The sequence below is a fragment of the Desulfurobacterium atlanticum genome, assembly GCF_900188395.1.
Taxonomy (GTDB): Bacteria; Aquificota; Aquificia; order Desulfurobacteriales; family Desulfurobacteriaceae; genus Desulfurobacterium_A; species Desulfurobacterium_A atlanticum.
The window spans coordinates 227945-308980 of sequence record NZ_FZOB01000001.1; the positions used below are offsets into that span (position 1 = coordinate 227945).

The 81036-nt window shown below is 34.7% G+C and carries 79 protein-coding genes and 1 CRISPR repeat array; of the genes, 41 read left to right on the plus strand and 38 right to left on the minus strand.

Features of this window, described 5'->3' with window-relative positions; genetic code table 11:
- Positions 1–73 precede the first annotated feature (73 nt).
- From CHB58_RS01190 to CHB58_RS01215, 6 genes are all read left to right on the plus strand, one after another.
- Positions 74–289 (plus strand): hypothetical protein, encoded by a 216-nt coding sequence (locus tag CHB58_RS01190; protein WP_089322267.1) that lies wholly within the window; start codon positions 74–76, stop codon positions 287–289.
- Between the two features lie 77 nt (positions 290–366).
- A complete protein-coding gene (ppa, locus tag CHB58_RS01195; protein ID WP_089322268.1) occupies positions 367–888 on the plus strand; it encodes an inorganic diphosphatase in 522 nt (173 codons plus the stop codon).
- Positions 889–1045: 157 nt separating this feature from the next.
- Complete coding sequence (gene phoU / locus CHB58_RS01200) at positions 1046–1747, plus strand: phosphate signaling complex protein PhoU (protein WP_089322269.1); 702 nt, start codon at positions 1046–1048, stop codon at positions 1745–1747.
- Entirely contained in the window at positions 1734–2579 is an 846-nt protein-coding gene (locus tag CHB58_RS01205; RefSeq protein ID WP_089322270.1) for a prohibitin family protein, read from the plus strand. The genes phoU and CHB58_RS01205 overlap by 14 nt, the downstream gene beginning before the upstream one ends.
- Positions 2576–3397 carry a metal ABC transporter permease gene (locus tag CHB58_RS01210; protein ID WP_089322271.1) on the plus strand — a complete coding sequence of 274 codons (822 nt, stop codon included), beginning with the start codon at positions 2576–2578 and terminating at the stop codon, positions 3395–3397. Before CHB58_RS01205 ends, CHB58_RS01210 begins: the two co-directional genes overlap by 4 nt.
- Entirely contained in the window at positions 3394–3909 is a 516-nt protein-coding gene (locus tag CHB58_RS01215) for a hypothetical protein (RefSeq protein WP_089322272.1), read from the plus strand. Before CHB58_RS01210 ends, CHB58_RS01215 begins: the two co-directional genes overlap by 4 nt.
- 9 nt (positions 3910–3918) lie before the next feature.
- Here CHB58_RS01215 and hemB read toward each other — a convergent pair whose 3' ends face one another.
- Genes hemB through CHB58_RS01260 form a run of 9 tightly spaced genes read right to left on the minus strand, consistent with a single transcriptional unit; the run spans position 3919 to position 12123 of the window.
- The gene (gene hemB, locus CHB58_RS01220) at positions 3919–4911 is read right to left on the minus strand and encodes a porphobilinogen synthase (protein ID WP_089322273.1); all 993 of its coding nucleotides are present in this window, start codon (positions 4909–4911) and stop codon (positions 3919–3921) included.
- Positions 4911–5633 (minus strand): uroporphyrinogen-III synthase, encoded by a 723-nt coding sequence (locus tag CHB58_RS01225; protein ID WP_089322274.1) that lies wholly within the window; start codon positions 5631–5633, stop codon positions 4911–4913. Before CHB58_RS01225 ends, hemB begins: the two co-directional genes overlap by 1 nt.
- Positions 5633–6559 carry a hydroxymethylbilane synthase gene (gene hemC / locus CHB58_RS01230; protein WP_089322275.1) on the minus strand — a complete coding sequence of 309 codons (927 nt, stop codon included), beginning with the start codon at positions 6557–6559 and terminating at the stop codon, positions 5633–5635. The genes CHB58_RS01225 and hemC overlap by 1 nt, the downstream gene beginning before the upstream one ends.
- Before the next feature lie 13 nt (positions 6560–6572).
- Positions 6573–7838 (minus strand): glutamyl-tRNA reductase, encoded by a 1266-nt coding sequence (gene hemA, locus CHB58_RS01235; RefSeq protein WP_089322276.1) that lies wholly within the window; start codon positions 7836–7838, stop codon positions 6573–6575.
- A 20-nt stretch (positions 7839–7858) separates the two neighbouring features.
- Positions 7859–8668 (minus strand): cytochrome C assembly family protein, encoded by an 810-nt coding sequence (locus CHB58_RS01240; RefSeq protein ID WP_089322277.1) that lies wholly within the window; start codon positions 8666–8668, stop codon positions 7859–7861.
- Positions 8665–9414, minus strand: coding sequence for a type I 3-dehydroquinate dehydratase (aroD, locus tag CHB58_RS01245; protein ID WP_089322278.1), 750 nt, complete (start codon positions 9412–9414; stop codon positions 8665–8667). Before aroD ends, CHB58_RS01240 begins: the two co-directional genes overlap by 4 nt.
- A gap of 4 nt (positions 9415–9418) precedes the next feature.
- The gene (locus CHB58_RS01250) at positions 9419–9742 is read right to left on the minus strand and encodes a DUF190 domain-containing protein (protein WP_089322279.1); all 324 of its coding nucleotides are present in this window, start codon (positions 9740–9742) and stop codon (positions 9419–9421) included.
- A 9-nt stretch (positions 9743–9751) separates the two neighbouring features.
- Positions 9752–11473 (minus strand): type IV-A pilus assembly ATPase PilB, encoded by a 1722-nt coding sequence (pilB, locus tag CHB58_RS01255; protein WP_089322280.1) that lies wholly within the window; start codon positions 11471–11473, stop codon positions 9752–9754.
- Positions 11474–11499: 26 nt separating this feature from the next.
- Complete coding sequence (locus tag CHB58_RS01260; RefSeq protein ID WP_089322281.1) at positions 11500–12123, minus strand: bacterio-opsin activator; 624 nt, start codon at positions 12121–12123, stop codon at positions 11500–11502.
- Positions 12124–12239: 116 nt separating this feature from the next.
- On the opposite strand from CHB58_RS01260, the gene fabF reads away from it, so the two are divergent.
- The 9 genes from fabF to gatB are packed head-to-tail and all read left to right on the plus strand — an operon-like array spanning position 12240 to position 19700.
- Positions 12240–13484 carry a beta-ketoacyl-ACP synthase II gene (gene fabF / locus CHB58_RS01265; RefSeq protein WP_089322282.1) on the plus strand — a complete coding sequence of 415 codons (1245 nt, stop codon included), beginning with the start codon at positions 12240–12242 and terminating at the stop codon, positions 13482–13484.
- A gap of 2 nt (positions 13485–13486) precedes the next feature.
- On the plus strand, positions 13487–14188 hold the full coding sequence (gene rnc / locus CHB58_RS01270; RefSeq protein WP_245807306.1) for a ribonuclease III: 702 nt from the start codon (positions 13487–13489) through the stop codon (positions 14186–14188).
- The gene (locus CHB58_RS01275) at positions 14185–14772 is read left to right on the plus strand and encodes a Maf family protein (RefSeq protein WP_089322283.1); all 588 of its coding nucleotides are present in this window, start codon (positions 14185–14187) and stop codon (positions 14770–14772) included. The genes rnc and CHB58_RS01275 overlap by 4 nt, the downstream gene beginning before the upstream one ends.
- A gap of 4 nt (positions 14773–14776) precedes the next feature.
- A complete protein-coding gene (locus CHB58_RS01280; RefSeq protein WP_089322284.1) occupies positions 14777–15496 on the plus strand; it encodes a hypothetical protein in 720 nt (239 codons plus the stop codon).
- Entirely contained in the window at positions 15493–16524 is a 1032-nt protein-coding gene (locus tag CHB58_RS01285; RefSeq protein ID WP_089322285.1) for a response regulator, read from the plus strand. The genes CHB58_RS01280 and CHB58_RS01285 overlap by 4 nt, the downstream gene beginning before the upstream one ends.
- A 3-nt stretch (positions 16525–16527) precedes the next feature.
- Entirely contained in the window at positions 16528–17016 is a 489-nt protein-coding gene (gene ispF, locus CHB58_RS01290) for a 2-C-methyl-D-erythritol 2,4-cyclodiphosphate synthase (protein ID WP_089322286.1), read from the plus strand.
- Between the two features lies 1 nt (position 17017).
- Positions 17018–17449, plus strand: coding sequence for a 3-hydroxyacyl-ACP dehydratase FabZ (gene fabZ / locus CHB58_RS01295; protein WP_089322352.1), 432 nt, complete (start codon positions 17018–17020; stop codon positions 17447–17449).
- Positions 17446–18225, plus strand: a complete 780-nt coding sequence (gene lpxA, locus CHB58_RS01300; protein ID WP_089322287.1) for an acyl-ACP--UDP-N-acetylglucosamine O-acyltransferase — start codon at positions 17446–17448, stop codon at positions 18223–18225. Before fabZ ends, lpxA begins: the two co-directional genes overlap by 4 nt.
- 17 nt (positions 18226–18242) lie before the next feature.
- On the plus strand, positions 18243–19700 hold the full coding sequence (gene gatB, locus CHB58_RS01305; protein ID WP_089322288.1) for an Asp-tRNA(Asn)/Glu-tRNA(Gln) amidotransferase subunit GatB: 1458 nt from the start codon (positions 18243–18245) through the stop codon (positions 19698–19700).
- Between the two features lie 3 nt (positions 19701–19703).
- Here gatB and CHB58_RS01310 read toward each other — a convergent pair whose 3' ends face one another.
- Positions 19704–20198 carry a tetratricopeptide repeat protein gene (locus CHB58_RS01310; protein WP_089322289.1) on the minus strand — a complete coding sequence of 165 codons (495 nt, stop codon included), beginning with the start codon at positions 20196–20198 and terminating at the stop codon, positions 19704–19706.
- Between the two features lie 62 nt (positions 20199–20260).
- Between CHB58_RS01310 and mnmH the strand changes: the two genes are divergently transcribed.
- Positions 20261–21298, plus strand: a complete 1038-nt coding sequence (gene mnmH, locus CHB58_RS01315; protein WP_089322290.1) for a tRNA 2-selenouridine(34) synthase MnmH — start codon at positions 20261–20263, stop codon at positions 21296–21298.
- On the opposite strand, the gene CHB58_RS01320 is transcribed toward mnmH, so the two are convergent.
- The 5 genes from CHB58_RS01320 to CHB58_RS01340 are packed head-to-tail and all read right to left on the minus strand — an operon-like array spanning position 21281 to position 24693.
- Positions 21281–21931 (minus strand): energy-coupling factor ABC transporter ATP-binding protein, encoded by a 651-nt coding sequence (locus CHB58_RS01320; protein WP_089322291.1) that lies wholly within the window; start codon positions 21929–21931, stop codon positions 21281–21283. The genes mnmH and CHB58_RS01320 overlap by 18 nt on opposite strands.
- The gene (gene cbiQ, locus CHB58_RS01325) at positions 21919–22677 is read right to left on the minus strand and encodes a cobalt ECF transporter T component CbiQ (RefSeq protein WP_089322292.1); all 759 of its coding nucleotides are present in this window, start codon (positions 22675–22677) and stop codon (positions 21919–21921) included. The genes CHB58_RS01320 and cbiQ overlap by 13 nt, the downstream gene beginning before the upstream one ends.
- Positions 22667–23308, minus strand: a complete 642-nt coding sequence (locus CHB58_RS01330) for a hypothetical protein (RefSeq protein WP_089322293.1) — start codon at positions 23306–23308, stop codon at positions 22667–22669. Before CHB58_RS01330 ends, cbiQ begins: the two co-directional genes overlap by 11 nt.
- Positions 23295–23909, minus strand: a complete 615-nt coding sequence (gene cbiM / locus CHB58_RS01335; protein ID WP_089322294.1) for a cobalt transporter CbiM — start codon at positions 23907–23909, stop codon at positions 23295–23297. The genes CHB58_RS01330 and cbiM overlap by 14 nt, the downstream gene beginning before the upstream one ends.
- Before the next feature lies 1 nt (position 23910).
- Positions 23911–24693 (minus strand): DUF4198 domain-containing protein, encoded by a 783-nt coding sequence (locus tag CHB58_RS01340; protein WP_089322295.1) that lies wholly within the window; start codon positions 24691–24693, stop codon positions 23911–23913.
- Between the two features lie 273 nt (positions 24694–24966).
- On the opposite strand from CHB58_RS01340, the gene CHB58_RS01345 reads away from it, so the two are divergent.
- Positions 24967–25479: a C-GCAxxG-C-C family (seleno)protein gene (locus CHB58_RS01345; protein WP_089322296.1), complete on the plus strand. Its 513-nt coding sequence runs from the start codon at positions 24967–24969 to the stop codon at positions 25477–25479.
- Between the two features lie 23 nt (positions 25480–25502).
- On the opposite strand, the gene CHB58_RS01350 is transcribed toward CHB58_RS01345, so the two are convergent.
- Genes CHB58_RS01350 through CHB58_RS01360 form a run of 3 tightly spaced genes read right to left on the minus strand, consistent with a single transcriptional unit; the run spans position 25503 to position 29028 of the window.
- Positions 25503–26363 (minus strand): CoB--CoM heterodisulfide reductase iron-sulfur subunit B family protein, encoded by an 861-nt coding sequence (locus CHB58_RS01350; protein WP_089322297.1) that lies wholly within the window; start codon positions 26361–26363, stop codon positions 25503–25505.
- Entirely contained in the window at positions 26360–27328 is a 969-nt protein-coding gene (locus tag CHB58_RS01355; protein WP_089322298.1) for a succinate dehydrogenase/fumarate reductase iron-sulfur subunit, read from the minus strand. Before CHB58_RS01355 ends, CHB58_RS01350 begins: the two co-directional genes overlap by 4 nt.
- Positions 27328–29028 carry an FAD-dependent oxidoreductase gene (locus CHB58_RS01360; protein WP_089322299.1) on the minus strand — a complete coding sequence of 567 codons (1701 nt, stop codon included), beginning with the start codon at positions 29026–29028 and terminating at the stop codon, positions 27328–27330. The genes CHB58_RS01355 and CHB58_RS01360 overlap by 1 nt, the downstream gene beginning before the upstream one ends.
- A gap of 127 nt (positions 29029–29155) precedes the next feature.
- Here CHB58_RS01360 and CHB58_RS01365 point away from each other — a divergent pair, with 127 nt between their 5' ends.
- The 5 genes from CHB58_RS01365 to CHB58_RS01385 all read left to right on the plus strand — a co-directional run bounded on the left by CHB58_RS01365 (position 29156) and on the right by CHB58_RS01385 (position 36034).
- Positions 29156–29449, plus strand: a complete 294-nt coding sequence (locus CHB58_RS01365) for a zinc ribbon domain-containing protein (RefSeq protein WP_089322300.1) — start codon at positions 29156–29158, stop codon at positions 29447–29449.
- A gap of 67 nt (positions 29450–29516) precedes the next feature.
- Positions 29517–31679 (plus strand): urea transporter, encoded by a 2163-nt coding sequence (locus CHB58_RS01370; RefSeq protein WP_245807308.1) that lies wholly within the window; start codon positions 29517–29519, stop codon positions 31677–31679.
- Positions 31615–32496 (plus strand): hypothetical protein, encoded by an 882-nt coding sequence (locus CHB58_RS01375; protein ID WP_089322301.1) that lies wholly within the window; start codon positions 31615–31617, stop codon positions 32494–32496. Before CHB58_RS01370 ends, CHB58_RS01375 begins: the two co-directional genes overlap by 65 nt.
- Before the next feature lie 11 nt (positions 32497–32507).
- Positions 32508–33440: a radical SAM protein gene (locus tag CHB58_RS01380; RefSeq protein WP_089322302.1), complete on the plus strand. Its 933-nt coding sequence runs from the start codon at positions 32508–32510 to the stop codon at positions 33438–33440.
- Positions 33437–36034 (plus strand): BamA/OMP85 family outer membrane protein, encoded by a 2598-nt coding sequence (locus CHB58_RS01385; RefSeq protein WP_089322303.1) that lies wholly within the window; start codon positions 33437–33439, stop codon positions 36032–36034. Before CHB58_RS01380 ends, CHB58_RS01385 begins: the two co-directional genes overlap by 4 nt.
- A 1-nt stretch (position 36035) precedes the next feature.
- Here CHB58_RS01385 and CHB58_RS01390 read toward each other — a convergent pair whose 3' ends face one another.
- The 13 genes from CHB58_RS01390 to mazG all read right to left on the minus strand — a co-directional run bounded on the left by CHB58_RS01390 (position 36036) and on the right by mazG (position 52514).
- Complete coding sequence (locus CHB58_RS01390; protein ID WP_089322304.1) at positions 36036–39290, minus strand: tetratricopeptide repeat protein; 3255 nt, start codon at positions 39288–39290, stop codon at positions 36036–36038.
- A complete protein-coding gene (locus CHB58_RS01395; RefSeq protein ID WP_089322305.1) occupies positions 39287–40372 on the minus strand; it encodes a tetratricopeptide repeat protein in 1086 nt (361 codons plus the stop codon). Before CHB58_RS01395 ends, CHB58_RS01390 begins: the two co-directional genes overlap by 4 nt.
- Positions 40305–43046 (minus strand): endo alpha-1,4 polygalactosaminidase, encoded by a 2742-nt coding sequence (locus CHB58_RS01400; RefSeq protein ID WP_089322306.1) that lies wholly within the window; start codon positions 43044–43046, stop codon positions 40305–40307. The genes CHB58_RS01395 and CHB58_RS01400 overlap by 68 nt, the downstream gene beginning before the upstream one ends.
- Positions 43012–44394 (minus strand): exopolysaccharide Pel transporter PelG, encoded by a 1383-nt coding sequence (gene pelG, locus CHB58_RS01405; RefSeq protein WP_089322307.1) that lies wholly within the window; start codon positions 44392–44394, stop codon positions 43012–43014. Before pelG ends, CHB58_RS01400 begins: the two co-directional genes overlap by 35 nt.
- Entirely contained in the window at positions 44375–45895 is a 1521-nt protein-coding gene (pelF, locus tag CHB58_RS01410) for a GT4 family glycosyltransferase PelF (RefSeq protein ID WP_089322308.1), read from the minus strand. Before pelF ends, pelG begins: the two co-directional genes overlap by 20 nt.
- Complete coding sequence (locus tag CHB58_RS01415) at positions 45892–46821, minus strand: tetratricopeptide repeat protein (RefSeq protein ID WP_089322309.1); 930 nt, start codon at positions 46819–46821, stop codon at positions 45892–45894. Before CHB58_RS01415 ends, pelF begins: the two co-directional genes overlap by 4 nt.
- Entirely contained in the window at positions 46814–48067 is a 1254-nt protein-coding gene (locus CHB58_RS01420) for a PelD GGDEF domain-containing protein (RefSeq protein ID WP_089322310.1), read from the minus strand. Before CHB58_RS01420 ends, CHB58_RS01415 begins: the two co-directional genes overlap by 8 nt.
- On the minus strand, positions 48067–48561 hold the full coding sequence (locus tag CHB58_RS01425; protein WP_089322311.1) for a hypothetical protein: 495 nt from the start codon (positions 48559–48561) through the stop codon (positions 48067–48069). The genes CHB58_RS01420 and CHB58_RS01425 overlap by 1 nt, the downstream gene beginning before the upstream one ends.
- Before the next feature lie 113 nt (positions 48562–48674).
- Positions 48675–49640, minus strand: a complete 966-nt coding sequence (gene ruvB / locus CHB58_RS01430) for a Holliday junction branch migration DNA helicase RuvB (protein WP_089322312.1) — start codon at positions 49638–49640, stop codon at positions 48675–48677.
- Positions 49630–50199, minus strand: coding sequence for a Holliday junction branch migration protein RuvA (ruvA, locus tag CHB58_RS01435; protein WP_089322313.1), 570 nt, complete (start codon positions 50197–50199; stop codon positions 49630–49632). The genes ruvB and ruvA overlap by 11 nt, the downstream gene beginning before the upstream one ends.
- Positions 50199–51263 (minus strand): S-methyl-5-thioribose-1-phosphate isomerase, encoded by a 1065-nt coding sequence (gene mtnA, locus CHB58_RS01440; RefSeq protein WP_089322314.1) that lies wholly within the window; start codon positions 51261–51263, stop codon positions 50199–50201. The genes ruvA and mtnA overlap by 1 nt, the downstream gene beginning before the upstream one ends.
- On the minus strand, positions 51260–51742 hold the full coding sequence (locus CHB58_RS01445) for a universal stress protein (protein WP_089322315.1): 483 nt from the start codon (positions 51740–51742) through the stop codon (positions 51260–51262). The genes mtnA and CHB58_RS01445 overlap by 4 nt, the downstream gene beginning before the upstream one ends.
- Positions 51729–52514 (minus strand): nucleoside triphosphate pyrophosphohydrolase, encoded by a 786-nt coding sequence (gene mazG, locus CHB58_RS01450; RefSeq protein WP_089322316.1) that lies wholly within the window; start codon positions 52512–52514, stop codon positions 51729–51731. Before mazG ends, CHB58_RS01445 begins: the two co-directional genes overlap by 14 nt.
- A 100-nt stretch (positions 52515–52614) precedes the next feature.
- Between mazG and CHB58_RS01455 the strand changes: the two genes are divergently transcribed.
- From CHB58_RS01455 to CHB58_RS01470, 4 genes are read left to right on the plus strand one after another with little or no spacing between them, the layout of a single operon-like run.
- On the plus strand, positions 52615–53334 hold the full coding sequence (locus tag CHB58_RS01455; RefSeq protein WP_089322354.1) for a pyridoxine 5'-phosphate synthase: 720 nt from the start codon (positions 52615–52617) through the stop codon (positions 53332–53334).
- A complete protein-coding gene (locus tag CHB58_RS01460) occupies positions 53331–53684 on the plus strand; it encodes a holo-ACP synthase (RefSeq protein WP_089322317.1) in 354 nt (117 codons plus the stop codon). The genes CHB58_RS01455 and CHB58_RS01460 overlap by 4 nt, the downstream gene beginning before the upstream one ends.
- Positions 53685–54365, plus strand: coding sequence for a 2Fe-2S iron-sulfur cluster-binding protein (locus CHB58_RS01465; protein WP_089322318.1), 681 nt, complete (start codon positions 53685–53687; stop codon positions 54363–54365). It abuts the gene before it with no gap.
- Positions 54365–55960 carry an FAD-binding protein gene (locus CHB58_RS01470; RefSeq protein ID WP_089322319.1) on the plus strand — a complete coding sequence of 532 codons (1596 nt, stop codon included), beginning with the start codon at positions 54365–54367 and terminating at the stop codon, positions 55958–55960. Before CHB58_RS01465 ends, CHB58_RS01470 begins: the two co-directional genes overlap by 1 nt.
- A 34-nt stretch (positions 55961–55994) precedes the next feature.
- Here the strand turns inward: CHB58_RS01470 and gatA are convergent, their stop codons facing one another.
- The 3 genes from gatA to CHB58_RS01485 are packed head-to-tail and all read right to left on the minus strand — an operon-like array spanning position 55995 to position 58138.
- Positions 55995–57458 (minus strand): Asp-tRNA(Asn)/Glu-tRNA(Gln) amidotransferase subunit GatA, encoded by a 1464-nt coding sequence (gatA, locus tag CHB58_RS01475; protein WP_089322320.1) that lies wholly within the window; start codon positions 57456–57458, stop codon positions 55995–55997.
- Between the two features lie 12 nt (positions 57459–57470).
- Positions 57471–57761, minus strand: coding sequence for an Asp-tRNA(Asn)/Glu-tRNA(Gln) amidotransferase subunit GatC (gene gatC / locus CHB58_RS01480; RefSeq protein WP_089322321.1), 291 nt, complete (start codon positions 57759–57761; stop codon positions 57471–57473).
- A 59-nt stretch (positions 57762–57820) separates the two neighbouring features.
- On the minus strand, positions 57821–58138 hold the full coding sequence (locus tag CHB58_RS01485) for a cyclic-phosphate processing receiver domain-containing protein (protein ID WP_089322322.1): 318 nt from the start codon (positions 58136–58138) through the stop codon (positions 57821–57823).
- Between the two features lie 187 nt (positions 58139–58325).
- Here CHB58_RS01485 and CHB58_RS01490 point away from each other — a divergent pair, with 187 nt between their 5' ends.
- The 14 genes from CHB58_RS01490 to cas2 (CHB58_RS01555) all read left to right on the plus strand — a co-directional run bounded on the left by CHB58_RS01490 (position 58326) and on the right by cas2 (CHB58_RS01555) (position 71886).
- Complete coding sequence (locus CHB58_RS01490; RefSeq protein WP_089322323.1) at positions 58326–59183, plus strand: hypothetical protein; 858 nt, start codon at positions 58326–58328, stop codon at positions 59181–59183.
- Positions 59164–60693: a hypothetical protein gene (locus tag CHB58_RS01495; RefSeq protein ID WP_143340986.1), complete on the plus strand. Its 1530-nt coding sequence runs from the start codon at positions 59164–59166 to the stop codon at positions 60691–60693. The genes CHB58_RS01490 and CHB58_RS01495 overlap by 20 nt, the downstream gene beginning before the upstream one ends.
- Before the next feature lie 57 nt (positions 60694–60750).
- Positions 60751–62439 (plus strand): type III-A CRISPR-associated protein Cas10/Csm1, encoded by a 1689-nt coding sequence (gene cas10, locus CHB58_RS01500; protein ID WP_180706386.1) that lies wholly within the window; start codon positions 60751–60753, stop codon positions 62437–62439.
- Complete coding sequence (csm2, locus tag CHB58_RS01505) at positions 62439–62870, plus strand: type III-A CRISPR-associated protein Csm2 (RefSeq protein WP_089322326.1); 432 nt, start codon at positions 62439–62441, stop codon at positions 62868–62870. The genes cas10 and csm2 overlap by 1 nt, the downstream gene beginning before the upstream one ends.
- A 22-nt stretch (positions 62871–62892) precedes the next feature.
- Positions 62893–63657: a type III-A CRISPR-associated RAMP protein Csm3 gene (gene csm3 / locus CHB58_RS01510; RefSeq protein ID WP_089322327.1), complete on the plus strand. Its 765-nt coding sequence runs from the start codon at positions 62893–62895 to the stop codon at positions 63655–63657.
- A 5-nt stretch (positions 63658–63662) separates the two neighbouring features.
- Complete coding sequence (gene csm4, locus CHB58_RS01515) at positions 63663–64631, plus strand: type III-A CRISPR-associated RAMP protein Csm4 (RefSeq protein WP_089322328.1); 969 nt, start codon at positions 63663–63665, stop codon at positions 64629–64631.
- On the plus strand, positions 64628–65575 hold the full coding sequence (gene csm5 / locus CHB58_RS01520) for a type III-A CRISPR-associated RAMP protein Csm5 (protein ID WP_089322329.1): 948 nt from the start codon (positions 64628–64630) through the stop codon (positions 65573–65575). The genes csm4 and csm5 overlap by 4 nt, the downstream gene beginning before the upstream one ends.
- Positions 65566–65766: a hypothetical protein gene (locus CHB58_RS01525; RefSeq protein WP_143340987.1), complete on the plus strand. Its 201-nt coding sequence runs from the start codon at positions 65566–65568 to the stop codon at positions 65764–65766. The genes csm5 and CHB58_RS01525 overlap by 10 nt, the downstream gene beginning before the upstream one ends.
- Complete coding sequence (gene cas6, locus CHB58_RS01530; protein ID WP_089322331.1) at positions 65766–66536, plus strand: CRISPR system precrRNA processing endoribonuclease RAMP protein Cas6; 771 nt, start codon at positions 65766–65768, stop codon at positions 66534–66536. The genes CHB58_RS01525 and cas6 overlap by 1 nt, the downstream gene beginning before the upstream one ends.
- Positions 66537–66561: 25 nt before the next feature.
- Positions 66562–68181: a LeoA/HP0731 family dynamin-like GTPase gene (locus CHB58_RS01535; protein ID WP_089322332.1), complete on the plus strand. Its 1620-nt coding sequence runs from the start codon at positions 66562–66564 to the stop codon at positions 68179–68181.
- Positions 68178–70121, plus strand: coding sequence for a GTPase (locus CHB58_RS01540; RefSeq protein ID WP_089322333.1), 1944 nt, complete (start codon positions 68178–68180; stop codon positions 70119–70121). The genes CHB58_RS01535 and CHB58_RS01540 overlap by 4 nt, the downstream gene beginning before the upstream one ends.
- 237 nt (positions 70122–70358) lie before the next feature.
- A complete protein-coding gene (gene cas1, locus CHB58_RS01545) occupies positions 70359–71291 on the plus strand; it encodes a CRISPR-associated endonuclease Cas1 (RefSeq protein ID WP_089322334.1) in 933 nt (310 codons plus the stop codon).
- A gap of 17 nt (positions 71292–71308) precedes the next feature.
- A complete protein-coding gene (cas2, locus tag CHB58_RS01550; protein WP_089322335.1) occupies positions 71309–71569 on the plus strand; it encodes a CRISPR-associated endonuclease Cas2 in 261 nt (86 codons plus the stop codon).
- Entirely contained in the window at positions 71566–71886 is a 321-nt protein-coding gene (gene cas2 / locus CHB58_RS01555; RefSeq protein WP_089322336.1) for a CRISPR-associated endonuclease Cas2, read from the plus strand. Before cas2 (CHB58_RS01550) ends, cas2 (CHB58_RS01555) begins: the two co-directional genes overlap by 4 nt.
- Positions 71887–72219: 333 nt before the next feature.
- Positions 72220–75565: direct repeats of the CRISPR family, unit length 35 nt; unit sequence GTTGAAATGCCCTTAGAACCGAAAGGGATTACGAC.
- A gap of 78 nt (positions 75566–75643) precedes the next feature.
- On the opposite strand, the gene CHB58_RS01560 is transcribed toward cas2 (CHB58_RS01555), so the two are convergent.
- From CHB58_RS01560 to CHB58_RS01575, 4 genes are read right to left on the minus strand one after another with little or no spacing between them, the layout of a single operon-like run.
- Positions 75644–76447, minus strand: a complete 804-nt coding sequence (locus tag CHB58_RS01560; RefSeq protein WP_089322337.1) for a polyphosphate kinase 2 family protein — start codon at positions 76445–76447, stop codon at positions 75644–75646.
- On the minus strand, positions 76448–77446 hold the full coding sequence (gene tsaD / locus CHB58_RS01565) for a tRNA (adenosine(37)-N6)-threonylcarbamoyltransferase complex transferase subunit TsaD (protein ID WP_089322338.1): 999 nt from the start codon (positions 77444–77446) through the stop codon (positions 76448–76450).
- Positions 77443–77757: a DUF3858 domain-containing protein gene (locus CHB58_RS01570; protein ID WP_219350054.1), complete on the minus strand. Its 315-nt coding sequence runs from the start codon at positions 77755–77757 to the stop codon at positions 77443–77445. Before CHB58_RS01570 ends, tsaD begins: the two co-directional genes overlap by 4 nt.
- Before the next feature lie 8 nt (positions 77758–77765).
- Positions 77766–79316: a DUF3857 domain-containing transglutaminase family protein gene (locus CHB58_RS01575; RefSeq protein ID WP_089322340.1), complete on the minus strand. Its 1551-nt coding sequence runs from the start codon at positions 79314–79316 to the stop codon at positions 77766–77768.
- 56 nt (positions 79317–79372) lie between these two features.
- On the opposite strand from CHB58_RS01575, the gene selA reads away from it, so the two are divergent.
- Positions 79373–80767 (plus strand): L-seryl-tRNA(Sec) selenium transferase, encoded by a 1395-nt coding sequence (gene selA / locus CHB58_RS01580; protein ID WP_089322341.1) that lies wholly within the window; start codon positions 79373–79375, stop codon positions 80765–80767.
- Positions 80768–81036: the final 269 nt, after the last annotated feature.

Sequence of the window (81036 nt, forward strand, 5' to 3'; positions counted from 1 at the left end):
TTTCTTTACACATTCTTAACAAATTTGCCATTATACTTGTCAAAATACGATAAGGTTTTTCAGGAGGAGTATAATGGCTAACAGAGCTGTAGAGTTTTCAAAAATAGAAAAAGAACTTGAGATGTTAAAAAGAAAATATTCCAGCTTTATAGAAGAGAAAGAAAGAAAAAGAAGGAAGATGAGAGATGTTCACTTTTCAGAAGGGGACAGGGAAGTTTTAATTCAGTCAATAGTTATAGGCGGTTTGATTGAGAATATGATAAGCCACTTTGTTGCAAAGGTTTTTTGATAAATTTCTTTTACATTGCCTGCTGGTAATTTCTTTATAAAAGTGTAAAATTTGTCAAAAACTTTAGGAGGACTGTTATGGATGTGAAGAAAATTCCAGCAGGGAAAAATGTTCCAGAAGATATCTATGCGGTTATAGAAATTCCGCAGGGTTCAAACATCAAATATGAAGTTGATAAAGATAGTGGTGCTATTTTTGTTGACAGATTTTTATTCACTCCGATGTTTTACCCTGCAAACTATGGATTTGTTCCAAATACACTTGCAGATGATGGTGACCCTATAGATGTTCTTGTTATTTCAAGAGCTCCTGTTGTTCCAGGTTCTGTAATAAGATGCAGGCCTATCGGTGTTCTTATAATGGAAGATGAAAGCGGTCAGGATGAGAAAATCCTTGCTGTGCCAGTAGATAAACTTGACTTAAAATACAAAAATGTTAGAGAAATAACTGACCTTCCAGAAGCTGTATTAAACGAGATTAAACACTTTTTTGAACATTACAAAGACCTTGAACCTGGTAAATGGGTTAAGCTAAAGGAATATAAAGGTTCTGAAGAAGCTAAAGCTCTTATTATGAAAGCTGTTGAAAACTGTAAATAATCTCTCCCGCCGTCTGGCGGGTCTTTCATTCTATCTGTATCTGTTTTTATAAAAATCTTTTCAAATTTCTTCCCAAATTAAGGAAAAATTTATAATTTATACGTTATAGTTATATTTGAACAAATTTTCATAACTTCTTTAAGGAGGAAAGTAACTGATGGTAAATAAATACGTTGAAGAACTTGATGAGCTAAAAAGGGATTTTATTGAAATTTCTGACATGGCAAGAAGAATCATCTCTGAAGCTATGGAGGCTCTTATAGATAGGGATTCTGATAAGGCAAGGGCAACTTACGAGTATGACAAGCTTATAGATTTAAAAGAGCTTGAAATTGAAGAAAAATGTGTGAGAATTTTTGCTCTTTATCAGCCTGAAGCTTCTGATTTAAGGTTTGTTGTTTCTATTTTAAAAAGCATTGCAGACCTTGAGAGAGTGGGAGACCTTGCAAGAGATATATGTGAAATTGCTATTTATCTTTCTGAATATCCTCCGATAAAACCTTATGTTGACCTGCCCAGAATGGCTATTATTGTGAAAGAGATGTTAAAAGATGCTATTCTTTCTATTTTAAAAGGTGATATAGAGATGGCAAAAGAGGTTATTGAAAAGGATGATATTGTTGATAGTTTTTACGATAGAATAACTGATGAGCTTATAGAAGTGGTTGAAAATGACCCTAAGACAGCACATATAGCTGTAAGACTTATCCTTGTTACCCGTTCTCTTGAAAGGGTTGGAGACCATGCTACAAATATAGCTGAATATGCTGTTTATATGAAAACAGGAGAGATTATTAAACATCAGAAAGCTTTAAGATGGCTTAGAGAGCAGGAGGAGAAGAAGAATGACAGAGAGTGACCGGTTAAAGAAAACACCGTTGAAACCGTTTTTCTTTATACCGGTTTTCTTCTTGATAATTATACTTCTGGTAAATTCGTTTATAACGATAGATGCCGGGGAAGTGGGGGTAAGGCTTCGTCTTGGTAAGATAGATAAAGAGGAGCTTTATCCTGGCTTTCATTTTATAATTCCTGCTGTGGATAAAGTTGTTATCTTCTCAACCAGAGTTGAGAAGATAGATATGACTCAAGCTCATAGAAATCCCATATCTGCTTTAAGTATGGAAGGATTACCTGCTGTTCTTGATGTTACCATTCTTTACAGAATTGTTCCTTCAAAAGCTGATGAGATATATAAAAATTTTGGAACAGATTACGCTCAAAAGCTAATTGTACCGATTGCGAGAGAATCTGTAAGGAATATCGTTGCTCAGTATAAGATTGAAGATCTTTACTCTTCTAAAAGGGCAGAACTTCAAAAACGTATATTTGATGAGATAAGAACAAGGCTTGAAGGGGATAATATTAAAGTTACCGATGTTCTTCTGAGAAATGTGAAGCTTCCTGCTAAAGTGGTTGAGAAGATAGAGGAGAAACTTCGTGCAAAAGAGGAAGCAGAAAAGATGAAATTTGTTATCCAGAAAGAGAAGCTTGAGGCTGAAAGAAAAATTACAGAGGCTAAAGGTATTGCTGAATCAAATAAAATAATAGCCGATTCTCTTTCTAACTCCTATTTGCAGTGGTATTATCTGCAAACTATTAAATCACTTGCTAATGGACCAAACAACACATTTATAATAACGCCTTACGATAAAAATCTTGTTCCGCTTCTTAACCTTAATAAAAAATGATAGAAATTGCCAATCCTTTTATATTTTTTAAATACGGCATTTTTCAGAAGGCAATTGTTGCTTCCCTGCTTTCAGGAATTTTGTGTTCTATTGTAGGTGTTTATGTTTACTTGAGAAAGATGACATTTATTGGTGCTGGTCTGGCTCATATAGCTTTTGCAGGTATCTCTTTTGGATTGCTTGTTGGCTATTTTCCGATGCTGTGGGGGTTTATTTTTACTTTATTGGCGGCGATTATGGTTTGGTTTTTCAGTTATAGAGGAAAACTTACAGCTGATTCAACTGTTGGAATTCTGTTTGCTACAAGTATGGGACTTGCTGTTTTCCTTCTCAGTATTTCTGGAAAGTATCGTGCTGAAGCTTTATCTTATCTTTTTGGAAGTCCTTTAACAGTAAACTGTATTGATATAGTTTTTCTTTTTCTTACCTGTGTTCTGCTTTTAATACTTGTAGTTTACTACTACAGAGATATTTATTTGACTATTTTTAGTGAAGAGATTGCTAAGGCTTCCGGCATTTCAACGGAAAAAATCACTTTTGTAGCGACATTTTTTATTTCTGTAGCTGTAGTAAGTGCAATGAAAGCTGTTGGTGCTCTGCTTGTTTTTTCTCTTATTGTTGTGCCGCCGGCAGCTGCGTATGAGATAGCTGAAAGTTTTACTGGAATGATACTTTTTTCGGTTTTATTTGCTTCTTTTTCTGTTGTTTTAGGGTTGTTCTTTTCTTTCTTTTTTAATGTTCCTTCTGGGTCAATGATTACTTTTGTAGCTTTTGCAGTATTTGTGTTATCATATATAAAAAAATGGAGAAGCTTATGAAAAGAAGATTGAAAGTTCTTGTTGCAGGAGCTTTTGACTCTGGAAAGACGACGTTTGTTAAAACTTCCAATTCTGAAGGCTATGATGGAGTTGAAGTTTCCAATTTTGATGTAGAGGAGTTGAAAGAGATAGAAGGCACCACAACAGTTGGGCTTGATATTTCCAATGTAAAAATTGGAGATAAAGAGTTTCTCCTTGTAGGACTTCCAGGTCAGAAGCGGTTCTCTTTTCTGTGGGATACCCTTGGTAGCGATTTTGATGCAATAATAATTCTCCATTCTGCCGAACATCCTGTTGAAGAGACAAAGTTTTATATAGACTTCTTTTCAAAGACTTCAGCATGGGAAAAGGCAAAGAAATTGATAGTGCTTACAAAAACAGATCTTTATCCAGATTTTGATAAACAAAAACTTGCATCTTTTGGTATTCCCGTTCTATCTTGTGACCCAAGGAATAAAGAGGAGGTTCAGGGAGTGCTTCAGTTTCTGTATCAGATTGCACTCCCCCGTTAATTTAAAGATTTATCCAAGCCATTTAGCTACATCTTTTGCGAAATAGGTAAGGATAAGGTCAGCTCCAGCTCTTTTCATTGATAGTAAAGTTTCCATAACAAGTTTTCTTTCATCTATCCAGCCGTTTAAAGCAGCAGCCTTAATCATTGAGTATTCACCACTTACATTATATGCTGCTGTTGGATATTTAAATGTATCTTTAACAGCTTTTATGACATCCATATAGGAAAGGGCAGGTTTAACCATTACTATGTCGGCTCCCTCTTCTATATCAAGGGCAACTTCTCTTAACGCTTCATTTATGTTTGCAGGATCCATCTGATAACTTCTTCTGTCTCCAAAACTTGGAGTTGATTCAGCGGCATCGCGGAAAGGTCCGTAATAGGCTGAGGCGTATTTTGCTGCGTAAGACATTATCGGAATTTCTGTAAAACCTGCTCTGTCAAGTCCTTCTCTTATAGCTTTTATCATTCCATCCATCATTCCAGATGGTGCAACCATATCAGCACCTGCTTTTGCATGGGAAACAACCTGTTTTTTGAGAAGTTCAAGTGTTTTATCATTGTCAACATCGCAATAGCCATTTTCACATTTAAGATATCCGCAGTGACCGTGGGAAGTGTATTCGCAAAAGCAAACGTCCGTAATAATATACATCTCAGGAACTGCATCTTTAATCGCTTTTATACTTCTTTGTATTATTCCGTCATCTGAAAAACTGTCGCTACCAAGTTCGTCTTTCTCTTCTGGAATTCCAAACAAAATAATGCCTGGAATGCCAAGTTCTTTAATCTCTTTGACCTCTTCAACTATTTTATCAATGGAATATCTGTATTGTCCTGGCATCGAACTTATCTCTTCCTTTATCCCTTCTCCTTCAACGATAAAAAGAGGATAGATAAGGTCGTCAACTGTTAAAACAGTTTCTCTTACCATTCTTCTTATGTTTTCATTTTTTCTTAATCTTCTTGGTCTTAACTGAGGAAATTTTCCTGTAATCATTATGCCTCCAGCAACTTTAGGTTTTTTATTATTGTGTTTACTATTCCGTTTAAAGTAAATTCATCGGGAATTTTCCACACTTTATACCCTTTTTTTTCTACTGCCTTTGCTGTGACTTCACCTATCGGGATTATTTTTCCTTCTTTTAAAGCTTTTTCTCCTGTAGATTGAGAAAGTTTCAAAAAGCTTTTAAATGTTGATGGACTTGTAAACACAAATACATCTATTTTTTCTTTTAGAGTTTTTAAAAGTTCGTCTTTCATCTCTTTGTTGATAATAGTTTCATATACAATAATTTCTTTTACATCTGCTCCATTTTCCTCAAGAAATTCCTTTAGGACTTTACGGGCTATTTTGGGTCTTACTATTAGAAACTTTTTTCCTTTGACATTTTTGCTGGAAAAAAAGGATATGAGGCCTTCTCCGCTGAACTTTTTAGGTGTTTCAGAAGGTATTCCTACTTCTTTTAGCTTTTCAGCAGTGCTTTTCCCCACAGCTATAACGTTGCATTTGGCAATTTTGGATGGAGGAACTCTGGATAAGAAGTGCTTTACACCGTTTTTACTTGAAAAGATAACATAGTCAAATGATGAAAAGTCTATATTTGTATTAAAATCTACAGGAACTGTTTTAATAAGAGGTATTTCAACACAAGTAATGGCTTTTTTCTGTAGATTTCTTTTCAAATTTTCAGGTAAGAAAGAGGGAAAGAAAACCCTCATTACTGCTCCGTTTTAAGATTTTCAAGGATTTCTCTTCCGCCTCTTTCAAGAAGTCTTTCTGCTATTTCTTTTCCTATTTTTTCAGGGTTTTCGTGGGGATAAAGACCACTTTCCTTCAAAAAGAGTGTTCCGTCAAGAGATGAAATAAAAGCTGTAATATATATTCCGTTTTCTTTTACCTGAGCGTAGCAACCCATTGGAACCTGACAACCACCTTCAACAGTTTTAAGGAATGAGCGTTCAACTTTTGCTGCTATTTCGCTTTTTTCATCGTTGATAACTTTTCTTACAATTTCTTCAATTTCTTTATCGTTTTCTCTTCCTTCTATTCCCAGTATTCCCTGTGAAACAGATGGAATCATTATATCAGGAGAGAGTATTTCGTCTATCTCTTCCTCAAAACCGAGTCTTTTCACTCCTGCAGCAGCAAGGATTATTGCATCATACTGTCCCTCTTTCAATTTTCTTATACGGGTATCAACGTTACCCCTTAAATCTTCTATCTGAAGGTCAGGTCTTAATTTTTTAAGCTGAGCCTTTCTCCTTAAAGAACTTGTTCCAACTTTTGCGTTTTCAGGAAGTGTATTTAAGGTATATTTTCCACTTGAAAGAAAAGCGTCCCTTGGGTCTTCCCGATGGGAGTATGCTATCAGTTTAAGACCTTCTGGCAGGATACTTGGAACATCTTTAAGGCTGTGAACAGCTATATCAACCTCACCTTTAATCATCGCTTCTTCTATCTCTTTTGTGAACAAACCTTTATCGCCTATTTTTGCAAGCGGTGCGTCAAGGATTTTATCTCCTTTAGTAACTATTTTTACAAGTTCAACCTTTATTTCTGGAAATGCTTTTTCTATCTGGTTTTTGACCCATTCAGATTGCCATAATGCAAGTTTACTTTTTCTTGTTCCTATTTTTATTATCAATTTTTCCTCCTATTTAATCTTTTGAAAGTCCGAATATCTCTTTGAATACCTGAATATACGTTTTTTCTTCAGGGGCTTTTTGACGAAATGTTGTTATAGGGGTATGGAGCAGTTTATTTATTATTATCTGGGTAAGGTATTCTACCTGTGCTTTCTCTTCATCTGTAAGGTTCAATTTTGAAAGTCTTTTTTCAAGTTCCTGTTTTCTTATTTGTTCTGCTTTCTGTTTAAGCTCCACTATAAGAGGTGCAACTTCATACTCTTTTAGCCAGTGAACAAACCGTTTTACGCATCCTTCAATAATCTCTTCAGCTTCTTTTGCCGCTCTTTTTCTCTCTTCAAGGTTTGCTTCAACAACTTCTTTTAGATTGTCAATGTCAAAAAGATAAACATTATCTATTTTATCTATTTCAGGGTCTATATCCCTTGGAACAGCAATATCTATAAGAAATAGTGGACGGCTGCTACGGTCTTTCATGATTGTATTTATTAAATCGTAGGTAAGAACATACTCTGGAGCTCCTGTCGAGCTTATTACAATGTCAGATTTCTTTATCACTTTTTCAAGTTCATTGAGACTGAATGCTTTCCCTCCAAACTCTTTAGCAAGTTTCTCCGCTCTTTCAAGAGTTCTGTTTACAACAAAAACATTATTTACTCCAGAATTTATCAGATGCTTAACAGCAAGTTCTGCCATTTCTCCTGCACCGATTATTGCTACATTTTTATCGTAGAGCTGGCAGAAGATTTTTTTTGCCAATTCAACGGCTGCAAAACTGATGGAAACAGCGTTTTTTGCTATTGCTGTTTCAGTTCTTACTTTTTTTGATACTTTCAGGGCTGTTTCACAGAATCTGTTGATTACAACTCCTGCAGTTCCAAGTTCTTTGGCTTTTGAAAATGCCGTTTTAAACTGAGATATTATCTGCGGTTCTCCTATAACCATTGAGTCAAGGCTTGAAGCAACTCTGAAACCGTGGCGTACTGCATCTTCTTGTGTTTTGAAATAAAGAAATCTGTTTATCTCTTCAATGGATATGTTTCCAAGATTGGAAAGGAATGGTTTTATATCTTTAAATGGAACATCTTCACGTGTAACAAAGTAAAATTCAACCCTGTTGCAGGTTGAAAGAATCATACATTCATCTATTTGAGGAAGTGCATTTAAAGATAGTATGGCTTCTTCCAGTCTGCCATCCTTCAATGCAAATCTTTCCCTTATTTCAACCGGGGCGGTTTTATGGTTCATTCCTGCAACGCAAAGTTTAATCTCTTTCATCCACAAACCTCAATTTATAATTAAAAAGAGTGTACTCCTTTAAACGCAATGTTAACTCCAATAAAGTTTATCATAACAAGCGCTGTTCCACCAATTGAAAGATAACACAGTTTTTTACCGTTCCATTTTCCTGTAACATAAAGATGAAGTATGGCAGCGTATATAAACCATGTTATAAGGGTTAAAACCTGTTTCGGGTCCCAGCTCCAGTAAGTTCCAAACAGCTTTGCTGACCAGATTGCACCGGTAAACATGGATATAGTGATAAACATAAATCCAAAAGATATACTGCTGTAAATAATATTTTCAAGTAGTTTTAGAGATGGTATTTTATGATAAAAGACGGAAAATTTCTTCTTTTTAAGCTGTCTTTCAAGGATTATATAAAGGATGGATACGATTGTTGAAAACATAAAGGCAGCATAACCGGTAAGGGCACTGAAAATGTGTATGGTTCCTATTATACCTATCGGAAACATATCTTTTGGGATACCTTTACTGAACGTTGCTATTCCGGCAAAAAGGGCTGCCCAGGGAGTTAAAAATGCTCCAGATATATGAAGTTTATATTTTGTTGAAAAGTATAAGAAAACGGAAATTGTTGAAATTGAGAGTAAAGCAAAAACTCCTTTAGGTGTGAAAAGCACGGCAGTTCCTTTGGTATAGATAAGAGCTGTTAAAAACAGAAGATTTGTTAAAAATCCTATTCTGCTTGCATAGAGCCCAACAGTTGCTATTTTGTCTTTTTTTGTAATAAGAAAAAGAAGGTAGTGAAGTGTTGATAGAAGGTAAAGAATAAGTGTTGTAAAACCGAAACTATTTACCGTCATAGGGCTTCCTTAAAATATAGATGTTTTGATTTTCTATATTCTGGATAAAATTTTGCAAGTAGCTTTACTAACTCTTCAAGTTCAATCTGTCCTGGTGCAACAGCCTTCCCTATAAAGGTATATGTAAGTAAAGATCCAAAAATAAACCCATCAACTCTGGATATTGAACCTTTCTCTCCCATAAGCATGAATATTTTAGGAAAAGAGATTTTGTTCATCAAGCTGGATACGTTTGTAACATCACTGTAACTGTTTGCTTTGAATGCACATTTAACAATATCAGCTTTAAGATTCCTTGCTTTTTCAAATATATCCTGTATGGATTTTTCATCTGGAGTTTTCTCAAAATCGTGATAGGAAATGATAACTTTTTTCCCGTTTGCTTTTGCAAAAGTGATGGTGCGTTTTAAAATAGCTTCAGCTCTTAACTCTATATCTATTGCAGCAACAGCTGGATGAGAAATGATATTGTGAAATACAGCAAACCTCTCTTCTTCATCTTTTTTGAACTTTCCACCTTCCCAGATGGGTCTTACTGTTGCAATACAGAAAAATCCAAAATCTGCGATTGTATCAAGAAATCTTTTAACAGACTTTTTTGATACAGTTTCAAGAAGATCAACTCTTGCTTCTATAAGGTCTGCTTTCAGCTCTCGCGCTTTGAAAAGCTTATCTTTTAAATTGACTCCATCTATTGCAACAATTACTCTTGGTATTTTTCCAAGCTCTACCGTTCCTAAAAACATTGTTTCACCTGTGCCTGTATATTTTTACTTCTACATCTTGAACAGTTATAAGTCCTTCTTCCACTATTTCGTCAAGTATATTAATAAACTTTTCTATTTTTTCTTCAAGGTCAACTATTTCTATTATAAGAGGGATATTAATGGATAGAGATAACAGATTGATGGTGTGTATTTTTGAATGAGAGCCTATGCCAGCTACAGCTTTTAGAACTGTAGCACCTGCAATTCCGCTTTCCTTTGCTTTACTAAGTATAACTTTCCACAACGGTTTTCCGTTGTATTTATCTTCACTGTCTATATATATTTTGAGCAGTTTCTCTTTTTTCACTGTTCTCTCCTAATATTCTCTTGTAACTCTCAATACTTCTTCAGGTGTTGTATAGCCTTTCGCTATTTTTATTCTACCTATATCCCTTAGTGTCCTCATACCTTCAAGTTTGGCTATCTGTCTTATATCGTCGCTTGTTTTACCTTTAAGTATTGCATCTCTAACTTTGTGTGTCATTTCAAGAACTTCATAAAGCCCCACTCTGCCTTTATACCCACTGCCGTTGCAGTACTCACATCCTTTTCCTTTATAGGTTTTAACTGACATCGCTTCTTCTTTGGAGAATCCAACTTCCATAAGAACTTCTAAAGGGTACTTATAAGGTTCCTTGCAATGTGAACATATTTTTCTTGCAAGTCTTTGGGCTATAACAATCAAGACGGATGAAGAAACAAGGAACGACTCTATTCCCATATCAATAAGCCTTGTAACGGTACTTGGAGCATCGTTTGTGTGAAGGGTGGAAAATACAAGGTGACCTGTAAGAGCTGACTCTATTGCTATCTGGGCAGTTTCTTTATCCCTTATCTCACCGACCATGATAATGTCCGGGTCCTGTCTTAAAAACGCTCTTAGCACCCTTGCAAAGTCAAGTCCTATTTCATGTTTTATCTGAACCTGGTTAATCCCGTAAAGGTTATATTCTACAGGATCTTCTGCAGTCATTATATTTACTTCAGGGGTATTAACGGTAAGTAGAGAAGAGTATAGAGTGGTTGTTTTACCTGAACCTGTTGGTCCGGTAACAAGCACCATACCGTAAGGTGCCTTTATCGCTTTTAAAAGTAGTTTATATTCTCTATCTTCAAGTCCGAGTTTTGAAAGGTCAAGCTGTAAGTTCCCTTTATCCAGAATTCTTAAAACTATCTTTTCACCGAAAATCGTTGGAAGAGTAGATACCCTGAAATCTATTTTTCTACCTTTATATTTAACTGACATTCTTCCGTCTTGAGGAAGGCGTTTTTCTGCTATGTCAAGATTACTTAAAACTTTAAATCTGGCTGCTACTGCATCTTTAATTTCGGGAGAGTATTTCCCTACAATGTGGAGCACTCCATCTATTCTGTATCTTATTCTCAGCTCTTTTTCAAAAGGTTCTATATGAATATCACTTGCTCCTCTTTTAAGAGCTTCAAGAACAATTGCGTTAACAAGTTTTACTATAGGCGCTTGAGTTGCAAGTTGTTTTAGATTATCAAGAGAGACAACTGTTTCTTTTGAAGGAGTTTCCTCTTCAAGTTCTTCTGCTTCAGCAGTTTCTTTTTCACTTAACAATTCCTGTTTTAGTTTTGAGAAAAAATCCTCTTCTATCTTTCCGTAAACTTCTTCAAGTTTCTGTTTTATTCTGAAAGGAAGAGCTACAAACGGTTCTATTTTGAAGCCTGTTGAGAATCTGAGTTTTTCTATTGTCTGTAGGTCTGAAGGGTCAGCCATTGCAAGTTTTAAGTTTGGTCCTATTCTTCCGATTGGAAGAATCATATTTTTTTCGGCGGTACTTTGAGGTATTAGTTTAATCACGTCTTCACTGGGTTTTATTTCCCTAAGATCTACGAAAGGAACGTTGTAAACTTGAGAAAGCATTTCAAGAAGTTCTGTTTCATCTATAAGTTTGTTTTTTATAAGCTGTTCAAAGAAATCCCCTTCAGATGTTTTTAATTTTTGGATAGTTTCCTTTGGAATACCACTTGCTATCAATCTTTTTTCTATTTGCTCTATTAAATTTTTATCCATAATAGGAATACTCCTTAAAGAGCCTTTTATCTACTTTCGGATACTTCTCTCAACTTGTGGAGAAGATCCGCAGGGCTTTTAATGGGAAATTCTATCATATCTATTAACTCTTCAGCATCTCTTCCTTTTACAGAAATTCCTTTTAATCTTTGTTTTAGTAGTTCCTTTTCATTTTCATAAATGGGAAAGTCAATACCTTTTATAGATGTAAGAACTTCTACAGGCCATACTACATCAAAAAGCTGGGAAAGATAAGTTTTACATACTGCATTAACAAAAGAGATGTTGTCTCTCCCTTCTTTTACTTCTCTGTATGCTAATTTTGCAAGACCTCCTGCAGTATGCACTTTTATCTCTTTACTTTCCAGTTCTCCTTCAAGTTTTTTTAGTACAAGTTCAGGATCTGCTGCAAGCATATTTCTTACTGTTTGTTTTGTTATACCTATAAATTCTGCAATCTCATCTTCTGTTTTCATTCCCTCTTCTTTAAGAACCACTGCATAGCAGGCTTCCATTAAGCTTGGAACCCACGTAAGATTTCTATATTCAAACAGTTTCCTTGGCCCTCCAATGATTTCAAGAGCTTTTAGAAATACTCTGAGTGCAATAGTATCGTAGTCTTTCTCTTGAGGTTTCACTTCTATTACCATCTTTTTCCTCCCGGGTTGATATTTTGGCTGTTTCTTTTCATTTACTTTATTTTATATAATTTCACTTAACACTTACAGTCTGAAATTAAATTTCACTAAGTATTTAGGAGAAGGTTATGAAAAGAAGAGTTGTGGTAACAGGAATAGGTGTTGTTTCACCTGCTGGAAGTGATGTTGATACGTTCTGGAAGAACATTACAAACGGGCTTTCCTGTGTTTCAAAGATTACAAAATTTGATACTTCTGGTTTTCCCGTTCAAATAGCTGCAGAAGTTAAAGACTTTGATCCGTTGAATTATTTTGACAAAAAAGAGGTCCGGAAAACTGACGAATTTATTCAGTATGCAGTTGCCGCTTCTGCTCAGGCTATAGAGATGTCTGGACTTGATCTTGAATCTATAAATCTCAATAGGGCCGGTGTTCTCATCGGTTCAGGTATAGGCGGTATAGGTACTATAGAAAAGCAGCATGAAATTTTAATGACAAAAGGTCCAAAAAGGGTATCTCCATTTTTTGTTCCTATGGAAATAATAAATATGGCTTCTGGTTACGTTTCTATCCGTTTTGGTTTTAAAGGTCCAAACCTGTCTGTTGTTACTGCATGTGCAACAGGTACTCATGCTATAGGGGAAGCTTTTAGAACAATACAGTATGGTGATGCTGATATTATGATAGCCGGTGGAACAGAAAGTGCAATTACTCCTTTAAGTGTTGCTGGATTTGCTGCTGCTAAAGCTCTTTCAAACAGGAATGATGAGCCTGAAAGGGCGAGTCGTCCATTTGAGAAAAACAGAAACGGATTTGTTATGGGAGAAGGTTGCGGAATTTTAATTCTTGAAGAATATGAGCATGCTGTTAAAAGGGGAGCTTCTATACTTGCAGAGGTTGTAGGTTATGCTACTACAGGAGATGCGTATCACATAACGGCTCCAGCACCTGAAGGTGAGGGGGCTGCAAGAGCGATGGCAAATGCCATTAAGGATGCGGGTATAGAGCCTGATGATATTGATTATATAAATGCTCACGGAACATCTACTAAGTTTAATGATCTTTTTGAAACAATGGCTATAAAGAAAGTTTTTGGGGATTATGCCTACAAGCTGAAAATAAGCAGTATAAAATCCATGATAGGACATCTTCTTGGAGCAGCAGGAGGAGTGGAGTCTGTGGCATCTGTTATGACTTTAAGGACGGGAATTATTCCTCCTACTATAAACTATGAAGAACCTGATCCTGAGTGTGATCTTTATTATGTTCCGAATAAAGCTGAAGAGGCTGATGTTAGATATGTTTTAAAGAACAACTTTGGTTTTGGTGGGACAAATGCCTGTCTTGTGTTTAAAAAGTATGATGGGGAGTAGTAGTGAGTTTAATAGATGTTAAGTTGGATGAGCTTGAAGAGAAACTTGGCTATAGTTTCAAAAATAGAGAGCTCCTTTACAGGGCTCTCACTCATACCTCTTATGCTTTTGAGAAAAAAGATGTAACAGAGAATTACGAGGTTCTTGAATTTCTTGGAGATTCTGTTATAGGGTTAATTGTGAGTGAAAAACTTGTGGAAAGGTTCCCGGAAAAGTCGGAGGGAGAGTTATCCCAGATAAGGGCATTTCTTGTGAGTGAGCCGTCCCTTGCAAAGCTTGCAAGGAGTGTTGATTTGGGGAAATTTATATTTCTTGGAAAAGGGGAAATAAAATCTGGAGGGAAGGAGAAAGATTCAATTTTGTGTGATGTTTTTGAATCCATATTTGGTGCTATATATCTTGATTCAAACTTTGAGACTGCTAAAAAAATTTTTGAAAATAAATTTATTGATGAAATGTGGCAAATACTTGAAAAGACAAGAACATATAAAGATTACAAAAGTTATCTTCAGGAAATTACACAGAGAGATTTTAAAACTATTCCTCAATACAGAGTTATTAAAGAAGAGGGGCCAGAACACTCTAAGGAATTTACTGTAGAGTGCTGGGTTAACGATTATGTTTCAGTTGCTTCTGGAAAATCAAAAAAGGAAGCTGAGCAGCTTGCTGCAGAAAAAATGTTGGAGAAATTGGGGATTTTATGATAAATAGATTGCTTCTTCTTTCGTCTTCTCCAAGGAGGAGAGAAATTTTATCAATGGTTGGTGTGCCTTTCAGGGTTTTTTCAAACTTTAATGTTGAAGAAGTAATGGAAGGTGATCCTTTAAAGATTGCTGTGTCAAATGCATTGTTGAAGCTGCAAGCTGGAGCTTTTTTCCAAAAAAAGGATGAAATTGCACTTGCGGCAGATACACTTGTTGTTTTTGAAGACAAAATATATGGAAAACCGAAGGATGAAAAAGAGGCTGTAGAGATTTTAGAGGAACTTTCAGGTAACGTTCATACAGTTATAACAGGTTTTGCTATGAAGCTACCGGATAACAGAGTTTTGAAAGGATTTGACATTTCAAATGTGAAATTTAAAAGTCTTTCAAATGAGGAAATAAAATGGTATGTTGGAACGGGAGAACCTCTTGACAAAGCAGGGGCTTACGGTATTCAAGGTAAAGGAGCCTTATTTGTGGAGCGTATAGAAGGGGACTTCTTTAACGTTATGGGTTTACCTATAGGAAAGATTTATGATATTCTATTAAATAACAATATAGACATTAAAAGTTTTGGTGGGTAGAAAGATGAATACTGGAATGATAACTATTTTGGTTGCTGCACTATTTTGTGGGATAGGGGTTGTTGCTGGCTTTTTAATAGGTAGAATGGCGGGGGGCTCTCCTAAGGAAGATAAAGAGATGCCTTCTATAGATGTGCATTCTATTGAAGCGGCTATCAGTGACTTAAAGAATTTAACTGAATCATTAATAAAAGAGATAGAAAGTTCTACTAAAGAGGTTGTCTCATCCCAGAGAGAAAAAATATCTAAAATAATTTCTATAGTAGAGAGTCTTAAAGAACAGTTAAAATCTTCAGAGTTGCCGTTGAAGAGTTCTTCTTATATTGATGATATTTTGTTTTCGCTAAAAAGTATAGATATGAATTCTCTGCCATCTCTTGAAATTGATGAAAATCTTGTTGTTAAATTGAAAGATAAAGTAGATATTATAAGAACGGAAATTGAGTCTTTAAAGCTTTCTATTAATGAAAAGAAAGATAAAGAAATTAAAGAAAAGCCTGAAGTTTCTATGGATTTTGGAAAAATAGAGGAAGCTATTAGATTTGCAAGAGAGATAAATGAAGAAGCGGTAAAGGGAGATTTGATAAGTTTGATGTATGCTTTTAAGGACTATGATAAAACAGATTTATTAAAGACCATTGATAATATAGCTTTAAATTCCAAGCAACTTGTATTTATTTTAGAAGATTTTCTTAATAAGGCAAAAGAGAGGGAAATAAGATGAAGGTCCTTTACGCAGATGCTAAAAATATGTGGCATAAGCTTATGGAGAAAGTTCTTGAACCAAGGGGAGTTGAAATTGTCCATGCTTACTCTCTAAAAGAAGTTTTAAATAAAATCAATTCAGAGAAGCCAGAAGTTGCCATTTTAAATGTATCACTTAGAAATGGTAAAGCTTATGAAATAATTCCAAATATTTTTTCTTTAGGTGTTCCTGTTATTCTTATAGGTCTTAAAAGTGAAGGGCTTGATGAAGAGAAAGCTAAAGCTCTGGGAGTTAAATTTGTCCTGCCAAAACCTTTTACTGTGGATGATCTTTTCAGGGCGATAAATGAAGCAAGGCTTGAAAAGCCGAAAGTGGAGGATAAAGAAGAACTTCCGGCTATTGTTCATAGTGGTGGAGTAAAAGAACCTGTTGAAGATGAAGAGGTTATAGATTTGACTCCAGTTGAGCAGGAACAGCATGTTGATGAATTAGAAGTGGAGCCTATCGTTACAGAAGCTTCTGTTATCCCTAAAATTGAAGATGAGCATGATGAGTTAGTTATGGAGCCTTCAGAAGAAGGTGTTATTGAGATAGAGCCTGTTTCCGATTTATCAATTGAAGAGGAAACTTCACAACATGAAGAACTTTCTCTGGAACCGGAAGAGAAAGATATGCTTTCAAAAGCTTTTGGAATTACTAAAGAAGGAGATGTAAATTCATCAAAAGAGGAAGAAGAGATTCCGGTTGTTGAGGAGAATGTGCAGTCTGAAATGGAAACTGAAAAGGAAGAAGAAAAAGAGCCTGAGGTATTATCAGAACCTGAATCTGAAGGGACTAAAGAGATTGAAAGAGAAACAGAGAAAGTGGCTTTATCCACTCAGGATTTTAAAGAGTTAAAGGAGGAGGTTAAAGCCAAAATTTTAAAAGATCTTGAAAAAGAAATAAGAGAAGAGATAAGGGCTGTTATATGGGAAGTTATCCCAGATATGGCAGAAAAGGTGATAAGAGAAGAGATAGAGAAATTTATAAAAAGCAGGTTAGTATAGTTTATGTTTAGGGTAGGAATAGGTTTTGATGTTCATAGGTTCGTTGAGGGTCGGCCATTAAAAATTGGTGGGGTTGAGATTCCCTTTGAGAAAGGTCTTTTAGGCCATTCGGATGCAGATGTTCTTCTTCATGCTATTTCAGATGCTATTTTAGGAGCTGTAGCACTTGGTGATATTGGAAAACATTTTCCAGATAGTGATGAGAAGTATAAAGGAGCTAACAGCTTGGTTTTATTGGGTGCAGTTTATAGACTTCTGAAAGAAAAAGGGTTTAAAATTATCAATGTTGATTGTGTGGTAATTGCTCAAAAGCCAAAGTTAGCTCCCTATATTGATGAAATGAGAAAAAATATATCTGTTGTTCTTGAGACTTCTTTTGAAAATGTATCTGTTAAAGCGACAACTACCGAAAGGCTTGGTTTTACAGGGAGAGAAGAGGGAATTGCAGCTCAAGCGGTAGTAATGGTTCAGGAGGTGAATAGTGGAATTTGAGATGGATATTTTTGAAATAATGGAAGTGCTCCCCCATAGGTATCCTTTTCTTTTGGTTGATAGAATTGTTGAGTTTGAACCAAAAAAGAAAATAGTAGGGATAAAAAACGTTACCATTAATGAGCCTTTTTTTAATGGGCATTTTCCTGGTCATCCAATAATGCCTGGAGTGCTTATCATTGAGGCTATGGCTCAGGTTGGTGGGATTTTGATGCTTAAGTCTTTTGAGATGAGAGCAGGAGATGTTGTTATCTACTTTATGGGTGTTGATAAGGCAAGGTTCAGAAATCCTGTGAGGCCGGGAGATCAGCTAAAGCTTGTTCTTGAGCCTATAGTTTTAAAGAGAACTGTTTCCAAAATGAAGGGTATTGCTTATGTTGGTGATAAAGTAGCAGCAGAAGCAGAAATTATGGCATCGGTGGTGAAAAAATGAGTGTAAATATTCATAAACTTGCTGTTGTTGAAAAAGGTGCTGAGCTTGATGATGGAGTTATTGTAGGTCCTTTTGCTTTTGTAGGTAAAGACGTAAAGGTAGGTAAGGATACTATTATAAAGACTGGTGCTGTTATTGAAGGTAAGACAACTATCGGAGAGAAATGCACCATCTATTCTGCAACCATAGGAGTTGCTCCGCAGGATTTAAAATATAAGGGAGAATCTTCAGAGGTTGTAATAGGGAATAGAACAGTAATAAGAGAGTATGCTACTATCCATCGTGGCACTGAAGGTGGTGGAATGGTAACTAAAGTTGGAGATGAGTGTCTGATAATGGCTTATTCCCATGTTGCTCATGATTGTAAACTTGGTAATCATGTTATTCTTGCAAATGTTGCAACTTTAGCAGGACATGTTGAAGTTGGAGATTGGGCAATTATTGGCGGAATGAGTGGGGTACATCAATTTGTAAGAATTGGAAAACACGCAATGATAGGAGGAGCATCTGCTGTTGCAAGAGATGTTCCGCCTTTTACTGTTGCTATAGGGAACAGAGCAAAACTTGAGGGTATAAATCTTATAGGATTGAAAAGAAGAGGTTTTTCAAAAGAAACAATAAGAGCTCTTGCAACTGCGTTTGAGATGGTGTTTAAAACTGATGAGCCTTTAAGAGTTTCTCTTGAAAAAGTTAAAGAGGAGTTTCAAGATATTCCTGAAATTATTGAGTTTGTTGAGTTTATAGAGAAAAGCAAAAGAGGCGTTTGCACAGCTTAAAATTTAAGGGGTGAAAGATGGAGTTTGAAGCAGTTATAGGGCTTGAGGTACACGCTCAACTTTTAACAGATACGAAAATTTTCTGTTCGTGCAGGAATAGGTTTGGAGATCCGCCTAACACAAATGTTTGTCCTGTGTGTCTGGGGATGCCTGGTTCTTTGCCGGTGCTTAATAAAAAAGCTGTTGAGTATGCTGTTAAAGCTGCTCTTGCTTTAAACTGTAAAATTAATACCTATTCCATTTTTGCGAGGAAACACTATTTCTATCCGGACCTGCCGAAAGCTTATCAGATAACCCAGTATGAGCTTCCTTTTGCAGAGCACGGATGGATTGAGATAGAAAAGCCTGATGGGACAAAGAAAAAGATAAGAATCAGAAGAATTCACATGGAAGAGGATGCCGGGAAAACCCTTCATGGTGAAGGGTATGACCAGAATTCTTATGTTGATTTGAACAGAGCCGGGACACCGTTGATAGAGATAGTTAGTGAACCTGATATTTCCTCTCCTGAAGAGGCAAGACTTTATATGCAAAAATTAAGAGATATTCTTGTCTGGATAGGTGTAAATGATGGGAACCTTGAAGAAGGTTCACTAAGATGTGATGCAAATGTTTCCATAAGGCCTAAAGGTTCTGATAAATTGGGAACAAGAACAGAGATTAAAAATGTTAACTCTTTCAGATTTATTCAAAAAGCACTTGAATATGAAATTGAAAGGCAGATAAAAGTCGTTAAAGGTGGTGGAGAGGTTGTTCAGGAAACAAGATTGTACGATTCACAGAAAAACATTACCAAAACAATGAGAACTAAAGAGGAAGCTGAAGATTACAGATATTTCCCGGAACCGGATTTGCCTCCTTTAATAATTGACAGTGAATGGCTTGATTCTATAAAAGCTTCTTTGCCAGAGCTTCCAGACAGTGTAAAAGAAAGGTTTGTGAAAGATTACTCATTGACTCCTTACGATGCCTCTATACTGGTAAAGGAGCGTGCCCTTGCTCACTTTTTTGAAAGTGCAGTTTCGTCCTACAGTGGAGAACCGAAAAAAGTTGCTAACTTTATTATTTCCGATTTTCTTGGTATTTTAAATGAAGAGAAAATCGGGATTTCAGATGTAAAGGTTAAACCTGAATATATAGCGGAGCTTCTAACTCTTGTTGATAAGGGAACAATATCTTTGAGAGTTGCTAAAGAGGATGTTTTGCCTGAAATGGTAAAAACCGGCAAATCTCCAGAAAAGATAGTTAAAGAAAAAGGTCTGGTGCAGATATCTGATGAGTCAGCTTTAGTTGAAATAATAGAAGCGGTTCTTAATAAGAACGAGAAGGCGGTAAATCAGTATAAGACAGGAGATGATAAGAAGAAAACAAAAGCAGTTAAGTTTCTGATAGGTCAGGTTATGAAAGAAACGAAAGGAAAAGCAAATCCGAAAGTTTTAAACGAGCTTATTCCTAAAATTCTTGATAAAAAGTAGTCACTACTGGGAGCTCTTTTTATGGAGCTCCCTTTTAAGGTTTTCTGCATCTTTTACGAGAGCCGGTATAGGACATAGATCCTTTACAATTTCAATAAATTCAAAAGCTTCTTTTGTAAATTCTCCCTTTTCTACTGAGAACTTTACAAAATCGATGAGAGATTTAAAAGCTTCATAATCAAGGCCTCTTTTTACTAAAGCTCTAAAAAGAATTCTGTAAATCTTAGGATGCTTTACATAAAATGTCACTTTTTTAAGATACCCTATAACTGTATCGTAAAAACCTTCTTTTAAAAGCTGTTCGGAAACTTCTGTAGCTATATCTATTGCTCTATTTTTGTTTCCCATGTTGTAATAAATATCAAACAGTAGCATTTTTATCTGATAGTTATTAGGCTCCCTTTTAAGTACTTTTAGAAGCTTTTTAAGAGCCTCGTTATATTTTTCTTCAAGTATCAATTGAACGATTTCTAACTTCGGGTCAATTCTTGAAACCATTTCTTTTCCATATATTTTTATGATTTAGGAATTCTACAGTAAATTTTAAGAGAGTTAAAGGGATGAATGTTCCAGAGATAGATGTTAAGAAGGCTTTAAATGGAAATTTCACTTTTGTTGATGTTAGAACAGCTGAAGAATTTAAGAATTTCCACATTCCAAAAGCTTACAATGTTCCTCTGTTTAATAAAGAGGAGAAGGAGTTTATCTCAAAAATTTATAGGGAAAAGGGAGAGAAAGAAGCAAGATTTGAAGCGGTTAAGGTGGTTTCTCCTAAAATATATTCAATAGTTGAAAGAGTAGATGAGATAAAGAAAAGGCATGAGAATGTAGCGGTTTACTGCTGGAGAGGCGGATTGAGAAGTCTTGCTGTGACTTCGTTTTGCCAGCTTGCAGGAGTATTTGTTTTCAGATTAAAAGGGGGTTATAGGGCTTTTAGATACTTTATTCTTGCTGATATGGAAAAGCTTTTGTCTGATAAAAGAGTTTATGTTCTCTACGGTCCTACAGGATGCGGGAAAACCGCAGTTTTAAGATACTTAAAAGCAAAGAATTTTCCTGTAATAGACCTTGAAGGACTTGCAGGTCATAGAGGTTCTGTTTTTGGAAGTATTGGTATGAAACAACCATCTCAGAAAATGTTTGATGCTCTACTGTGGTGTCAGTTAAGAAGATTTAAGAATAGTCCTTTTATTATAGTTGAGGGGGAGAGTAAAAAGATAGGAAATCTTTATCTTCCAGATTGCCTTTTTAATAAAATGAAGGAAGATTTTAAAATAGCCGTTTCTGTTCCATTGGAAGAGCGGGTAAGATTTTCTCTTAAGGAGTATGGTGTTGGTAAATTTGAAAGTTCTGTTTATCTTGATGCTCTTTCAAAAATAAAAAGGTATCTCTCTCCAGAAGTTTATAAAGAACTTGAAAGTGGAATAAGGTGTGAAGATTATCCATCAGTAGTAAGAAATTTGATAATTTTTTATTACGATAAATTGTATAAACGTTCAATGCCGGGAAAGTTTGATTTTGAAATTAAAGCTTCAAGTGTTGAAGAGCTTAAAGTAAAACTTGAAAAATTCTTTTTATACTTAAAAGACTCTGAATAGTTTTCCTTTTTCAAGTCTAAATACTGGCCATTTTAGTTCTTCTATCATATCCTTATCATGGGTAATAATAAGTGTTGTTTTAGGTGTTGTTTTTAGAAACTGAAGGAGAAGCTCCAATTTCTCATTGTCAACTCCGGTGGTAGGTTCATCCATTACAAACCATTCAGGGTTCATTGCAAGGACAGATGCTATTGAAACAAGTCTTTTTTCTCCACCGGAAAGTTTAAAGGTCAATTTGTTTTTAAGATAATGAATATCCAGCATTTTAAGAGTTGTATCTATTATTTCGGGTATTTTTTCTCTGTCTATACCTATGTTAAGAAGCCCAAAAGCTATGTCTTCTTCAACAGTAGGAGAAAATAGCTGGTCATCAGGATTTTGAAACACATATCCGGTAGATATTCTGAATCTATAAAGGTCTTTTTCTGTTTTTATCTCTTTTCCTTTAAACAGGATTTTTCCTGATATAGGTTTTACAAATCCCATTATCGTTTCTATCAATGTTGTTTTTCCTGCTCCGTTTGGGCCTGTAAGAAAAAATTTCTCTCCCTGATTTATCGTGAGGTTGATGTTTTGAAAAAGGAATTTTCCATCTCTTTTAACAGAAAGGTTTTCTATCTTTAAAATCTCCAAATTTCACTCCACGTAAATGCAAGCAGAAAATATGCTACCGAAATTGTAGCAAAGAGGATGTCTTCTTTTTTAAGTTTAAAGTGCTTATATACCGGAAATTCGCCTTTAAATCCTCTACAAAGCATTGCCTTATAAATCCTATCTGATTTTAAGTAGCTTCTTATCAGAAGATTTGCGACTATATATCCGTATGTTTTGTATGTGTGAATGTTGGTTTTTGGTTTAAAGCCTCTTGCCTTTGCTGCTTTCAGTAATCTGTTGTATTCATCTTTTATAACCTGAAGATATCTGAATGTGAAGAACAACATCTGGACAAGTTTTGATGGTACTTTAAGATGGTGAAGGGCATGGGCAATTTCAAATATGGTTGAGGTTGATAGAAAAACTATAACTGTCAAAAGGATAATGTTTGACTTGAAAAACAGAAAAGCGCCGTATTTTAAACCCTCAATATAGAGGGGAAAAACACCTACTTTTATAAGTTTCCCTTTGTTAAAAGTTAAGGTGGTTGTGATGATTATAAAAAACAGAAAAGAATCGGCAAAAAGCAGGGTGTAAAAGATATCTTTTAGATTTTTCCTTAAAAAAACCAGAATTAGAAACATAAGAAATAATCCGATCATACCAAGAAAAGAGATAGAGGAGGAAAGGGCGCAGACAAAAGAAAAAAGAAGACATATCAATACTTTTGTCCGCGCATCAATTCTGTGTAAAAGAGAGACTCCGTTTGAAAATTTAGTTTCCATTCCTTTTATTCCTGCTGCTAAAATATGCTCCTACTCCGAAAATTCCTAAAATCCAGCCTATTCCTCCGAAAATTTCATTGATAGTTGGTTTTGTTAAAGCCATTTTTATCTGTAGTATCTCTTCTCTTATAGGTTTAAGTTCTTTTTTAACAGCTTCTTTTACAGCTTTATTTACTATTTTTTCAAGTTCCTGTTGAGAAATTGTTTGCTCTACTTGCGAGTTTTCTTTATAAAAAGATTTGTCCGTTTCTTCTTGAGAGTTAATTATATCTTTATCTGTTTCCTGATCTGCTGTTCCTTCAACATCTGATAGTTCTGAAGCTGGAATTGTGCTTTCTATTCTATGTCCAAGTTCTGCTTCTACGACTACTTTAAGGTCGGTTATTTTAGGTGGAGTAAATGAAAATTCTCCATCTGCGTTTGTTTTTCCAGTTAAAAGGACTTTCCCCGTTTTTGCGTCTATCACTTCAACTTTGGAATTCTTGCAGGGTGTTCCATCATTAAAGTAGGTCATAACATTAACTTTTCCATCTTCAACATCTGTAAAGGCGGAAATTTTATGGGCAAATGATACTGAAAGTGCTGACAATGAGATTAAAACGGCAATAAATAAGCTTTTAAGATGCTGCATAGTTAACCTCCAGGAGCTCAGGAAATACTTTCTTTATAAAGGAAAGGACAAATATGTTTATTACAGCTTCAACAACGGCTACCGGCAGATGAGCTATTACTACAAGTTCTGCTACTTTTGTAAACTGTTCACCTGTTAGAAAAAGTTCAATAGCCACAAGTAGCCCTGAGCCTATTATTGCGACAAAAGCGGCAGTTATTCCAGCCAAAATGATAGATGTGGATGAACTGCTTTTTAAGAGTTTTCGGCATATATAGTAAGCAACTACGGCAGGAAATGCCATGTTGAATGTGTTTACTCCAAGTACTGTAATTCCTCCAAATTGAAACAGAACTGCCTGAAGGAATAAACCTACAAGCAAAATCGGAAAAGCTACCCAGCCGGCTAATAGACCTACAAGACCGTTCATAACAAGATGAACGCTTGTTGGACCAAGGGGAACATGTATCAAAGATGCAACGAAGAAAGCAGCGGCAAGGAGAGCCGCTACCGGGATTTTACTATTATCAAGTCTTTTAAGTCCTATGGCTGTTCCTGCAGCAGTTAATCCCCAACCTGTTATAAGCATCCATCCTGGAAGTACACCTTCTGATATGTGCATCTTATCTTACCTCTTTTGGTTTTGGATATGCTTTTACCCACACAATAGAGTCAAGTTCAACAGGATAATACTTTCCATCCTTTTTAAGTTTCCCGCCATCTCCAAGGACAGAGAATCCCCACCATCCTGCCCACGGGATTGTATATTCAAAGTATCCATCTTTATCGGTTTTTACAACCTGTGTTACAAATGGGTCGGCAGGTGGCTTAACACCTTTTGTATTAAGATATTCAATTTCAACTTCTGCATTTGCAAGGGGTTTACCGTTAAGATAAGCTCTTCCTCTGAATGTATTTCCTTCCCATATACCAAAAGGCCTTGTGAGAGGGACAATTTCAGCTTTAAGACCTATAGGTTCATCCCATCCATCTTCAAGTCCAAATGTTTCAACATAAACCTTTGTAATCTGCTGGATAAACTTCTCTTCTGCAGGTTCAAAGTAAGGTGTTGGAACAACATAAAACTGATACACTCCAGGTCTTTTGATTTTAAAAGATGTTTTATACATAGGTGCCTTTTTATTGCTACCTTTAAGGGCAGGTATCATTATTTTCTTCCACTTTAACTTATATTTTTTTCCATTTATAAAAGCACCACTGTCAACTATACCAAATTCCATATTGGGACCGCCTTCCATAGGATGGGTAAACTTTGTTTCAAGATGGATAATTCTGCTTCCTCCTTCAACTATATCCTTGTTTGGCTTTAGCACAACAAAGTGTGCATACGCACTTGAAGATAAAGCAACAATTCCAGCTACTGTCAAGCCCAAAAGTTTTCTCATGGTGTTACCTCCTGTCTATTAGTTTTACTAAATGTTAACAGGCGAGTATAAAAAAGTCAAGATGTAAGAAAATTATTATCCAATATGAAGATGATAAGTCTCTTTAATTATAACTTTTTCTAAAAAAATCTTATCAAGTATTACATTAATTTATTACGTTATCCCCAAGGATTATTGATTTAAATCAAAGTTTTTTTGACTTTGTTTTTATTCGGCAATATATTAATAAACAGAAATAACTTTATTTCTTAAAATCTAATATTGAGGTGTTTGATGAGATATGTAAACCTTGTTCCGGAGGAAGTTGCTCTTAAAGCTTTTAATTATTTCCCTGATTTAAAGTGCTCTGAAGCTTCATTTAAAGCGATTATTGAAACTCTTTCTGAGAAGATAGGTGAACCTTACAGTTTTATTCCCTCATCTATCCTTGCTTACGGAAAAGCAGGTATATATGGTTGGTGTGGAGTGTGTGGTGCATTTAACGGCACATCAGCAGCTGTAAGTGTGATTTTTGAAGGTAATGATAAGAAAGTTAAAGCAGTGCTGAATCACCTTGCCAACTTTCTTCTGTCAAATGTTCAGCCTGTTTTTTTGCCCGGAAATGTAGATTCCATATTGAGGATTTCCTTGCCTTCACTATCTTGCAGTGATATTTTTCTGCGTTTTCACAAAGAGCATGGTGTGGATTTTGAGGATGACAGAAGAAAAAAGTTCTGCAGGTGTTTAACATATACAACTGTTTTTAAAACGGTTGAGATATTAAACAGGTCTTTTTATCAGGCGTAGAGCCGGGATTGTTTACCCCGGCTTTAAACTATGTAAAGTGCTGGAACGACATTTTTATCAAGTCCAATTTCTTCAGGTGAAAGTCCCATTGCAAGTCCTATAAGTTGTTGAATATGGAGAACCGGCATGATAAACTTTTCTCCGATAGTTTTCAAAGCCTTCCTTTGATTTGCGTCCATATTAAGATGGCACAATGGGCATGGTGTTACTACACAGTCAGCATCCATATCATGGGCTTCCTTTAGATTTTGCCCTGTTAGAGTCATTGCTAAACGTGAGGCTGAAAAGGAAGCGTGAAATCCGCAGCAGAGGATTCTCCTATTTCCGGATACCGGGATTCCTCCAAGTAGTTTTATCAGTTTTTCAAGAGATGATGGATTTTCAGAATCATCATATCCTGTGATATGCTTTGGTCTTATTGAATGGCATCCGTAATATGGGTAAACTTTTATATTGGTAAGGGGTTTTTTGATTTTCTTTTTTAAGGTATCTGTAAAATAGTCAAGTATTACATGGTGGAGGAGGTAAACGTTTACTTTTCCCTCATATCTTAACCCTGCTTCAGAAAGAATTTCATTGTATTCCTCTTTCAGAGTTTCTCTTTCTTCAAGTCTTCTCTGCGCTTTCTTAAGCTCAAGATAACAGGTGCTGCAGATGGTTATTATGTCTCTTCCTTCTGTTTCAGCTATTGCAAGGTTTCTTACGTTTATGCCGAGGGCAACAGAGGGCTTTACCTCTTCAATATTCCCTGCACCGCAGCAGCTGAAAGATAGCGGTTCTGTGTAGTCTATTTCAAGCTTGTTCATTACAGCTTTTGCACTGATGTAAGATTCTATAGATGCACCTTTTGGGGCACATCCGGGATAGAATGCAAATTTTTTCACAGTTCCACCTCCTCAGAAAGGGCAACAACTTTCTTGAAACTTTCAAGGTCTTCTATCGGTTTTACAAGGGGAGGAGGCATTTTCCCTCTTGCAAGAAAAGAAAGGGCGACGGGCATCTCCTCAATTACACCTTTTATTCCTTTAGACATAAGAGGAATTATCGCTTCATTTAAGATACCTTTTGAAATTACACTTTTATAAAAAGCTATTGCGTGTCTTGCTCCCGGATTTAGAGTTAGTCCTTTTTTAATGGACATAGCTCTTAAGTGGATAACAGCTTCAGATGAGGAAATCTGCTTCGGGCATACATCAGAGCATCTTTCACATCTTATACACTGCCACAGGTCAAAAGCGTAGGCGATTTTACTTCTTTCCTCTTTTAATCCGTCTCTCGGGTCTTTTGCAAAACGGTATATTCTTGCATGCTGGAAAGGTCCAGCATATTCTTTAAAATTCATAACAGCAGGGCACATTGAGAAGCAACTTCCACATAAGATACAGTCAGTATATTTATCAAATTTTTCAACTTCTTCTGGATAGACTATAGATTCTTCTTCACAGTTTTGTGGAACAATCTCGGGGTCGGGAATTAAATACGGTTTTATCCTTTCAAATTTCTCTTGAGCATCTTTAAAGTCAACTGCAAGATCTCTTATTACTGTTGCATTTTGAAGAGGTTCAAGGGTTAAGGTATCTGTGTTGAAGCGGTCAAGTTCCATAAAAACTTGCGTTTTGCAGGCAAGTTTAGGATGGCCGTTAACCTTTAGAGCACATGAACCGCAGATTGCACTTCTGCAAAATCCTTTAAATGTTAAAGTTGGATCTATGTTGTCTTTTATGTATTGAAGAGCCTCAAGGATTGTCATTCCTTTATGGACTGTTATTTTAAACGCTTCAAAATGGGGAAAATCATCATATTCCGGATTAAATCTACTTATCCTGAAGGTTACTTTTCTTTTTTCCATTAGTATTTCCTCTCTTCAGGTTTGTATCTTGTTATAGTGACAGGTTTATAAGAGATCTTATAATCACCATTTTCAAAGGTAACTACTGAGTGTTTCAAAAACTCCTTATCGTTTCTTTCTGGGTAATCTGTTCTAAAGTGAGCACCTCTACTTTCTTTTCTTTCAAGTGCTGTAATAACTGTAACTTCAGCGAGTTCAACCATGTTTAAAAACTCAAGAGTTTGTTGAAGATTTGTGTTAAATGTGTATGAGAGGTCTTCAACCTTTATATGGTTTGCCCGTTCTTTTATCTCCTTTACCTTTTCAAGAGCTTTTTTAAGTTTTACTTCATCTCTAAATATGCCCGCTCCTTCTGTGAGGGTGTCACTTAATTCATTTCTTAGTGTGGCAAGTTTTTCTTTTCCATCCTTTTCAAATAGAGATTCTATTTTATTTCTTTCGTCTTTCAACTTTTCTACCGGAAATTCAGGTAGTTCTGACGATAAAGCGTATTCAGCTGCCATCTCTCCGGCTATTTTTCCAAACACAACTATATCAAGTAGGGAGTTACCGCCAAGTCTGTTTGCTCCGTGCACCGATACACATGCACACTCACCGGCTGCAAATAGCCCGTCTATAATGGTTGCAGTATTTATATCTGTATCAATTCCTCCCATACAGTAGTGGGCTGTGGGTCTGATAGGAATGGGTTCTTCTATAGGATCAATTCCCTCAAAGTCTATTGCAAGTTCTCTGATTTGAGGTAATTTTTCAAGTATTTTTCCTTTTCCAAGATGTCTTAAATCAAGGAAAACAAATTTATTTCCTTCATCATCTTCAAATCCTCTTCCCTGTGCTATCTCTGTTTCTATCGCTCTTGAAACCATATCCCTTGGAGCAAGTTCCATCTTTTCAGGGGCGTATCTGGACATAAATCTTTCACCTTCTTTGTTTATGAGATATCCGCCTTCTCCCCGTGCTCCTTCAGTAACTAAAATTCCAGTTCTCCTTAAACCTGTAGGATGAAACTGCACAAACTCCATATCTTTTAAAGGAACTCCTGTTTTTAAAGCAAGAGCAGTTCCATCACCTGTGCAGCCAAGAGCGTTTGATGTTCTTTTCCAGTATATTCTTGCATGTCCGCCGGTTGCAAGAATTACAGATTTTGCTCTTATAACCTCTATTTTTCCAGATTTCATATCTATTGCTATAAGACCGCATATTTTCTGGCCATCATGAACAAGGGATGTAACAAACCATTCATTAAAAAATTTGACATTTCTTCTTATGCACTGTTCAAAAAGAGTTTGTAGCATTACATGTCCTGTTTTGTCTGCTGCGTAACAGGTTCTGGGGAAGGAAGCTCCCCCGAAAGGTCTCTGGGCTATTTTACCGTTTTCAAGTCTTGAAAAAGGTAATCCCATGTGTTCCATTTCTATTATTATTTTTGGAGCTATCTGGCACATAAGTTCTGCTGCATCCTGGTCGGCAAGGAAATCACTGCCTTTTATCGTATCGTAGGTATGTTTTTCAGGGGAATCGTTGGCCACATTTGAAAGAGCTGCGTTTACTCCTCCCTGAGCAGCGCCTGTATGTGAACGGGTTGGATAAACTTTAGAGATTACTCCGACTTTTATATTCGGATTTTTTCTTATTGCTGAGAGAGCTGCATATAGTCCTGCTCCGCCCGCTCCAACTATGGCGACATCAAGCTTTAACATTTTTCCTCCTGCTGAATATAAGTGAATTCATCTGCCCTAATTCTACCAAAAATTAAGACTTTATAACTTGTTTTTAAGTTAATTAGAAATATATTTTTAAATGAAACTCTTGTTAGGAGGTACTAACATGAAGATGCCGGTAAGAGTGTTTAAGTGTATGGATTGTGGCGAAGAGTTTAAGGTTCCCTTCGGTAAACCAAAATGGATGCTTGAATGTCCTGAGTGCGGAAGTGAACGTATAGTTAGAATCGGCACAGAAGCCGGGGATTTTGAAAGCCGGGAAAAAGATGGAAAAGAAAGTGAGCCGGTATTTCTGTGCTGTGGTAATATGCACAAGTTTGGCTGGGGTTGGCGTCCTCGCTTCGGGAAAGGTTTTGGCTGGCGTAGAAATGGAAGAGGAAGAGGCTGGTGTAGAGGGTAGATATAGTTTTGAAAGTTAGAAATGGGGTATAATATCCCCGTTTCTAACTTTATTAAAATGAGGTGTGTTGGGTTTGGAGTCCGATTTTTCTGGAAATAAAGTTAAAAGTTTTTTGCTATCTTTTCTTAAAAGTTATTCTGGGATTTTTTTCATTTCAGAGCCGCTTTTTGGTTTTTTTCTATTCCTTATAACTTTACTTAATCCAAATATGGCATTATCAGGTTTCCTGTGTGTTATTTCGGCTTATTCTTTTGCAAGATTATTGGGTCTTAAAGACACTTTTCTCGGACTTGATTTTTATATTTACAATCCATTACTTGTAGGGCTTGCAATAGGCTACCTTTTCAAACTAAACCTTCTTACTTTTATTTTTATTTTCAGTCTCGGAATATTAACATTTCTCATGACTTACACTTTATCTTCTATATTTTCTTACTATTTGAAGTTGCCAGTGCTTAGTATTCCCTTTGTAATTGGAAGCTTTATTGTTTATCTTGCATCAATTAGATATTCTAATCTTTTTGTAATATCTTTATATCCACATTATCCTGTTTTTCAGCTACATCTTCCTGATTTTTTAAAAGGCTTCTTTTCTTCACTTGGTGCAATTCTTTTTTCTCCATCTGTCTTTGCAGGGTTGTTCATATTTTTAGCCCTTTTTCTTTATTCAAGAATTCTTACTTTTCTTGCTGTTATTGGCTATTTTTCAGCAATATTTATCACAGGTTTGATGACAGGGTCGTTCGTGAATACCTTTAATGATATTTCCGCATTCAACTATATATTGATAGCTATGGCTGTTGGAGGTGTTTTCCTTATACCTTCTCCTAAAAGTTATCTTTTTGCCATACTTTCTTCCATTATAGCTGTTCCGATTGTGGAATCAACGAAAGCTTTCTGGCAACAGTTTGGAATTCCTGTATTTGCTTTACCGTTTAATACAGTTACTTTACTTATAGTATATACGCTCGGTCTTATTAGCTGGGAATATACGACAAAGCTTTATAGAGGAACTCCAGAAAAAACACTTGATTATTATCTTACTTACTTAAAAAGATTTCCCTTTTCCACAAGAACATTGTCTCTTCCTTTTTCTGGTGAATGGACGGTATGGCAGTCTTTTGATGGAGAATGGACGCACAGGGGACCCTGGAAATATGCAATTGATTTTGTTATTTCTGATGATAAAGGAAGTACTTTTAAAGGTGACGGTAATTCTTTAACAGATTATTATGCTTTCGGAAAACCAGTTCTTTCTCCTGTAAGAGGAAGGGTTATTAAAGCTCTGGATAGAATTAAGGATAATCCTCCCGGTCAGGCTGATAAAGAAAACAATTTCGGAAATTATGTCTTGATATATGATGAGAGGGGATTCTACGTTCTTATTGCTCATCTTAAGGAAAATTCTTTAAAGGTAAAGTCAGGAGATTGGGTGGAGAAGGGTTCTATTATAGGGCTTTGCGGAAATTCAGGTTATTCTCCTCAACCTCACATTCATATTCATGTGCAACTATTATCTGATATCGGTTCTCCAACTGTGCCGTTTAGTTTTGCACCTTTTATACGAAATGAAAGAGAATTTGTTGATAATGGAGTGCCATTAAGGGACGAAAGAGTAAAACCTGTATTTGCAGATAAAGCTTTGAAGAAAAAATTAAATCTTTTAATAGACATGGTTATGAAATATAAAGTTGTTCAAAATGATGAAGAAATGGGTGATGTAGAATTTGCTGTTAAGATGGCTCCTGATGGGACTTTTTATCTTACAGATGGAAGTGCGAAGCTTTATTTTGCTGTATTTAATGAGACTTTCTATTTTCTTAATTTTGAAGGGAATAAAGATTCTTATTTAAGGTATCTTTTTATTTCAGGTAGTAAAATACCCCTGTTTCTTGAAAAGGCTTTATTCTGGAAAGATTATTTACCGTTAGACCTTTTAGAAAATGGCATGATGACAGCTATATTGAGATTTTTAGCTTCCTTTAAACACGATTTTTATGAGGTTAAAGCGATTTATGAATGTTCTGGAAATAATTCTATTTCTGGAAAAGTGGAGTATCCTAATGGTTTTCTGTCAACTTTTATTAAAGTTGATTCTAACTTTGGATTTAAAGAGATTAAAATTGAGTCTAACAAAAAAAGATTAATACTTAGGAGAGTAGAGGATGAAAAAGTTTTTATTAATGGCAACGGCAATGGCAGTGCTTTTTTCACAAAAAGCATCGGCTAAAACCTATTCAGCTTTTTATGGAACTTATATTGATTATAGCAGTGGCAATAAAACCTCTGGATACTCTGGAACGTTTTATTTAAATACAGGAGATCTTTATCAATCAACATCCTTTGGAATATCTGCAACGAGAGTGGAAGAGAAAACAGAAGAAACTGTTTCTTTTCAAGGAAAACAAAGAACAGAGATCGTGACAGATTATATAGACCAGCTTGATTTTACTCTTCTTTACACAAATACAGATAAAATTCTAAAAAATCATATTTTTAGTTTCGGGTTCCATTACATATTAACAGATGACAAATCAACAAATAACGGTTCTATTTTCTACTTTGACGGAACATACTTTAAACCTTACAACTGGAATTCTGGGTTAGAGTTTGCAGTTTCGTTTTATCCTTCCACTAAGGTTTTTCAATTTGTTCCTCATCTTGGAAAGTATTTTTATACAAAAAATTTCACCTATTATACCTGGGTAAAAGGATACTATATAAAGGTTGGAGATACGGCAGATTTTGCTTTTTCCAAAACCAATTACTTTTCAGGGGAATTTGGAGTTCACTTTTATAAAGGTAATTTTGATGCCGGTGTTTTTCTTTGGGGAGGGGAGCAGGTTTTTGCTGTGAAAAATTCAGGATTTGTTGTTTATAACTTAGGAGATGTTTACAAGGGAGGAATAGTTTTTGATGGTGGATATAAGATTGATAAAAATTATAGAGTCGGATTTACTGCATCTTTAAATAGATTTGAGTATCCTGATACTGGAGAAAATGCTGTTCAAACTTCTGTAACAGGGTATGTAGGCTATACCTGGTAAAGGAGGTGTTTTTGAAATACATATTTGGTCCTGTTTATTCAAGAAGGCTTGGCCTTTCTCTTGGAGTTGACCTTGTTCCCTATAAAGTTTGTAGTATGGATTGTGTTTACTGTGAAGTGGGAAGAACAACTGTTAAAACTCTTGAAAGAAAAGAGTATGTGCCTGTAAAGGAGGTTATAAAAGAGCTTGGGGATTTTTTGTCTGCTTCTCCTCCGGTTGATTTTGTAACCTTCAGTGGTTACGGAGAACCTACTTTAAATTCTAAAATAGGAAAAGTAGTTAAATTTTTGAAAGGAGAAATCCCCGATATTCCTATTGCTTTAATAACGAACAGTTCATTACTGTGGCAGAAAGATGTTTTAAATGATATAAGGGAGATGGACCTTTTTCTGCCTTCCTTTGATGCAGCTTCAGATACTGTTTTGAAAAAAATTAATAGACCTGTATCTGCAATTTCGGTAGAGCTTTTAAAAAAGGGGCTTTTAAATCTTAAAAAGGAAACAGAAGGGAAAATCTGGCTTGAAACATTATTTGTTGAAGGTTTAAACAATAATAAAGATGAAATTCTAAAGATAGGTGAGTTTGTGCACTATTTGGAGCCAGATAGATGGCAGATAAACACAGTTGATAGGCCTCCAGCTTATAACAGCAAACCTCTTTCTTACGAAGAGCTTGAGAAGATAAAAGAGATGGTTAAATATCCTGCTACGGATATTATTGTAAGAAAATCTACTGAAAATCGGAGCAGTTTTACTTCTGATTTTAAAAGAGAGATTCTTGATCTTGTAAACCGACGTCCCTGTCCGATAAAAGAGATTTCAGATGCTCTTGGGGTATTGCAGGAAGATGTGGAAAAGGCGGTTGAAGAGTTGTTAAGAGAAGGGAGAGTGTTTAAAGTAAAATTTGGAAACGTTTTTTATCTTAAAGGAAAAGAGAAAAAATGAGATTTTTTCAGGTTTTTATTCTGATTTTTGTTTTTTCCTTGAAGGCGCAAGCGCAAGTTATAAACATAAGCTCTGATGTATATTTTCCTGAATATCTTAAAAAAGAGATAATAGCTCAATCAAAAAAAGTTTGTTCTGCTTCAAATTGCACACATGTAGTGGTAGAACTTTTGCGATTTTTAGGTTATGAAGCTGAGATAGATAACAATAATATAAGAATTGCCAGAAATTTAAAGATAACCTCTGTTTCTGTCAGGGGTCTTCCTGAATTTATGAAAAAGGATGAAAATATTGTCAAAAATTTCCTTTTAAACCAGATATATTCCTCTGAGCTTATAGAAAATGCAAGGCTTCTTCTTCTTTTTAAATTGAGAAGTGCAGGGTTTAAAGATGTAAAGATTAATGTAAAAACGGAAGAAACATTTAGAGGATATAGTGTTATTTTTAATATAGATAAGGGCCTTCCTCACGTAATAACAAAGATTTTGGTGGAGTGTGAAGTTCCTGACTTAAGAGCCATTGTTGAAAGAATTTTTTCCAAAGAAGTTGGGAAAAGATTTGACAGAGAACAGATTTTTGAAGTTGTAAAAGATATTGAAAAGAAGTTTTTAGAGCTTGGTTATTTTAATGTTGAAATTTCTTTTTCCTGGAAGGTCCTGAAGAAAAAGGAGAACAGAAAAGAAACAGTACTTATTATAAAGGTTGTTCCAGGTAAAAGATATGTTATAAAGATAACAGGAAATAAACATATTAAAACAAAAAAGATTTTAAAGGTCCTTACTTTTAAAGAAGATAAAGCTTTTGATGAATTTGAAATTGAAAGAAGTATAGAAAATATCAAGAGACTTTATGGAAATAAAGGATTTCCTTATGTTAGAGTCTGGACGGAGTTGAAGGATTTAGATAATAATACTGTGCTGGTTAAGTTTATTATTAATGAGGGGAAAAGAGTAAAAATCAGAAAAGTTGCTTTAACTGTTAAGGGTCATCTTCAGAAAGATGATAAGGAAGAAGTTTTGAATATCTTAAACACTTTAAGATACAGTTATTATTCAGTCAAAAAAATTGAAGATAAGCTGGCAGAGCTTAAACTTTATCTGAAAGATAAAGGGTATTTTGGAATAATTGTTAAATATAAGTTGCAGGGAAGGACACTTCTGTTTGACCTTGACGTTGAGGGAAGAAGAATTGTAAAAGAGATAGTCGGATTGCCCGGAGAGCTTCAAAACGAATTTAAATTGCCCGTTCCTTATAAAGCTGATTTTGAAACAAAACTTAGAATGAAAGTGGTTGAATTTTTCACCTCTAAAGGATTTCTTGATGTAAAAGTAAATGTTGAGAAAAAAGAAACAAAGACAGGAAGCACTATTTATACGACTTTTAAAGTTAATATAAATAAAGGGAAAAGATATAAAATCGGTTTTGTTATCTTTTCCGGATTAAAAAGAACGAAGGTAGATGTTCTAAATTCTATTACGGTTCTTAATCCGGGAAAGTTTTACAGTAGAAATTCTGTTATTGAACAGTATTCTCTTCTTTCAAGAACACAACTTTTTACAATGATAGATCTTAGAGAGATAAAGGTTTCTGAAGACGGTGTAGTTAATGTCGTGTACAATTTAGAGGAAGCACCACTGCTTCGTGTAAAGGGATTTGTTGGATATAGTTCTGATGCCGGTATCAGTTTGAAAACCTCTGGCAGTAGCAGTTCTCCTTTTGGCAGAGGATTTTACTTCTTCCTATCTGGAGAATATAGACAGGATGAAGGTTCAAATATCCTTTTTAAGGTTGGTAAATCGGGTATCTTGGGTAAAAGGAACAGAGGATATTTAACATTAATTAGGAAAAGGGAAATTTTTGAAAGTTTTGATGTCGTTAGATATATAACAAGGGTTGAGGTATCAAGAAGACAATGGGGAAAAATAACTCAAAACTACGGACTTGAACTTGCAAGGGAGATAATGACTTCGGAGGGTATGGGAAAAGAGACATTTTATAAAAAAACGTTTTATATAACTTCAGATTTTGATTGGAGAAACAGTTTTACAAATCCTGTGAAAGGTCACAGAATCTACAATAAACTGGCATATACAGGTGGTTTATTAGGAGGGGATGCCAGTTATTTCCTTTTTGAACTTAAAGGTTTGAAACTGAAGCCTTTTTTTAAAAATAAACTTATAGCTGCATTGAGGATAGGTACAGGTTATATAAAACCTTTAAAAGAAAATGGGGTTCCAATACAGGATAAATTTTATCTTGGAGGAGCTGAAAGCATAAGAGGGTATAGATACGGAACGATTTCTCCTGTTGATAGTGATGGGAATTATATTGGTGGAGATTTCTATTCTCTTTTCAGTTTTGAGTTAAGGTATAATTTTCTTTCTTCTGTGCAACTTGCTACTTTTTATGATGCGGGGCAGGTTTTTCCAGAAATTGGTGATTTTACTTTTAACAACTGGTATAGTTCTGTTGGTATAGGATTCAGGTATTTGACTCCTGTGGGACCTTTAAGGGTGGATTATGGGTATAAACTTAAAAAGATACCTGGGCAGGGACCAGGTAGGTTTCATATCTCCTTTGGATTTCCTTTTTAGTTTAGAACCATCTTTTGTAATTAACTCCAAAATTGATTGTTCTGTCTGCAGGAGATTCAGGATTAATGGTTAACCCTGTTTCAAGGTTTAAATTATCCCTTCCAAATATAGATCCTCCATATCCGCCACCTATAGAAATACCCGTTCCATACCTGGAATTATAGCTTATGCAGGTGTTGAAAAAAGGTCTCCATGTTCTTACGAAACTGTTTCTGTTTTCATAGCCGAACTCAAATCCTGCTCCAACTTCAAAAGAGCTGTCTGGAAGTGCATCGGCCGGGGGATAAATTGTAAACCTATCAATCAATGTGTTTTTATGATTTTCCGAGAAGAAAGTTTTTCTTATATAGCTTTTAAATGTAAAGTCAGGATAACCTATTCTGAGTTTGTAATAGCCTGATAAATTTAAAATGGTTACTTTTCCTATTTTCTCATCAGTTACAGTGTAATAATCAAAGCTTTTTATCTCTGAAGATGTATAAAATCTACTGCTTACAGGATACTGAATGGATGCAGTAATACCTGTTTTATATCCTCCTGATATGAGATAGACAGATTCATCTGCCGGTTCTTTAAGATAGAAGCCAAGATCTGTGATGATGTTTCTTTTGAATTTATGAGAATATTCGAGTTTAAAGCCGATTTTCTCTTTAACATTTTTAAAGATTGTGGATGATGCTGAGAGTTTGCTTCTGTCAAGAAGTTTCAAAACAGAGATTTCTAATTTGTTTCTATTTTTAAGATAGGTATAATTTTCTTTTCCGTAGAGTTGTATATTTTCAAGAGAAATTTTAAGGTAGGTATTATTTTTTACATATTTTTTGTAATTAAAGATATTTGTTAGCTGGTTGTAATCCTGTGAAAGTGTAAAAAAGCTTGATAGATTATAGCTGTTTTTGTAAGCTACCGTAAGATCCCTAAACTGTTTATAAAGGAGGGAATCGTAAGGGTTTTGGTCAAGTTTTTCAAATGCTGCATTATAAGCGTTTCCTGTTGCTTTGATTTTTTCAAAGGCATACACTCTATCTCTTACAGGAAGTGTTTCTCCATATCTGTGCAGAATTTTTTTGATTTTCTCAGTGTTACTTTCTCTTAAAGTAAGAGAAAGTTGAAGCCAGGGTGAAACTTTCTCTTTTCTTTTTTGTACTTTATATTCCACTTTTTCATCTTCACCGATTTTCATCATGTGAGAATATAAAAGCTCTTTATATGTGTTTTCTGGAATGTTCTGTTTATATCTATTCAAGAGTTTTAAGTAATGACTGCGGTATAAAGAAGCTACTCTTAAATATGCAAGGAGACTTTGAGGGTTTTCTATAAGTTTGTTTTCCGATTTATGCAATTTTCTGTATATTAAAAATCTGATTTTATTTGCTTCTTCTACTTTTCCATACACTTCAAGGATATCTGCTTTTAAAAGAAGTGTTTGGTAATCTGTTTTTTCTATTTTTTTGAATGCTGTAAGAGCTTTCTTGCCATTTTGAAGGTAAAGATATGCATTGGCAAAAATTTCAGGTATTTCATTTTCGTAGTTTTTAAACTTTTTGAGAACATTTAGCAATTCTTTTCTACTTTCAGGTGTGTTAATCTCTATCAGGAAATTTATATAGGTTTTTAAAAGTTCTTTGTTTGGCGAAGAGGTAAGTCTATTTACGATAAGTTCCATCGCTTTATGACGGTTTCCTGTTTTTGAAAGTGCGAGTATGTAAACAGAGAAAGGATATTCCTGAGAGAGAATATTTTTTCTCTCTCTTTCAGGAAGGGAGTTGATGAAATTCACTATTTTTTGCCATTTTCCGATTTGAGCAGCAATGGATATAAAGTTTAAAATGAAGTCTTCCATCTTTGTTTTTTTGTATGCTTTTAATGTATAGAAAAGGGCTTCTTCAGGATTTTTCTCCGAAAGGTAGAGAATTAACAGAGAATAGTCATAAGGGGCTCCTTTCCCTGTGTCCATCAGTATTTTTGCCGCTTTTGCTGATGTTTTGTAGTCTCCTGTTATCCAGGCGAGGGAGGATAGAAATCTCCAGAACTCATTATCGCTTTCTGGGGCTTTAGGTATAAATTTTTTTAAAATGTGTAGAGCCTTCTGAAATTTTTTCTGAGAAATGTAAATTTTTGCTTCAGTTATAGCATCTTTATATGTGAAAGCGTTTAGTTCCTTCAAATGTTCAAGATTTTCCAGAGCTTTTTCTTTATTCCCATAAAACCAGTGTATTTTTGCGATTTCTCTTATAATTTCAGGATTGTTTTTGTATAGTCTTTCGGCAAGTTTTATGGCTTTTTCTGATTCTCCCTCTTTTTGAAAAAGTGAAAATAGTTTTTTGTAGGTAACAACTTTTCTTCCATTTTTTGCTTCATTTTCTATAATTTTAAGAACAAGTTCGGTTTTTCCGGTGGCTGTTGCTATTGAATACAGTTTTTCAAAGACTTTTTCATCTTTAAACTTGAAATAAAGGGTGGAGTAAGCTTTAAGTGCTGTGTCCGTGTTGCCTGTCCATGTTGCTATTTGTGCGAGTTGTTCCCACCAGAATTTCTTTTCCGGATAATTTCTGGTTCCTATTTCTGCAACCTTAAGGGCTTTCTTAAGTTCTCTGTTGGCAAGGAATATCTTTAATGAAAGTTTGAAAATTTCTTCTCTTTTATCTTTTGTAATTTTTCTCTGGGAAGTTTGATAGTTGTTGCTATTTTTCAATTTTTTTGGGTCTGTGGGAACGAGGAGGTAGTTGCTTATTCCGCAATTTTTAAGAAATTTTGCTTTTTCTCTTAAATTTTTTACCGTTGGAGCAATTCCATATCTTACAGTTATAAAACCTTTATCTGTTTTATAAAGGAACGTTTCTTTTTTTAAGCTATCAGGTAAACTTTGAATAAATTTTTTTGCTTTATCAACAGAATCAAATGTTCCAAGCTGAATTGAGTATATTTTTTCTTCAGCGGTTAGTTCCTCTATTTTTTTTACTTTCTTTTTAATTGTTGGGGCTATATATGGGTTTTTGATACCTGCATTTATCAGCACAGGTTTGAAATTTATTAGTTTTTTTACTTTGTCAGCCAGCTTGTATCTTACAGTTATAAGTCCTGATTGGGTTTTATAGATAAACACCTCTTTTTTTAGATTTTTTGGCAATTTTGCTACGAATTTTTCTGCTTCTTTAAAAGAGTTGAAAGTTCCAAGTTGCCAGGAGTAAAAGATTTTTCCATAAGCTGTTGCGGTAAAGATTAAACAAAAAACAGCTGTTTTAAAGCCCTTCATTTTTTCTCCCCGTAGATATCAATAGCTTTCTGTGCGATATGAACAGCGACTTTTCTGTCATTTAAAGCCATAACTGTGTGCAGTATAAAAAGAGCCATATTGGGGTTTGTAATATATTTTTCTCCATAGTTTTCAAGGAGATGCTTTGCAAGCTCATATTTCCCTGACCAGAGGGCAAGCTGAACAGTTTTCTTGAAGTAAAATTTGCTACGGTTTTTTTCAAACATTCTGTATGAAAATTTAAGAGCTGTATTGTAATCTTTTTCAAAAAGTGCCATATCTATAATCTTTTTTACATCGTCAGTAGAGAGAGCATCAAAAGATAGTAGGTCATTAGCGTATTTATAGCCTCTGCTGTAATCTCCAATAGAGACAGAGAGATTAAAAGCCTCTTTTATATATTTTATTTTTCTGGTTCTTTCTGAAGTTTCAATTAATCTATCAAGATACTTGAAAGCGTCATCATATTTTTTAAGTGTAATTGCCGTTTTGTAGGCTCTTTCCAGCCAGATTTTGGATTCATCGGCCTTTTTGCTGCTTATCAGGAGAGCAATATCATGGAAATTAAAGCTTAAGGCTTTTTTGTAAAGCTTTTCAAGATTTAAGGATGAGAATTCGCTTAAAGCAAGATACTTTATTAGATTTTTTAGCTCCTTCTTTAAAGCTTCCTTTCTTTTTCTATTTTTTTCTGCGAAAAACATCCTTTCATAAATCTCAAGTTTCATATATGCAATTTCTTTTTTACTAATTTTTTTGCTTTTTTCAAGTTCTTCTATAAGTTTCAGTGCTTCTTCATAGTTTCCTGCTTTTATATCACTTTTTATCAGAAGAATCATAAGTTCTGGATTTTTTTCTATTTTGAGGAGTGTTTTTATATAAGTTTTTGAAAGACTTAAGTCCGGATTTCCGTTTTCTGTTTTAAGAAGTGATGATATCTCCTTTTCAGGAAATAGCAAAACTGCGAGAATGACAAGAAGCAGAATAAACACAAAAATTTCTATATTTGAAAATACTTTAACGCTTGCAATCTGCTTCCAGAATCCCTTTTTTCCCTTTAAATTTTGCAATTGTGTATTTTCCATTTTCAATCAGCTCCCCATTTTCTGATGTTTTGACATAGCAACCATTCCTTTTTATGAGGGTTACTTCAAGAGAGTTTCCCAATGTCTCTAAATCTAATATAAAAGTTCCTTTCTCTTTAATATTAATAAATTTTTTAACAACACCGTTTGTTTCAACTATATAAAAGGAATTTCTGTCCTTTTTTGAGAAGGCTATTTTATAATCTCCCGAAGAGTCAAGGTGGATGTATAACTGGTTATTTATCTTTTTATATCCGATTACGCCTTTTGAGTTTTCAATGTCAGGATATCCAAAAGATAGAGGCACTTTTACCGTTCTTAAATTTCCATCGTTTTTTATAATCCATTTTTTTCCCTTTTTTGCAAGTGCTGTGGTTCTAAATTCAAGCACTTTTTGCGCGTATTGTGACAGAAACACAGGAATCGGTTTTTGATTTAAAGTCCATTTGTAAACTTCTTTAAGGGCTTTTAGTGAAGGTTTGAACGCTCCTGAATACCAGTGATAATATATACTGAGGGGTTTGAGTCTGTAAGGTTTTTCTGTAAGTTTGAATGTTTGAATGACCTTTTTATAGGCGTCTTTTACCCTCCATCCATCGGTGTATATGTTTTCATTTTGAATCGGAGCATATATCTGGAAATAATTCCCGATATTGATTCCCATAGGTGATACATAAGATAAGAAAGGATGGTTATTTGTTATTGTTGTATCTCCTCCGTTAACATTGTAAACTTTTGCCAGATAAGTGAGCTTAACTGCATTTTCTACAGGAACGCAATCTCCAGTCCATAGGAAAACTTTGACTTTTTTATTATCAGGCAGCAGGTTTTTGTTTATCCAGTTAATAGAACCTATAATCTCTTCTTTAATAGAAGGCGTATATCCTTTAATTTTTAAATAATAGCCATATTTTAGCTCTTTTTTTTCATGAGGATTAATTCCCTGTTCTATGAGGTAAAAATCTTTCCAGCTAAAGGGATGGGAAAAAGAGTGGCTTGCAGCTTCAACATTTTTCAGGCTGAATATGGATTTTGCTACTTTTATAAGTTTTTCTTTTCCTTCTGAAATTTCTCCAACGATTACAGATGCTGTATGAGGTATATCAGGGTATTTCTTTATAATTTCATCTCTTATTATTTGTGCTGGGATTTTATTTTCTGCAAATGTTACCGTTCCGTTGAAGCCGTCTCCATCAATGTGGACTGTAAGTATTCTCCGTCCGTTTTCTGTCGTTACATCCATTGATGGAATATTCCCAAAAATCTGTGAAAAGAACTTAAAAGGATTTACAACCCACAGGTCATTATCCATTATGGTTCTTATAAAATACTCTGAGTCGGCATATCCTCCCCATTTTGTTATGGCTATAGGTACATATTCTTCATTTACATTATTTACAAGTGTTAACAGAGATGTTCCATTTGCAGGTTTCTTCAGGACTTCCTTTGGTACAGGAGTTGCATCTATTTCAAAATTGAGTATTCCACTTGAGTATTTAATTTTGAATCCCGATTTGATATCATTTCTATTTTCATAAATTTTTATACCTAATGAATTTAAAAGGAATTTCTCGTCAAACATTTCAGGATCTACTATAAATATTTTTTTTCTATTGCTTATCTCTTTTTTAATCCAGTTCTGGAGTTTGATTTTTTCCTTCTTAGACCCTTCTTTTTCAAGCCACACTATTGCGCCGGTGTATGAATCATCAAGATTGGGAAGATTGTCGCTGTTATAGAAAACAGGCACAAATCCAAGCCATTCAATAGGAAGTTGTACCATTGTGTGAAGTAAGCTGTCTGAATATGGAAGATTGGAAACAAGAGCTATCTTTCTCGGTATAAAGTGGTAAACTCCTTCTCCAATACCTTTAAGATGTTTGTCAGTTATCCAGGGAATAAAACCTGTGTTTTCTATCTTTCTGGCAAGTTTTTCTCTCAGATTAGCTTTTGATGGAGGAAGGTAATCTATGATAACAATTGGAAGGCCATACTTTTTTATCTTTTTGAGTTTTTGGGTGAGCCATTTTATATCTTCTTCGCTTTGATTTTTGTATTCAAGGTTTTTATCAAGACCGTAATGGAGAGATTCAACAATAATACCATCTATAAAACTATGAATTTTATCTATTATCTTAAAAGGTCTATTTACCAGTATCAGTTTTTTCGGGTATCTACTTTTAAGATTTTTTATAAACTCAACTTCTGCCTTTTCATAGGAATACCACTCTTTTTCAGGAAGCAAGTTCTGATACGAATCAACAGTATCAAGCATAAATCCGTCGTAATCTTTTAAAGAGGCTATCTTTCTGTTAAGAAATTCTCTGCATAGAGGTTTTCTAATATCAATAATAAAGCTTTTCCATCGCTTGTTTTCTCCGATGAAACAGGTTTTTTTGAAGTTTTCACTTAAAGAGCTAATTTCACTTTTTTCAATTTCACCTATACTTACATAAGAAATCAGTTTTCCATATCTTTTTATATAGAATTTTTCCTTTTTAAACTTTTCAATCTGAAAAGTTGAAGGGTCAAGAATTATCCAGTCGTATAGATGTAAAATTTCGTCAGGAGGGTTAGAATAGATTACTGCAACGGAAGGATTTTTTCCGTGTGCATCTGAAATAAACAGATGAAAAACACTAAATAAGCATAAAAGTCCTGTAATGAATCTCACCTAAAAACCTCCTTAAAAGGAAAATTCCTACAAGAAAACTTATAAGTAATGAACCTAAAAAGCCGTATCCATAGTAGAAAGGACCTGCGTAAATAGATAGAATAGTAAAAATTATGTTTAATAAAGCAAAACTAAAAGTTGTATATAGTGCGTAGGATTTTAAATCAAAGTAGAAATGAATAGCTATAATCGTCATAACAACAAGCTGTAGGTATGTTCCAAGAAGCAATATGTTAAATAAAGGAAGGTAGAGGGGAGAGTAGTGGAGAAATTTAAAAATTATAAATTCCATCAAATATATAATAATAACAGCAATTGCCTGAATTCTCAGTACCTCCTGAACAAGTGCTCTGACAGCGTTTACAAGTTCAACTCCAAGTTCATATATCCTGTCAAGAGTTTCACCTCCTCTAACTGCAGAGTAGTACCTTTCATAATACTCTGCAAATTCACTTTCAAGTTTCAGAAAGAAGATACCCATACCCGGAGAAATAGCAAGATACGCAAGAAATATAGGTATGTCATAAACTATAGAAGCTTTGAAAGGGTCTATCACTTTCTCTCCTGTAAGGGGAGAAAGCCAGAAAATAAACTTATCAGCCCATATTCCAATATTGTAGAAAAGTCCTGTGAAAGAAAGGGAAATAAATACCTTTTTCCTGTTAAGAAATTCAAATTCAACAATTTTGTCGCTGCTGTACTGGTAGAAAATATAGCCTGTAAGAAGGGAAAAAACTATCAGCAATCCTATAAAAAAGCTGAACATTAAACCTGTAAGTTCGTATTTACCAGTATATGGTGCGGTGATTATCATAGAACCAAATCCTGCTATAAATGCAAAAAGGATATATTTATAATTTTTAAAGGATGTTAAAAGAGTGTTTATCATCCACAACCCAGTCATTAGAATAAGAGATAGAATAAATAGAATTACAAACCAGGGCATTTCATAAAAAATATTTTTTAAAGATGTGAACCATGTGAAACAGATTCCGAAAATAAAGGAGAGCAAAAGGTTAACAAAAAGAACTCCTGTAAAGTTTGGAAGAAGTTTATTTTCTTTCTTTTCAAAAAGCCTGTCAGCTATGTATCTTGTGAAAAGTAGCTGGAATGGCCCTGATATTATCAGGCTAAAGGCGGTTATGTAGGTTACAACTATTTGATATTTTCTTACAATTTCGTGCGGAACTCCTGCTTGTTCTGCTGCAAATCCTGCAAAGATAATGCTTAAAATTGATATTATCCAGGGACCGGCACTTAAAGATGTTGAATATGTAAATGCAAGGAGTAGATTTGTAAGTTTTTTTCCTTTTAGAGTTTTTTTAAGTTCAAATGAGATTCCCGCCATTTTTGAAACTCCTGTAAATTAATCTATAATTATCAATAAACTGTTCATACGTATAAAATCTTTCGACTCTTTCTATTCCTGCACGCTGGCATTTTTTCCATTCTCTTTCATCAGTAAGAAGTTTTATGTAAGCTTTGGCAAGCTGAGATGGGTTTGCAACCTGGCACACCTCTCCTGCTTTCCCGATTTTTATATCCTCTTCATTTAATCCGCCGTAGATGAGCTGTCTGCATGAACCTACATCAGTTGTAACAGCAGGAACTCCGGCAGCAAATGATTCAAGGACAACAAGCGGCATTCCCTCGCTTATTGAGGTTAGAGTTGTAAGGCCGATTTGTGGAAAAATTTCTTTTAAGTTTTGAAAACCTAAAAATTTTATGTTATTACGAAGCTCAAGAACTTTTGTAAGCTTTTTGCATTCTTCAAAATAGATGGGATCTTCTTCAGTGGGTCCTATAATCCATCCTTCAGTTTCCGGGAAATGGTTTACAACTATCCTTATTGCTTTAATAAAAGTTTTTATATCTTTGATAGGGACAACTCTCCCTATTAAACCTATAACTCTCGGAATTTTCTTTGCTCTTTTTCTTCTTGATTTTAAGAAATTTTCAACTTTTACACCGTTTGGTATAACCCTGGTCTTTTCAGGTGGAGCTCCAAGTTTTATTTGAAGCTTTCTTGCATCTTCAAAAAGAGAGATGATTAAATCACTTGCGTCATAGGAGAATTTTCCTATTCCTGCAAAAAAGTTTATCCACATTTTTTTGAGGTAGTCTATATCGTCAACCTCTTTCTGAAAGAAGAAGGAGCGGTCTTTTATCCAGTCAGCGTTTACTATGTCTATTTTCCGCTCTTTTGTATAGATACCGTGTTCTGTAAGAATAAAAGGTGTTTTCCTTTCTTCTTTTAAAAGAGATGAGAGAAAACCGGCATAACCTGTTGATGGACTGTGAACAATGGAGGTATCAGGTATATCTTTCATAATCTTACTGACTCTCCAGATAGGGTCATGGATATTCCTTACTGTCCAGAAATAGTCAACGAAAGGTGAATCAACAGCATATTCAAAGTAACTTTCGGCTATAAAATCCCAGGCTTCTTTGCTGTATAAAAACTCCTCTTCCCTTATTTCTGTCAGATAGAAAGACCTTTTCTGGAGGATTTCCAGAAACAGTTTACCTTTTTCTCCTCTAAACCACCTGTGAATCTCTTTTATTCTTTCAAACTTTTCCTTTCCTGCTCTGATAATTTTAGGTGGTGGTTTTTCTTTATCACTGAAAATGAAATTAACAGAAAGATAAGTTAAATTCTCAGGAAGTTTATATTTAATTTCTCCGTAATCCTCTTCTCTACTTCCAAGAAAGACAACACCAAAATTAAACTCTTCAAGTCCTGAAATAAGGCTGTGAATCCAGGAGCTGACTCCTCCCTTAACATAGGGATATGTTCCCTCGGCTATAATTGCAACATCAACAGGTTTGCCTTTATTCACCTTTATCATTGAGTATCACCTGACCAGAATTTTTTCATGAAACAGACATCAGGTTGTAAAGGTAACTCAACAATGGAAAACAGTTTTTTAACCTTGGAAAAATTCTTTTTCTTAAAGTAAATTTCAGCAAGATAAGGAGCTACTTTAGATTTTAGGTTTTTACTGCCTTTTCTGAAAGCTTCTTCAAGAAACTTTTCAGCAAGTTCCATTTGAGATTTTTTAAGGTAGATTTTTCCTGCAAGAAAGCAGATTTCGGGATTATCAGTAATTTCAAGAGCTTTTTCTATATAAAATTCTGTTTCTTTTAAAACAAAATTTTCAAGTTCTTTATCAATTATACCAAGGTAGTACATATCCCAGTATAAGTTTGCAAGTTCATAATAGATATCTCCTTTTTCCTCTTCAGTTTTGACTTTCTCAAGTTTTTGTTTTAACATTTCAATCTTTTCGTTTATTTCGTTTTCATATTTTGAAATAACGGCAAAAGCATAAAGTCGAACTTCATCATTTGTAGAAGCAAAAGCCTTTTTCATAGCTTTGACTGTTAGAGGATGGATAAATTTACTTATTACGAGCATAAAATTTTCATTTGTTAATTTTTTCTGCTTCACAAATTGAATTAGGGCAGCTTCACCAAATTTTCTTGGTTTTGCTTTAATTTTTTCCATAGTAATATCTTTTATGGGAAGCTCTGAGTAGTTGGGGAGGCTGATACCTTTTTTAGGGAAAAGAATTAGAAAGTAGAAGGGAATAATAAAATATCCTCCTACTGGAATAAGGAATATTAATACAAACAGGATAAATATATTTTTCAGAACTTCAAAAGAGTTTTTTCTTTCAATTTTCTTAAGAAGAAGTATAACAGTGAATATAGCTAAAATAAGAGAAATAAGAGTATGAATAAGAAGCAGGAAAAATAAATTTAAGCTATTCATTTTCAACCTCAAACTTTTTTAGATGTTCCACTATATAATTGTCAATCTTTAAAAGCTTAACTTCCAGGTTTTGAAAGGCTTTTTCTCCTATATATCTATCTATCTCTTTTTTGACTCTGTTTACAAATCCTTCTGCTGAAGGCAGAGGGGAAAGTGGCAGGAGAACAAAAAGAAAATATTTATTAGTATTTTTCTCTTTTTTAAAGAAAGCAACATCTATTCCTCTGATTCTTCTATGGATAAAGTCTACAAGGTCTGAGAATTCCCTATCTATTTTAAAAACTACAATGTAGCTATCTATACCAAATTTTATATTCATCTTTCTGAGGGTTTCTATTTCAGCAGCAAATTCAAGGGGAAGGTAAGGAATCTCTTCTATAACTTTTGTGGCAGATTCACTCTTTTTAAGCTCTGCGAAGAACCATATGAGTGCAACGTTTATGGAAAGGATGTTGTCTGCGTTTAAGTATCTAAAAGGAATTTTCCTTACAGCAAAAAGAGCAACTATTTCATCTTCATTTCTGTTATCAAATATTGGAATAATAGCAAGGTATTTTGTGTTTTCACTTTTTGAAGATATAAAAACTGTTTTTCCAGATTCCAGTGCTTCTTTTACAAGGGGATCTTCAGTATCAAGTTCAGCAGAAGTTCCTATGTAACCAACTTCTTTAAACCAATTTTTCTCTTTTAGGTAAAGATTTCCTTCTTCTACATTAAAGGCTTCATTTATGAGATTCATTAATTTGTTAGAAGCAGTGCGTTTATCTTTTACTATTTCGTTTCTTATCTGTTCAAGGACGCTTCTTATACTTACAGGCTTAATAAGGTAATGTCTTTCAAGCTGATCGTGGGAGAGTTTAAGAAGTATAAAATCGTTTATCTGTTTTCTTAATTTATCTTTAAAATAGATGTTTTCCTCTTCAGCAAGCTGTATTTTCTTTTTCCAGTAGAAGAAGAATTCTCCGGCTATTAAAACAAGAAGCAGGTCCCATAAAAGGAAGTTGACAGGGAAAATGTGATAAAGAAAATAAAATGCCGGAATAGATGCGGCAATAAATATCAATCCACCTAAAAGGCCGTAGAAGAGTGTTAAGGATAGGGAGAGAATCACAAAAGGATTAACAGAGCTGTGTATGAATAGGGGATCTTTACTGCTTGTGTAGAATCCTATTCCTGCAAGAATTACGGCAAAAACAATCGCTTCAGCTATAACAAATTTGACCGCAATGTCTCTATTGCCGGCCATTATTTAACTTCCCCGTTAAGTAATTCCTGATATAAAGTACTGATGGATTTATGTCCCCATGAAGAACTGGAAAGAGTTATTGTTGATAAAGTACTGTTGGTTGAGGGATTCTCAATGTATATGGTAACACTTACTGCAGGTTCACCATCGATTCCGGTTTTATACCGCCATTCGTTTACATATCCTCCAACTATGCAAGTGTAACCTTTCTCTTTTAAAGATTTTTTAAGTTCTTTTATCTCTTTTACGGAAAGATCTTCATCTTTTATTTCAAAAAAGTTTTTCACTCTATAACCTTTAGATTTTAAAACCCCAAAAGTTATAGATGCAGCACTTTCACCTGCAAGAGGAGTTTCGGAATAATTAACAAATGGGATAACTGCACATATTTTGTTTTCAGGAAAAATTACAGGAGTTTTGTTTACCTGGGTTGCACAGCCTGATACCAATCCTATTAATGATATTAGAAATCCGATGTTTAACTTTTTTTTCATTATACCTCCTTTTATATATTCTTTTACTTTGTTTAATGGATGAATCTGATTTTATATTATAGATAAAAATAAGTCAAATTTGATTTAAATTTCCAAGCAAAATCTAATTTTAGTTAAAAAAGTTCGGAATTTAAGCTTTTCCCTATCGCTTTTAGTCCAAGATTTGTGATTTTTCTTCCCCTTGAAGTTCTTATTATAAATCCCATTTTAACAAGGAAGGGTTCATGAACGTTTTCTATTGTATCTTTATCTTCGTTTAGTGCTAAAGAAAGGGCGTTTAAACCTACAGGTCCCCCTTTAAAAACTTCATAAATAACCTGTAAAATTTTTCTGTCCATTGAATCAAGGCCGTTTTCATCTATACCAAGCTCTTTTAAAATGTGAAGGGATTTTTCACGGTCAACCACTTCCCAGTTGTGAACAACAGCAAAGTCTCTTACTCTTTTTAGAAGTTGATTCAAGATTCTCGGCGTTCCGCGGGAACATTTTGCAATTTCAAAAAGGGCTTCTTCGGTGAGTTTTATGTTTAATTTTATTGTATTTTTTCTGGCAATTTCTATAAGTTCTTCTACACTGTAAAGCTCAAGGCGACAGATTATCCCAAATCTTGACCTGAAAGGAGAGGAAAGGAGATTCAACCGGGTTGTTGCACCTATTAGTGTGAATTTTGGAAGATTTATACTGAAGTTTCGTGCCCTTAATCCTCCCCCTGAAACAATATCTATCCTGAAGTCTTCCATTGCAGAGTAGATGGTCTCTTCTATCTGTTTTGATAGTCTGTGAATTTCATCAACAAAGAGTATATCTCCTTCCTGTAAAGAGTTTATTAAGGCTACAAGGTCTCCCTTTTTTTCTATCATTGGCGCTGAAACAATTTTAATGTTTTTTTCCATTTCATTTGCGATAATTGTTGCAAGTGTTGTTTTTCCTGTTCCAGGAGGTCCATAGAAAAGTATATGGTCAAGAGTTGCCTGCCTTTTTTTAGCTGAACTAAGGGCAATTTCAAGAATTTTCTTTACCTTTTCCTGTCCTGTAAAATCTTTGAGATATAAAGGTCTTAATGCTGACCTATTTTCCAAATTTTCCTCCTGAAAGGAGAGAAGTTGCTTCCTTTATAATTTCTTCAACAGTTTTGTTTTCTGTATCAATCTCTTTTACGACTTTGATTACTTCTCTTCGTGGATAACCGAGATTTTCCAGCAGGTCTATAATTTCGGCAGTTTCTTCTTTTTCTTCTCTTTTAAATTTTTCTGACAGTTCAAATATGAGCCTTTCAGAAAGTTTCTTTCCAAGACCGGGAACAAGGGAAAGAGTTTTTGCATCTTTTCTTGTAACTATTTCTTCAAGCTCTTCAATTGTAAAGTGGGAAAGAATGTTAAGTGCCGTTCTTGAGCCTATTTTGGGAACTTTTGTAAGAATTTCAAAGAGTTCTCTTTCATTCTGAGTTTTAAATCCGTAAACGGTAGGAGTCCCTTCCTGAGGAAAAACAACTTTTGTAAACAGAAAAATTTTATCTCCTATCTTTGTTTCGGTTATTAAGTTAAGTGGAACGAGGATTTTAATCCCCATTCCACTGCACTTTACTGCTATTCCGTCAGAGTATTTAAAAGCGATCTCACCTTCTATAAAATCAAGCATCAATCTTCTATCTCAAAGAATTTTTTAATTTTGTTTTCATTTGGTGAGAGTATTACTCCCCTTTCTGTAATTATTCCCGAGATATTTTCATGAGGAGTAACATCAAATGCAGGATTTTTAACTTTTGCATGTTCTGGAGCAATTCTACAGTCCGAACAGTGGCAGTAAACAATTTCGTCAGGTGATCTGTCTTCAATAGGAATCTCTGTTCCTGTTTTAATGGAGAAGTCAAAAGTTGATGATGGAGCGGCTATATAGAAAGGAATACCGTGCTCTTTGGCAAGAACAGATAAAGTGTATGTGCCTATCTTGTTTGCAGTATCTCCGTTTAAGGCGATTCTGTCAGCACCAACTATTATGCAACTTATCTCTCCAAGTGCCATGAACCATCCTGCCATGTTGTCTGTAATAAGATAGTAGGGGATTCCTTCCTGTTCAAGTTCCCATGCTGTTAGCCTTGCTCCCTGAAGGTAGGGTCTTGTTTCATCAACATATACTACTATATCCTTTTCAAGCTGATATGCAGCCCTTATAACTCCAAGAGCGGTTCCAAATCCGGCTGTTGCAAGAGCACCTGTGTTGCAGTGGGTGAGGATTGTTTCTTTATTTCCAAGAAGTTCTGCACCATACATCCCTATCTTTTTATTTCTATCTATATCCTGCATCTCTATGTTTTTTGCTTCAGTTTCAAGGGCAAGAAGTATATCTTCCATATTTGTTCCTGCATCTATAATACTTTTCATTCTTTTTAAAGCCCAGAACAGGTTAACAGCCGTAGGTCTTGTTGTGGCAAGCCTGTTTATCACAAGCTCCGCGAGCATTTTAAATTCATTTATGTCTTTTGCCCTTTGAGCAAGTTCTTTTGCTCCAAGAGTTACTCCGTAAGCTGCCGTTACACCTATTGCAGGTGCGCCACGTATCACCATATCTTCTATGGCTTTTGCAACATCTTCATAGCTTTTGCAGGTTATCCACTCCTCTTTATGGGGAAGTTTTCTCTGGTCAAGGAGTAAAAGAGCATCTCCTTCCCACTTTAAAGGACGAATATCTCTTATCTGTCTCATTTATGCTCCTCCTTTTTTACTACAAGGACAGGACATTTAGCGTTTCTTATTACAGCTTTTGTTGTGCCTCCCATTTCAAGTATCCGTTCAAGAAGCCCTTTTCCGTGATAACCTATTACTATCACATTAACTTTTTTCTCCTCTGCCGTTTTAACTATTTCTTCCTTGGGGTCTCCAACGGTCATTATAGTTTCAACTTCAAAACCTGCTTTTTCAAGTTCGTGTTTTACCTGCTGGAGCTGTTCCTGATGTCTGTCAAGTATCGCTTTTTCTATCTCGGGTATGTGAGCGTAGATTGCTGCAACGTCAAGGGCAAACGGGTCATCAAATTGTGGAAGACTGAATTCAAGAGGGTGGATTACATGAAGAACAACAACTTTTTTGGCATTTGCCTCTTTCAACTTTAAAACATACTCCTTTGCTACATTTGCAAGGTCTGAAAAGTCTGTAGGGTAAAGCACTGTGTTAAATATTGACATCCCTCTCCTCCTTTTTAACTGATTCCCAGAGTTTATCCATCTCTTCAAGGTTCATCTTTTCAAGAGAACTGCCTTCTATTTTAGCTTTTCTTTCCATCTCTTTAAATCTCTTTACAAATTTTTGGTTTGTTCTGTGAAGAGCTATTGCCGGATCAACATTTAAAAATCTTGATAGATTTACTATTGCAAACAGAAGGTCTCCCAGCTCCTCTTCAATTTTTTCCCTGTTTTCACTCTTTACAGCTTCTTTAAGTTCGTTCCATTCCTCTTCAACCTTCTCCATAACCTGTTCTTTCCTCTTCCAATCAAATCCGACCTTTGCAGCTTTCTTCTGAAGTTTTAATGCTCTTTCTATTGGAGGCATGGATTTTGGGACACCGTCAAGAATTGAATCTCCATGTTTTCCTTCAGCTTTTTTAAATTCATCCCAATTTTTTAAAACATCTTCAGAAGAATTTATATCTTTCCGTTCTCCAAATACATGGGGATGCCTGAATATAAGTTTTCTACAAATTTCATCAACCACTTCATCTATAGTAAACTTACTGTGTTCTTTTGCTATCTGTGAGTGAAAAACAACCTGCAACAAAATATCACCAAGTTCCTCTTTCATATTTTTAAAGTCTTTGCTTTTAACGGAATCTATGAATTCATAAGTTTCTTCAAGTAAATATGGTAAAAGAGATTCGTGAGTTTGCTCTCTATCCCAGGGACATCCATCATCAGACCTTAGCTTTTCCATGATTTTGACTAAATCTTCAAAAGTGTACATATTTTTCCTCCTTGCTTTTCTAATTATAGCAGGCTGCAGGGTTTAGATGCTAAAATTATAGTTAGCACCGTTTTTTCTGGAGGTTAAGGTGAGCAGAAAAATAAGGCTTGGAGTTAATATAGACCATGTGGCAACTGTAAGGGAAGCGAGAAAAACTTTTGAGCCTGATCCTGTTCATGCTGCTGTTATTGCTGACCTTGCAGGGGCAGACCAGATAACCCTTCATTTAAGAGAGGACAGAAGACACATACAGGACAGGGATTTAAAGTTGATTAAAGAAGTTGTTCACTCAAAGATAAATCTTGAGATGGCTGCAACAGATGAGATGGTAAAAATAGCTTTAGACGTTAAACCCCATCAGGTTACTCTTGTTCCAGAAAAGAGGGAAGAGATAACAACGGAAGGCGGTCTTGATGTTGCAGGACAGAAAGAGAGAATTAAGGATGTTGTGAAAAAATTGAAAGAGGCAGGAATTGTTGTCAATCTTTTTATTGACCCTGAAGAAAAGCAACTTGATGCAGCACTTGAAGTGGGAGCTGATGCTGTGGAGCTTCACACTGGTGAGTATGCGAATGCTTCTACTGAAGCAGAGAGAGAAAAGGAGCTTGAGCGCTTAAAGGAAGCTGCAAAATACGGAAAAGCTATAGGTCTTAAAATCTATGCCGGGCACGGATTAACCTATAAGAATGTTGAACCTGTAGCGGCTATAGAGGAGATAGAAGAGCTTAATATTGGTCATTCCATAGTTGCAAACGCTGTGCTTAAAGGACTTGCAGATGCAGTTAAAGAGATGAAGGAGATTATAAATAGGGTAAGATGATAGTTTCTTGCGGAGTTGATATAGTTTCAAATAAAAGGATAGAAACGGTTTTAAACAAGTGGGGTGATAAATTTCTTGAGAAAGTTTTCCCTGAAGGAGTTGATTACTGCAGAAAGAAAAGAAAAGGAGAGTATATTGGCTGTATAGCAGCAAGGTTTGCTCTTAAAGAGGCTGTGATTAAGGCTTTTTCATCGTTGGGGATTTCTGTCTCTTTTTCAGATATTGTTATAAGAGATGGCGGAAAAAATATATCCTTGAGTGTGAAGGGACAGAGCTTTAAATTTCTTTTCTCTATATCTCATGAAAAAGAGTATTCCATTGCATTTGTAAATGTTGTTAAGGAGAGTTAGATGCCAGATAAAAAGTACGTTTCAATTTTCCTTGAAGGAAGGAAGATAAAAGTTCCTGAAGGTTATACTGTTATAGAAGCTTTATGGGATACAGGTCATGATATAAAAAGGGGAGTTGGATGCTTGTCAGGATTGTGTGGAGCCTGTGCCATTGCTTATCTTGAGCCTGGCGGTAAAAGAGTGAAGTTTGGACTTGGCTGTCAGACAATTGTTAAAGAAGGTATGAACATTACCGTAATGCCATTTTTCCCTTCTCGAACAGCGCAATATAACATTTCTCAGATGGAAAGACCGATAGAAAAGCTTAAAGAGATATATCCTGAGCTTTATATGTGTCAGAGTTGTGGTTTCTGTTCTGTTGCCTGTCCTGAATGGATTAATGTATCAAAAGTGATGTCGTTTCTAAAAAGTGGAGAGTATGAGAAAGCAACAGAGATGATGCTTGATTGTATTTTGTGCGGGTTATGTGCGTCTCGTTGTCCTCGCGGTATTGCTCCTCAGATTATTTCTCTTTTTGTTCAACGGGCTGTAGAGAAGGAACGACCTCTTCCAGAGAATTTAAAGAGAAGATTGGCAGAACTTGAAGATTTAAAGTATGAGGAGCTTTGGGCAGAGATATTTAAACTGGATGAGAACGGATTAAGAGAGTTTTGTGAAAAAGCACGAAAGGAGAAGGATTAATGTATCCACAGCAACTAATTGAGAATATATCGTTACTTGAAAAAACACGAGATTTTAGATTAAACGAGAAACCGTCTTCTTTGCATGAGGAGGAGAAAAAAAGCTTACTTGAAACGTATCATCCAGATTTTAAATTGTCTGCTTTCAGAACTCTAAGGGTTGGAGTTAACAGAGGTGATAGAACTGTTCATGAGATAGCTGATCTGCTTGAAGCATTCAGCAGTTTTGATTATAGAGAGATTGATTTTGAAAGTCCCGATATAGAAACGGATGTTCTCGTTTTAGGAGGTGGCGGTGCTGGTATAACAGCTGCTCTTTTTGCTGAGAGCACCGGTGCTAAAGTTGTTCTTGCAACAAAACTTCGTCTTGGAAACTCCAACACTATAATGGCTCTTGGTGGCATGCAGGCAAGTGTTGACGAAAACGACTCTCCTGTGAAGCATTTTGCCGATACTATGGTTGCCGGTCAATTTAAAGGCAGAAAGGAGCTTATTAGGGTAATGGTGGATGACGGTCCAAGGATTGTTAAATGGCTTCTTGAACTTGGTGTTAATTTTGATAGAGATGAGAAGGGAAACCTTTTAACGAAAAAAGCAGGAGGGTCTTCAGCTCCAAGAATTCTTTCAATAGGAGACTACACCGGCCTTAACATTATAAAAATATTGAAAGATGAGATAAGAAACCGAGAAAATGTAGAAATTCTTGAGTTTTCACCCGCTGTAGAGTTAACCACAAATGAGTTTGGAGAGTGTAATGGTGCTGTTCTTTTTGACCTTGAGAGGAAGCGCTTTTTCTTAGTAAAAGCAAAAGCGGTTGTTCTTGCGACCGGCGGTTCAGGAAGGCTTCATATTCAGGGATTTCAAACATCAAATAACTTTGGAGCCACAGGTGATGCTATAGTTCTTGCTTATAGAGCTGGGGCAAAACTTGAAGGACTTGACTCTTTTCAATACCATCCGACAGGAATCGTCTATCCGGACCATATGGTTGGTGTTCTCGTAACTGAAGCTATAAGAAGTCTTGGGGCACATCTTGTTAACGGTAGAGGAGAGAGATTTATAAATGAACTTGAAACAAGAGACGTAGTTTCTGCTGCAATGATAAAAGAGTGTGAAGAGGGAAGGGGAGTAAAAACACCTTCAGGAAGGATAGGTGTATGGCTTGACACTCCTGTTCTGACACTAAAGTTCGGTAAAGGTTTTCTGATGAAAAACTTCCCTGCTCTTTATAGAATGTTTAAACGGGTCAAAATAGATATTGAGAAAAGGCCTTTGCTCGTTTATCCTACTCTTCACTATCAAAACGGTGGTGTTCTTATAGATGAAAAAGGAGAAACTACCGTGAAAAATCTTTTTGTTGCAGGAGAAGCTGCTGGTGGAATTCACGGCAGAAACAGATTGATGGGTAATTCTCTTCTTGATATCTTTGTTTTTGGAAGAAGAGCAGGTCTTGCAGCTGCCCGCAGAAAATATAAAGATGCTGGAAAACAGACATTAAAACATGTGGATAGATACTACAATGAACTTAAAAATTTAAGAATAACAACCGTTGCAAAAACACCGAGAATATTCCAGGAATTTATAGTTGTTAAGTAGATGCTTTGCCCTTTCGGGCAAAGCATTGTGGATATTAAAACTTAGGTGTGTTGTTAATTTTCAACTCTTTTTCAAGCTTATACCCAACAGAGTAAAGAGTTTCTTCATCAAACGCTTTGCCTATTAACTGAACACCCACAGGAAGACCTTTGCTATCAAATCCGCATGGCATTGAAAGCCCTGGAAGACCGGCAAGATTAACAGCAATTGTAAATATATCGGAAAGATACATTTTTATTGGGTCGTCTGTCTTTTCTCCTATCTTAAACGCTGTTGTAGGTGAAACGGGGGTAACTATAAAATCAACTTTTTCAAAAGCGTTCTGAAAATCCTGATATATAAGAGTTCTAACCTTTTGAGCTTTTAAATAATAAGCATCGTAATATCCGGCACTTAAAGTGTATGTTCCTATCATTATTCTTCTTTTCACTTCATTTCCAAAACCTTCGGCTCTTGTTTTGCAGTACATATCTATAAGGTCGGTGTATTCTTTTGCCCTGTAAGTGTATCTCACACCGTCAAATCTACCGAGGTTTGAGGAAGCTTCAGCCGGAGCGATTATGTAGTAAGTTTCAACAGCATAAGATGTATGGGGAAGAGAAATCTCTTCCACTTCCACTCCCAACTTTTCAAGTGTTTTTGCAGCTTCCATAACTTTTTCTTTTACTTCCGGGTCAATACCTTCTATGAAGTACTCTTTTGGAAGACCTGCTTTTAGACCTTTAATTTCGTTATCAAGGGCTTCAAGGTAGTTTGGTACCGGAAGTTTTGCACTTGTTGCGTCTTTTGAATCAAGTCCAGAGATTATGTTAAGGAGAAAAGCGTTGTCTTCTATATTTTTTGTTATCGGTCCTATCTGGTCAAGAGAAGATGCGAAGGCGGTTAATCCGTATCTTGAAACTCTTCCGTAGGTTGGTTTCATTCCTACCACACCACACAGAGAACAGGGCTGTCTTATTGAACCGCCCGTGTCAGAGCCAAGGGATGCTAATGCAGAACGGGCTGCTACAGCAGCTGCAGAACCACCGGAGGAACCTCCTGGAACCCTTTCAAGATCCCACGGATTTCTCGTTACTCCAAAAAAGGAAGTTTCTGTTGAAGAACCCATGGCAAATTCATCAAGATTGTTTTTTCCTATAAAAATAGCACCTTTTTCACGGAGTTTTTTTATAACTGTTGCATCATACGGTGCAATGAAATCTTTAAGCATTTTTGAAGCACAGGTCATCTTTTGACCTTCAACAAGAATATTATCTTTTATTGAAAGTGGAATTCCAAAAAGATCTGGAATTTCTGTTTCAGAAAGCTTCTCAAGTTCTCTATCTTTTAACTTAGCAGCTTCTATGCTTTTTTCCTTTTCTACTGTTATGTAGGCGTTTAGTTTACTTTCGGTTTCTTCAATTCTTGAAAAAAGCTCTTCAGTTATTTCAGAAGGTTTAATCTCTTTCTTTGCTATGAGAGAGGAAAGTTCTTTTAGCGATTTATTTATCAACTCCATTGTTTGCCTCCGTTATTTTTTAATAACTTTAGGAACTATAAAATGCTTTCCGTCCGTTTCAGGTGCATTGAGGAAAGTTTTTTCATAAGGAAAACTCACTCCTGGAACATCTTCCCTTAAAACATTTTCAGGTGGAATAATCTGAAATTTCGGATCAATCCCTTCAGTATCAAGCTCATTTAGCTTTTCCACAAAGTTTAAAATATCACTCAACTGCTCCTGAAACATTTCAACTTCATCTTCAGTTAATGACAGTCTTGAGAGAAGGGCTATATGTTTTACCTGTTCTTTTGAAAGTTTCATCTATCTTCTCCTTTTTCCTGATTTATCAGTCTAATTATACTCCTATTTTTAGGTTTAATTTAAGAGCTTCGGAGAAATGCTTTTATGATTTTTATCGTTTCCTCTATTCTCCTTCTACCTTCTATGCTGGAGGAATGGCACTTAAGTTCTATATTCTTCTTTAATCTTATTTTTCCTGTTAACACCATCTCTTCAAGCCAGTTTATAAAATCTTCTCCATTTCCCCCGAATTTGTCGTAAATTCCCATATCATAATCTATATCAATGGCTTCAATTCTATCCTGATACTTTTTAACAAACTTTTTCAGGTCATCCACAGTTCTTACAAGTTTGTACCCCGGTGGTGGTAGTCTGTTGTCGTCAAGGTAGAGTTTCATGATTTACACCTTTGATTATGCTTTTAAATTTTCGTAATTTTAAAAATCTGTCCTTATAGATACAATATAAATTATGTCAGAATAAACGTATAAGTTTCGTTTACTTATAAAGAGAAGAAGTTTTGTTAAAATAACACTAAATAGGGGAATTTTTAAATTTTAGATGAATTTTAATTTGGAGGTAGCTATGGAGGCAATTTCCTTAAAAACAGTACTTGAAAATTATAGGAAAACGAAAGATGAGGTTCTTACAAGTTTGAGAAAAGCTCTTAATGGTGATGGTAATGTTAATAAAGTTGCTGAAACATTTTCCGTTGGAGATTTATTTTCTTTTGGAAAATTTCTGGGAATGATTGTTGATGAAGGAGAAAATTGTTATTGGTGTTGTAAAGTTTCAGAATTTATAGAAATGGTCGGTCCTTATGACGTTATTGTTAACATTGGCAGTAAGAGATTTATAGTGGAAACTTCAAATGCTTTTATCGTGCCTAAAAGTTTAATGGGCAAAGCGTTCAAAGCAGGAACTCTAAGTGAAACTGACTTTGATTTTGTAATCAAAGCTTATGACGGAGAGAAAATTTCTTCTCATAAAACGGGAGAAGAATTTGTCCCTGATGATTTAAGGTTTTTATTTCTAAAAGAGGAAGGGGATTTAGTAAGAAAATTTGCTAAACTTGCTGGGAAAACCCTCTTTTCTTCTACAGAAAAACTTCAGACAAGTGATAAAGAAGAAAACAATTGTATAATTCTTTCCTTCATTCCTGAAGATGTTTTTGAAATAGTTGCTGCTGATACTGAAAATAAGGTGGAGTATGCAGATGACTTTGTCCTTTTAAGAGAAGGAGAGGGAATTAAAATTTTTCCGTCTAAAAAATTTGTAGGAAAAAGAGGAATGATTAGAATATTTGGTAAAGAAAAATTTTATGAATCTGTGCCCGGGGAGATAATTTTGAAATCTAAGGATGAAAAATTGTCATCTGTTCCCCTTTCTATTTTGGTTGGAAAAATAAAAATAGAAAGGGAAAGTGATAAAGATGAAGTTTGATGAATATCCTGTTGATATTGTTATTGAATTTGTTAGAGAAGGGAGAACTATTCCTTTTGAGGAGAATGAAGAATATATCAGAGAAATCTTTTTAGGTGAATCAGTCACTGATAAACATTTCTTTCTGCAGAATCTTTTGTTGTTTAGACTTTTAGATGAAATACCTATAAGTGAAATTGAAAAAGTTATGGCTATGGAAATTGTTGATGTTAAACATTTTGAGTTTCCTGCAATTTCTGTTTCAAACAAACAAAACGATTGTGTGTTGAGGGGGAAGATCGTTTATACCAGTAAACCACCGAAAAGAAACAGTTTTTTAGTTGACAATAATGTGATTCGGGCGTGTAAAACTTTCAAAAGTTTGTTTAATACGAAAAATTTTATTTTAGTGTTTGATGGTAGAGAATTTACAGGGACGTCATTTATGCTCTCTGTTGTTGTAGCTCACTTCTTTTCTCAAAAGTTATTTGAGTATTTTATGTTTACAGGAGAAGTTCTTCCTTCAGGAAAAATAAACAAAGTGGACTCTATTCTGGAGAAAAAGAAACTTGCACAAAGGTATGGAAAAAAACTTATATCACCTGAAGACGTTTCTTCTATTGAGGAAGTTGATTTCTGGCTTAACGAAAGCAAACCTCTTCCTGTTCCTTTTTCTGTGATGATAAAGAAAAATAATGATGGTTTAAAGCTTCTTGAGAGTGCGATAAAAGAAAGGGAGCCTTTGTTTTCTCTAAAAAATTTGGAGGTTTTTTTTGAGATAAAGCGCGAAGATATTTCCATACTGCATTCTGGGTTTTTGTCGGAAAATTATCAGGAGTGGCTGGCTTTTGTTCACAGAATAAGGGAGCAACTTAGGAAGCTTTTTTCTAATGAGAAGCTGGTAGAGCTAAAAAAACCTGTTATAAACTTAATATGTTCAGAATCCATTATAAGTTTTGTAATTGGAGTGCTTGTTGGTACCAAGAAGAGAGTAGTTTTTCATTCATATAACCGTGGCGATAACGTTTATGTTCCTTCAATGGAAACAGATGATAGTTTAAGAAGTTTGGATTTTCCAGGGGCTGAATTTTGTGGAGAGTTGATAGATTACGAATATTTTATATCAGATAAAAATAAAAATGTTCTTCCAGTAATTATTGATATGGCACCGACAACGAGAATAGAGTATGATGTAAAAGAATTTTTAAAGAAAAATAGGATTGAAAATTTCATCGTTATAAAAATAGATAGAGACAAAATTAAGAACTACATTCCTGAAGATACAAATATACGGAAAAAATTAGTAAAAGAAATTTATAATTTGTTAAATTGCCAGACTTTTAAGAAATTTTCAAAGTTATGGTTTTTTATGAATCTTCCTGTGGATATAGCTTTCGGACTTGGAAGCACTTTTCAGGATACAAGGATGATTTCACTATTTAAATTTTTTCCAGGAAAGAAAGATAAATATGTAGAGGTTTTAAATGTTTCTCCTGGACCTTCCCCTGGTGGTGTTAAAAGTATTTTTTAGTTGTTACTTTTTTAAAAATTTTGTAAAATTGGAAAAATTCGTTTGGGGGGATTGAGTGTGGAGTCTTACCTTCTCAAAGGAGATATCAATGGAATACAAAATTTTATCTATTCTGTAAAAGAAGGAAAGGGAGGTGTTGCAAAAACGTTAAGAGCAAGAAGTTTCTTTATTACAACAATTCCCTCTTACATAGCATACTTTTTAAAAGAAAAGCAACATCTTGAGGTTGAAGTTTGTCTTGATGGTGGTGGTGGTTTTATATTCAAAGTTTCGGGAGAAAATGTTGAAAGTGCATTAAAAGAACTTAAACAAAAAGTGGAAGCAGTTTTTATTGAGAAATTTTCTGGAGAGTTAGGAATTACTATTGAGTGGTTGCCTTCTGGGAAGGGAAATTTTTCAGACCTTCATGAAGTTACGTTGAAAGCTAAAAAAAGGAAATTTTCCACCTATTTTGAGAGCGTTAAGAATCCAATTTTCCTTGAAGATAAAGGAAAAGTTAAATGTGAGGTTTGCGATATTTACTTTACAGATTCAGATGATGGTATATGTAAACTTTGTAAAGAGTTTATGGAAGTCGGGACAAAACTTCCATCAAAAAAATTCTGGAAGATTACAGATAAAAAAGAAGGAAGAGCGTTTTTCTCTATTAAAGAATTTGGATGGCTTATTTTTCCAAAAAATGGAGGGCATGAAGCATTCCGGAAGGAGAGTTATAGAGACAGTAAATGCAAAAAATACAGCAATGCTCCTAAAAAATTTGAGATAGTTGTACCTGTTATTTCAAGAGATTTAACACAAGAGGATATTAAAAAGTATTCCCTATCAGAGGAGCTTGAAAATCTAAAAGAACATCAAATCGCACCTTTTGAGATAATAGCCTATCACAGTGAAGGAGATAAAAAACTTGGTTATTTGATGATGGATGTTGATAACCTTGGGTTACTTTTCGGTCAGTTGGATGATGTTGGCAAACAGCAAAAGCTTAGCTCTATAATAGATATGTTTTTCTCTGAAAAAATTCCGGAGATAGCAAAAGCAGAAAAGTTCGTTCCTGAAAACTCTGATCTTCTAAAAGAAACTCTTATCTACCTTCTATATTCAGGAGGAGATGACCTGTTTGCAATAGCACCGTGGAACGTTCTTATAGATTTTGCTGTGTGTGTGAGAGAGAAATTCAAAAGTTATATATCAGAATCACTTAAAGGGAAGGATTTACTTGGTAATGATACAAAAAAAGATTCTTACGAATTGATAACTGTTTCAGCAGGAATTTATATAAGTAAACCGAAATTTAATATAAGAGCAGCTGCAGAAAAATGTAAAGATGCAGAGTACAGAGCAAAAACTGTTACCTCTTTCAGCAAAAAGAAAGAGAAATCATACTCTAAAGATGCTGTTTGTGTGTTTGATGTTGTTGTTCATTGGGATGATATAAATGATTTGTTGTCGGTTTCCAGAGATCTGATTTCCTACATTGAAAGTGGAAAGTTATCCCGCGGTTTTGTCTATAAGTTACACTCTCTTTATAAGGAAAAGATTGAAAATCCGGTAAATTCTGGAAAAAGACCTGATTTAAGTTTTTATCCTCTTATCTATTATTTTGTGGGAAGAAATATAGAAGATGATGAAGTTAGAAATTTTGTTACTGAAAAAGTAATTAAAGAAGCGGAGGATTTTGAAAACATTGAAAATAATAAACTTAAGTTTATAACAAACTATGTGCTTCTTGCTACAAGGAGGTTATAATGAGTAGGAAAAATCAGCAGTCGGAAAAAAATTTGCTAAAAGAAATTAATCGCAAATTGTCAGCTGTTGAATCTATTTCTGATGTTTTTAAAGAAAGCGACATATATAAACCTGAAGGTAAGCTTTTTAAAATTCTTGAACAAAACAAAAATGCGTTTAAAACCACTCAACTAAGAAAGATTTTTTCCGAAATAAAAATGATAGAGATGGAAATAGAAAGGAAAAAAGAGTTAACGCAGGAGGTAAAGAAAAGAATCTTTCGTCTTTACCCAAAACTTGCTTACTCAAAAGCTCGCGACTTAATCAAAGAAGACTTTTACCAATTCTTTATCCTTTTACTTGAAAAAATGGAGAAAAACAAAGAAGAAGCTTTAAAAGTATGTGATGTTTTTACCTCTATTGTTGCCTTCAAAAAATATTTAGAATCATGAAACTTTGAAGTGGGAGGATGAAATGGAAGAGCAAAGATATCATTTTTACGGAAATGTGCTAATACCTTTTAGGCTTGAAGTTGTTACAGGACTTCATATTGGTGGATCAAAAGAGGGATTTGACATAGGAGGAGTTGACAATCCCGTTATTAAACTGCCGTTTGACGTAAAAGTTAAGTCTGAGTTTTCAGGTGAAGAATATGTTGTGCCTCGTGAATTTCCTTACATTCCTGGTTCAAGTTTAAAAGGAAAAATAAGGAGTCTTCTTGAATGGGAAAATAATCTCGTTAGAGAAGACGGTTCTCCGACTGCCGATCCTGATAGTGCGGTAGGAAAAGTTTTTGGAATCGCTGACAGTGATAGAGAAAAAAGGAAAAAAGCAGGACCTGTTAGATTAAGAGTTTTTGACTCCTACATTTCTAAAGATAGCATTGAGAACGATTTTTATACAGAGCTTAAATATGAAAACTCCATAAACCGTATAACTTCAGAAGCAAATCCGAGGCCTTTTGAGAGAGTTCCTGCTGGAACAGTTTTTGAAGGGAGATTCCTTCTTAAACTTTTCGCAAGGGAAGATGTTGATTTCTTAAATCTTATTGAAACAGGAATGAAACTGCTGGAAGATGATTACCTTGGAGGTGGAGGTTCTCGGGGATCTGGAAGGGTAAGATTTTCGGATATTAGAATTGTATTCAGGGATAAGAAATTCTATAAAGGTGAGTGTAAAGAGAAAATTTTCACAGATTTCAGGAACGCTATTGAAGAAATAAAAAAAACTATAGGGTGATATAGATGGAAAGTGTAAGAATTCTTATTAAACCGACTTCTCCGTTAAAAAGTGAACTTTCTTCTTACACGCTATTTTCAGCTATCTGTTGGGGATTAAAGTTTCTATATGGAGATGATTATGTTAAAGAGTTAGTAAATATGGTTTCTTCCAGTAAATTTTTTATATCTTCTTTGATGCCTGTAGATATAGAGAAGAAAAAATTTTTTTACTTTAAACCAGAACTTGAACCTGTAATAGAGAGAGAAACCGATCCTGAAAAACGCAGCGAAAGAAGAACGATGCAGAAAAAATTTAAGAAAAAGAAATTCATAGATTTTCTTTCTTTAAAGAAAATATTAGATGGAGTGATAAAAACAGAGCTTGAACTTATGAATTTCCTTGTTGATGAAAATGGAAACGAAACATTCTATATAAGTTTAGAATTTCCTCATGTAAGTATAGACCGATTTTCAATGACAGCTAAAGAAGGTCTGTTTTTCTATGAAAGTGCGGTTTTTATAGAATCCGGGTATTTTATTGTTTTTGCTGAAGAGGAAATTTTAAATGCTGTGGAAAAATCTTTAACTCTTTTAAAGGATTGGGGAATAGGCGGAAACAGAAATATAGGTTATGGAGCTTTTAATTTTGAAATTTTGAAGGACGAAGAGCTAAATATTCTTTCCGATTACTTTATCCGATATTTTAATGGAGCGACAAGCTTTATTACTCTTTCTCCTGTAATTCCAACTTCAAATATAGATTTTTCAAAAAGCATGTATTCTCTTTATACATTCAAAGGTGCAGCGGAATACGATTTTCAAAAAGATGTTTTATGGAAGAGAAAAGTGTTTTATATGAAGGAAGGTGCGGTTATAAAGAGGAAAAAAACAGATGAGACGGCAGGTGCTATATTGGATGTTTCTCCTGAACCTTCAGTTTCTATTTTTCAATACGGTCTTGAATTTCCTTTGTGTTTAAGGGGTGAAATATGAGATTTCGTTTGACAACTCTGACACCACTACATATAGGAACCGGACAAAACATATCCCCTTTTGAGTTTATAATTAAGGATGGAAGATGTTATATTTATGATATTACTGATATTGTAGGTATCAACTCAATAGTTGATCTGAAATTGAAAAATATGCTTAAAAATTCTGCAACTTCATTGAGTCTAAAAAAGATAATTACTGATTCATCTATTAAAAAGGTTTTAGATAGGATAAAGCCCCTGTATTCTATTGCTATTGAAATAGACTTTCAACAAGGTTCTATGAGATCTGGAAATATAAAAAATATTGAAGAGTTTATAAAAACCAATAATCTTGTATATATTCCCGGTAGTGAAATAAAAGGCAGTTTAAGAAGAGCCCTTTTTTATTACATTCTGAGCAAAGAAAAGAAAATCGGTGGTTCAATATATATCAAATTTATAAAGAAACTTCAAGGTATTGTGCATCAGTATCAAAAGGAAAAGAAAAATTCAGAGGACTTTAGAGCTTTAAAGAGAAAGTTCAAAAAGAAGTTAAGTAGACTGGTTCAACAGATAGAGTTTGAAGTGTTTCGTGGAGAAAAGTTTACTGAGGACGCAAAGAGAGATGTTTTAAGATTTGTAAAAATCAGTGATACTGAATCTAAAAGTCCTGAAGAGGTTCTTTCTTTGCGAGAAATTTACATTTATTATTACCACGGTAAGAGAAAACAGTTCTCAATATTTTCTGAAACTGTGGACCCAAAAGTTTCTTTTTCATTTAACTTGGATATTGATAAAAGAGGAATAAAAAACTGTGGTTGTCACGAAATTTTAAAAGACATTTTTATTAACGATAAGCTTTTACGTAGTTGGTGTTCTGCTGAAATATGGACTTTAAATAAGGATGAATATTTAAAGTCTCTGTGTCCCCTGTTGTTAAAAAAATGTTTAAAATGCCAATAATAAGAATAGGAAAACATGAAGGATTTTTATCAACAACAATCACAGCCTTGGTAAAAGACGACGAAGAACTTTTTGAAGGAATTTTTGAAATAGTTGCTCCTAAAATGAGTGAAATTCCAAATAAAACGAGAAAACTTACGGCAGTTGAGAAATTGCCTCTTGGGATATGTAAATTAGGAGAAGAAAAATAATGCCTGTTAGTTTCAATTTGAGAGTATCTATTAACAGGAAAATTAACATAGAGGAATTAAACCCCGAAAGAATTCATGCTCTTTTCTTCAGTTTTCTTCCAGAAAGTATGGCTAAAAGCTTGCATGCGGATAATATAAAACCCTTTTCTCTATCATATCAAAGATTTTTTAACAGTAATAAAGAAAGAGAGATAGGAAGTTTTATACTAAAAATTTCTTTTCTCAAAGAAAAAATGTTTCCACTGTTTGTTAAAGAAGTTTCCAAAGCTGGAAAAGATAAGAATGTTGTCATTGGAAAAGCAAAGGTAGTTAAGACAAAAATCAGTTCTGTTAACTATATTTCTTATGCAGAACTTTTAAATAATGCTGGTTATGAAAAGGATATAGTTTTTCAGGTTATAACTCCTGCAACTTTTAAAAAAGGAAAATATGATAATCCATCTCCGGTTCCATCTCTTATTTTCAAAAGTCTATTTAGAAAATGGAACCATTTTTCCAGACTAAAGCTGCCGATTTCAGAAACAGAGTTTATAAAGTTGGTTAAAAGACATGTTTTAACATCTGGCTTATGGATAAAAACGGAAAAAGTTTTCATATCTCTTTCTTTTAAAAAACTTATAGGCTTTAAAGGTAGGTTATACTTCTATATTGACACTGACAATAAGCAACTTTTAAAAGTTTTAAATGCTTTATCTGATTTTTCAGAGTTTAGTGGTATCGGCAGGAAAACAACTATGGGTTTTGGTAGAATAAAAAGAATTAATAGTTAGCAGTAATGGTAAAGGAGGGATTTTTATGAAAGAGGTAAGATGGGATGACCTGATAGAAAAGGTTAGTAAAGTTGAAAAAATTGTAAATGAAATAAAAACTATAGGTGGAATAAATGTTGATTGGATAGAGGAGAAACTTGAAAGAACAAAAAAAGATATTTATGGAAAAGTGTTTAAGATTTCTGTTTTTGGTGGATTTTCAGATGGAAAATCTACAATTATTTCGTTTCTGCTAAAACGTAATGACATAGAAATATCACCAGAACCGACTACAGATAAAGTCAACTATTATAAATACAAGAATAAAAATGTAGTTATTGCAGATACTCCTGGGCTATTTTCTGAAAACTTAATTCATGATGAAGAAACAAAGAGATTTATATCTGAATCTGACCTTATTATCTTTGTAACCGATGCACTCAATCCTTTGAAAGAGAGCCAGCATAGGGTTATAAAGTGGCTTCTTAAAGATCTGGATAAAAAAGACTCAACAGTCTTTGTCATTAATAAAATAGACACAATGGATGTTGACCTGTATAACAGGGAGGACTTTGAGAGAGCTTGCAAAATAAAGAAAAAGGTCGTTTCAGAAACTCTTGATAGAATTATTGGGGAAAATGCAGGAAACTATCGGATTATCTGTGTTGCTGCTGATCCATGGGGGATGGGAATTAAATACTGGATGGAGAATATTGAGGAGTATTTTTCCATCTCAAATATGAAGGTTCTTGAAGAAATTATAGAAGAAACCATTAAATCTCCAGAAACAATGAATATTCTTTTTGAAAAAAAGGTAAATTCGGTTATAAAAGATGTTAAAAACGTTTTTTCTGTGGAATTGAGGAATAACCTGAAAAGTCTTGAAATCTCCCTTGAAGAGCTTGAAGTGGAGCTGGAAGAGCTTGATAGTGAATTAAGAAAACTTGAAAAGCATATTACAAAGGCCACAAGGGACTTTAAGGAGCGAATTCGTAATTTGAGAAGTTCTATATTAAGGAGAATAAAGTTATGTAACAATACAGAAGAGTTGGGACTGGTTGTCCGCGAAGAGTTGGGCCCTGAAGCAGTAGTTTTAAAAAGTAAAATAGAAGATATTTTCTATGAGTGTTTTACTCCAGTGACAGAATATCTTGAAAAGTCAGGGGATATTTTTTTAAAAATTGTTGAGGATTACCAGAAGCTTAAGATGGAATCCTCAATTTTCGCCAGCAAGTTTTTAACTTCTGCTACAAAAAAGACAGGAGAAATTTTAGGTAAAATTCCTCCTGATAAATTAAGGGATGGTATTTTACAAACAAGAGACCTTTTAAGAATTCCTTTTAAATTTAAACCGTGGGGGGCTTTGAAACTTGCAAGATTTCTCAATACATTGGGACCCGTTCTCGGTGCCGTTTCTTTAGGTATGGAGCTTTATAATCAGTATAAATTAAGAAGGGAAAAAGATAATCTTATAGAAGCAGTGGATTCCCTGTTTTCTGTATTTTTAGGAGATTTTAACTCTCAATATATTAAAGAAAACTATTTTTCTGCAGTTGTTGAAATGGAAAATTTAAGGGATGCTATTTATGATGATTGTAAGTTTATGAGAGAAAGGATAGAAAATATGAAAAACTTGATTACAAAGGTGGAGGAACTTGGGCTATGACTGCTCGTGAGTTTATAGAAAATAGTATTCAGGAGTTTGAAAAAATTTTAGAAGATTTTGAAGAGAGAAGTGGGGTTATTCTTAAACGTGTTGCTTCCAAGACAAAAAGAACAAAAAGAAAATATATTGATAAGGAAGATAAGATTTATAAAAAGATAGAAAAGAGAATAAAAGATTTTTATCATAACCTTTCCCTTCTTGGAAAGGAGATGGAGTTTGATACTTTAAACGTAGCTTTTTTTGGAGAAACAAATGTAGGTAAAAGCACTCTTATAGAAGCCCTAACAAAAGGAGATGGTAGCACTATTGGTGATGGAAGAAAAGATTTTACAAAAACATTTAGAGCAAAAAATTTTGGTAGAAAAATATTTCTGCTTGATATGCCAGGTATTGAAGGAAATGAAGCTATAGTTTCTGAAGAGATTAAAAGGGCAGCTAAAAAATCTCATATTATCTTTATAGTAATTCCTGAAAATAAAGAACCAGAAGAAGGATTTCTTGAAAAAGTTAGAACATATATCGGGGATAGCACATTTGTATTTGGTATTATCAATTTAAGAGGAATTTTTCCTTTAAATGTTCTCGAGAAGAAAAAAAAGAACATTGAGATCGTAAAAAAACGTACTGAACAAAAATTAAAAGGAGAATTTGGTAAAGCTTTTAAAGAAATATTTATTGTTCATGGTTTATACGCTTTTTTTGCTATGAATAGTGGAATTCCTGAAAGCCAGAAATCCTCTTACGAGAGGGTTATGAAATTTGTCAAAAATGATAGAGAGAAGCTTAAGGAGTTTTCTGGAATAAACAAAGTAATAGAAACCATAGGAACATATAAAACTTTCTCAAACAATGTAATTTTATGGAGTAATATTTACAAGCTTTTCAAAAAAGAGAAAGAATTAATCATAAGTGTAAGAGAGGAGAGAACTCAGCTTAAAAAAACTATTGAGGATTTTCTGAAAGAAATAGAAAAACTTAAGAGAAAATTTGATTCACAAAGTGAATCTTTACTCAGCGATATAAACTCAGAAGTATTTTTCCGTTTAGACGAATTGAGAGATGAACTTGAGGAGCTTATATGTAACGCCATAGATGCTGGAAGGGATAAAGATGATTTAAATTCAGAGATAGAGGAAAAAATAGATCTCTGTATAGAGGAAATGGAGGAAAATATAGAATATTATCTTGACGATTTTATAGAGGATGTAAACAAAGATATTGAAAAATTGATTAAGAAATTAAAATTGAAGTTTAAAAGGATAAACCTGGGAACAGATATTGGAATTGATGTAGACTTTACAGAAGCATTTAATAGTCTTTCATTGTCTTTTAAGGAAGCAGCGCTTGGAGCATTAAGTATATTGGAAAGTATCGTTTCTATTTTAACAGGTCCGATAGGTGCAGTTATTGCTGGTATTTTTGGTTTGTTGAACACCTTCCTATCCTGGCTTTTTGGAGGAAATTCAAAGAAAAATGAAGCCAAGAGAAAAGCTATAAATGAAGTAAACAAAACTATCAGAAATATACGAAATAAGCTCAGGAGAAAAGTTAATGGTGAACTTAAAAAACTTAGAAGAGAGATTAACAAAGTTGAAAGAGAGATATTAAAAATAGAAAAACAGATAGAAAATAAAGTGGAGTATTGGGATATTCTAATTTCCTTACTTGTAGAACATTACATATCTTTATCAACGAATTTCTTTAAGACCATTACTCAATCTGTAGAGTTTGCTTACGTTGCTCCTGATTCAGGAAAGAATAAAGAACCTGTAGCTATTATTGTTGGAGGAGATATAGAAAAAATAGGATATTTTTGTAATAACATTGGAATTAAAGTCTACTTCAAAGATTCTATTGAAAGCGCACTTAAAACTCTAAAATCAAAGGATAAAAAATTATACAGCGAGATAAGAAGTTTAGTGGAAAAAGAATGTTTTTGATTTAGAGTAATTGATGGCATATATGTTTGTTATTTTAAAAGATTTTCTTCAGTGTTATTGTTTGTTTTACTGCTTTTTTATAATGTCTTGTAGAATTTTTCGTGGTTTCTTTTAAACCTTCTGGGATTGATGTTGTATGATATTTCCCAGGAGGTTGCTCCATTTTTTCAGCTTATACAAAATATGTTTAACGTTTGATGGAAATTTTTTATAAAATTATAAGGGAAGGGGGAAGGTATGAGAAACATTTTTGTTACAACTCATGGTGCATCTTTAACTAAAAGAAAATATGAGCTTATTGTTACTCTGAATTCCAAAAAACACACTATACCTTTTGGAAGTTTTTCAAACTTGTTTATAGTGGCAAATGTTAAAATTTCCACTCCTCTTATAAAAGCGTTAACTGAAAATAAAAAAAGTGTTTTCATACTTAAATCAAATGGCACTTTAACTTCAATGATACTTCCTCCTTTTTTGAATTCATCGGCAAGAAGAAGAGTTGCTCAATATAAAAAGTTTGAAGATGAAAGTATTAAAATATTTATGATTAAAGAACTTCTAAGAAGAAAGTCTCTTCTTACTCAATGGACGCTTGAGAAATTTTACGATTTTTCAGAAAAACACTATCTTGAAAAAAACATAATAAAAAGTTTTTACAGGTGCACTAAAGATTGGATAGAAAAATCTTCAAGCATTGCAGCACTCAGGGGGATAGACGGCTACATTATGAACACCCTTTACGATCATTTCGCTCAATCAATTTCAAAATTCTGGGAATTTGAAAAAAGAAGCTACAATCCACCTAAAAATGAAGTGAATAGTGTGCTTAGTCTTGTCTACACATACACATATTCCATACTTACTTCTATAATAATTTCTTATAATCTTGATCCTTACTGTGGATTTTTCCACGAAAAACATGGAAAACATGCAGTTCTCGCTTCTGATTTATTAGAACTACTAAGGCCTGGATTAATTTTTTTTGTAGCTGACATTCTAAACAGTAGATACATTGAAGCTACTGATTTTAAAAAGACACGAAAATCTATACTGATAAAGCAACCTGCATTAAAAGTAATTTCTAAGTTATACTCAGAAAAAGTATTAAATGGTTCCTTTTTCTATCCAGTTTCAGCATTTATTCATGAAATAATGTTAAGAGGATTGTAAAAAGGAGGAAAGTTGCTGTGAAATATCTTGTTGTTTACGACATTTCAGATGATAAAATACGTAATAAAGTTTCAACAAGGCTTAAAAAATTCGGTATGCGTGTTCAATATAGTGCTTTTGAAATAGAGATAAAGAAAACTGACTATATCAAGCTCTACAAAGAAATAGCTTCGATTATAGATAAAACAGACTCTGTGTTCTTTTTTCCATTATCATCCTATTCAGAAAGCTTAATATTAAAACTTGGACAGGTGAAAAGAGAGGAAGATGTAATATGAAATATAAATTTTCCAATAGGATAACAACTTACATAATAATTTATGACATTTTATCAGATGATGTTAGAGGGTGGGTTTCTCTGGCAAACCGTAGAAGGGCAAAAATTTCCAGAATTCTTTTAGAATACGGTATGAGAACTCAAAAAAGTGTATTTGAACTTGAAATAACTTCCAAAAAAGAGTTTTCCAGAATGATTAAAAGATTAGAGAAAACTATGAATAAACATGATAAAGTATACATCTATCCAATAGATTCTAAAAATAAAAAGAAGATAAAAAGATTGGGATATGAAATTGAAACAGATTTTTTCTTTTAAGTTTAAATTTCTACCTGCACAAAATTTCTGGAAACCAGAATATGAGAGTGTTTGAAAATTCTCATTTGTTTCTAAAAGGTATTGAGATTCTTCGGCTGCAAAGCAGCCTCAGAATGACGAAGAAAGTCATCCTGAGGGCAAAGCCCGAAGGATCTCTTAAAGTTCATAGCCATTTTTCAAACGGCCTCACCAGAATATTTGAATCTTTCTTTTTTGTGGTATAATTAAAAATATAGATTAGATCTTTTAAAACTGAATAGGTTGTTTATTCTAATTATCAAATGAACAGGATAGTCTAAAACACACTGTATTACAGTGAGCTTAATAAGTGGTGTTGAAATGCCCTTAGAACCGAAAGGGATTACGACTTATTTCCAATTTAATTTTGTTCATCTCACACCTCCTTAAGTTGAAATGCCCTTAGAACCGAAAGGGATTACGACTTGTAAATATACAGCATTTTCATAACAACCTCCTCTTGTTGAAATGCCCTTAGAACCGAAAGGGATTACGACTATAATATCACTTATATTTGACGCCTCAATCGAATTATGTTGAAATGCCCTTAGAACCGAAAGGGATTACGACTATAATATCACTTATATTTGACGCCTCAATCGAATTATGTTGAAATGCCCTTAGAACCGAAAGGGATTACGACTATAATATCACTTATATTTGACGCCTCAATCGAATTATGTTGAAATGCCCTTAGAACCGAAAGGGATTACGACAATATCTAGAAGTTTGTTATAACTAATATATGTTTTTAGTTGAAATGCCCTTAGAACCGAAAGGGATTACGACATTTAATATTATTTTAGTATCTTTCACTATATCCTTATATCCATGTTGAAATGCCCTTAGAACCGAAAGGGATTACGACTGTAATCAATACTTTCTAATTCATATGAACTAACTGTTGAAATGCCCTTAGAACCGAAAGGGATTACGACCCGCCAAATGGCGGCTGACTCTTCTTTCCAATTTTATTGTTGAAATGCCCTTAGAACCGAAAGGGATTACGACGATAATATTTCTAATGAAGTATCACCAACACGTTTCAATTCGTTGAAATGCCCTTAGAACCGAAAGGGATTACGACACGCATCCCTGGCCACCCCCTTTCACCGGTGGTGCAAACGACCGTTGAAATGCCCTTAGAACCGAAAGGGATTACGACCCGGGTTTATTTCCCGGCCTCTCTATCTTTGGAGATCCCCTCATGTTGAAATGCCCTTAGAACCGAAAGGGATTACGACTACAACATTTTCATGACTTACCACCTCCTATTTTATTTGTTGAAATGCCCTTAGAACCGAAAGGGATTACGACTTTAGCTAACATATTTATACTTGCATATAATGTTTTTGATAAATGTTGAAATGCCCTTAGAACCGAAAGGGATTACGACATTAAGTATCTTTGTTTATAGATCTTAAAGTATACTTCGTTGAAATGCCCTTAGAACCGAAAGGGATTACGACTAAATAATACCGAACTATCATTACCAACACTCTTTTTAACTGTTGAAATGCCCTTAGAACCGAAAGGGATTACGACCCTCAGAAGAGGGAGGGGGTTGATGCCCAGGGCATAGCCCTGGTTGAAATGCCCTTAGAACCGAAAGGGATTACGACTCGTATCCACCAGCAACGTACAATTTATTATCAAAGGACGTGTTGAAATGCCCTTAGAACCGAAAGGGATTACGACATACTCCGTTTCAGATAACTTTTGAGGGAACTGGACTAATACAAAGTTGAAATGCCCTTAGAACCGAAAGGGATTACGACCGATAAGGAGCATGAAGAGTTCAAACATATTACCTCCTGTTGAAATGCCCTTAGAACCGAAAGGGATTACGACAGGTAACTTCTCCGGTAACTGAATCATAATATACCTAGTTGAAATGCCCTTAGAACCGAAAGGGATTACGACTCTCATGTTTACCTCCTAAAAATAATAATTTATTTCAGTATAGTTGAAATGCCCTTAGAACCGAAAGGGATTACGACATTATATTCTAATATTGTTTGCATGAGCTTAAAGTGGTTGAAATGCCCTTAGAACCGAAAGGGATTACGACCAGGGTTCGGGATTCTTGATATGAAATAGATCCTCCTTGCGGAGTTGAAATGCCCTTAGAACCGAAAGGGATTACGACACCGCCAAATGGCGGTCAACCTTTCTTTCTAGTTTTACTAATGGTTGAAATGCCCTTAGAACCGAAAGGGATTACGACCAAAAATATTTTTTTATTGTATAGAGGAGGACGGGGATTAGTTGAAATGCCCTTAGAACCGAAAGGGATTACGACACACAACAAAAATAACTACTTCTATAAACATAATATATGTTGAAATGCCCTTAGAACCGAAAGGGATTACGACATATTTTGAGACTGAATAAATATTCAGAATATAATAACTATGAGTTGAAATGCCCTTAGAACCGAAAGGGATTACGACATATTATCATTTACATATAGATCTATAAGTCTATTATAAGTTGAAATGCCCTTAGAACCGAAAGGGATTACGACTTATTGGTGGGTATGTCTATTATCATGCCATCTTCTATTTTATGTTGAAATGCCCTTAGAACCGAAAGGGATTACGACATCCGATATCTTCAATTTCTTCAACAGTATACTGTTGAAATGCCCTTAGAACCGAAAGGGATTACGACTATCCCTCTATTCTTTTATAAAGATACAACATTTTCATGACTTTACGTTGAAATGCCCTTAGAACCGAAAGGGATTACGACATATTATCATTTACATATAGATCTATAAGTCTATTATAAGTTGAAATGCCCTTAGAACCGAAAGGGATTACGACAAGATGAATAGATATAATTTCATCAACGGAATTACCGAGTTGAAATGCCCTTAGAACCGAAAGGGATTACGACAATACTACGACGACCAGAGAGGAGAAAACTCTTCCTCGTTGAAATGCCCTTAGAACCGAAAGGGATTACGACCCCAGGGCATAACCCTGGGCCACTAGACTTGCTATATCAGTGTTGAAATGCCCTTAGAACCGAAAGGGATTACGACAAAGTTGCTATATCAGTAAGGACCTCTTGAATGAGGTCCTTAGTTGAAATGCCCTTAGAACCGAAAGGGATTACGACTTGGATGTATCTCATCTACATCTATAATAAATGGGATATTTTTTAAGTTGAAATGCCCTTAGAACCGAAAGGGATTACGACAATCCAAAATCAGTTAATTTATTTAGAAGAGATATATTAAGTTGAAATGCCCTTAGAACCGAAAGGGATTACGACATTTAGCATACTTTGGAAATATATCCATAGATAATCTAAATTTAAATGTTGAAATGCCCTTAGAACCGAAAGGGATTACGACAGTATGTATTCTCCCATTTTCTTATAAATATACAACATTTTGTTGAAATGCCCTTAGAACCGAAAGGGATTACGACTATCCTTATATCCATATAACATATCCTTTAAAAAGTTGAAATGCCCTTAGAACCGAAAGGGATTACGACGCTTCAGGTGCGTGTATTCGTGAAGCAGCACTTTTATGGAGTGTTGAAATGCCCTTAGAGCCGAAAGGGATTACGACCAGGGTGGCGGGTTACCACGATATCTGCCTTTGACACCGTGTTGAAACGCCCTTAGAACTGAAAGGGATTACGGCCAATTTTAAATTTTTATGTTAGGATATTTGTAAGTTGGAGTGGGAAGTTTTTTGATAAAAATTCTTGTTTTTTTAATATTATTCTATCTCTATATTCTCTATGCCAGGTTCAGGATCGGGATATTTCATATTAAGGGATTCAAGTTTTTTAACGATTATTTTTGCCACTATGTAGTTTCTAAACCATTTTTTGTTTGCAGGGATAATATACCAGGGAGCATAAAATGTGCTTGTTTCAGCGATTACTTCATTGTAAGCATTAATGTAGTCGTTCCAGTATTTTCTCTCTTCTATATCTTCTTTATGCAATTTCCAGCGCTTTTTTGGATTGTCCCGTCTTTCAATCAAACGCTTTTTCTGTTCATCTTTACTTATATGAAGATAGAATTTAAGAATAATTGTTCCTTCATCAAAAAGCAGTTTTTCAAAATTTCTGATATGTTCATAACGTTTTATCCAGATTTTTTCAGGGATAAGTTTATGAACTCTTGTTATAAGAACATCTTCATAATGGCTTCTGTTGAATATTACAATTTCTCCGTTTCCCGGAACTTCTTTATGCACTCTCCAGAGAAAGTCGTGGGCAAGCTCTGTTGCTGTTGGTGATTTGAAGTTTGCAACTCTTATTCCCTGAAGATGAACTTCTTTGAAAACATGTTTTATTGTTCCATCTTTTCCTGCTGTGTCCATTCCCTGAAGAACTATTAAAATTCTTCTCTTTCCCTCGGCGTAGAGAATATCCTGTAAGTCACAAAGTTTCTCTTTTAGCTTTGAGAACTCCTTTTCCACATCTTTTTTGTTTTTAAAATTCTCGGAAAAATTCGGGTCAATGTTGTTAAGGTCAAATGGAATTTCGGGGGTTACCATATAACGTTCAAACATCTATCTGACTCCGGTAAGAGGGATTGAAGGGTAGGCGTTTAAGGTAAATGGGTCCCCTATTTCTTCATCAAGTTTAAAAAGGTTGTATCCTGTAAAGGCTACCATCGCTCCGTTATCGGATGTATATTCCATATCAGGCAGATATACTGTTACTTTTTCTTTTTCTTCAAGTTCTGAAAGTTTTTCTCTTAAATAGCTGTTTGCAGATACACCTCCTGATACAGAGATACGTTTTATACCTGTTTCCTTTATAGCTTTTCTTAACTTTCCAACCACATAGTCTATTGCTGTTCTCTGAAAAGATGCTGCTATCTGCTCTTTAGGATGTCCTTTTTCAATAAGTCTTCTGACGGCTGTTTTAAGCCCGCTAAAACTCATAGAAACACCCTGAACCTGAGGTTTTGGAAGTTCAAGGTATTCTCCGCTATACTCTTTAAAAATTTTATCTATTACCGGTCCTCCTGGATATCCAAGTCCGAGCATTTTCGCAACTTTATCAAACGCTTCACCTATTGCATCATCAACAGTTTTTCCAATTACTGTATGGTTTTTGAAGTTTCTTGTGATGGTAAGAATTGTATGTCCTCCACTTACAACAAGAGCAATGAAGGGAAAATCTATTTTTTGTTTTTTTATGAAAGGTGAAAAGATGTGTGCTTCTATATGATGAACAGCTTTAAAAGGTATATATCTTGCAAAAGCAATTCCTTTTGCAAAGGTAAAGCCTACTAAAAGTGCAGGAAGTAATCCTGGTGTGTTTGTTACACATACAAGCTCAATATCTGAAACTTCAACATGTGCTTTTTCAAGGGCTGCAAGAAATACAGGTTCTATGTTTTTTAAATGTTCTCTTGCTGCTATTTCAGGAACCACACCACCGTATGGTTTATGTGCTTCATACTGGGATGAGATTATGTTGGATAGAACCTGCCCTTTATCTGTATCGTAAACAGCTACTGACGTATCATCACATGAAGTATCAATTCCTATCACTTTCATCTTTCTACCTTTTTAAGTATAACTATCTGGTTTTGTAGTGTTTTTACTGTAAGGTTAAACAGTTCTCTAAGTTTACCGTATTCTTTCACAGGAATTTCTGCCTTTTCAAGTTTCATTTTAAAAGACATTTCAATTTTACCATTTGGTAGCTGTTTCCACCAAAGATTTATACTGCCTACACTGTTTTTGTAAGAGAAATTTTCAGGGAGAAAATAGAGATTATAATCTTCAGGAAGTTTTATTGTAATTTTTGAATCTTTCATCATTTTATAACCGATTACATAAGGATGTGTTCTTTCTTTTGATGCCACAAGGGATATCAATCTTGAGTATGTTGGTGCAGGAGCGTGGAATAGCATAAGATGTTTTGTTCTTGTCGCAAATAATGGGCTGCTTCCGTCGGCAGAAATGTAAACATTTTTTTGTTAAGATTTTTGTAGTTTGATATTTTGAACTTTTCTACTTCAAATCCGGGAATTACAGAGGAGACAGTTCTTTCAATAAACTGCTTTTCGTCATAGGGAGTTGTAAAAGAGGATAGTATTGCCCTTTCTCTATGGGCATAAACGCCTGTATAGTTAAAAAGTAGATTGCCTTTCAGATTCCCAGAATTATCCACTGTAAAGTTACCGATGAACTCTTCTCTGTTACTTTCTGCAGGGTAAATTGGAGTTTCTTCTATAAAACCTTTTTGATTTTCCACATCAACAATAAGAACATGTCTTCCCTGGTCAGATGCTGGTAATTCTCCAAAAGGAACAGTATCTGAAGTTGTGTCAAGATACAGCCATTTTCCATTGAGCTTTATGGCTGCTATTTCGTGGTTAAATGCTGTTGGAGTTGGCATATCCACATCCATATCAGGTACTCCCTGAGTGGGGATAAGGACAGGATATCCTTTTATTCCTATCACTTTAAGCATGGCTATAAGTAGTGTTGCATGGTCTTTACAATCTCCGTAACGGTTTTTAAGAACAGAAGATGCTGTGTGGGGTTTGTATCCGTTTATGCCGAACTCAAGCCCTACGTATCTTATGTTTTGAGCTACAAAGTTATAAATGGCTTTTATCTGTTCTAATTTACCCTTTTTACCTTTAATCACTTTAAGAGTGGTTTCTTTTACATAATTATCAGGTTCAACTGCTTCTCTTGCAAGCTCTGAATACCATCTGGCAACCTGATTCCAGGAAGATAAAGAAGTTACAGCAATCTTTTTTGCCAGTTCACCTACAGGAGGCATTGAAGGTTCTTCTTTAATGGGTGGAATGTTATGTAGCTCGTAGAAATACTCTATTCTTCCTGCTTTTCTTTTTATCACAGGTTTTTTATAAAAGTTATACTCTTTTATTTTTATTTTTTTGTCAGCAGGTACAGAAAGCTTGAATGTTGCATGTTCTACAGGATAAACTGATTGGAAGAAGTTTGTTGTCCAGAACTGGTTTTTCATATACGGTTTTACAGTTTCTACTTTGAAAGCGTATTTTAAAATTACTCCTGGTTTTACTGCAGGCATGGAAATTGTTTGATATCTCAGATCTGAATAGATAGGTGCCATTGCCTGAAAGGGTGGATATACTATGTTGAAAGCATTTTTTTGAGGTTTAACCGTTCTTCCATCTGGCAGGACGGTGTATGCGTAAAGTATTTCAACTTTCTGGTGTTCGTGAGAAAACGGAATTACAATTTCTCCAAATTCCTTAACCCCTTCTCTGCTGAGAATTTTTATCTCTTTTTCTTCTATCCACTCTTTCCTTCCATCTGAATAACATTTAACTTTTACATTATCTTTTAATATTTTTGCTCCGTATGTGGATGCGTAAGTGTTTATTGCTACACAAAAGGCAAGAATTGCCAGTATCAAACTTTTCATCTGCTTCTCCCTGTTTGATAAGATTTTAAAATCAACTATACCAAATCGGGGTAATTATGAAACATAGAAAAGAGGAAATTTTCAGGAAGATTCCTTCTGTTAACAGGTTAATTACGCTTATTCCAGATGAGATTAAAGTAGAATATAAGCAAGGTTTTTTAACAGAAATAGCAAGAGAATCGCTTGATTTTTTAAGAAAAAAAATTCTGGCTGGAGAAGTGGAAGATTTTGATGATGACTTTCTAAAAGACTTATTTTTGAAATTTCTTGAAAAGAGAAAGATCTTTAATTTAAGGAGAGTTATCAATGCAACAGGTGTAATAATTCACACAAATCTTGGAAGGTCTCCAATATCTGAAAAAGTGGCTGAGCATATTGGAAATATAGTTACAGGATACAGTAATCTTGAAATAGACCTTGAAACGGGAAAAAGAGGATTAAGGTATCAAAACGTTGAGGAACTTCTGAAAAGGTTAACCGGGGCTGAAGCTGTCTGTATAGTAAATAACAACGCTGCAGCAGTTTTGCTTGTTCTTTCTTCACTTGCATCTGGTAAAGAAGTGATAGTCTCAAGAGGAGAACTGATTGAAATTGGAGGTTCTTTTAGAATTCCTGATGTTATGGAGCAAAGTGGTGCGGTTTTAAGAGAGGTCGGAACAACAAATAAGACAAAACTTAAAGACTATGAAGCAGCAATAACTGAAAATACCGCTCTTTTGATGAAAGTGCATACAAGTAATTACAGGATTTTAGGTTTTACAGAGTCTGTTTCTGGGAAAGAGCTTGTAGCTCTTGGAAAGAAATATGGAATTCCTGTGTATGAAGACCTTGGGAGTGGAAGTTTTGTAGATGTTAGAAAATTTGGACTTTCTTATGAGCCGACCGTTAATGACGTGCTTTCAGGTGGAGTTGATGTAGTTTCTTTTAGCGGGGACAAACTGTTAGGTGGGCCCCAGGCTGGAATAATACTTGGAAAGAAGGAGCTGATAGAAAAGATAAGGAAACATCCCCTTAATAGAGCTTTAAGAATAGATAAAATGACCCTTGCTGCCCTTGAGGCAACTTTAAAAATCTATTTAGAAGGAAAAGAGCTTGAAGAGATTCCTGTATGGAAAATGGTGTCTCAACCTGTCTCAGAGATAGAAAGAAGAGCCGAAAAACTGGTTCAAAAAATCGGCTCTGTAAAAGGCAAAGCCGAAGTGAACATTGAAGAAGTTGTTTCTGAAATAGGAGGTGGAGCTCTTCCTCTTGAGACGCTACCAAGCTTTGCTGTTACTATAAAGCCAAAGAATACAACTGCTGAAAAGGTATATAGACAGTTAAGGAGATTACCAGAACCTGTAATAGCACGAATAAAAGATGAAAAAATCGTTTTTGATATGAGAACAGTTTTTGATTCTGAAGTTGAAAAACTTGCAGATAGTATATTAGAAGTTTTAAAAAAAGACTAAAAAAGAGGGCCGCCTGAGCGGCGGCCTTTTCATCTATGGGGAGGAGGGAGGGGGATAGGGGGTTGTATATATCAATAATAGTTCTCAATATGTGTTTGTCAACCCTTCAAAACCTGCATAGGTATACACATACTCCCCACCCACACCAAAGGAAAAAGGCTGCCCACCTGGTAGTTAAAATATTAAGAGCACTAAACATTCAAATTTTCAGAAAACCAAAACCACTACCAGGAGGACAACCATGCAGCTAAATATAAACCTATACCACG

Coding starts and splice junctions, on each gene's coding strand:
- CHB58_RS01330 (WP_089322293.1), bottom strand. CDS start 23,308: ATGCAGCATCTTAAAAGCTTATTTATTGCCGTTTTAATCTCATTGTCA.
- CHB58_RS01465 (WP_089322318.1), top strand. CDS start 53,685: ATGCCAGATAAAAAGTACGTTTCAATTTTCCTTGAAGGAAGGAAGATA.
- CHB58_RS01560 (WP_089322337.1), bottom strand. CDS start 76,447: ATGTTTGAACGTTATATGGTAACCCCCGAAATTCCATTTGACCTTAAC.
- selA (WP_089322341.1), top strand. CDS start 79,373: ATGAAACATAGAAAAGAGGAAATTTTCAGGAAGATTCCTTCTGTTAAC.
- CHB58_RS01275 (WP_089322283.1), top strand. CDS start 14,185: ATGATAAATAGATTGCTTCTTCTTTCGTCTTCTCCAAGGAGGAGAGAA.
- CHB58_RS01460 (WP_089322317.1), top strand. CDS start 53,331: ATGATAGTTTCTTGCGGAGTTGATATAGTTTCAAATAAAAGGATAGAA.
- CHB58_RS01445 (WP_089322315.1), bottom strand. CDS start 51,742: ATGTCAATATTTAACACAGTGCTTTACCCTACAGACTTTTCAGACCTT.
- CHB58_RS01215 (WP_089322272.1), top strand. CDS start 3,394: ATGAAAAGAAGATTGAAAGTTCTTGTTGCAGGAGCTTTTGACTCTGGA.
- CHB58_RS01425 (WP_089322311.1), bottom strand. CDS start 48,561: ATGAAAAAAAAGTTAAACATCGGATTTCTAATATCATTAATAGGATTG.
- CHB58_RS01535 (WP_089322332.1), top strand. CDS start 66,562: ATGAAAGAGGTAAGATGGGATGACCTGATAGAAAAGGTTAGTAAAGTT.
- pelG (WP_089322307.1), bottom strand. CDS start 44,394: ATGGCGGGAATCTCATTTGAACTTAAAAAAACTCTAAAAGGAAAAAAA.
- cbiQ (WP_089322292.1), bottom strand. CDS start 22,677: ATGGAAACTAAATTTTCAAACGGAGTCTCTCTTTTACACAGAATTGAT.
- CHB58_RS01210 (WP_089322271.1), top strand. CDS start 2,576: ATGATAGAAATTGCCAATCCTTTTATATTTTTTAAATACGGCATTTTT.
- mnmH (WP_089322290.1), top strand. CDS start 20,261: ATGAATGTTCCAGAGATAGATGTTAAGAAGGCTTTAAATGGAAATTTC.
- csm4 (WP_089322328.1), top strand. CDS start 63,663: ATGGAAAGTGTAAGAATTCTTATTAAACCGACTTCTCCGTTAAAAAGT.
- pelF (WP_089322308.1), bottom strand. CDS start 45,895: ATGATAAAGGTGAATAAAGGCAAACCTGTTGATGTTGCAATTATAGCC.
- CHB58_RS01575 (WP_089322340.1), bottom strand. CDS start 79,316: ATGAAAAGTTTGATACTGGCAATTCTTGCCTTTTGTGTAGCAATAAAC.
- pilB (WP_089322280.1), bottom strand. CDS start 11,473: ATGGATAAAAATTTAATAGAGCAAATAGAAAAAAGATTGATAGCAAGT.
- CHB58_RS01490 (WP_089322323.1), top strand. CDS start 58,326: ATGGAGGCAATTTCCTTAAAAACAGTACTTGAAAATTATAGGAAAACG.
- phoU (WP_089322269.1), top strand. CDS start 1,046: ATGGTAAATAAATACGTTGAAGAACTTGATGAGCTAAAAAGGGATTTT.
- CHB58_RS01420 (WP_089322310.1), bottom strand. CDS start 48,067: ATGGCCGGCAATAGAGACATTGCGGTCAAATTTGTTATAGCTGAAGCG.
- CHB58_RS01280 (WP_089322284.1), top strand. CDS start 14,777: ATGAATACTGGAATGATAACTATTTTGGTTGCTGCACTATTTTGTGGG.
- mazG (WP_089322316.1), bottom strand. CDS start 52,514: ATGTACACTTTTGAAGATTTAGTCAAAATCATGGAAAAGCTAAGGTCT.
- CHB58_RS01355 (WP_089322298.1), bottom strand. CDS start 27,328: ATGGAAAAAAGAAAAGTAACCTTCAGGATAAGTAGATTTAATCCGGAA.
- CHB58_RS01485 (WP_089322322.1), bottom strand. CDS start 58,138: ATGAAACTCTACCTTGACGACAACAGACTACCACCACCGGGGTACAAA.
- csm5 (WP_089322329.1), top strand. CDS start 64,628: ATGAGATTTCGTTTGACAACTCTGACACCACTACATATAGGAACCGGA.
- CHB58_RS01390 (WP_089322304.1), bottom strand. CDS start 39,290: ATGAAGGGCTTTAAAACAGCTGTTTTTTGTTTAATCTTTACCGCAACA.
- CHB58_RS01190 (WP_089322267.1), top strand. CDS start 74: ATGGCTAACAGAGCTGTAGAGTTTTCAAAAATAGAAAAAGAACTTGAG.
- CHB58_RS01385 (WP_089322303.1), top strand. CDS start 33,437: ATGAGATTTTTTCAGGTTTTTATTCTGATTTTTGTTTTTTCCTTGAAG.
- ispF (WP_089322286.1), top strand. CDS start 16,528: ATGTTTAGGGTAGGAATAGGTTTTGATGTTCATAGGTTCGTTGAGGGT.
- CHB58_RS01225 (WP_089322274.1), bottom strand. CDS start 5,633: ATGAGGGTTTTCTTTCCCTCTTTCTTACCTGAAAATTTGAAAAGAAAT.
- mtnA (WP_089322314.1), bottom strand. CDS start 51,263: ATGAGACAGATAAGAGATATTCGTCCTTTAAAGTGGGAAGGAGATGCT.
- CHB58_RS01285 (WP_089322285.1), top strand. CDS start 15,493: ATGAAGGTCCTTTACGCAGATGCTAAAAATATGTGGCATAAGCTTATG.
- tsaD (WP_089322338.1), bottom strand. CDS start 77,446: ATGAAAGTGATAGGAATTGATACTTCATGTGATGATACGTCAGTAGCT.
- aroD (WP_089322278.1), bottom strand. CDS start 9,414: ATGTTTTTAGGAACGGTAGAGCTTGGAAAAATACCAAGAGTAATTGTT.
- cas6 (WP_089322331.1), top strand. CDS start 65,766: ATGCCTGTTAGTTTCAATTTGAGAGTATCTATTAACAGGAAAATTAAC.
- hemB (WP_089322273.1), bottom strand. CDS start 4,911: ATGATTACAGGAAAATTTCCTCAGTTAAGACCAAGAAGATTAAGAAAA.
- fabF (WP_089322282.1), top strand. CDS start 12,240: ATGAAAAGAAGAGTTGTGGTAACAGGAATAGGTGTTGTTTCACCTGCT.
- CHB58_RS01540 (WP_089322333.1), top strand. CDS start 68,178: ATGACTGCTCGTGAGTTTATAGAAAATAGTATTCAGGAGTTTGAAAAA.
- CHB58_RS01470 (WP_089322319.1), top strand. CDS start 54,365: ATGTATCCACAGCAACTAATTGAGAATATATCGTTACTTGAAAAAACA.
- CHB58_RS01340 (WP_089322295.1), bottom strand. CDS start 24,693: ATGAGAAAACTTTTGGGCTTGACAGTAGCTGGAATTGTTGCTTTATCT.
- gatA (WP_089322320.1), bottom strand. CDS start 57,458: ATGGAGTTGATAAATAAATCGCTAAAAGAACTTTCCTCTCTCATAGCA.
- CHB58_RS01310 (WP_089322289.1), bottom strand. CDS start 20,198: ATGGTTTCAAGAATTGACCCGAAGTTAGAAATCGTTCAATTGATACTT.
- CHB58_RS01205 (WP_089322270.1), top strand. CDS start 1,734: ATGACAGAGAGTGACCGGTTAAAGAAAACACCGTTGAAACCGTTTTTC.
- hemA (WP_089322276.1), bottom strand. CDS start 7,838: ATGAAAGAGATTAAACTTTGCGTTGCAGGAATGAACCATAAAACCGCC.
- ruvA (WP_089322313.1), bottom strand. CDS start 50,199: ATGCTTGATTTTATAGAAGGTGAGATCGCTTTTAAATACTCTGACGGA.
- CHB58_RS01375 (WP_089322301.1), top strand. CDS start 31,615: ATGAAAAAGTTTTTATTAATGGCAACGGCAATGGCAGTGCTTTTTTCA.
- CHB58_RS01345 (WP_089322296.1), top strand. CDS start 24,967: ATGAGATATGTAAACCTTGTTCCGGAGGAAGTTGCTCTTAAAGCTTTT.
- ppa (WP_089322268.1), top strand. CDS start 367: ATGGATGTGAAGAAAATTCCAGCAGGGAAAAATGTTCCAGAAGATATC.
- CHB58_RS01525 (WP_143340987.1), top strand. CDS start 65,566: ATGCCAATAATAAGAATAGGAAAACATGAAGGATTTTTATCAACAACA.
- CHB58_RS01260 (WP_089322281.1), bottom strand. CDS start 12,123: ATGGTAATAGAAGTGAAACCTCAAGAGAAAGACTACGATACTATTGCA.
- cas2 (WP_089322336.1), top strand. CDS start 71,566: ATGAAATATAAATTTTCCAATAGGATAACAACTTACATAATAATTTAT.
- CHB58_RS01360 (WP_089322299.1), bottom strand. CDS start 29,028: ATGTTAAAGCTTGATGTCGCCATAGTTGGAGCGGGCGGAGCAGGACTA.
- CHB58_RS01395 (WP_089322305.1), bottom strand. CDS start 40,372: ATGGAAAATACACAATTGCAAAATTTAAAGGGAAAAAAGGGATTCTGG.
- cbiM (WP_089322294.1), bottom strand. CDS start 23,909: ATGCACATATCAGAAGGTGTACTTCCAGGATGGATGCTTATAACAGGT.
- csm2 (WP_089322326.1), top strand. CDS start 62,439: ATGAGTAGGAAAAATCAGCAGTCGGAAAAAAATTTGCTAAAAGAAATT.
- fabZ (WP_089322352.1), top strand. CDS start 17,018: ATGGATATTTTTGAAATAATGGAAGTGCTCCCCCATAGGTATCCTTTT.
- cas1 (WP_089322334.1), top strand. CDS start 70,359: ATGAGAAACATTTTTGTTACAACTCATGGTGCATCTTTAACTAAAAGA.
- gatC (WP_089322321.1), bottom strand. CDS start 57,761: ATGAAACTTTCAAAAGAACAGGTAAAACATATAGCCCTTCTCTCAAGA.
- gatB (WP_089322288.1), top strand. CDS start 18,243: ATGGAGTTTGAAGCAGTTATAGGGCTTGAGGTACACGCTCAACTTTTA.
- csm3 (WP_089322327.1), top strand. CDS start 62,893: ATGGAAGAGCAAAGATATCATTTTTACGGAAATGTGCTAATACCTTTT.
- CHB58_RS01415 (WP_089322309.1), bottom strand. CDS start 46,821: ATGAATAGCTTAAATTTATTTTTCCTGCTTCTTATTCATACTCTTATT.
- CHB58_RS01240 (WP_089322277.1), bottom strand. CDS start 8,668: ATGACGGTAAATAGTTTCGGTTTTACAACACTTATTCTTTACCTTCTA.
- lpxA (WP_089322287.1), top strand. CDS start 17,446: ATGAGTGTAAATATTCATAAACTTGCTGTTGTTGAAAAAGGTGCTGAG.
- CHB58_RS01365 (WP_089322300.1), top strand. CDS start 29,156: ATGAAGATGCCGGTAAGAGTGTTTAAGTGTATGGATTGTGGCGAAGAG.